Raw genomic sequence first — 113376 nt, 5'->3', positions numbered from 1 at the left:
ACTGCAGCTCCCCACCTTTACCTGGTTTGATGCGGCGAAGGGCGTCAAAAATCTTCCTGTCGAGCAGGTAGCGCCCAGTGGCCACGAGGTTCGAAGGTGCATCAGCTGGATCCGGCTTCTCCACCATGCCCACGACCTTCTTCACGCCCGGCGCGTTGGTGTCCTCGACATCAAACACGCCGTAGTTATAGGTCTCCTCGCGCGAGACTTCAAAAGCACACAGAACGCTGCCACCCAGGGCGGCGCGAACACGGGCCATCTCGCCCATGACGGTGGCGGGCAGGACGATGTCATCCGGCAACATGACGGCGAAGAATTCTTCGTCATCCTCCAGCACGGATTCCGCCAAGCCCACTGCGTGCCCCAGACCCAAGGGCTTTTCCTGCTCTACGGAAATTGGGTGAATCAACTGAGCAGCGCGCTTAACCTTGGCCACCTGCTCGTCTTTGCCGCGGGCGTCAAGGGTTTCAACTAGATCAGGAAACTCCTCGAAGTGCCGCATCACTTCTTGTTTGTTCGGTGCGGTAATCACCGCGAGGCGCTGGGCGCCCACGGAAGCGGCCTCTTCCGCAATAAGCTCAATACCCGGCGTATCAACGACGGGGAGCAGTTCCTTCGGCACGGTCTTGGTGACTGGCAAAAAGCGGGTGCCCATGCCAGCAGCGGGGACAACGACCGTGGCGATCCCAGTATGGGAATCCTCGTGTGCAATAGTCATAAGTTCCACTTTACAATGCGTCCACCATGCTCCCGTGCTGCGCTACGCCGGCCCGCTATGATTAAAGCCCATGACGAGCTCCCCCAAGGACGCCTTAAGATCCTCACTCCTTCACGCCCGGCGCGCGCGAACCGCCGAGCAGCGCGCTGAAGACAACGCCGCATGGTGCGCCGGGGTAAGTGAATTACTCACGCCCGCGATGCGGATTGCCGCCTACCACCCACTGGGTACAGAGCCCGGCGGGCCCAACTTTGTGGATACCGTGGCAGCACTCTGCAAGGAAGTCTACCTACCTATTTCTGGGGAAAAGGGGGAGCTTTCGTGGACGCTCTATGCCGGCCCGGAAGCTATGCGCCCAGGGGCCTTGGGGATTGCAGAACCCGTCGGGCAACGCCACAGTAGCGCTATCTTGGCGCGCCTCGATCTCATCCTTGCGCCTGCAATGGCGGTGAGCGAGTCCGGCATGCGCCTAGGAAAAGGCGCCGGCTACTATGACCGCGCGCTCACACCGCTGCCCACTGGACGCCCGCCCGTCGTCGCCGTGGTTCACTCCAGCGAGGTCCGCGAGGTTCCTTTCGAGGAGCACGACCGCCCAGTCGACGGCGTCCTCACCGAACGTGGAATGCGCTGGCTTTAAGCAACCTCTTTGTCTTGAGCCAACGCTCTGGGCTTGCGCTTTTCTATCGATTCCCGGGAACCCTAAGGCACCACACGCAGTCTAAAGAAGTATGGATTTCCTTCACGTTCTGCGCACCCCGGGGCATCGCCGCAGCGTTATCCTTCGCCGTGCAACAGCGGCAATCTTGCTCCTTGCCGCGGCAGCAAGTGCACTCGCCTCGACCCGCGAGCAGCCCCGCGCCGTGGTCATGACCCGGGACGTGGCCGCCGGGGAGACGCTGGCGCTTGGCGATGTCACCGTGGCCCGCGTCCCTTCCTCCGCCCTGCCCGCCACGGCGTTGGGAAGCAACCCGGAGGATGCAGTAGGGCGTGTTCTGGTGGCAGCGGCCAGCGCCGGCGAAATCCTTACCAGCACCCGTCTGCTCAGCTCGGATCTCATTGCGGATTTCGGGATGGACGACGGCCACCTCATCCCACTTACTTTGGCGGAACCGGAAATTGCCCGCAATCTCCATCATGGCGATACCGTCAATATCGTCAGCACGATCGAAGGCGGTGAGAACCTGTCTGCCCCCGCCCGCGGTTCAACGATTGCCCGTGGCGCACGCGTCGTGTCGGTGGGTGCCGGCGGAGAGGAGGCCCGCACGCACACACTCCTCGTTGCGCTACCAGCCGAAGCAGCCGAAGCTGTAGCAGCCGCGTCACTGACCCAACCGCTCACGGTTGTCATTGTGGGCGACCGCGCCCACAGTTAAGCTAAGTTGTGAAGATCATCGCGTTTGCACTGGTAGGCCTCCACAAGATGTTGCCACGACACGCAAACTCTGCCTAGTATGGGCACATCCACTCAGGCGCTATAGGTACTGCGTCAATTCTGCTTCATAACCTGACGGCAACGCATGCCTTGGGCGCTCAACAGTGGTCTTCTCGTTTCCCGTAATCCCCCCTTGCTTCTTCCTACGTAAGCGCTCCTCAGTTTCAAGCCACTTTTCTCTCTCCATCCGGCCCTTCTGGCTCAATACCAACTAGGCGCCATCCACTTGAACCGCATTAGAGCACTCACCACACGCACTGCAGCGCAGGCGCAAGAGCGAAGAAGCACACACTCTGCAGAAAAGGACATATTCCCATGCTCAAGGGCTTTAAAGATTTCATTATGCGCGGCAACGTCATCGAACTGGCCGTAGCCGTCATCATCGGCGGCGCCTTCACCGCAATTGTCACCTCCGTCACCAATAGTCTTATCCAGCCGCTGATCAACTCCTTCGGCTCCCCGGAGGTTGCTGGCTTGGGCTTCCAGATCACCGACAACCCGGAGACCTTCGTTGACTTCGGCGCCGTGATCACCGCGATCATCAACTTCCTGATCATCGCTGCTGTGGTCTACTTCGGCATCATCGCCCCGATCAACGCCATCACCGAGCGTGCTAAGCGCCGCCAGGGTGTGGACCCGGAGGAGCCGGCTCCGACCACCGAGCAGCTGCTCGCCGAGATCCGCGACCTCCTCGCTGCTGAGAACGGTGGCACCACCACCAACAAGCCGGGCTCCAACTTCTAAGCCAGAAGCCACAGCTTAAAAATTATCCCGCAGAGACGGCTCTTCGCCGAAACTCTGCGGGATTAATTTATGTCTCTACAAACTGCCCTCGTTTTACTGCGTAGTGCCAAAATGCGGCGGCATATTCTCTCGATAAAAGGCCTCACCTGTGGCCTCGTCGTCACTGTCACCGGCGGGGCCGTGCGCATCCCCATCAATGTTCACTGTGCGCAGTTCATCGGCGCCCGCAGCTGCGGAAGCAAACGGTGCCGGGCCGGTGGGGATATCGAAACTGCGGTCGTAGTTCTCGGCGGTCGACGGGCGCTGGGCCCGACGACGGCGCGAGCGTGAGGACCGTGGTGTGGATTCCGACATTAGAAGCTGGATTTCTGCAGCTGATCAACTAGATGATGCACCAAAGGCGTCAAGGTTGCCATGCCATCGCGCACCGCCGCGCGGGACGAAGCCACGTTGACGATGACCGTCGATCCAGACACTCCTGAAATACCGCGGGAGGTGCAGGCATCCACCGCGCCGCATGCCTGGCCGGAAGAGCGCAGCGCTTGCGCCACGCCCGGAACCATCTGGTCCAGTACTGCGCGGGTTGCCTCCGGAGTCTTATCGCGCGGGCCGACGCCCGTACCGCCAATTGTGAGCACCAAGTCCACTCCCCCGACAACGCCGGTTTCAATCGCCTGCCGGATCTTGGACTTCTTGGAGCGAACAATCACAGCGCCGTCGACGGTGAAGTCAGCTTCAGCCAACAATTCACCAGCCAAGCGCGACGTGTCTTGCGCGGCCTCATCCGGGTGATCGGTGACGATGACGACGAGCGCGCGGCGCGGTGCTTGAACGCTTTGTTCTTGTTCACTCGCAATGAGAAAAGCATCATCGGGTTCGGTGACATCATCTAGTTCGCGTGAGGCATCGCGCCCCAGCAGCTCGGTTGCGTCGGTGTTGTCTGCCACGGAGGTTCTCCTTAACGGTGGGACGGAATCTTCCGGAAGTAGTTTCTTTACAAGGTGTCAGGGTGCGAGGTTCACGCGGTGCTGGCGCACCGCCCAAGTATTTGTAAACTTACTCGCTCGCCAGCGTTACCTCTACCTTTCTTGTATCTTCGCTGTCTCGACTCTTCACCTCGAGCGTCACGGTTGTGCCAAATTCTTGGGAGCGGGTTGCCGCAATCAAGGCGTCGGAGCTTTCAATGAGCCGTTCATTAACGCGTGTGACCACGTCACCGGACTTCAGTCCTGCCTTATCAGCCGGGCTATCAGGTTCCACATCGACGATTTCCGCGCCGAGGGTATCGCTCTGCGCGCGGACCTTTACACCCAAAGTTGGGTGCTTGACCTTGCCGTTATTAATGAGCTCATCGGCCATCCGCTTGGCAAAATTCGAGGGGATAGCAAAACCCAAACCGATGGAGCCACCTTCGGAATTCGAACCGCCAGACAGCGAGGCGATCATGGAGTTCATACCAATGATGTTGCCCTCCATGTCCACCAAGGGACCACCGGAGTTACCAGGGTTCACGGCGGCATCGGTCTGGATGGCGTCGATCAGCGAGGACTCCCCGCCTTCCTGCGAAGCACGCACTGGCCGGTTCTTGGCCGAGACGATTCCCGAGGTCACCGTGGCGTTGAGCCCCAGCGGGGAACCAACGGCAACGACCTCCTGCCCCACTGCGGCAGCATCCGAATCACCGAATTGCAGGAAGGGAAGGTCATTGACGTCATCAATCTTGATGACGCCAACATCCGTCGTCGCATCCGATGCAACGAATGTCGCGGTGTGGCGCGAGCCATCATTCATCGTTACTTCCAGCCGGCCTCCTTGATCCGCGCCTGCAACCACGTGGTGGTTGGTCAGCACATAACCATCTGGAGAGATGATAGAACCCGAGCCCTCAGCACCGCCGGAGCGAGTCATGGAGAAGATGGAGACCACTGCCGGTAGAACCTTCGACGCTACATCTTCCACGGAGCCATCAGCCGGCTCTTTTCCGGTGCTATTAGCCACTGGCTGACGGTCCAACACTTCGTTGACCGTGGAGGTGGAGGACTTGTCGTTTCCGGCAGCGCCTACCACTGCGCCAGTGACGCCGCCAGCAGCGACGGCCGCAACGAGCATCATGGCTAAGGCCGTCCCCAGCCCAACCTTGCGCTTTTTCTTCGGTTCGCGGCTTGGCTCCACACTGTTCACGCCCGGTCCTTGGTGCCCGGCAAAAAGCTCGTTCTGGTTGCCGTTGGGGGCAGCACCATAGCGTTGCCCTGCACCTGCATAAGGCTGCGCCGCATTGTGCGGCTGCTGGCCTACCTGACTGTGGTGGCCGAAGCCATAGCTCTGCCCGCCATACGGCGCCTGCGCCCCGTACGGGGCTTGGGATGGCTGAGCTCCGAAGGAAGGCTGACTCCCCTGCCCCGGCTGACCGCCGTAGGGTGCCTGTCCGCCCGACTCCCGCGAGATCGAGCGCGGTTGATTCCAGCCATTTGATTCGCTTCCCGCAGAAAGTACCTCGCCTCGCTGCTGCGCCTGCCGCCGCCCATCCGGGTTCTGCGGGTTATCCATGGGGCTATCCATGTTCGAATTCCTCATATTCATGTCAGGTAGTGTGCACTATCGCGCTGGCGCGCATCTGTCTCTGCTCTGCCAGTGTGCTAGGAAAAGCTGGACGTTTCCTGTGTGCTCTGAACTGGGGTGATACACAGCACATTAGCCTTGATTGAACCATCGTTCCGCAAAGATTTGGCCGCGGTCATTGTGGTTGTCCACATGCCCTCCGGAGGATTCCGGAGCCTGCTCCGTTGACTGTTGCGCAGCAGCAGAATCAGGCTGAAACTCGTTTGGTTGCTCTTCCAATCCGTCCACCATGGCATCACCCTCGGTGGGATGTCCCGGAAGGATAACTTCCATGCGCGTTCCGCCATCCGCGGATTCCTTGATGGTGATGTCTCCATTGTGACGTTCGATCACGGATTTCACGATGGCTAGGCCCAATCCAGAACCTGGCATCGCCCGGGCTTCAGCCGAACGATAGAAGCGCTCAAACACCTTGTCGCGTTCCTCCGGGGCAATACCGGGGCCGGAGTCATCCACGCGCAGACGAACCTTGTCTTGTGCAATTTGCCGCATAGATACGCGCACGGTACCCGTCGGCGGCGACCACTTCGCAGCGTTATCCATGAGATTGAGCGTGGCGCGGCCCAATGCAAACGGATCTCCGTCCAACATCCAAGGGATAAAACGCACACGGAAATCGACGTCCGGGCGGCGGCGCTTAGCGCGGTTGAGGGAGTGCTCCAACACTTCGTGCAGCTCCACCGGTTCGGGTTCCTTTTCGGTGGCATCTTCTCGCGCAAGGTCCACGAGATCACCGATGAGGGTCGACAGCTCCGACATCTGCGCCATCACGTCGTCTTCCAAATCGCGCCGATCCTCGTCGCTGATACCAAAACCGCCCCCAGATTTGTTCAGCATCATGAGAAGCTCAATATTGGTACGCATGGACGTCAGCGGGGTCTTAAGCTCGTGGCCGGCATCGGCCACGAACTGCGACTGCTGTACGCGAGCGTGTTGCAGAGCAGACAGCATTCGGTTAAAAGACACCGTCAGCTGCGACATCTCATCATTGCTCTCCACCGCAATCGGGCGCAGGTCATTGGTTTGCGTCACGTAATCGGCAGCTCGTTTGAGTCGGGCAATGGGCTCCATGCCGGTCTTTGACACCACCATGCCCGCAAAGACGGAGAGCAAGACACCAAAGGCCACGATAATAAGCAGGGCCGAGCCCACAGCGGAGACAATATCTTCGGTAGTACCCAAGTCTTGGGCTAGGACTACCGTGGCACCGCCTTCCTGATACTTGGCCAGCACGCGCTCACCGCCCAAGGTGCGAATGGAGCGTTCCATGGTGTCCCCATCCGGCTTAAAATCACCGCCCACCGGCAAGGCATCACCAAAGGAAAACGCAGTCGCCGGCGGAGAGATAGAGACTCGAGTCGAGGGGTTGTAGAGCTTAAACGTCGCAATTTCCTGATCGATGTTCTCTACAAAGACAGGATCCTGCGCTTGCTGCATTAGCACATCGGCTTGTTGCATGATCTGCTTGTCGACGCTCGCCGTCATCGATGCTGCAACCAACCAATAGGTAAAAAGCGTCATTACCGCCACAGACACGGCGACGACGACACCAGTAACGAGCGAAAGGCGCCACCGAAGCGGCGCCCGCGAAGCCCAGCCGCGACGGCCTGAGAGACCCAACCACGCAGTGGACTCTAGGTCTTCAGAAGGCACCGCGTCAGGCGCGGGCCTCCGTAGAATCACGCGATAGCCTCCCTCATGACGTAGCCAACGCCACGCACGGTGTGAATAAGACGCGGCTCGCCATCTTCCTCAGTCTTCTTGCGGAGATAACCGATGTAGACCTCGAGGGCGTTTCCGGAGGTAGGGAAATCATAGCCCCATACCTCTTCCAGAATGGTGTTGCGGGAGAGCACCTTTCGGGGATTCTCCATGAGCAGGCGCAGCAGGGCAAACTCAGTACGCGTCAGAGAAATCTGACGGTCGCCGCGGGTGACTTCACGGGTATCAGCATCAAGCTTGAGGTCCTCAAAACTCAACTGGGTCTCGACCGGCTGCTTCTTGCCAATAGACTCCGCAGCAGCGCGGCGAACCAAGGAACGCACGCGGGCGAGCAACTCTTCCAGAGCGAAAGGCTTGGGCAGGTAATCGTCGGCTCCCGCATCAAGACCAGCGACACGGTCAGACACTCCGTCGCGCGCGGTCAGTATAAGAATGGGACGATCCCAACCCTCACTGCGAAGAGTTCGGCACACTTCGAGACCGTCCATGTTCGGCATCATCACGTCGAGGATAAGAAGCTCTGGGCTATCACTGTGCACCATCTCGACAGCTTGGACGCCGTCAGCGGCCAACATGACCTCGTCGCCATTAAACTTCAAGGAGCGGCGGAGCGATTCGCGTACGGCCTGCTCGTCATCCACGACAAGAATCTTCATAATCTCAATTATGTCCTATCTAGGCCACTTTCACGAAGTAGGCCTCCTCCTTTCGCCCCCTTAAATCCCCCCTCAAGACGCAGTTCGGCTGTTCTGCGCTATACCGCGAGCAATTCCTGCATAGCAATGCATGGTAAGCGTTGATGGATAGCGTCGGCCCTCGGATACCAACACGCATTGCACACCTTTGTTGAAACAGATTCAGTCAGGTGGGCGGGTGCTCACTGAATGGAAAAAGCCCCGCAGCTTCACTCACTAAGAGGTGAATCTGCGGGGCAACAGTCGCAGTCTTAAGACCTCAGCGCACAAGCGCGTTGATTCTTAGAACTGCTCGACGTCTACCAGGCCGAGCTTGGCAGCCTTAACCAGGCGGCGCGGAATGCGCACGGTCTGGCCGTCGATGGTGACTTCCTGGAGGGCGACATTGTCAGCCTTCCACTGGGAACGGCGAGAGTGGGTATTCGCGCGGGACTTCTTAAACTTAGGAGTTGCCATCTTTTCCTATCCTCCTTACGCGTTCTTCTTCTTGCGGCGAGCCATTGCACCGAAGCGCTGGTTGAACTTCTCAACGCGGCCAGCGGTATCCATAACGCGCTGTGCACCGGTCCAGAACGGGTGGGACTCAGCGGTCACGTCAACGACGATGAGCGGGTACTCGTTACCGTCTTCCCACTCAACGGTGCGATCGGAGGTAGCCGTGGACTTGGTCAGGAAGGAGTGGCCGGTACCGGCATCCTTGAAGACCACCGGGTGGTAATCCGGGTGGATATCTTTCTTCATATGTCGATTCCCTCAGGGTTGAACTACGGGTCGGTTCCTTCCGTGACGCACGAGGGCGTGAAAGGATCGTGCCCGAGTTGGGTCTCTATACTTACAAACTGTGCGGCTCGCGCCGACAACTTGAAATATCCTACAGGTCAGCGGTATCAAATCGAAATCGCACCAGTCCCCCAATCTCAGCGCTAGATACTGAATATTCTAATTGGAAGCCCTCACCTGCGCATTCACTGCCGATATTGCTCAGATAGTAGGTATGGAAGCGCGGAGGCGCCGCAGCGGTGATTAGGTTCTGCAGTCTACGGCATGTAAGATTTCCCCTTGCTGTTGTCAAAGTAATCGTTTTACGCCCTCATCAACTGGTGTTCAACGGATTTATGCCTCCTGCTCAACCTCACTTTTTCGAGCGCCGCGCCTCACCGCGGAATAGGCACTCCGTTAGTCGCTTTCGATGTGGGCGGCTAGGAGAAAGAAGACCCATGTCGGCTATTTGCCAGGTAACGGGCCGCAAGCCGGAATTCGGCAAGCAGGTCTCGCACTCGCACCGCCGCACCTCGCGCCGTTGGAACCCCAACGTGCAGCGTCGTCGGTACTACCTGCCCTCTGAGGGCCGTACCATCACCCTGAATGTTTCCACTAAGGGCATGAAGATCATCGACCGCGACGGCATCGAGTCCGTTGTGGCCAAGATTCGCGCACGTGGGGAGAAGATCTAAAGATGGCACGTAATGACATCCGTCCAATCATCAAACTGAAGTCCACTGCGGGCACCGGTTACACCTACGTGACCCGTAAGAACAAGCGCAACAACCCGGATCGCATCACCTTGAAGAAGTTCGATCCGATCGTCCGCAAGCACGTCGAATTCCGCGAGGAGCGATAATTTATGGCTAAGAAGTCAAAGATCGCCAAGAACGAGCAGCGCAAGGAAATCGTCGCCCGCTACGCGGAGCGTCGCGCTGAGCTCAAGGCAATCATCAAGAACCCGAACACCCCGGACGAAGAGCGCCTCGAGGCGCAGTTCGAGCTGAACCGTCAGCCGCGCGACGCCGCCCGCGTCCGCGTCCGTAACCGCGACTCCGCTGATGGACGTCCGCGCGGTTACCTCCGCAAGTTCGGTCTGTCCCGTGTCCGTATGCGCGGCATGGCTCACCGTGGTGAGCTGCCGGGCGTTCGCAAGTCCAGCTGGTAAAGGGGTACCCATACAATGGCTGTCAAGCGTAATAATCACAAGAAGTTCCGTATGGAGCAGACCCGCCGCCCGAAGAAGAACCCGCTCAAGGCCGAAGGCATTGAGAAGGTCGACTACAAGGAGATCAAGACCCTGCGTCTGTTCATCTCCGATCGCGGCAAGATCCGCTCCCGTCGCGTCACCGGTCTGACCCCGCAGCAGCAGCGTCAGGTTGCTACTGCCGTCAAGAACGCACGCGAAATGGCTCTCCTGCCGTTCACGTCCCGCTAAACACTAGCTGGTTTCAACAGCGCACTTTTGCCGCTGTACTCGTGACTCACTAGGACAGGACAAAAGAGCTTTTAAGCCGCCGCCTACTTCCTCCCCGCACAGGGGACAAGGTAGGCGGCGGCTTTCGTTTTCCTATCCTGTTTGGTCAGTACCTACCCACCTGTCATGTTCAGCGCGCACGTTCTGGGTGATAGATTGAAGGGCTAGAACACCCCTGATGGAAAGGGAATTGAAGACCTTATGCCACTGCACGAATCCCTCACAGATCTCAGTGAACTTGCCACCCACTGCCACTCCCCTGCCCATGCACGCGGACTGTTGGAGGAAGCGCAGGATTTGCTGCGCAACGCCACGGCTCACCGGGGTGACGGAGTAGAACTTGCTGCCTGGTTTTCTCGCGTGGTCACGGACATCGTCCGCTCTCCTGGACTGGCAAGTCCCGTGCGCCTCACCGGCGCCGCGGCCCGCGGCGATCTCCTCCCCTCACTGCCCATCACGTGGCTGGGCACAGACGAGCAACTAGAGAAGGTCATCACCGAGGCCGGCCTCTCCTGCGGTGCGGTGCAAGACGTGGCATCCACTCGCGCGGACGCTGGGCTCCCCCTAGGAGCGGGCGGGGAGGATGAACTCTACGCAGAAGCGATATCCCAACGCCCAGCACCGCTCAAACTCGTGGATGGTCTCCCTGATCGCTCCGCGGACGTGTCCATTCGCCTTTCCTTGCTCGCACCGGTGTCGGCCATCGCCCGCTGGGCAGCACCAGCGCCCCGCCCAACCCCGGACCGCCTCGCCATTGGTGTCGAACGTGAGCTCCTTACTCCCGCCGAGGCCGAGGGACTAAGCCTAGCTTGGGGCACGGGCATCGCCCTAGAGTTGGGTCGGTGGTACGAAGGCGTCGATCAGCACAGCGTCGTTGTGGCAGATCTGCCGCCTTTGGACCGCACCGCCTACGGCTCGGCCTGCCGCACTGTGTCCGCTGCCATCGAATCCATAGTGATAAGGCACGGTAGTGTGGTTAGCTGTAGTGAAAGCTAAGCTGTGACATTCGCCGTTCGCGGCGGGGTGTACGATTACTGACTTGCCGTCAGTTATTACGTGAATTTTATCGAAGGGAGTCCGCCTCATGGCAGGTAGCGTTGGCAGGCCGCGGAAGAATAGCCCACGCCGCCGGGGAAACACCGCGCGCGAGGAAATCCTGGATGCCTCATCCGAGCTCTTCACCACCCAGGGCTTTGCTACAACCTCTACGCACCAGATTGCTGATGCCGTCGGCATCCGGCAGGCTTCCCTGTACTACCATTTTCCTTCGAAGACGGATATCTTCCTCACGCTGCTCAATTCCACCATTGAGCCTTCACTGGAGCTCGCGGATGAGCTCGCAGCTTCAGACGCTGCTCCGGCGCAGCGCCTGTGGTCCCTGGTGGCCGCAGAGTCCCGCCTGCTATTAACCTCGGCGTGGAACGTGGGCCGCCTGTATCAACTGCCGGTGGCTAACTCACCAGAGTTCGGCGAATATCACGAGCAGCGTGACCGCCTGAAGGATCATTTCCGCACCGCCGCAGCTGGAATTGTGGGCGAGGATGATCCGCGCATCGAGCTGCCTTTCCACATCGCGCTCTCCGTCATTGAGATGCGCCCCAATGATGGCAATGCACCTTTTGATGCTTCGCAGCGGGTGCCGGAGCAATCTGCCATGCTTGCCGACGCCGCCCTCGCAGTCCTCGGCGCCACCCCTCCCGAGGATGCCGAAGCCACCACCTTGGAGCTACTCAAGAACCGTAATGACTCTATTTCTTCTGCAGCCGCTGCTGCGGCCGACCGGAAGAAGCCGGCACGCTAGCGCGGCCGTAGCGGATGGCCTAGCGGCCGTGCCGGATGGCATAGTGCGCTAGGAACGTCTTATAAGGCTTATAGGCCTTCTCGCCGTCTGCTCGCAGATTATCGACGAGGCGGTCCATCTTGTGGTTCGTCTTCTTTTCGGTCCACCCCAGCTCCTCGGCGATCTCTCGGACCGAGGGGATATCAGCATCGGTAGAGCCTGGCTTCTTGAGGTAGCTGGCTAGCAGGCGCAGCAGTTCTTCTTGCTCATCATTGGGTACGTGGCGGGTACGCGTGCGCTCCTCATCGACGTCCTGCTCGCGTTTTGTGCGGCGCGAGTAGTTGCTGTTCTCCACATCGATGTAAAGCTCGTAAGGGCACTCGGGGGTCTCAAAGGTAATCCGCGATGGCCCCGGGGGCACGGCCGCGACTGAGCGCGGGCCGAGGTCGATGCGCGAAAACCCCGTGACGCCGCGCAGCTCGATGCGCAGCGGGATGTGGCTGCCCACGTTGCAGATCATCCACCCCTGTCCGCCGTACCACAGCTGAAAGAGCTGGCGGTGCAAGCTGAGGTCCTCCTCACCCACGCGGAAGTCACCGGCGCGGCCGACAATGACTTCTTGCCCCGGGGACATGACCATCACGCCGCCGATCAAGTCATCGATGCGCAGCCGCGGCCCCCGAGGAGCGTTCTGCGGTGGGAGTGGCTGTTGCTGGCTCATAGACACCTCCGTAGGGCTGGGAAACGCGCGCACATCGCCATCCATCCCGGCGAGGCGCCTTCAAACAGTGCCCTTCAGTGTAGCGGCACTCACTTTAGTTCCGCTCGCTAAGTTACTGCCCCACCCCGCTGACGCTAGGCCACGATAGCCCACGTCACCACGAAGATGAGGATGATGACAACGACAGTCACCGTAATGATGAGGGCGTTTGAATTATCCTTCGCAGGTGGCCGGTTGCTTGCTCGCTGCGGCGTGGAACGGCGTTGCACGGTGGACCCTGGCATCGCCGGCGTCACCGGTGTAGAGGGTGAGACAGTCCCGGGGGACGCGATCGGGTTCGAGGGGGCGACGAAGCCAGTAGGCCTTGCCCGCTCCACGGACCCGAAGGACGCGGAGGGTTCCGGCCAGCGTTGGGAAGGTTGAGGATGCTGGCCAAACTGGCTCGGCTGCCCAGCTCGTCCGGCATTTCGCGGTTGCTCTGACTGCGGCGCGGGATGCTGGGGCGGAGCGATACGCGCGGCAGCCGTGGTGGCGGACGACGCACGCTGGGAGGGGTGGGGCTGGGAGACGTCGTCAAGCGCGGCGATGAAGTCCTGGGCCCGCGCATAGCGCTGCATGGGCACGCTGTTGAGAGCCTTGTTCAGGACGGTCTGTATTTCCGACACAACGTGCTTTGTGTCATCAGCAAGGAACTGGGCGAAGGCGTCGCTGGACAGATCCGGGATGCGCCGCTGCCCTTCCCACTCGCTGCGCGGCATCGTGTCTTTGAGGTGATGAAGAGTGAGCATCTCGAAGGCGATGAGCGCCAAGGAGTAGTCGTCCGCGCGCGCCGACATATCATCATCGCCATAAGCATTGCCATTGTTCTCCGGGGCCAAGTATTTCTCAGTACCCACAATGTGACCGATTTTGGTCAGGCGAGATTGGCCTTCCTCAATGCTTATTCCGAAGTCACTTAGCACAGCCGGCGGCAAGCTGCCGGGGTTCTTGCGCAGCAGAATATTGGCGGGTTTGATGTCCCGATGCACCCACCCAGGATGTAGTTCATGGTGCATATAATCCAGCGCCGAGGCAATTGGTTTGAGGTAATACACAACCTCAGCCACGCTAAATCCCCGGCCCTTTTGGGCCCGCTCTCGAATGGCATGCCCCAAGGTTTTGCCGTCGATGAAGGCCATGACCATCACGTCATCTCCGCGCGGGGTGGACTCCTTAGAATAAAACTGGACCACACCTGGGTGACTACCAATCCTGGTGAGCGCTTTCATTTCATTGTGGAAACGCGCGCGGGAGGCTTCATCCCGGACATCATCCAACAGCACCTTGACGGCGAGCTCACGGGAAAGGTCCGGATCGGTAGCATGAAAGACCTGCCCCATGCCGCCTTCACCCAGCAGGTACACATTGATGTAGCGCTTCTGCTGGGTCAGCCATTGCACGAAGTAGGAATTAGTCACTGCCCCATTGGACCATATGCACTGGGCAGCATGATGTTGCCATGTCCCATCGCCCCCAAATGGAGGGTACTTAAGCGCGGTTCCGTCCGGTATTACAAGGCCGGTTATGCTACGTGTTGTTCTCTACTGTTTTCCAAGGACCCTATGACGACCCCAGGATTTGGCACTAACCATCACGAGCATAAGACCCCTACGCCGGTGTCGGGCCAATCTCGGCAGCCCCAATCGGAACAGCGCAACCTCGTTCCGATCATCTGCGCGATCGCAATTCTCATTGCGCTGCTGATTGCGGGCCTCGTGATTTGGTATGACGTCCGTTCCACCAATCAAGAGCCTTCCGGCGCGAGCGCAACCTCGGAGCAGACAGCTCCAGAGGAAAATGACCCCGCACTTCAAGGCCCTTCCCCTCAAGACTCCGCCCCCAAGGAAGGCGCGGACGCAGACAACGAAGAAGGCCACGCCGCAGCACCGAGCGAACAGGCTCCGGAGACTACAGCTAGCGCTGGGGCGGCCGACGTCCCGGAAGGCCTCACTGCTGCTGGTTGGTCCGATTACCCTGAGGCCCGCTGCCAGCAAGGTGAAGACATGATCTTCGCCGCTCATGGCACCGATCCCGATTCACACATTGTGGTCTGTGAAAAGCAGGACTCCCTCTTCTACCGCGGTGTCTGGTCCAGCGGCGCTGCCTTTGGCCCGGCAGGTGGCGAAGGTGATTCCTTCAGCGCCACGATTCTCGATCCGACGAGCGGGGATGACACCGGCTCCGTGCTCAACATCCGCGGCAAGGACTATGACATCGATGGCGAGGCCGGCGAATTCGAGGACTACTGGCCGCGCTAGCGCCTTAACATCGCTCGTGCTTCTTAAACAGCGCCCTGCTGGCATCCGGCGTCGGGCCACTCGACCTCCGCAGTGGCCAGTTGTGTGACCACGCGGCTCAGCATCTGCTGCGCCTCACCATAATCCCCAGAAGGCGCTGCGGCATAAATAGCCACCGCCACCGTATGCTCGCCGAGGGTGATAAGTCCCATCTGGCGGGCTTCATAGGAGCCGTCCTCGGCCGGCCCCCAGCCCCCCTTCATCACCGCACCTTCCAAGGTGCGCAGTCCATAATGCTGAGCGGGATCCGGCTGCCCCATGGCCACTAGGATTGGATCCGCGCCTTCTTGGCATCCCAGAGCTGCGATGAATTCCGCTTGCTGGGATACCGACCACTGAGTTTGGCCGAAGGCACTAAAACCGGGGCGCGGCGGCGTAGCGGGGACCGTGGAGGTGCCAATGATGGCTTGGGTGGCTTGTGCAGCCTGTTCTCCCCCACCGAGGGCCTCCCAGAGGGAATCGGCTGCGGCATTATCGGAGTACGTGATCGCCCGGGACACGACGTCTGCTTCCGCCACCCCGGCGCGTTCGGCGGCAATAGCCAGCGGAACTTTCACCGTGGACCACGCGGGCAGCGGGTCTGTGATGCCGGCCGCTGCGACGGTCCCTGAGCCTGCCACCGCAATTCCGGTTCCCGGGTTGTCCGCAGCGATGGCGTCGACGGCTTCCTGAAGGTCGGTGGCTTTAATCACGGTTGGTTCCTTGTCGAGGGCTGGGCCAGCGGCGGGTCCATCAGATACCTCTGCCCCGGAATCAGGCAGCGTGGGCTGTGGGCTGCTCGCAGGTGCGCTGGGCTCAAGCGTGGTGACATCCCCAATGGTGCAGGCGCTGAGCGACGCCCCCACCAGCGCTGCCAGTACTGCCATCCGGCGCCGCGGCTGTGCAGGGCTGTGACGGCACATTGCTACCTGTTTCATTGTTGACCGCCTGAGCATTAGAGGATGAGCACAACCGCGTTGTTGCCGCCTGTACAGGTGACAAATTCACCGTTATCGGAACAATCCATGGTGTAGGTGATCTCGGTGACTGGGCTGTAGGCCTTAATGGTGGCATCAAACTCGTGGGTTTCCACGTAGTGCTTGACGTACTCATCGCGCACAACGTTGGCGAAGGATTCCGTCGTTACCACTGTTCCACGGTAGACGCTGTTGAAGTTGCCACCCGGTTCGTTGTTGCGCGCGGCGTCGTTTGCCGGGATCGCCCCCTCGGGCAAGTCGGGGTGCTCGGGGCGCTTCTGCGACTGAGTGGTCGTCGTGGTCTGCTCCGAACTCTTTTCAGAGCTCTCCGCGCTCGACGTGCTGTCCTGCGCACTGTCGTTCTGTTCAGTGAGTTGGGCGGTAGTCAGCGGCGATCCGGCCTGGGAACCAGAATCTGCGTGCTTAAAGAAAAAGATGTAGGCCAGCGCGGCCATAACGAGGACAACCGCCAGAATCAGCACAGCGATGAGCACAAACTTGCCGGAGTTGGAGGAGCTGCCGCTTCCGCCACCCTCTTGAGAATAACCAGCGGGGTACCCTGCTGGCTGCTGATCATACTGTCCGTCACCGTCCAGCGACGCTGGCTGGGATGAGAATTGCTGCGTCTGGAACGGCTGCTGTTGGCCGTACTGGCCTGATGCGCCGGGGGTGACAAAGGGATTCGAGTAGTTGCGCTCACCCGATTGCGCATAATTCTGATTTCCTCCCGCGTTCTGCGGGAAATTCTGTGGCTGCATGGAACGCTGTTGCGTCGGCGGCGCTTCAAAATCCGCGGTCTCCGGGTGGGTATCTTCACGGGAAGGCTGCGGCTGGCCACCGTTTCCCTGCGGGTGCTGTGCGCCGAATCCATGGTTGCGATCTGAGTCAGTCACCGAAGCCTCCGTAGATCTAGACGTTCTGGTTATGCCCTATAGGCGTTTTCTATCTTTCTTATCTTTGCACAGCCGCCGCGGTTGTGGTGGCGTTCGTGCATCGTTCCGCGTTCGCGCGGCGGTGTTTCCACGGCTTTTCGTTTCTGGTGGGGAGTAGTCCCACGGATTTACGTCTATTCCCGCGTAGACAGTGGTTAAGGGTTTAGATTATTAGAGGTATCTCACTGCTCTATCTCCTGCGCACGGAAAGGTTGCTAATCTCCCAGCCATGACGTTTCCTACCGGCCCTTCGGGCACTCCGCCACGTAACTCTGGTTCCTCCGGCTTCGGTTCACCCGCTCCAGGGTTTGGCCGCCCCGGCACCCCCGGCGGTGCTCACGGCCCGGGTGGCGGTTTTGGTGCTCCTTCCGGCCCACCCAACCCATCCGGTCCGCAGCACTCCGGTCCAGGTAGTTCTCAGGGCGGGTTCGGCAACACTCCACCGTTTGGTGGGCAGCCCAGTGGCGGCAACACGCAACCATTCGGTGGCGGTGCGCCCACACCGCCGAGTCCGCCTCAACCCACAACGTACACCGCTCCGGAACCGCCGAAGGGCAAAGGTCGCTTCAGCGGTGCCATCGCCGCGCTGATTGCTCTGCTCGTCATCCTGGCGGTCATCCTCGGCGTCGGTGCATGGTTTATCTGGGGACGCGAGTCGTCCGACTCAAGCCACACCGGTGCATCCTCTGAACCGACCTCAACAGCTTCGCTTTCGGGAACTCCTCTTGCCACCAGCGGCCGTATCGATACCGACCTGGAAGCAGACGGCGTGGTCATTGCCCGCACTTTCTTTCCGGATTCCTATGTCTCGCGCTCCGGCAGCACCAACATCGCTGATGTGCAGCTGGGCGAAGGCCATAGCCAACTCAACGCGGTCTTTGGTTTCAGCGATGACCGGGAAAATACCGATGTTGCCAGCGCCACCGTGACCGTCAACGGTGCTGACGGTACTGAGCTGGCTTCCTTCGAGATTCCGGCAGAGGAAGCCCTCGAGATGCCCATCAACATCGCAGACCACCAGGACCTGCGCTTTACATTTACGTATAAGGACGCCAACGGCAATCCCGCGGACAACACTGGCTTCGCCGTGGCTTCCCTCCACGCGCAGTAGTGCACCCCTCACGCAGTGGCGCCGCTACTGCCCTAGTTGCCAAAGTTATAGCCTCTGACTGCGTGGCGGCGCCTAACTTCGTCGTTTAGGGCACTTGTTGGCCTCTAGGAAAACTCCCATGTATGCGAAAGCCGCCTCCCGTTCCCACGCAGTGACGCGCGCGAATGAAGACGGCGGCAGTGCGCTGCACACGGCAGCGCCACATTTACGCTCTAGTGGAAGAAGTGGCGAGTACCGGTGAAGTACATCGTCACCCCGGCCTTCTTGGCGGCCTCGATGACTTCCTCATCGCGGATGGAGCCACCTGGCTGCACCACGGCCTTCACGCCGGCGTCGAGGAGAACCTCTAGGCCATCGGCAAACGGGAAGAAAGCATCGGAAGCAGCGAAGGAGCCCTCGGTGCGGTTGGCACCGTCGGCCAGCGTGTTAGCGCGCTCCACCGCAAGCTTGGCGGAATCGACGCGGTTGACCTGTCCCATGCCGACACCCACGGTGGCGTTGTCCTTGGCCAGCAGGATGGCGTTGGACTTCACCGCGCGCACGGAACGCCAGGCGAATTCGAGCTGTGCCAAATCAGACTCGTTCAGTGCCTCACCCGCAGCAAGCGTCCAGTTGGCCGGGTTATCGCCCTCTGCCTGGTAGGTATCCGGCTCCTGGGTGAGCATGCCACCGGAGATAAACTTAACTTCCTCCTTAGGCGCTTCATGCTCTGCCTGCAGCACGCGCAGGTTCTTCTTGGTCTTGAGAATATCGATGGCGCCCTCCTCGTAGGACGGAGCCACAATGACCTCAGTGAAGATTTCCTTGACCTGCTCAGCCATTTCCACGGTGACCTCACGGTTGACAGCAATAACGCCGCCGAAAGCGGACATCGGGTCGCAGGCATGCGCCGCGCGGTGAGCAGCCGCGATGGACTCCTCAGACACCGCGATGCCGCACGGGTTGGCGTGCTTGATGATGGCCACGCACGGGCGCTCATGATCCCAGGCGGCGCGCCACGCGGCGCCGGCATCCTGGTAGTTGTTGTAACTCATCTCCTTGCCGTTGAACTGCTTCGCGTTGGCCAAACCAGTCGTGCCGATGCGGGTCACGGTCGCGGACTGATGGGAGTTCTCGCCGTAGCGCAGCGGGGTGGTCTCCTCGCCCTCGCTGAGCTGATCGACGAACCACGCAGACACCGCGGCGTCGTAATCAGCGGTGTGCAGGAAGGCATCACGAGCCAAGGCACGGCGCTGCTCCAGCGTGAAGCCACCATTGGCCACAGCGTCAGCGACCTCGCCATAGCGGGCAGGATCCACGACCACCGCAACAGACGGGTGATTCTTCGCCGCCGCGCGCACCATGGACGGACCTCCGATATCGATCTGCTCCACGCAGCCATCGAAGTCCGCACCGGAGGCGACGGTTTCGCGGAAGGGGTACAGGTTCACCACGACGAGCTGGAAGGGCTCTACCTCAAGCTCCTTAAGCTGGTTGAGGTGATCCTCCTTGCGGGTATCCGCCAGGATTCCTGCGTGCACGCGCGGGTGCAGGGTCTTCACACGGCCCTCAAGGCACTCCGGGAAGCCAGTGAGCTTCTCGACGGGCGTGACCTCAATGCCCAAGTCCGCGATCTTCTTCGCGGTGGAACCGGTGGAAACGATCTCCACACCAGCGTTATCGAGGGACCGCGCGAGGTCTTCGAGACCGGTCTTGTCATAAACGCTGATTAGCGCGCGCTTGATGTTCTTAGGATCTTCGCTCATGGTACGGGGACTTAAGCCTTCCTTGCGGTAATGAGATAGTTAGAGCTGAATGCTGAGCGTCTCGCCCTCCACGCGCATCGCGCGGAGAACTTTGACGATAAGTTCTCTTTCGACCACTTTGATGCGCTCATGCAAGCTGGCCTCATCATCCTCTGCCAGAATCCGGACGGGTTCCTGGGCAATGATGGAGCCGGTATCGACGCCGGCATCAACAAAGTGGACGGTTGAGCCTGTGACTTTGGCACCGTAGGCCAGCGCATCACGCACGCCATGCGCGCCTTTGAAGGCGGGCAAGAGCGCGGGGTGAGTATTGATGGTGCGACCTTCGAAGCGATCCAGAAAATCCTTCCCCAGGATCTTCATGAAACCTGCGGAAACAACAACGTCTGGTTGCGCAGTATCCACTGCAGTAACCAGACGTCTATTCCATTCAGCTCGGTCAGCACCCATCTCTACGACCTCGGTGGCAATTCCCGCTGCCTGTGCGCGCTCAATGCCCTTGCAAGGGACATCCGCGATGACTTTCACGACGCTGTAGTGCTCATCCTGGCTATCCAGGATGGCCTGCAATAAGGAGCCGGTTCCAGAAACTAGAACCACGACGTTGAGGCGGGCAGTAGCAGCGGGCTGATGCGGTGTAGTCACGCGCTACAGCCTAGCCGCTACCGCCGCGAACCGGGGAATTTTCACTCTTTAATGGAGCCCTCGGGCTCTTCGCTCTCCTCTGCGACTGGAGTGTACTCCGCATCGCCGTCCTGATCCGCTACTGCTTCGTCTTCAACTTCGGATTGGGAGTCGACGTCAGCATCGCCCGTTTCCACGATTTCTGCATCACTCACATCAGCCTCAGGCACAGCCTCCGTCTCAGCGTCAGCCTCTACTTCGGAATCGGCTTCCTCCGTATCACTCTTCGCCTCGGTATCAGCCTCATCCTCGGTGTCAGTCTCGACCTGAGCCTCTGCATCGATGTCGATCTCAGTACCGGTGTCGGTATCGACACCGGTGTCGTCGTCAAGCGCTGTTTGTTCCTGCTCGTGTTCTTCCTGAGCGGCGCTGGTGGAGTCCTCAGTGGCCTCCTCAACGTCCTCGGCTACAGCCGAATCTTCCGGCTCAGCGACCGGGGCGGTGGCGCGGCGCGCACGCCACGCGGTCACTGCCTGTGCTGTGGCAAATGCGCAGCCTACGACAAGGCACCACAGGGAGCTCAACCCCACCGCGGTCCAGACTTCAGGTCCTGTGTATCCGTACACGCCCAGCGTGCCGGAAACGCCGTAGATCGCCACGAGGGATGTCACTGCCACCGTGACGGCAGCAACGAGTGCCACTTGGAAAGACACCAGGGCGCGGCGACGAGCAAATGCCACCACGGCTGCGATTGCCGGGACCACCAACAAAACCGCGAACCAAGGGCTAATGGAAGGCGGAACTGCAGCAGCCAAAGGAAGCGGCGGAAGCGGAACTAGATGGCCACTGAAAAGGCTAACGCTGGTGCCCTCACCAATGTGTACCTCCGAGCCACTCAACACTGCGCCGGCAGCCACCGCGGCGTTGGGGAGGTAAAAGATGCTCACCAGGAACAGACTGATGGTTCCTAGCGCGTTAAGCTCCGGATAGCTCGACAGCATCTCAGCCTGGCGCGACCAACCGAATCCCCACAGGATCAACACTAGGACGAAGCCGGCAGCAACCAGGTATCCGAGGTAGGCCAGGCCGATGTGGGCGGCGTCGACAAACACTCGGGGAATACCGCTGCGCTTAGCCAAGGCCTTCCACAGCCGCGGCCCCATGCCGCCGATGAGCGCAGCCGCATGAAGCAGGAGCATGCGGGGAAGAACGCGATAAAGCTCCGGAGGGGAAACGTCATAGACCTTCCCTGCGTCCCACAGCATCAGCCACGCAATGAAAGTCAGGACGAGTGGCACCAACAGCACGCAGGCGCTCAAAACGAGCAAGTCGTTTATGCTCGCCTTATCTTTGACCGCCGCCCGCACACGGCGGCCCACCAGCCAAGCTAAAAGCAACGCGGGAAGAACCGGGATGAACCCCAGATCAATCCCACCGGCACGAATAGGTGCAAGGTTAAACACCATCCAGGCCTCCCCGACAATGGTGTTCAGCCACGCTGATGGGGAGCTGGTGAGAAGAAGTGCCGCGATGGCCACCACGAGGATGCCGAGGACGACAACGAGGTGCGGAACACCGACAACGATGAGCATGCGGCGAATGCGCCCGCGCAGTGTCGTCGGGGCCTGGGCGCGACGGGCACGTGCCTTATCGGATTCGATTCCTTTGATGCGCTGCGCTGGATCCCGGCGATCCCGGCGGTATCCTCGCTCAGAGTGCTCAGCGCCATCACCGCGTCCACGCACGTGCGCGCGTGGACGAGCAGACGACCTGGACTGGGGACTCGTGTTCTTATTCATCGGCGTCCACTTTGCCACGGGCACCTCCCCCATCGGGGGTGGCGCGACGAGGTCTGATTCAAAAGGTCCGGCACACCCCCGAACGGATACTCTTTAATTACTTCATCCGCGGATCAGAAACATCCACGCGCGCCTCATTACAGATAAGCTAGTGCCCAGCGATTGATTCACTTTATTAACAGTAAACAGCTGCCGTATCAGAACGTAGAAGTCTTTCGGCACATTAAGAAGAAAAACCGCAATCCGGGTTGCTCTGCTCCCGCCGAGACGCTACTGTTACATCTCGTTGGCAACAGGAAGGTCACAATCGGATAACCAACCAGGTTTAGACGTAACGATTGTTCTGGCTGGACGATAGTGAATTAGGACGGAAGAAGAGTTCATGCGAAGCAAGACTCAGCGAAGCGCAGGTCGTCACCGCAAAATCACCACCTCGCAGACTGCGAAGGGGCGTCTGGCGGTCATGACTGTCGCGGCAGGCGCAGTGTCCACCGCAGGCGTTGGCGGTGCAGCCGCAGGTACCATTCAATCCGCCGGCACCGGCGAGACCAAGGCGCAGTCCATCGACTACACCTTGCAGGCAGATACCGATCCGCTCAAGGACGCACAGGCCGCCGTCGAGGATGCCGCACCGCAGATCCTCTCCATCGCAGAGACCAAGCCGGTCGCCGACTTGGCCACCCAGCTGGACAAGGCCATCCAGGCTGCCGATGCACGCGCAGCAGCCGATGAGGCTAACCGTGCACCGTCCGTTGCCCGCCCGGCAGAAGGCGCTTTCACCTCTGGCTTCGGCCCCCGCTGGGGCTCCTTCCACTCCGGCATCGACATTGCCAATGCCGTGGGCACCCCAATCCTCTCCGTCATGGACGGCACCGTCATCGATTCCGGCCCGGCTTCCGGCTACGGCCAGTGGATCCGCATCAAGCACGATGACGGCTCCATGAGCGTTTACGGCCACATGCAGACCCTCGACGTCGCTGTGGGCGAGCGCGTTCACGCCGGCCAGAAGATCGCAGGCATGGGCTCCCTGGGCTTCTCCACCGGCTCCCACCTGCACTTTGAAATTCACCCCACCGGTGAGGGCGCTGTGGACCCCATTCCGTGGCTCGCAGAGCGCGGAGTCAACATTTCTTAAGCGCTAACCAACCTAGCCTTCCAACAACTTTCAGGCGGCACAGAGCACTTTTGCCCTGTGCCGCTTTTCGCATCTCACCCACTCCGCCCCGCCTTCGTGCACGCTCCACCGCATACCCCACACTGGGGTACATGGAGGGGGTGCTGAAAGATTCCTTCCCGAAAACTCTTGACCGACCCAAAGGTTACCCAGTAACTTACCGGGTATGTACCGATTGCATCCTCCTCTTACCCTCCGAACAGGAGGTGACCATGTCCGTCAAACACTCCGTGCTTGCTCTGCTGAGTGAAGAGCCCGCCACGGCCAGCCACATCAAAACCCGCTTTGCTGAAACCTTTGATAACCTCTGGCCGCTCAACATGGGCCAAGTCGCCCAAACCTTAAGCCGCTTGGAACGCGATGGACTCATCGCCACTGACGGCGAGCTCACCGGCCCCACCGGGCGCCGCGCCACCAGCTATGCCATCACCAACGCAGGCCGTGAGGAACTCTCGCAGTGGTGGATGTCCACCTTGCACAACGACGCCATCGAGCGCGATGAGCTCGTACTCAAAGTGTCACTTGCAGCGCGACGCTCCGATATCGACGTCATCGCCGTCCTTGACGCCCAGCGCTTTGCCACCGTCCGCCAACTTCGTGAGCTCAACCGCCAAGCCTCGGAACTCCCCGCAGAGCGCAGCGCCCAGCGCTTGGCCGTCGAGCGCCAAATCTTCGACCTGGAATCTCTCTCACGCTGGCTCGACCGCGTGGAGTCCCTGTCCAACCCAGCCACCACCGCCACCGAGGAGGAAACCCGATGACCCCCGACTCTGTGCCCACGACCCAGCACATTCCTTTCCCGCTCGAACTTGAGAACATCACCTGCGTCTTCGGTAGCGGCGCCCGCCAGGTCACCGCCCTGGATTCGGTCAACCTGCAGCTACAACCGGGCGAGTTGGTCGCCGTTATGGGCCCCTCCGGCTCCGGCAAATCCACGCTGCTCAACGTCGCAGGTCTGCTCCAACCACCAACATCAGGACGCGTGCTTCTCGACGGCGCCGATGCCTCCCAGCTCTCCAAGGCCAAGGCAGCTATCGCTCGCCGCCGACACCTTGGTTTGGTATTTCAGCACTTCAACCTAGTGTCTTCCCTCACCGTCGGAGAGAATGTGTCCCTCCCTCTTGAACTAGACGGACTCTCGCCTGCGCAATGCCGCGAAGCTGCTGAGCAAGCACTCAATGAGGTCGGTCTCGACGGCACCATCGACCGCTTCCCGGAGGAAATCTCCGGCGGCCAAGCCCAGCGCGTGGCCATTGCCCGCGCGCTCATCGGCCCGCGTAAGGTACTGCTCGCCGATGAACCTACCGGAGCTTTGGATACCTCGACGGGTGAGGAGATCATGAAGGTTTTGCGCGCGCGTATCGACGCCGGCGCCTCCGGAATCCTCGTCACCCACGAGCCGCGTTTCGCGGGCTGGGCCGACCGCGTCGTCATGGTTCGTGACGGACGCCTGACCGGCGAGGAGGCGCGTTAGTATGTCCGGCATTGATGCCGCCACCCGGCCTACCCGGCGCGACCTGTGGCGCCACCCGTGGCGCACGCTGGCCGCTGTCATGCTCATCGCGCTGCCAGTGGCCCTCGTGGTTGGAATGGCGCTCTTTGACAACTCCTCCGGTCGGCTCTCCGCGGCCTTGAACTCACCCGAACGGGCCCTGCAGGTGAGCGGCGAGCGCCCGGAGATTAGCAATGAAGACGTCCCACGCTTGGCTGCCGAGGTGCTTCCTGAAGGCCTCAGCGTCAGCCCCGTCACCACTTTTTCGAATGCTTCGCTTATCCATAATGGAAAGTCGACGAAATCTTGGGTAGACCAGTTTGACACCGAGAACCCTCCGGAGCTGGCACAGGAGGTCGTCGACAACTTCAACCTTGGCCCCAATCAAGCAGTTCTGTCGCGTTCAACAGCCCACAAGATCAACGCCTCCGTTGGGGATTCCATCACCGTGCGCACCAGCGCCCTGAGCGGTGACCACCAAGCCACAGTCGCGGCTATTGCGCCCGAGCAGTTTGACTTTGTCACCTCCCCCACGCTCAATGCCGCCCTCAGCGACCCGTCCTTTCAGATACACACCTCCTGGGTCATCGTGGGTGATACACCGCTCACCAAGGAGGATGCCGACCGTGCCCGTGAAGCCGGGCTGGGGATCTGGGCACCGGAACTACGGAATATAGATCGGCCCGATTCTGAGCCGGAGTCCTTCGGCGGAATCCTGAGCAGCATTCTTTTCATTCTCTTCTTCGTCGGCCTCTATGCCATTGCCGGATTGCTCATCCTTTTCCTTCTCGCCCCCGTCTTCACGCTGGCCACTGGACGCAATACCCGCCTGTACGCACTGATGTCGAGCCAAGGCGCACTGCCGCGCCACATCATGTTCGCAGTGATGGCTTATGGCCTACTGATGGGGCTTATCGGCGCCACTATCGGCGTGGTTGCTGGCCTCGCGGCTTCGTGGATGTGGTGGACAGCACGCTACCCGGATTTTGCTGCACGCCCGCCTTTCCTGGCCATTGCCCTCGCCTGGCTCGTGGCGGTGGCAGGCTGTGTCATTGTCTCCATCGTTCCTGCGTGGTTGGCGCAACGTGGTGCTTTAGCCACGGCGATCCAGGGCGCCGCACCCGACCGCCTCTTGCGCTTCCGGCGGTGGATGGCCGTCGGCCCCGCATTCCTGCTTCTGCTCGTGTTATTCAGCTTCACTCCCTGGGGAAAGTACATCCCTACGGTGCTGGCTCTCTTCGGAGTCATCGCGGTTGCCGCCTCAGCCCCGGCCTTGGTCTTCTTGTGCTCCCTGCTGTCTCGCCGGGGCCCTCTCTCGTTTCGCCTGGCCGGACGGGGCCTGACCCGGCGCAGCATGCATGCCTTGCCGACGTCCATCGCTCTCGTTTCAGTTGCCTTCGTAGCCTCCCTGTTTGGCGTGGGCATCATGACGGATAGCGCAAAGACCACCGCCGAAGAAAAGCTCGTCATGCCGCCTACTTCTGCGCTGATTGAGGAGACAACGTTTGAGCAACCAACGCAGGTTTCCACGCCGGAAGAACGCGCAGCGGTAGAGGCCATCCTGCAGACCACCACTGCCCGCACATATCCCTTCTATGCTTTCCCCTCGTGGACGACGTCCTACAGCCTTCCGGAGGAAGGCACCTTCTATGAGCTCAGTACCGAGTTTGATTACCAGTGTGAACAGGTCGATCTCAGCAAACCAGTTGAGAAGGCAGTCTTTGTGGATAATCAGGGGCGGCGCACCGATGAGTCCGAGGAGGCTCGCCAAGAATGCGCCCACGAGCTGATGACGTCATTTCCTTATAACCCGTTGATCTATCAAAGCAGGATGATTAAAACGGATTCTTCCCAGCTTGAGCTCTGGCAGTTCGACTCGGAGGAAGATCGCCGCGCAGCGGCGCAGACATTGGACGCCGGGGGCATCGTGCTTCCCCACAGCAGCCACGTCGGCGATAACACGCACGGCACGGTGACTCTAAAGTCCTATAGCCGCATTGACAGCCAAGAACCGAGCGGGACGCAGGAGGCCGATCTACCGGTTGTTGAGGCCCTGCCTACTGCGGCCCGCGACGTGGTCTTGATTAGCCAGCAGGCGGCGGAAAAGCTAAACATGGAGCCCTTCTACGTGGGCCAAGCCCTCACGTTCGACGAACCCCCAAGCGAGTCAGAGCGCGAAGAGCTGCGCGACCTGACAGCGAGCGCTTCGCAGTCGCGATACTCGCTGAACTTCGCTGTTTCTACCCCGGAGAGCTTCCGTTACTACCTGGGCCTCGGCGTAGGTATCGTCTGCCTGATTGTGCTCGCGCTCATCATTGCCAACGCCGCAAGCAGCATGCGCCAGGAAAGCACCGTGCTGCAATCCATCGGCGCCCACCCCTCATTGATGGCCAAGGTGGCGGCATGGCAGACCTGGATGCTAGCCACCACAAGCATGCTCTTTGGCGTGATTGCCGGCCACCTCGGCACATACTTCTTTGCCGATAGCTCCGGATACGCCTACTCGACGCCACCCTATGGTCTGCGTCTGCAGGACTATTTCACCCCAGACTGGTGGCAGTTCCTCGCCGTGCTCGTCGTGCCGCTCATCGCCGCCGCACTGGCGGCTGCGGTGAATCGCAGCGACAGGACGGGCCCGCTGACCGCACGGGATCGCAGCGAATCACGTTCGCTGACATAGCCCCGCAAGCCCCTTTGTTCCCCGGCCGAGCTTTCGGCTGGGGAACTGCTCTTTCACACCCCCATAACCTACCCCCATTCTTTAAACCTCTACTTTACCCCTGTAACAATTTTCACTTCTTTCACACGTGTGACACGCTGGGGTGTTCGATAGTTTTTCGAACAATCCCTGTATTTACCTGCATTTTTAGACATTGCGCAGGGTGATAGCTCGGGATAGTTTGTATCTCGTTGCCACAGAGCCTCAGCATGCCGACGCAATCGCGCCGGCGTGTCGCAGGCTTCAAGGCGCATAACGGCTGTATGGCCGTGCCCTATCGCTCACAAGCTTCCTGCCGCTGACGCCGGCGGAAGCGAGCCACAGCAGGACTTAAGGACGTGAAGTTATGAAGCGCACGCTCAGCGCACTCGCCGCCGTGGCGGTCACCACCGCTACCGTGACGGCCCCAGCGTTCGCCGCCGAACCGGCAGCAAGCGTGGATGTCTCCGACGGGTCCTCCCAGGGCCCTACCGCCGGCGACATCGAAGTCAAGGAAGACTCCAAGGCCGACCTCTTCAAAGCATTCTCCGGGCTAATCGTGTCCACGGCCGGAGCCCTCAACGGGGCCTCCACCCCGGAGATCAACTCCACGCAGGACGGCTTCGAAATCATTCTCGATCCCTCCAGCATTCCTGGTCTCGCCGAGGCCTTCGCCCCGCAGGGCGATCACTCCGGCCTCACCCCTACTCGCGGCCAAGATGCGAACGGTAATACCGTGGTCTTTCCGACCTCCGGAACCTTTACCTCTGGCTTTGGCCCGCGGTGGGGTTCCTTCCACAACGGCATCGACGTAGCGAACCCAATCGGCACGCCCATCTACGCCGTCATGGACGGAGAGGTCATCTCTTCCGGCGCAGCCCAAGGCTTCGGAAACTGGATCCGCATTCAGCACGACGACGGCACCATCACCGTCTACGGCCACATGCCCAGTGATCAGCTCTTGGTCAACGTCGGTGACCGAGTCTCGGCCGGCGACCAGATCTCCGTCATCGGCAACGAGGGCCACTCCACCGGCCCGCACCTGCACTTCGAAGTGCACCCGGGCGGCGGCGCGGCCGTTGATCCGGTGGATTGGTTCAGCGAGCGCGGCATCCTCATCTAAAGCTTTAAAGCTTTTCCATCGGCACACCGCCGATGAGCATGAGGCGGACCTTGCCCGCTGAACCGAAGTCCACGGTGACCGTCGCACGCGCGCCGGTACCGGAGGCTTCGATGACCGTGCCCAGCCCGTATTTCGCGTGGTTGACACGGTCCCCCACAACTAAATTGAGATGGTTATTCTTCGGCATCGATGTTGCCGAAGCTGGCTTGCGCGAGCGCTGCGAAGGGGAAGACGCAGCGCCCCGCGAGCCATAGCCGCCCCCACGGAAGAACCCACTATCTGAACCGAAGGTTCGCCCGTATTGGTAGGAATCATCTCCACCCCACGCGCTGGACAGCGAGCTGTCTGGTTCTTCACGGCGCCAGTCGATGAGGTCCTCTGGGACCTCGGCGAGGAAGCGACTGGCCGGATTCGTTACCGGGTTGCCCCAGGACGAACGGAGAATCGCGCGCGTGAGGTAGAGCTGTTCCCTCGCTCGCGTAATGCCCACGTAAGCAAGGCGGCGCTCCTCACTAAGCTCCTTCGGGTCCCCTAGGGAGCGCATGTGCGGGAATTGGCCATCCTCCCAGCCGGTGAGGAAAACGACGGGGAACTCAAGGCCCTTTGCGGTATGCAGCGTCATCAACGTGACCACCCCGGACTCGTGATCAGGAATCTGATCCGCATCCGCCACGAGCGAAACCTTTTCAAGGAACGCCTGAAGCGAGCCCGGCGCGGCTTCGCCCTCCGAAAGCTCCGGGGCATCCTCTGCGTCCGCGCCCATAAAGGCCATTTCATTGGCCGCCTCAGAGCTAAACTCGCGCGCCACCGATACCAACTCGTTGAGGTTGTCGAGGCGTGCCCCATCCTGCGGGTCATTGGAGTTTTCAAGCTCCGCTCGGTAACCGGTGGCGTCAAGAAGCGCGTTGAGCAACTCCCCCAAATCCGGTTGGCCCGTCACCTCATTGACCATGCCCGGAATCTGCGCGCGCACGCCCTCCATCATCTCGTTGAATTTGGTGACGGCATTGACCGCCCGCGTGCCAAGGCCTACGACCTTTCCTTCCGCCGCATCACGGAGAGCCGCCCCAAAACTAACGCCAAGGTTCTCCGCATGAAGCGCGATCTGCGCCTGCGCCTTGTCACCGATGGCGCGCTTAGGCACGTTGATGATGCGGCGCAAGCTCACCGTGTCATCCGGATTATCCATAATGCGCAGATAAGCCACCATGTCCCGAATCTCGCGGCGCTCGTAGAAACGCGTGCCACCGACCACCTTGTACGGGATGCCCGAGCGCACGAAAATATCCTCCAACGCGCGGGAGGCGTTGTTGGTGCGGTACATCACCGCAATATCCGAATAGGCCGTGCCTTTATCCGCCAGGGAATCAATTTCTGAGGCGATATACCGTGCCTCATCGTGCTCGTTATCCGCCACGTAGCCGACAATCTTTTCGCCCTGACCGTGGGCTGTCCATAGGTTCTTCTCGCGGCGGCCCTCATTCTTCGCAATGACCGCGTTCGCCGCATTCAGAATGGTCTGCGTCGAACGGTAGTTTTGCTCAAGCAGAATCGTGTGCGCCTGCGGGTAGTCCCGCTCGAACTCCTGAATATTCCTGATGGTGGCGCCGCGGAAGGCATAAATCGACTGATCCGAATCACCCACCACACACAGTTCCGGAGCATCCGGCGGCAGCTCGCCCCTGCCCACCAAGGCCGAAACAAGCGCGTACTGCGCGTGGTTGGTGTCCTGGTATTCGTCGATAAGCACATGCTTAAAGCGGCGACGATAAAACTCCACTACCTGCGGGTGCTGGTTAAAGATGCGCACTACTTCCCCGATGAGGTCATCGAAGTCCACCGCGTTCGCGGCACGCAGGCGGCGCTGATATTCCTCGTACACACTCGCCACAGTGAGCTCGAAAGGATTCTTCGTCCGCTCCGCCTCCGCCCGGGCCTGCTCCGGGGAAATGAGCTCGTTCTTGCGGTTCGAGATCTGGTTAGCCAAAACACGCGCCGAGTACTTCTTCAGGTCCAGCTGCATATCTTTTGCAATCATGGTGAGCAGCCGGCGCGCATCATCGCCGTCATAGATGGTGAAATTGGTGTTCAACCCCGGCACCAGTTGGGCGTTATTGCGCAAGATGCGCACGCAAATGGAGTGAAAAGTGGACACCCACATCCGCTCAGCCACGGGGCCAACCAGCTGGCCGACGCGCTCCTTCATCTCCGCGGCTGCCTTGTTAGTAAAGGTAATGGCGAGGATCTGCCACGGGGCGACCCCGCGCTCGCGCATAAGGTACGCAATGCGTCGGGTCAGCACCGCGGTCTTACCCGAGCCCGCGCCGGCCACGATGAGCAGCGGCGAGCCCGAATGCGTCACGGCCTCTTCTTGTTGCGGGTTTAGTCCTTCCAGCAACGGATCGGAGCACTGACCGGAAGGGGCATCCGCGTTGTGTCCGGGCGTCGGAAATAAGCCACCAGCGGTGGCGTCAGCGGAAGGATCAGAAGAAGAACGAGGCCTAAACGGAGATGTGTTATTCATAATGCTCTCCAACCTACTAGCACCACCGGACATTGCCTCCCACACCACTTCTTATCGGCGAATCCCAACGTCTTAAGCTCATGATTCCCGTTTGTCTTAGCAGGGTGGCACAATCTTGACTCATGAGCGCTTCACATCCTGACACCGCAGATTCGGGCTTAAACCCCGAGCACCAAAATCCCAACGTCGTGGACAATGGACTCGATATTCGCATGCCCTCGGGCACGGATGACCCGCTCAGCGATGCCGAGATTCAGCGCTACCGCGAGGAGATCAACCGCCTCGACCGCGTCATCCTCGACGCTATTAAGCGCCGCACCGATATTTCCCGCACGATTGGTAAGACGCGCATGAGCTCGGGCGGTACCCGTTTGGTGCACACCCGCGAAATCGCCATCCTCAATGAATTCCGTGACGAGCTCGGTGAGGAAGGCCCCGCCATCGCTTCTGCCCTGCTGCGTTTGGGACGCGGAAAGCTGGGCTGAGTGCCAACTCGGCTCAGGGAGCACCTCACGGACTAGTCCCCAACGCACACGCGCCCAGGCATGCAGTGAGCTCTTCCCCCTTCATGCGCTTTTTCTCTCGTCTCGCTGCAACTCTCGCCGCAGCTACTTCCGCCTTCGTGTTGACCGCCTGCAGCGGTTCCTCTTCTACTGTGGCCTCCATTTCCACCACGACGCTGAATCTTCCAGCCGTCGGCGATACTGACCCCAGGCAGGATTCCGGAACGGATCAAGGCTCGGAAGAGGTCCTCGATAGTAACTCTCTTTGGGATAACACCACCGAAATCCCTCAAGCTGAGCGCCCCGATCCCCGCGTGGATCTGGCCCAGCCGGAAGCAGCTGAGTACTTCATGACAGCTGGTGTTCTCACTCCGGGGGTCGCAATTTACAACGCAGATAGCAGCGGACGATGCTCCGCTGGTCATTTCGTTGGCGACGGCGAGCGCCTCTTTATCCTGACCGCCGGCCACTGCGGTGACAAGGGAGACACCTTTTTCTACCAGGACCGCTCTGGTGACAACGTGAAGATTGGTGAGATGGTGCTGGAGGCCCGCAATACCAATACGGACCAGATCAACTCCGCCGATATCGCACTTATTGAGGTCTCCAATCCGGCCGCTCAAGTCTCGACCTCACCCGCTCTGAACGCTCCTTTAGCAGGATGGCTGCCCCTTGAGGACGTTGCTTTGACGAAGCCCACAATTTGCCGCGCCGGCTCTACGCGAGGAGTCTCCTGCGGCAACTTCATCGACCGTCACGAGGATCAAGGGCTGTTTACCTTCGGCAATGACAGCGCCCCGGGCGACAGTGGCGGACCAGTCTATGCTTCCATCGACGGCAAGCTCTACGCCGTCGGTGTGTTGTCCTTCGGCAATGACCAAGATCCCTCTGACGTCGAAGTGGGCGCCATGGAGATCGCAAACACAATGAAGCAATTCGGCCTCAAGCTTTACGCCTAGCTCAACCCAGCGCAGCCTTCTGCCTCGGCACCGAAGAGATTTCTGGACTACGGTGGACACAGTAAGTTTCATGTCTGCTACCTGCCAGAAAGGCTTTTGCAATGGACATCACCGCTCAGCCGCAGTGGGCCGCGCTCACCTCGCTTTTTGAGAGTAAAAAGGACCTCAACCTGCGTGAGCTTTTTGCCAACTCCGCTTCCCGCGCCGCAGACTTTTCCTTCGATGCTGCGGGCCTGCACGTGGATCTGTCGAAGAACCTCATCGATGAGGAAGTAGTCACCGCATTGGTAGACCTCGCCCGCGCCGCGGATGTCGAGGGCCGCCGCGACGCTATGTTCGCCGGCGAACACCTCAACAACACCGAGGATCGCGCCGTTCTGCACACCGCGCTGCGCCTGCCCGCGGAAAAGGACTTGAGCGTCGACGGCCAAGACGTCGCTGCCGACGTCCACGAGACTTTAGGCCGCATGCGCGACTTCGCCACCGCACTGCGCTCCGGCGCGTGGCTGGGGCATACGGGACACACCATCAAGAAGGTCGTCAACATCGGCATCGGCGGCTCCGACTTGGGCCCCGCCATGGCTGCCAAGGCTCTGCGCCCTTACGAGGTAGCGGGCATTAGTGCGGAGTTCGTCTCCAACGTCGACCCGGCGGATCTCGCCGCGACTCTCGACGGCCTCGACGCCGGCTCCACCCTCTTCATCGTCGCATCGAAGACCTTCACCACCCAGGAAACCCTGGCCAACGCTCACGCCGCACGCCGCTGGCTGATTGAGCAGTTTGATGGTGATGAGTCGGCCGTCGCCAAGCACTTCGTTGCGGTCTCCACCAACGCGGAGAAGGTCGCCGAGTTCGGCATCGACCCCCAGAACATGTTCGGCTTTTGGAACTGGGTGGGCGGGCGCTACTCCGTCGATTCCGCCATCGGTCTGTCGCTGATGTGCACCATCGGCCCGCTGGACTTCATGCGCTTCCTCGAGGGCTTCCACGCCATGGATGAGCACTTCCGCACCGCGCCCCTGGAGCAGAACGTGCCGGCGCTCATGGGCCTGCTCGGCGTCTGGTACTCCAACTTCTTCGGCGCGCAGACCCATGCGGTGCTGCCCTACTCCGAGGACCTCGGACGCTTCCCGGCCTACCTGCAGCAGCTGACCATGGAGTCCAACGGCAAGTCCGTGCGCCGCGACGGCACCGCGGTGAGCGCCGGCACCGGTGAGATTTACTGGGGCGAGCCGGGCACCAACGGCCAGCACGCTTTCTTCCAGCTCATGCACCAGGGCACCAAGCTCATCCCGGCGGACTTCATCGGCTTTGCCCGCCCGAAGGAGGACTTCCCCACTGCGGACGGCACCGGTTCGATGCATGACCTGCTCATGGGCAACTTCTTCGCGCAGACCAAGGTCTTGGCCTTTGGTAAGACGGCAGAAGAGATTGCCGCTGAGGGCGTAGACGAAGCCCTCGTTCCGCACAAGGTGATGCCGGGCAACCGCCCCTCCACCACCATTCTGGCTGAGGAGCTCACCCCGCAGACCCTCGGCGCGCTCATCGCGCTCTACGAGCACATCGTGTTCACCCAAGGCATCATCTGGGACATCAACTCCTTCGACCAGTGGGGCGTGGAGCTGGGCAAGCAGCAAGCCAATGACCTGGCACCGGCAGTCTCCGGCAAGGAGGAGGCCGCATCCGGCGACGGTTCCACCGATGCTCTCATCGGCTGGTACCGCAACCACCGCTAAGCACTGCTTGGCGACGTCCCCCCGGCCGAACGGTCGGGGGTACACCCGTTTTTAACGGGTAATCGACGTGCGGGATCGCCAAGGCCGCGGAGGCCCTGTGGGCGTCCGCGTGGTGATTTACCTTCCTGTGGGCATCCGCGTAAGGGTGCCTGCCCTATGTGTTGCGTGTCCGTTGTGTTGCGTGGTGGTTCACCCACCACGCGGTCCAAGCCCGCGTTGCGCGGCTTGATATGCAGCCTGGGCGGTTATTGGTTCTCCCCAGGGAGGGATGTAGTCCACATCGCCGCGTAGTCGGAAGACATAGCCGGCACCGGTGGGTTTCTCCGGGTCATCATCATTGACGCCGTTGTGATAGGCGCACAACATGGTCAGGTTCGGCGGGTTGGTAGCCCCTCCGGCCTTCCACGGCACAAGGTGGTGCACCTGGGCATAATCAGCGGGCTTATTGCACCCCTTCCTAGCACAGGTCGGATGTTCAGCGCTGGCCATCATGCGCTGCTCAAACCCGGCTAAGCGCTTCATCCGGTGCAGCCACACCGGTCCGATCGTGGGGTGGATGAGGGTGACGTAACCGCTCTCGGCAAACTTATAATTCAGAAACTCCGTGCCGGTCATGCGGCCGCCATTAGTGAGCTCCAGCACGATGTCATCACCGTCGCCAGAGACAATCTTGTCGAGCTTGTCCAAGGTCACCACCACGCTGGTGAACACAGCTGGTTTGGTTCCGCCGTGGGACTTGTTGAAGAAGACGTGGTTGGCTGCTTCCAGCAGATTGCTCTGGTTGATGGATTCCAGTACGCCGCGCATCTCGGTGACGGTCATGGGGTCATCGGTAATGGTCAGCGAGTGCGGACCATCAGAGCGATAGGTCATGCGCACACCAGGTGTAGGAACGCGCTTGGTTTTGAGTTCCTTTAAGCGCTTGGCCGCCACGGCTGGGATATTCGGTGCCGGTGTGTCCGCAAGCTTGACCCGTAGGTTCCAAGCATGCAGCTGGTTTTTCAGCTTCTTCGTGTAGGACTCAATGAGGCTCAGCGTGGCCAGGTCATGGCCTTGTTCTAAAGCTCGGCTGCGGGCAGTGCGTTGCTTTCCTGTGAACTTGGTCGCGCCGAAGTAGACGTGGTTTAAGCGCGCCAGTTCGGCGGCGTCGGCCGATGAAGCGCCGAGTGCGCGTAATCGCTTCTCGCCTCCTACCGCTTGCTTCACCAATGTGATCCCCGAGTTGCGGTAGGAGAAATAGGTCTCTAAATCCCCCCATGACTCAGCACCCTAAACCACCCCAGGCAACCCCGCAACCGGAGAGATAATCGTTAGAGCTTGATCATCGACTCCCAGCCGAAGGGGATGTGGTCAGAGTCCACAATCTTGCGGCCGAAGGGGAAGCACGTCACCGGAATCATCTTTAGGTTGGCCAGAGCCACCGGGATGCCCACGATGGTCACGGCCTGCGCCGCTGCAGTGGTGACGTGACCAATGGCCAGCCACAAGCCGGCAACAAGGAACCACACGACGTTCGAGAAAGCCGACATGCCACCGGTACCCTTGACCGGCTGGATGACGGAGCGCCCAAAAGGCCACAAGGCAAAATTCGCCATACGCATCGAAGCCACACCAGCGGGAATCGTCACGATGGGGATACAGGCCAAGATGCCGAGGAGGAAATAGCCCAGCGCGAGGGCAAGGCCACCGGTTGCCAACCAGATGATATTCAAGATGATCTTCATGGTTGCCAGCCTAGCTGGATGGCTGGCAGTGCGGGCACCACCAGATGACGCGCTCTAGCTCGCCCTCGTCACCGCCGGCGTCCACGCCACCCAGCGTGGACTTTTCAATCAGCGTGCCGCAGCGTCGGCAGCGTTTGCGGTTGCGCCCGAAGACGTAAGTGGTCTCCCCTGCCCGCTTCACACCGGTGGTCACGCGTACCGGGGAATCGCGATTGGCCCAGATGAGGCGGCGGAAGATGGTGAGGATCTGGGGGACGTCGACAAGCGCTGCAGGTGTTGCTGGATGAACGCCGGCCAGGAAGCAGATCTCGGCGCGGTATTCGTTGCCCAAGCCCGCCACGTTGCGCTGGTCCAAGAGAGCCGCGCCGATGCTCCGTTCTGGGCGCAACTCGATGCGGCGAACGGCCTCCTCAAAGCCGCCTTCCTCCCATTCTGGTGCGAGGATGTCGGGGCCCAGGTGCGCCATGCGCTGCTCAAATTCGCGGGTGGGGAAAACTTCCACCAGCCCCAACCAGTGCCCCACCAGCTCGATATCGCGCGGGGTATTCTCCATCTGCAGCACCACGCGCGCGCTGTGACCGGGCTTGCGCCAGCGGTCGCCGGCATAGTGGATGGCCCATGTGCCTTCCATCTTGAGGTGGGTATGCAGGATGAGCTCGCCGCCGAAATCCATGAAGAGGTGCTTGCCATAGGGCCAGACCTCCTCGCACACCAGCCCGTCGAAGCGCACGGTGGCATAGCGCGGCACGCGCAGGGAGGAGGAGATCACGCGCCGGCCTTCCATGAACTGCAGCCGGTTCGAAAGCTGCAGAACGGAATCACCCTCTGGCACAGCAGAACCTCCTCACCAAACGGGTGCCTACTCTACCGGCGCATCCTTTCCCGCACCGAATGCCAGCGCACCCGGCTCCCACGGGGTGACCACGTGCTGGCGGGATAGGTCTTCGATCTTCTTCACGCCCAGTAGCTGGAGGGTGTTCTTGAACTCTTCCGCCAACAGCTCAATTACGCGGTCGACGCCTTCCTTGCCGCCGGCCATCAGCCCATAAAGGTAGGCGCGGCCGATGAGGACGAAGTCCGCGCCCAGAGCCAGCGCAATGGCGATGTCGACGCCGGACATGATGCCGGAGTCGTAGATGATTTCCACGTCCGGGCCCACCTCTGCGCGCACGGCCTCAAGGGCCTGGAGGGTGTTGACCACGCGATCGAGCTGGCGCCCGCCGTGAGAGGACACCACGATGCCGTCGGCACCAAGGTCGATGACCTTGCGTGCGTCTTCGGGGTTGACGATTCCCTTGACGAAGAGCGTGCCCTTCCACTGCTTGCGAATCCAAGCGAGGTCCTCGAAATTGAGGCCTGGGTCAAACATGGTGTTGACCAGCTCGCCCAGGGTGCCCGTGGTCGAGGTCAGGGAGGCAAACGTAACCGGGTCTGTGGTGAGGAAGTTGAACCACCACTCGGGGCGCCACGCGGCATCGAAGACCGTGCCGGTGGTCAGGCGCGGCGGGATGCGCATGCCGTTGCGGGTATCGCGCAGACGCTGGCCGGCCACGGGCGTATCCACGGTGACCACGAGGGTATCGTATCCGTTGGCGGCAGCACGCTCGATGAGTTCTTGGCAGGCGGAGTGGTCCTTCCACAGGTAAAGCTGGAACCAGCGGCGTCCGCTATTGCCTTGCGACGCCGCGACCTCCTCCACCGAGCGCGTACCCATCGTGGAGAGCGTGAACGGGATGCCTGCGTCGCGGGCAGCTTGGGAACCGGCGTCCTCGCCTTCGGCATGCATGAAGCGGGTAAAGCCGGTCGGCGCGATGCCGAAGGGCAATGCTGCGGGTTCGCCGGCGATCTCGGTGCCAAGGTTGATGTCGTGCGCACCGTTGAGCACGTTGGGCATGAGGCGAACGTCGCGGAAGAAATCGCGGGATTCGCGGTAGCTGACCTCATCGCGGGCGGCGCCGTCGACGTAGTCGAAGGCGGCCTTGGGTGTGCGGCGCTTGGCGATCTTGCGCAGATCCCACACATCAGCGGCCTCTGCCAGGCGTGCTGCCCGGCGGTCGAGGTTGGGTGCTTCGAACCGCATGAGGTTCTTCAGCTCGGACACGTTAGGTAGTTGGCGCTTTAGCCGCATGGAAACAAGACTCCTTTTCTATTGGGCTATCAGCTTTTGAGGTTAGACCCATGAAAAGCCCGTGGGCTAAATGAAGGTGAATATCATTCAGCGGCGCCGCCGGCGCGGGCGGAAGCCGCCTGGGCTTCCCTGTGCAGTCGATGGGCCACCAGACTCAGTGGAATCCTCCGGATCATCGAAGGAGAGCTCCTCCATCGCCTCGACGGCGCGACGCCCACCGCGACGTGCGGGACGGTAAGGTTCGGCGGAGCGCGCGGCTTCTCCAGAGTGACCGTGCTGTCCTGCACGGCCGGAAGAGGCGGTGTGGGCAGATCCGGTAATCCGCACGCCCTTCGGGGTCAGTGCCGCCCCCAGTGCGCGCAGCTCACCGCCAAGCTTTGATTCGAAGATGGGCCGCCCGTTCGCCTTCTCAATGACCAGCTTGCTCAAGCGCCCGGCGGCCACCAGCTCGTTGAGGCCTGCAAGCACTGCGGCTAGTACCTCGGTGCGCTCGATGCCCTCGGGAAGAGCGTTAAAGAACGTCGTCAGCGTCTTCCCGCCGCGGGTTAAGTGCGCCACCGGCAGGCCATCCATGAGCACCACCAAGGCACCCGCGGCGCGGGTGGGGCGGGCACCAGAGTCACCAGCATCAGTCGGCGGCCAAGACAGCGCTGCGCCATAAGGGTTGGCCGGGTCCGTCGCGGCAAGAACATACGTCTGCGGCTCGCGGGTGCCGGAGGGCCAGCCTGTAACGTCCGGGGAATCATCCACACCGCGCAGGCGGTCGATGACCGCGGGCGTGGAGAACTGCGCGGCGCCCAAGCCCTCAATAACGTAGCCGCGCATGGCCTTGCCGGATTCCTCAAAACCGGAGAGCACCTTATAAGCCAAGGCGAAACCACCCAGGACGTCCTCGGCCACCACTGACCCGCGGGTAAGCACGCCATAGCGGTCCAGCCAGGCCTCGCCGTGGGCAATGGAGCGCGACGTGGCATCCGTGGCCGCGGGAACGGACAGCGACCAGCGCCCCACCACGTCTGGTGCGACCTGCGCACCAGACACATTGTGCGCTTGCGCAAACGACGTGCGCCCCATGCGCAGGCGCGATCGCGATGGCCGACGCCTCGCGCGATGCGCCGTACGCCCGGCACGCCCACCTGCGGCCAGGTGGGCCCGGATAGGAGCGAAGGAATCGGGGCTGACCAGACCTGCTTCCACCAAGCCCCAGAGCGCCTCCCGGACCTCCTCGGGTGTGCCGCTGAGCTGCGGTTGAATATCGGAGATGAGGTAGCTGCCGCCGCCCTGCAGGGCCTCGAGCAGCTGGGTCTGCAGCAGGGACACACCCGCTTCCTCCGCAGAGACCTGCGGGGCGAGCTGCGCGGCATAATCCACCGGCAGCAGCATGACCCACGGGTCGTTGGTGCCGGCCTTGCCGGCACCAAGGATGAGGACCTCGCCGCTGGCGGTGAGCTCATCGAGCATGGTCGGCGAATAATCCCCGACGCGCGCAGGAAGGATGAGGCTCTCCCAGGCCGAGGCCGGCAGGCGCACGCCGGCCAGCTGCTCGATGACGGCGAAGACGCCGTCCACCCCACGCAGCACCGGGCGCCGGCCCACCGCCGCCACCTGCAGCCAATCCGGCAGGAAGCGCCCGAAGGCCGCGGGAGAAACAGGCTGCGTGGCAGCTCGGGCAGCCGCCAGCGAGCGCGAGCGGATGACCTTGAGCACCTCCGCCGCGCAGTACTCCTGTTCCTCCACGCCTTGCCGGTAGTGCCCCGCCAGGATGGAATCCAGCCCATTCAGCGTCGAGTGCGCCACCGCGGCTGACAGGCCAAAGGCCTCCTGCACTTCGCGCGCCACAAATGGCCCGCGCGTGCGCGCCCAGCGGCTAACCAGCTGATCGACGGCATCGGTAATCGTGGCCTGCTGGGCGGGGATGCCGGGCGGGACGGGGATGCCGAGGCCGTCGCGAAGCAGCGGCGCATCGAGCGCTTGCGCCACGTGCTCGCGGCCGTTGATGCGCACCCGCATAATGCGTGCACCGAGCGCATCGAGTGTGCTGAGTGGCACCGTGGCGTGCGCACCGAATTCCTCGACCGGGATGGGGCCGAGCACGCGCAGCAGGTCCGCGACCTCCTCAGTGGTGTGCGCCTGACGTTCCGGAGTGGTGCGCTGCAGCTGGGCGTGGACTTCGGCGATGATGGAGCCGTCGAGAAGCTCGCGCAGCTCCACCGTGCCCAACAGCTTCGCCAACAGCGCCGGGTCCAATGCCAAGGCCGCTGCACGCTTTTCCGCTAGGGGCGAGTCCCCCTCGTACATGAACGCGCCGGTGTAGTTGAACAACAGCGAAGACGCGAAAGGCGAAGGCTGCTCCGTGGTGACCTCCGCGATGCGCACGCGGCGGTGCGCCAGCTCCCGCATGACCTCCGTGAGTGCTGGCAGGTCATAGACATCCTGCACGCACTCGCGCACGGTCTCCAGGATGATGGGGAAAGAGGGGTAGTTGCGGGCGACGTCGAGAAGCTGCTCCGCGCGCTGGCGCTGCTGCCACAAGGGCGCGCGCTTGCCGGGGTTGCGCCGCGGCAGAAGCAGCGCTCGCGCCGCGCACTCCCGGAAACGAGAAGCAAAGAGCGCGGAGTTGCCCACCTGCTCGGTGACGGTGTCCGCGATCTCATCGGCGTCGAAAAGAAAGAGCGCAGCATCGGGGTCCTGCTCCCCCTGCGGCAGGCGCAGCACGATGCCGTCATCGCCCGCCACGGCCTGGGCATCCATCCCGGTGCGCTCCGCCACGCGCTGCCCCACCGCCAGCGCCCACGCCGCATTCACCGGCCGGCCAAACGGGGTGTGCAGCAGCACGCGCCAATCCCCCAGCTCGTCCGTGAAGCGCTCCAGCAGCAGCGTCTTTTCATCCGGGATAAGCCCGGTGGCCTCGTTCTGCTCCCGCAGGTAGGCGGCGATATTGCGCCGCGCATTCTCATCCGCACCGCGCACCACCGACGGATCCGCGAGCGCCTCCCGCCGGAATGCACCCAACGCCTTGCCCAGCTCATAGGGACGCCCAGTTTGGTCACCGTTCCAGAAAGGCAAACGCCCGGTGTGCCCCGGCGCGGGTGTCACCAACACCTGGTCGCGCGTGATCTCCTCCACACGCCAGCTCGTCGCACCGAGGGTGAAGATATCCCCCACCCGGGTTTCATAGACCATTTCCTCATCGAGCTCACCCACGCGGCGCGGCGCGGAACCAGCCTCACCAGTACCCACCAGGAAGACGCCGAACATGCCGCGGTCCGGGATGGTGCCGCCGTTGGTCACCGCCACGCGTTGCGCGCCGGGGCGCGGGGTGAGCACGCCCGTCACGCGGTCATAGACCACCCGGGGTTTGAGCTCCGCAAAGTCCGTCGACGGGTACACACCACTGACCAAGTCCAACACGGAGTCGAAGACCTCGCGCGCCAGGTCCTTATAGGGCCAGGCACGGCGCACGGTGTCATACCAGCTGTCGGCCTCGAGGCCCTCGCTCGTGCTCGCGCTTGCCGACGCCACCACCGCCGCCACCGTCTGCTGTGCCAAGACATCCAACGGGTTGCGCGGGGCGTGCATCTCCTCAATGAGGCCCTCCTCCATGCGGGCGACGGTGAGTGCTGATTGCACGAGGTCCGCGCGGTGCTTGGGATAGAAGGAGCCATGGGAGACCGCGCCGACGGAGTGCCCGGCGCGGCCCACGCGCTGCAGGCCGGAGGCCACCGAGGGTGGGGATTCCACCTGCACCACCAGCTCCACCGCGCCCATGTCAATGCCCAGCTCCAGGGAGCTCGTGGCCACAACGGCTTTGAGCGTGCCTTCCTTGAGCATCGTCTCCGTCAGCGCGCGCTCGTCCTTGGACACCGAACCGTGGTGCGCGCGGGCAATAACGGCAGGTGCCTTCCCGGCGACGTCGACCTGTTTCATCAGCTGGGCCGGGTCGCGCCGGGTGGTTGGGCTCAAGGATTCTGGATCGTGCTCCTGGGCATAGAGCTCGTTGAGCCGGCTAGTAAGCCTCTCGGCGGTGCGACGGGAATTAACAAAGACGAGGGTGGAGCGCTGCTCCATAATTTCGGCGTACAGCTCTTCTTCGATGAAGGGCCAGATGGACTTCGCCGTGGGCAGGGCGGAGTCTCCTACCCCGCCCTGTGTGTCCGTTTCCCCACGCTGCGCCTGCACGCGCAGGGCGTCTTGGGGGCCTTGGGTGATGCCCAGGGGGTCGTCGACAGTCGCTTCCCCAATGGGGGATCCCTGCTCCGGGGTGGGCAGGTCCGACATGTCCTCGACCGGCACGTGGACGTCGAGCTGCCAGCGCTTCTTGGCGGGTGGTGCGATGATGTCGACGGGACGGTCGCCGCCCAAGAAGTTCGCGACAGCACTCAGCGGCCGCACCGTGGCCGACAGCCCGATGCGCTGGAACTCCCCGGCGATAAGCCCGAGGCGCTCCAAAGTCAGCGCTAGGTGCACGCCGCGCTTGGTGCCGGCTAGGGCGTGGATCTCATCGATGATGACGGTATCCACGGTCTTCAGAATCCCCGCCGCCTTGGAGGTGAGCATCAAGTAGGCCGATTCCGGCGTGGTGATAAGGATGTCTGGCGGCTTGCGTACCTGGCGGGCGCGCTCTGCCTGCGGGGTATCCCCTGAGCGCACGCCGACGGTAATATCCGGCACCTCCAGGCCCAGCCGCTCGGCGGTGCGGGCAATGCCGTTGAGCGGGGCACGCAGATTATTCTCAACGTCCACGCCCAAAGCCTTGAGCGGTGAGATATACAGCACTCTCACGCCATCATGAGCTCCCTCGCGGGAGGGTTCATTGCTCAGCGGCAGCGCGGTCTGGCCTTCGCGCTCCACCAAAGAATTCAGCGCCCACAGAAATGCCGCGAGCGTCTTACCAGAGCCGGTCGGTGCCACAACCAGCGCATTCGCACCACCGGAAATCGCCTCCCATGCCTGCTCTTGGACGGGGGTGGGGGCGGCGAAAACGTCCTGGAACCACCCGGCCACCTGTGGGCGGAACTTCGCCAGAACGTTTTTAGACATGCCCTACTGTATCGCGCGCGCTAATCTGGTCACTATGACCGTTGAGATTTCTGATTCCCGTCTAACCAACTCCCTCGCCGATGGCTGCGGCGAAATACTCAAAGGCGTGCGCAACGGTGGCCTGCTGCGCGGCTTGGCGCTGGGTGATGCCGGCGATGAGGCCGCTCAGGAGTGGATCTCCCGCGTCCTTGAGCAGCACCGCCCCAAGGACGGCGTCCTGTCGGAAGAGGCTGCCGATGACTTGAGCCGTTTGAAGAAGGACCGCGTGTGGATCATTGACCCGCTCGACGGCACGAAGGAGTTCGCTACCGGCCGCCAGGACTGGGCCGTCCACATCGCGCTGGTAGAAAACGGCACCCCCATCCACGCGGCCGTCGGCATGCCGGACATGGGCGTGACTTTTAAGTCCTCCGATGTGCGCGCGGTAACGGGCCCGCTGTCAAAGAAGTTCGTGGTCTCCCGCAACCGTCCGCCGAAGGTGGCGGATTACGTCGCGGAGAAGATGAGCTTTGAGACCGTCGGCGTGGGCTCCGCAGGTGCGAAGGCCATCCACGTGCTCTTGGGTGACTACGACGCCTATATCCACGCCGGCGGCCAGTACGAGTGGGACCAGGCCGCTCCGGTAGGCGTGGCCTTGGCCGCGGGCCTGCACTGTTCACGACTGGATGGCTCTCCCATCAAGTTCAATAACGAGGACACCTTCATCCCGGATCTTTTGATCTGCCGCCCGGAGCTGGCAGAGGAGATTCTGGAACACGCCGCCGCCTACGCGGAGGCCAACGGCGGGTACTAACCCCACGCGCGTGGCACGGGCGCAAGAGCGCTATCATGGCGACCATGATTGAGACTCCGTACGAGGACCTCCTGCGCCGCGTCCTGGAAGAAGGCGCTCCCAAAGGCGACCGCACTGGCACCGGCACCCTCTCCCTGTTCGGTGCCCAGCTTCGCTATAACCTGGCGGAGTCTTTTCCCCTGCTGACCACCAAGAAGGTCTACTTCCACGGCGTGATTGGTGAATTGCTGTGGTTCCTGCGCGGTGACTCCAACGTGAAGTGGCTCCAGGAAAACAAGGTCCGTATCTGGAACGAGTGGGCCGATGAGGACGGTGAGTTGGGCCCCGTCTACGGCGTGCAATGGCGCTCCTGGCCCACGCCGGATGGCCAGCACATCGATCAGATTCAGGTCGCGCTGGATACGCTCAAGAACAACCCGGATTCCCGCCGCAACTTGGTCTCCGCGTGGAACGTCTCTGAGTTGGACAAGATGGCGCTCATGCCCTGCCACTTGCTTTTCCAGCTTTATGTCGCTGACGGCAAGCTGTCCATGCAGGTCTACCAGCGCTCCGCCGACATGTTCTTGGGCGTGCCCTTCAACTTGGCATCCTATGCCGCGCTGACCCACATGTTTGCCCAGCAAGCAGGTTTAAAGGTGGGCGATCTCATCTGGACCGGCGGCGATTGCCACATCTACAACGACCACATCGAGCAGGTCAAAGAGCAACTCTCCCGTGAGCCCCGCGAGTACCCACAGCTCAAGCTCCACAAGGCGCCGGACATGTTCTCCTATGACTTCGAAGATTTTGAGGTCATCGGCTACGACCCCCACCCCACCATCAAGGCACAGGTGTCCGTCTAATGCTGGGCGCAATCTGGGCCCAGTCCCTCGACGGGGTCATTGGTGACGGCGTGGTTATGCCCTGGCACGTGCCGGAGGACCTGAAGCACTTCAAGGAAGTGACCATGGGCGCGCCTGTCATCATGGGCCGCAAGACGTGGGAATCCCTCAACCCCAAGTTCCGCCCGCTGCCAGGCCGAGAGAACATCGTGCTGTCCAGCCATGAACCCGGCGAATGGTCTGCGGGTGCCACCGTGGTGGATAACCTCGACGCCGCGCTTGATGCTGCGCCTAGCGACGCCTGGATCATCGGCGGCGGCCAACTTTATAACTCCGCCCTCGACCGCGTCGATACCATCGAGCTCACCCTCATGGGTGTGCAGGTCGGCGATGCCTACGGCGACGACGCCGTACTGGCCCCCTCCGTACCGGATGAGTTCAGCTTGTCTGCCGATAGCGACTGGCTGACCTCACAGTCCGGACACCTCACCATCCCCGGGCAGCCGCCGAGCGAGCTGCCAATGAAATACCGATTCCTTACCTACGACCGAAAGGCTGCTGCTTAATGGCTACTACCCCGGAAACTACCGAACACGTCACCATCTTCTACGCCGACTGGTGCCCGTTCTGCCAACGCCTGATTTCCGCCCTCAATCGCACTGAGACTCCGCACGCACTCGTTGACGCCGAAGCGGAAGGCACCGAAGATATCAACGCTTGGATCGAGTCCGTCAACGATGGCAACCGCATCGTGCCCACCGTCCTCTACTCCGACGGCACCCACGCCACCAATCCCGCTGCTAGCGAGGTCCACGCCAAGTACGCAGAGCTGTCCGGCGAGTAAACCCAAGCACCCGGCGCGGCCACCCACGCCACAGCCCGCGGGCGCTCCGCTTCAAACGGCTACGCATTTACCGCCGCCTAAAGCAAGGCTGCTAGTCTTACCAAGGTGCGCAACGCACCCCCGCCCCAGTAGCTCAGGGGATAGAGCACGGCTCTCCTAAAGCCGGTGTCGGAGGTTCGAATCCTCTCTGGGGCACTCTGTGAAGTCTCGAGACATCGTTCCGGTCGGTGTCTCGAGATTTTTCGTTTTTAGTTGCCCCGTTGGGGGTTGAGTTCGTTGTCTTTCTTGTTGTAGTAAACCTTTTCTTCGGTGAGTGTGTAGGCCGCGATTTGTACCCCTAGGGGGCGGTCTTGATGTTGACGTGGTTGTCGACGCATACCATTGTGATGGGTTCTCCGCCCCATCTGCGCCCTATGTAGAGGCGGCGTAGTTTGCCGCCCCATCGCAGGGTTGTTTTGCCGTTGGTACCTACTTTGTCGGTGCGTAGTCGGTAGTCTCGGTCTGGTTTGATTTCTGCTGGATGCGCTTTTGGTAGGGCTGTATAGGCTTCTGCGGCGGTGGTTCTGTTTAGGGCTCTATGGGGGCGTTTGTAGTTGTAGTATCCGATGATTTCTTTTAGCTGAGCGTTGAGTTCATCGAGGCTTTGAGCTGGTGCTTTGTTCGAAAGAGCTAGTTTAAAGGTGTAGTGGAAGCGTTTGACTTTTCCTTGGGTTTGGGGGTGGTAGGGTTTGCCGTTTTTCTGCTTGATTCCTAGGTCGATGAGGAGTTGCTCGAAGCCGTTTCGTGCGGGGCCGCCCTCCTATCCACGTTCGACAGGCAACGGACGCACGGTTCTCGTCATCTGTTCTGGAACGACAAAGGCGTCCATAAGTGCGTGTTCAAAGAAAAGCGTTTCCCTAATCCCAAGGACGTCACCGTACTCGCAGACTGGATTGAGGTCTGCACCCCAAAGGACGGCGTGGTCCTCGACTTTTTAGGCGGCTCCGGTTCCACGCTGGAGGCGGTAGCACTTATCAATCAACGTTCCGCGTCAAAACGTCGCGCGATTGTCGTGACAAATAACGAGGTCGGTAAGAAGAAAGCTGCCGCGATGACCAATGCCGGTCTACGCAAGGGTGACATCGAGTGGGAATCCCAAGGTGTTTACGAATATGTCACTAAGCCACGCACCCGAACGATTATCAGCGGCCGCCGTGAAGACGGTTCGGAATTCTCCGTCGGCATCTAAGCCAACGCCAAGTTCTTCACGCTCACTTACGAGGACCCGCTGGCAAACCAACTCGCGCGCGGGTTTAGCTGTATCGCTCCCCCGCTGTGGCTGCGCGCAGGCCAACAAGGCTCGGTCATCGACGACCTACCGACAAGGGCTACGGGGGTCGGCCTACTACGGGGTCATCGAGTCGCTCGACTATCTCGACGACTTCATCGCCGAGGACGAGGACAAGCGCTCAGGCCTCATTTACATCATCACCGACGACCGTCGTCAGTTCCAGCACGTCGCGGGCCTTTTGCCCAGCGGTATCGAAACTGTGCGCCTTTACGAGTCGTATCTGACAAACTTCGAGGTCAACACAGGAAGGTACGCATAGGCCATGCGCTGTATTCTCAAGGACTACCAGGAAGACGCCGTGCGCGAGGTGCTGCAGAACTACCCGCGCCAGGCGAAACTTCGAGTTCGACGGCACTCCGTCCGCCTTCGCACTGCCAGCCACTACCCGGCGCTGGCAAGACGGTTATGGCCGCGGCGGTCATCGAGACCATTTTCGAGGGACGTGAGGATAACCTCTTCGAGCCCGACCCCAACGCGACGATTCTGTGGTTCTCCGAGGAGCCGAGCCTGAACGAACAATCCCGCAAAAGCCTTATTCGTGCAAGCGAGGTCCTGGCGTTGAGAACCCAGACCATCGAGTCGGACTTAGCCGCAGAACGCCTCAACCCCGGCATGGTCTACTTCCTCAACTCCGACAAACTCTCGAAGAACGGTCACCTCGTACGCGGCGCCCAGGACGACGACCAAGAGGCGCTTCTGGCGCGCCCTGATACCGCCCAGCACAATTTTTGGGATGAGCTGCGAAACACCGCAGACGGCGGCACTGTGGTCTACATGTTTCTTGACGAGGCGCACAGGGGCATGAACCCAAAGAACCGGAACACCATCGTGCGAAGACTTGTCGATGGTGCACACGGCGCTCCCCCGTTGCCAATTCTTTTCGGTATCTCCGCCACCCCGGAGCGGTTCGAGGAGACGACGGGCACTATCGCCGACCGCGACACCATCTCGAATGTGGAGGTCGACCCGGCGAGGGTGCGGGACTATGGCATTATCAAGGACGAGATTGTGCTCACTTTCCCCACCGAGGTCGGTGACTTTGAGACCACCGTGTTGCCCGCGGGCGCCGAGAAACTCGCGCTCTCGTACGCGGCATGGGCCGAGTACACCGCGGGCGACGAACAGTTGGCCGACGTGATTCCGCTGATGGTGGCCCAAGTGCCGGACGGCGCGAAACCGGAGGACTTCCAACGCTGGGTCTCTACGATTGCCGACACCATCGACACCGCACCGGAGGCGTTTTGCAACGTGCTCGGCGAACACTAGGACATCGCATTGCCCGGCTCCATGCACATTCCGTATGTCGAGCCGGACAAAGTCCAGGGACGTGAGCGACTCCGCGTCGTGTTCGCCAAGACCGCTATCTCGACGGGTTGGAACTGCCCGCGCGCGGAGGTGCTGGTGACGCTTCGGCCAGCCAAGGACCAGACCCACATCACGCAGACTATTGGTCGCATGGTGCGCTCTCCGCTGGCTCGTCGTATCTAGGGCAACGGCCTACTGTACTCAACCTAGTGCCTCTTGCCACGCTTCGACGAGGAAACCACCACTGCTGTGGCGGGACGTATTAGCAAGGGCAAGTTCGGTGGCGGCGGCACGCTGCTGCCGACCGTCCTCATCGACGCAATCCCGCTCGGCCGAACCCCGAGGTGGAGGACGACAAGGCCCCTGTGGCGCGCGCTTTCTGCTGTGCCGACCTATGCCGTGCCGAGGACGATTCGAGACGACGTCAGGCGGCTCAACGAATTCTCGCTCTTGCTTAGTCAGCACGGCATTGTCGAGGGGTGCGCCGCACAGGCCGGCGCCTTTATGACCAGCGCGATTCGCAGTGCTGTCGCCATGTTCGAGGACAAAGTCGAGGACGCGAAACGCGACATTGAGACTGCCTCACTTCGGGATGTGACGGCTATTGTAGGCGATGGCGCCGACGACCGTTCGATTCAGCAGTCACAGAAGATGGCCGAACACGGCCTGTCCGGCAGGCAGTTGAAGAAGTACATCAGCTCCCTTATCGACGACCCGAAACCCCGATGGACACCTACGACGCTACGCTGCAAGGCATTGCCGCGGGGTGGGTTGACGAAGTTGTGGACCGCGTGCGCATGGACACGGCGACCCGCGTGAGGACCCGGCTGACCGAAACCCGCACCGCGCGAAAGGCGCTGTCCGACGAGGAGCGTTCGCACTACGAGCGCGTCATCGCCTCCGGCGCGGAGACACTCACGACCGATTTCGTGTTGCTGAGCAAAATCGTGGTGCAGCGCGAGCAGGTTCGCGGCGCTGACGGTGAGCCGATACGCGACAAGTACGTCTACACCGCTGCGACGTACAAGGGCCATGCCATAGCGGACGACAAGGGCGTGTTCCCGGTCAAGTTGAACACCCGGGAGCAGCACGTCCGCGAAGTCGAGCAGGCGCACGATAAGAACTTGTACTGGTACCGCAACCCGTCTCGTGCCGGCTCGTCGAGTGTGGTGGTGCCCTACCTCTACAAGGACGAGTGGCGCGCGATGTGTCCCGACTTCATCTTCTTCACCAAGCGCGGCGACGGTGTGGAGATGAACATTATTGATGCGCACGGCACACATCTGGGCGACGCGCAGGCAAAACTCCTGGGTCTTGCCCGCTACGCGGAGCCCCACGGTGAGGCGTTTGGTCGTATCGAGGCAGTCGCCGAGATTGATGGGAGGTACCGGGTGGTGGACATGCAGCAGCAGGAGGTTGTCCGCAACGCTGTGAAGAACGCGAGTAGTACTGTGGGTGTGTACTCGTTGGACGTGGCGACGGATTACTCCTAATCGAGAGACCGAGACACAGCCGGGAGGTGCTCAACCTCCCGACTGTTTTTCTTGGATGGTTTCCCGAAGGAGTACCTCGCAAACCGGGACGCAGCCTCGGTGCCGCTTATCCGCTTGCAGTTCAAGCGCCAATACTTGCGGGCCAACGACCCTTAAACCACAACAAGTATAGAGGAGACACAGAATATGAGCACAAACCGATTCGCCCCTGCGGACTGGCTGTTAAATTACCTCGATGGTCAAGAATACGAAAAAATCTCTACTACCTTCGGCGAACTCGCTCGCTATTGCGATTTCACCGCGAAGGAACTGCAAAGAGCCGGTTTTATGCTCCGGGATACCGGGTTAGTAACGATGATGTCGGACGCGGGTCACTCCCTATTCGTGGGAGGACTCACCGGTGAGGGACAAGCACTCGTCTACACGGGCCAATCTGTAGGTGACTATCTTCGCGCACGGAGTGGCTCATCGACAACTACCAACACGGTCAACGTGACAGGCGACGTCCACGGCGGTCAGGTGGGTATCAACAACGAGCAGACCATTACTGTGCAGGTGACGCCCGAGCAGGTACGAAATCTGGTCACCGTTTTGCGCGAGGACGGTCTGACCGAGATAGCTGACGCAGTTGAAGAAGAAACCCAAGGAGGCAAGGAACCGGCGCGAGTTGTGGACGGGCTGCGCCGAGGGTTATCCGTCGCGAGTGACGCCGGAACAGTCTTGACATCGCTTGGAGCCGCAGGAAGAGCCGTGCTGACAATGTTCGGCGCGATGTAGGCGAATTAGAACTCTTGTTCGCAATCGGGAGATACGTGTCGGGAACGTGAGTCATACTGACGCCGAACGAACGACGTTCACCCCGAATACCCGCACTTTCGGGGCCCGATTTTCCTACAGGAGGCTACTATGCGGACGCGATACCGCACTACAACCATCGAGATTGACGTGCTCAACTCCGAGCGGTACTGGCTGACGATTCCCGATTATGAAGCATGGGCTAAACCGATGTTTTCTGGTGCCGCCCTCACCGCCCCGTCGGGCAAGCGACTCCCCGCCGGGGTTCGCATAAAGGCCAATGACCAGAATGACGGGTTGGTCAGTCACATCTCTTTCGACTTCATCGCGCCCCGGAAGCACATCGACCGGGAGTTGCAAGAAATGGTTTTCTCTATCGAGAACATTGTCCCCATTAGTATTGCGGTTAGCGAGGGCGACCTCACCATCGACGAGATTCGAGTACTCGACCTAGACATTGACCACGAGTACGCCGAGGTCGTGCGAGATGTGATGGAGTAGACAACCCCGGAAAGGGGGACATGAGGAATCCAAATCCTCTAAATCGTGTTGGATTATGTGAAGTGAGCCGTCAGCGAGAATAATGGGTTTTAGATTCCTAGCAGAGAAAGGAGTAGTCATGGCGCGAGTTTTAGACGTTGCACAGTACATCTTGGAGCAAATGAAGACCCCGGTTACAACTATGAAACTTCAGAAACTCGTCTACTACTCCCAAGCCTGGAATTTGGTTTGGGACGAGATACCACTCTTCGACTCACGCATTGAAGCCTGGGCAAATGGTCCGGTTGTCAGAGACCTTTTCCGCGAACACAGCGGAAGGTTCACAGTTGGACCCGAATCGGGAATCGGTATGTCCGCAGGACTCACCGATTCCGAAAAAGAAACCGTCGACGCTGTAATCGAAGCCTACGGCAACCTATCCGGCCAGCAACTAAGCGACCTCACTCATAGTGAGCGTCCTTGGCGGCAGGCCCGTGAAGACATTCCCGAGGGTGCCGCAAGCAGTAACCCAATCGACCTTGACGTTGTCCAGGACTTCTACGGCGGTAAGTTGGCGGAAGAATCCGTTCCGCTGTAGATGAAGAAAAGAGATCGCAAGAAAGCCAAGAGACAGGAAAACAACAGAAAGAAGCGTCTGGCTCCTGTCTCCGCTCCCCCAACTAGAAAGTCACTATCCCAACAATCCCCGAATGGCGACTTTATGGATAGACCCGTTCGTTGGACGGCACAGACAGTCGACACTGGATTCAACAAGTTGGGGTGTCGCTGGGACTTAACCCCTCCCGAAACTAAACAATTACTAAATTTTCTATCGGACATGTCCGCGAAGAAATGGAAAGAGGTCTGGAGCGCCGGGTCGGGTACTGGACATCGCATGCACCACCGCCAGGACGTTACTTCGATTCATAAACTCGCGCAGGAACGGCTGATTGAACTAGGACACTCCGACGAGGAATCACTTTACCGGTTCCGAATACAGGGAACGGTGCGCCTCTGGGGATTCCGGACGGGCGATGTGTTCCGAATCCTCTGGTATGACCCCGATCATCAAGTCTCCCCCACCACCAAGCGTAATACCTAGTCAGAGCACGATTCGGCCCCTAACACTCGTCCCCTGCCAAAGTAGGGAATCGGCGGGTATCCTACTAGGGAATCAACTTCAACCGAGACCGGCATATCGGCTGGGAGAGTGAATATCCGAATCTCCCGAGTTCGAAGAATCTGGTTTGACTGTTCAAACAACCCCTCAACACACCAAACGCTTCTACCTGCAAAAATTTGAGGCGTTTTGCGTTGTGCAGGGACTGCCATCAGAGAGCTGTGGCCGAAAATGCGACTAGGAATCGCTACCCGCTAAGACATCCAACCGCTGCTCATTTCAAATCAGACGCCATTCATTGGCTTATGTTCTCGGAGGCAAGCCGCGCGTAAACGAGGGTATCGGTCCATTCACCCTTGCTAAACCAGTCCTGGACGTGATGCGCTTCGAGCCGGAGCCCAACGCGGTTAGCAAGTGCTGCCGAGGCACTATTGCGGGCATCCATCTGTGCGGTAATGCGGTGGAGATGGTAATGGTCAAACCCGAGGGCAAGTACCGCGCGAACGGCTTCACTAGCGAATCCTTGCCCACCGTGTACCGGGTTCAGAACCCACCCGATCTCGCCCTGGCGGTGCTCCTTATCTGTGAGCCACAGTGCGACGTCTCCGATCGGGGTGCCGTCATACTCGATGACTAGTGCAAGTGCAGCAGTCTCACCATCGAGGTCAGTCTTTGATAGCCGCTCCGCGAGCTTGTCACGGGTGGCTTCCACAGTCCATGGTTCGTCCAACAGGTAACGAGCAACGTCAGGTCGCGAGTACAGCTCGTGAAGCCATGCGACATCGCCCATCTCATGCAGACGGAGTCGAAGTCGTTCTGTCACCAACGGCCACTTGGATGCGGGCACGAGATCGCGCTGGTAATGGAACAACTCTTCGCGCTGTCCTGCGGGCGTGGTCCCTACGCCTCGTCCGGTCTCGCGGAATCCCGCCGTCGTCAAGCAGTGCTGGGAGGCCTTGTTTTCCGGAAGCGTGCGTGCCGTCAGGGTTCGAAGTCCACTGGTGCGCGCAAAGCGTGATGCCAGTTCCAAGCCCCGACGGGCATGCCCACCCCCTCGCGCACCGGGATGAATCCAGAATCCGACCTCTGCAGCCTCGGAGCTGACATCAAAGAGAACCATGGAACCCACGAACTGGTCGGTCTCGGCGTCGGCAAGTGCAAGGACTGCCAACGTGCCGGACGAGAGGCCTTCCGCGACCTCTTCACTGATCATCCGTCGCACGGACTCGGGGGTGTAGTCAGGTTCAGGTAGGTGAGCGAAGCGCCGCACAGCTCCATCTTTGGTGCCTGCTGCATACGCATCTGCGTCCAGTTCGGAGAGAGGGCGCAGGCAAGTGTTCTCAAAAGTGATCGGAAGGTTGGTGGCATCCAGCATGTTCCAAAACTAACATAGTTCGGATAGGTGGTTCAAGCAGGTTTAGCTAGGCTGGTGTGGTGAATTACTGGGAAAATCGAAAGCCTGTGCAGCGTCTCCGCGCCGTGGATATTGCGGAGGTTGCGAGAGCATCGGTAAGGCTGTTGGACGAAGGTGGATTGAGGGCTCTCACCATGAGAGCTGTGGCGCAACAGGTGGGCGTCGCCCCAGCTAGCTTGTACTCCCGCGTGGAGTCAGTCGACGACCTATTCGACCTCGCCCTCGATACAGCGCTTGCAGATGACCCCGCAATGTCCGAGTCGATCAGCAACGCCGACCTCCCCACCCTGATGCAAGCTTTCTTCACGCACCTCACGACCCACCGGTGGGCTGGTCAGGTCATCGGCATGCGCGCCCCCAGAGGCCCTGCTTACCTAGTGCTCTCTGAGCGTATGTGCGTCCTACTCGAGCGAGAGGGAGTCCCGGACCCGTTGGGAACTGCCTACCGGTTATCAAACCTAGTGATCGGCGCCGCTCTGACCGCTCCCATGGCGCCCGACGAAAAGCGTGTTGCCATCAACCCCGAACAATCCCCGACTTATGCGCGCCTCCATGCGGCGCACCACATTAGCCCACAAGAGATTCTCTCCGAGGGCATCAAGAAACTCTTGTCTTGACGGAACCATCCAATTTCGGGCAGCAGCAATGCGCGGAAGACTCGAAATGTCGAGAGGAAGCCCAGCTGGGCCGTTTGTGGAGTAGCTGGGCTAGGGATTGTTCGATTACCCCCCACTTGCAATGGGTCGCGGCATCGTTAACAGACTGCCACAGGGCTCGTTCGCTTACTTTTCTCTCTTTTCCGAATGTGTTTACTCAAAAATACACTCTTGGAATTGAGTTAGACTCTCTAGTGGTCGAGATGACTGGAAATCTTTACGGAGTTGACGGAGGCACGTTGTACGACATCGTAAGGCAGGCTTATGCAAAGCGCGCTCCCGAATACGTCGAAGCCTTGGGATCAATTGAGGACATGAGCCCTAAGGACGTCTTACTCATCTCTGAGTGGGGAAGGGCGGTTAATGGTCCGGTGCTGGATGCGGGGTCGGGGCCCGGACACTGGGCAGACTTATTGCGGACTTTGAAATGTGAAGTAGTCGGGCTTGATATGGTCTCAGAGTTCATTGGAATTGCGAAAAATAGATTTCCCTCCACCAACTTCGTTTTGGGCGAATTGTCGGAGATCCCGCTTAAGTCCTCCAGTCTCGGGGGGATACTTGCTTGGTACTCGTTGATTCATTTGCGGCCAGATGACTGGGGCCTGGTTCTAACTGAATTCGCAAGGACCCTTAGACCGGGTGGCACTCTTCTTCTCGGAGCGTTTTTAGGGGAGCAAGGTGCCCCCTTCGAGCATGCAATTGCCGAGGCATATTACTGGTCAGAGGTAGAGCTTCTCAAGCAGCTGGACTCGGCTGGCTTTCAGGGAATTTCTGTCCATTCTCGATGCACGAATGGCATTAGGCCGCATCTAGACGTTCTTGCACGGCGTTGTTAGTTGGGAACACCTTTGCTTTTTGGACAATAACTATTGCGGCAACAGGCACGTAGATCTGGTTATGGCAGTTGTGATGAAGGCTTGGCCGTAGACTCAGTCTGTGGGACTCTCCCGTTTCAACCACCATTTACCGTGAGCGTAAACACTCCTGCATCGAAGTGCGGATTATCCCCGAGCATGCGCGACAAAGAACGACCAGCCCAGTCGATGAGAACAGCCCTTACTCCGCCTGAGCCTTCTCATTAATGCGAGCCGCGCACTCAGTCGGGTTTTCGAGAGACACAATCAACCGGTCAAAGCGTTCGTCTTTAAGCTCGATGACAACAGCGTTCTCATAACCATTAATGTTCCAGAACTGGCGTCCACCGTCAGAGTGGAACGTGCCCGATAGTTTTTGGCCGGCCCGCAGACCCGGTGCTCGAAGGCCTTTGGGCTCGTGCTTCATTCCAGGGTCATGAGTAGCTCCACGAACGTGGTTCCACGAAACCGCGATGCTGCCGGTCAAAGACCAGAGCTTATCAAGCCCGAGCGGCTCGATGACGAGCTCTTTGCCTGTCAGAGTGAGATTGTTGTTCATGATGGTTCTCCTTATTTTTCGATTCTTTGAGAGCGGGCAAGCACGTGCTGCCCTAGTGAGCTTGGGTCACTGAAGCACAGTTCATAGGCCTGTTGGATTAGTTCCCGTAGATCCTTGCTGACAGGCGCCACCTCAACCAGTGCCACCACTACGAAGTCCTTTGCCGCGTCCGACACTTGCCCGTTCTTAGCTTGGGCGCACACCGCTTCCGCAGCAGCACGGAACAACCCATGCTTTGAGCCATAAATGTTGTAGAAGCTGGACCGGTTAAGACCCAGCTGATTGACCACGACGTCCACTGAGACTGCAGTGAATCCGCTCGTGCCAAATAGCGTGATCGCGCCGGCAAGAACTTCCTTTTCATTGAATTTACGAGGCCGTCCCATGAGTTTCATACTACTCATTCCAGAATGGTTTGTCCATAACTGGATTAGCTTCGACTACACTGCGAAGCCGATTCACTCAAGCCACATTCCTAACAAATAGGTGCCGAAATCCCGTGCAGCAAAAATCCCCCGCCTCTTTGTGAGACGGGGGACGGAGGTTCGTGGGCGAAACTAGTTCAGGCCCGGGATCTTCGGCAGCTTCGGCTGCGGGATGTTGAGGCCGAAGAGTTGGTTGATGGTCGGGATGAGAGCGTAGGCGGCGCCGCCGACGACTGCGATGACGGCGACGATGGGGAGCATAATCTTCGCACCGCGGCTGGAGCCTGCGAAGAAGGCCTGGCCGATGTCGCTGGCGGAAGGCTCCTTCGTGTTAGTCGGCTTAGAAGGCTTGCTCGGTTCGGTAGTCGACTCAGACGGAGAGGTGGTCGCGGAAGAGGATGGCTCTTCTTCCTTCACGGCCGGGCGGGCGGTGAGCCACTCGTCGGAGTCCAGAACGCCCTGAGTCAGGCGGGTCTCACCAATCCAGCCGTACCACGGGTCCTGCGGCTTGCGGTTATCAAAGCCAGCGCCCATGACCCACTGCAAATCGCGCGGGAGCAAGCCCTCAGCGCCCTTGGCGTTGCGCAGGATGGGTGCACCGTTGATGAACATCTCCACGGTGTCGGAATCCGGCTTGTTCACCACGGCGATGTGCATCCACTCATCGGTGGGCACCTCGTGAGACCAGACGGTCGAGCCTTCGCCTTCCTTGGGCTCCGCCCACCAGCGCAGCTCACGCAGGTTGGAGATGCCGAACATGACGGTGGGGTCGGTGTCGTCGGAGCCGTCGACAAGCTCAGCGATGCTGGAGTCGCGGGAAAGCGCACTGCCCCAGCCGTGCTCAGAGCCATTGAAGTCCTTCGGAATCTTCACGAAGGACTCGAAGGTGTAGCCCTCGGAGGTATCAACCTTGTTAATCTCAGCGCCCTCCTTGGAGCGGAACTCTGCCATAGCGGCCTGGCCGGCCGGGTCAGACCAGTAGAGGGAGCCAGAATCAGAGGACAGCGGGTGGTGGTCCTTGGTGTAGGTGATGCGCTCGCCCTCATTGGACGGGCCGCCTTCGCGAACGAGGTCACCGGCACCGTCGGCACCAAAGGCATCCGGAATGATGGCACCTTCGGTGGCCACATCGCCGTCGGCAAGCTGCTTGCCGTCCGTGTTCTTGGTCTGCCCCGGGCGCCAGTGGAAGACGGTCTTGTCGGACTTCACGAAGTCATTCGGGCCCTCCGGCAGCTGATCCTTCGGGATGGTGTACGGGGTGTAGCCTTCCTCAGCGATGTCGCGGGCCTTCTGGCCGAGGTCCGGGTCGTTTTCATCGCCAATGGTCCAGTCCGGGGCGAAGTCAGCGAAGCGCTCCTTGAAGTTGAGCGGCACGTGGTAGCTATCGCCCTTGCCATCGAGGATGAGCTTGTCGAACTGCGTGAGCTCTTCAGCCGGCTTCTGCGCGACCCACGGGGACAGTGCGGTCATCTCCAGCTCGTTGCCGGAAAGATCGAACTCGAGCACGCCGAGTAAGCCATTGCCGCCCTGGTAAGCCATCTGGTAGTCCTGCAGGATGCCGATGACGTCGTGGCCTGCATCGTTCTTATCCACGCGGTAGCCCGCGCCGTGGTGGTGGCCGCCCATGGTCAAGAAGATCTGGTCATTCTTCTTGATGAACTTGTCCCACAGGCCCTCGCCATAGTCCTCGGAGTAGAAGACCTCGCCGGCACCATCGATGTTGAGAACCTCGTGGCTGGTGAGGATGACCGGCAGGTCTGGGTGCGCATCGAGAACACCCTGGGCCCACTCGAGTGCTTCATCATCCGCGCGCCAACCCAACGCCAGGACCAGGTACTTCTGGCCCTCAGCCTCAAAAATGTGGTACTCAGAGTCGTTGTTGACTGCGGTGTGGCGCTCCTGGAAAGTATCCGGGTTGGCGGCCTGAGCGCGCTCGGCGCTGAAGTAGTCATTGTACGGGTGCGCCGAACCATCCTGAATCATGTCATGGTTGCCCGCCAAGATGGAGTAGTTCAGGTCGGAATCATCGAGGACCTTCATCGCCTCATCAGCAACCTTCCACTCCCCCTCGACGTCCGCCTGGTCCACCACTGGGGTTGCCCGCAAATCGTGGACACGTAGTGGAGCTACCTAGTGGTTAGGCAGCTATTTCTTTTCTGCTGTTGATTGCGCCGGTGTGGTTCTCGAAGTCGACGGGGCTGACCATTCCGAGTGCAGAGTGCCGGCGCCGACGGTTGTAGACGACTTCAATCCAGTAGGCAACGGCCTTGCGTGCAGCATCACGGGTAGGCCATCGCTTACGGTCGTAGAATTCAGTCTTTAGCGTCGACCAGAACGACTCAGCCATCGCGTTATCGAAGCACACACCAGTACGCCCCACAGACTGAGCAATGCCCAGTCTGCTGCAGACCTCCCAGAGCTTCTCACTGGTAAATTGCGTTCCGCGGTCAGCGTGAAACACCAGCCCATCAGGAACATCACCGCGCAGTGTATGCGCCATCCGCAGGGCCCGTTCGACCAGGTGTGTGTCTTGCACGCTATCCATAGCCCAGCCCAGCACTCTGCGGGAATGACCATCGCGGACCGCGCACAAGTACAACCAGCCCTCACCGGTGCGAAGGTAGGTAATATCTGACATCCACACTCGGTTGAGCTCACCAGTATCAAACATGCGCTTGACCAGGTCAGGAAGACTCGACTTACGCTTGGCTTGGATTGTAGTCACCGGGACAAAGGCACGCGGTGAAATCCCTTCAATGCCCATCATGCGCATCCGCTTCGCCACAGTCTTACGGTTAAGCGAAATGTGGTAGCGCTCGGCAAGCTCTGCGGTGATCCGCGGAGCACCATAAACCTCATCGGAGTCTTTCCAAATCTGATGAATCTTACGGTCAACATCATCGTAAAATGCTGCCCGATCATCCTTTCCGGATAGTCGTTTCTGCTGCACATGGGCCCATTTGTAGTATCCAGACCGAGATACTTTTAATAGTCGTGCCATGCGCTTGATGCTGTAGTTCGCCTTCTCCTGCTGCATTAGTTCGAACTTTTCTGCTCGCGTTGCCTCAAAGCGAAGAAGGCTGTCGCTTTTGACAAAAACTCGTTATCCATCTTGGCTTCCGCCAACTCACGGCGCAGACGAGCATTCTCAGCACGAAGATCAGCCTCACTCATCCCATCCGAGGCTCCTCGGCGTTCACGCTCGAGTTTGACCCACCGGCCTAAAAGCCCGGCGGAAACACCGATTTCCTTAGCCACATGGGCAATTGGGCGCTCTGACTCGATTACCAGGTTCGCGGCCTCACGCCGGTACTCCGGCGTGTACTTCTTGCGCTGTTGACTCACAATGAACATCCTCTCTTACGGACACAAGATCCGTACAAATAGGGTGTCCACTAAACGAGGGTAACCTCACCACGTCACCGAGGTGGGTAGCGAAGTCCATGTTGAGCGCCTGCTGGTTCTTCACCAGCCACTCGGTCTGCGCCTTAAAAGGCTCGCTACCGTAGCGCGCTTGCGCCAGGTTGCCGGTTTCCGGGGTGGAGTAACGGGAATAGAACTGAGTATCCGGCAGCACACCGATGCTAAAACGTGAGCCCAGGCCTTCTGAAGGTTCGGCAGCAGAGGCCGGGACGACGAGGAACGTACCGGCCACCGAAGCGGTGACCACGGTGCCGAGCAGGCGGCGAAACGTCATAGATCTTACAATCACAGTGAATAAAACCAAAAGAGACACCAGAAATGTATTCTGCGCAGCTTGCACCCACGTAACGACCGCATGAACGCCCGTTTAAAAGATTATCCGCCGCTAGGATGAACGCTCATGAGCAATATCACTAAGAAGTACAACGTCGATGTCACCCGCGTAGATACCGGCCACTACCGTGCCACGAATGCTGCGGGCGCGACCCTCGAATTCGGCTCGGGCGAGGGACTACTGAGTCCTGTTGAGCTGCTCCTCGCCGCCGTGGCGGGCTGCTCAGCCGTGGACGTCGACGTAGTTACCTCCCGGCGCACGGAGCCGGAGCTTTTCGACGTTCACGTGGAAGGTACCCGCGTCAACGAGGACGGCGCCTCAAGGCTTAGCGACGTCAACGTGGAATTCTCCCTCCGCTTCCCTGACACCGATGCTGGCCGCCAGGCCCAGTCCATGGTGGAGCGCCTCGTGCGCATCTCCCACGACAAGGACTGCACCGTGTCCCGCACGGTAGAAAACCCCACCAACGTCACGTTCCGCACGGCCCAGCCCTAAGACTGCACGTTTTAAGCGCCTGTGGGGCGCTTTAAGCGAAAGGGTTGTCGTTGCGCGAGGGGTTCTCCTCCCACGATTCGGCGAAGGGGTTGTCCATGGCTTGCTGCATAGTGTGGGAGCCATCCCCGAAGGGATTGCGCCCAGCATCGCTGCGCTGGCGGCGGTAGCGCTCCAGATCCGCCTGTGCCATATAGCCCAGCTCTTCGCCGTCCACCACGATCCAGGGAAGCGGGTTCGGATCCACCATACGGCGCGGCTGCCCTTGGTGTGGCGAGGACAACATGGTGCGGATATCCGTTCGCGCCTGGTCTAATTCTCCGAGGTCTTTCGGGCTCAACGCGGTCCTAACGGTCTGGTTGCCTCCGGCCCCGACGACCTCGACCTTGAGCATGCTGAAAGAAAAGACTCCAGAGGGAACCGAAGGGTTGCGCATGTCCACCTTGTCGAAAGCAAGGACATCATCATCGTCAAAAACCAGAATGAGCCCTTGCGGGGTGATGTATACCCAGGCCTCGTGCTGCATATCGACGTCTACCCGGTAGAAGCCGATAATCGGCTCGTCCGGCTCCAGCAAACCAAAGGCGTTGAGTTGTATCGTTCCCACACCACCACACTGCGCAAAGCCGTGATCCCACAGGTATCTCATCTGCCCTTGCAGCAACACTTCCCACAAGCCGCGAATGAAGTCAGACAGGAGAGCGCCGTATTTATTGGCTAGCGGCTTGTGGATGCGCAGGTAGCCGGAGCGGATTTCAAACACGATCGGGTATGTCAGGGGCAGTGATTCGACGAAGGCCTCATCGATGTGCAGGCGGTCATTATTCGCCTCGATGAATTCTTCCGCGGGGAAAAGATGCTCCACCACGAGGGTGTTTCCTTCTTCACGGGTATCGAGGATCCACTGAGAGTTCCGACGGCAGTTCTCGATGTAGCCCTGAAGCACCGCTTGCACCTCAGCATCGCTGAACTGCTGGTGGTTCAGCCGGAACACGCTGTCGCCCTGAATGAAACGCATTCTCAGCTCTTCAGCCATACTTATTCCTCCGTCTTATGGGGCTCCGTGCACGTTTATGGCTCTGCGAGGCACAACTGTGTGCCCACCCACACTCTCCGTGGTGAAATTTTAGACCATTGTGACTAAAGTTATCGCAGATACTTACTTTACGCTCGCCTTCATCGTCACACTCAGCCCTTTAGGAGAACTCCACTATGCCTCTGCCCCGCCGTTTACTCATCAAAGCTGGCGCTCTCGCGCTGACCGCCGGTGCCATCGGCAGCCAAGCACCCGCTGCGCTCGCCGTGGGTCCAGCTGTGGGCACCATTATTGACTTCTCCGCCGGTGTCCCTTCTGCGCGCGCCATCAAGGCCGCCGGCCACCTCGGCGCCATTCGCTATGTTTCCCAGCGCCGCCCCGGCGCTAACTGGATGCAGGGCAAACCCGTCACGCTGGCGGAAACGAAGGCCAATGCCGCTGTCGGCCTGAAGACCGCCTCCATTTACCAGTTCGGCCGCGCCGACACTGCTGACTGGCTCAACGGTGCGGCAGGTGCCGCCGTCCATGCCCCGCAGGCCATCGCCATCCACAAGGCCGCTGGTGGGCCGACGGGCCGCCCGATCTACATCGCGATCGATGACAACCCCACCCGTGCCCAGTACGAGAACCAGATTCGCCCCTACCTCAAGGCCTTCTCGACGGCGCTGAGCGCCGCCGGCTACCAGACCGACGTGTACGGCAATTACAACGTCATCGACTGGTGCGTCAACGACCGCATTGGCCAGTTCTACTGGATGCACGATTGGGGTTCGGGCAGCAAGATTCACCCGCGCACCACCATCCACCAAAAAGCCAAGAACCAAGCCACCATCGACGGCGTGACCTGCGATATCAACACCGTCTACGCCAACGACTGGGGCCAGTGGACCCCGGGCCAAGGCGCGGTGACTCCGCCCAAGGTCAAGGACATCCCGACCGTGCCGGACAACATCCCGCTGCCCAACATCACCCTGCCGGATCCCACTGGTCGCGGCTCCAGCGTGAGCAGCGATGGCATCACCATTGCTGGTTCTTCCATCAGCAATGATCAGGTGCGCGGAGCGGTAGATATCCTCAACACCGTGCGCAAGTCCATGGGCTAATAGCCGTCCCGGGGCGCGGTCTTCTAGCGCGCCCCGGGGGTCTTCGAGGCCGACGCTTTAGACGTTGGCTGAGAGGACGGCACAGAGGAAGACGGTTCCGAAGAGGAAGATGTCGCGGCAGCCGACGTCGCCGTCGTGGAGGTCGCAGTGGGCGCAGCGCTGGACGTCGTCAAGCGCGTGGCAACAGCGCCAGGATTAGCCAGCGCCTCCTTGTTCAAGTTGTTGCCCTTCACCAGGTTCTTACCGGTGATCTCCTTGCGTACATAAGACGTGAGTTCCTGAGCGCTGCCTTCGATGGACGCAGCTACAACGAAGTTCTCCCCAAAAGACACCGAGGAATGGCGGTCCTTACTGTCCGACCATCCCCATTTAGAGCCCACGACGTCGCTCAGCTTCGCGGTGCCATAGTTCTGCTCATATCCGTCGGCCGATACGGCATCGGCGTGGGACATCGCCACCAACACAGGGTGCGTCGGATCATCCTCCATGAGCTGGACAATAAACCGCACGACGTCGTACGTAGAGGTCATGGAATGCCCCCAGTCCTCCCCCGCGGACGTGGACTCCAAGCCGTATTCCTTAGCGATGGCATCGATAGATCGCGGATATTTCTCAAAGAGCTGTGCGGCGCTCTCGTCAGAGGAATCAGCAATCATATCCAGCGCTACGTACTTGTCCTCAAAGGACCCGCGTTCCAGCACGTAGGTGGCGATGTAGAGCTTGATCAGGCTCAGCGCATAGCGCGGCTGGTGTTCGGTGGTCGAGCCCATGTGCATGCCCGTCTCAATGCGGTAATACGTGATGGCCTTGGACTCATCGCCCTTGAGGAACTGACCTACCGAGTCCGGGACAGCGGCCAGCTGCAGCTGCCCCTTCCTATGGGTGATGGGGCCAGGTTTGCGTGCGCTGGTCTGCGCTGAACCGCCAGCCGAGGAGTCTTCTTCGTGCGCTGGCGAGCACGCAACGAGAGAGGCAGCACCGAGTACGCACGCCAGAAGGGCGGCGCCAGCTCGCGCTGACGCCGCCCTGTGAGAAGGCTGAGAGTAAAACACGATGTTTGATTCTACTCTCTACCGCCTGAAACGGTGTGATTGAGGCGTTTTAGTGATCCACCGGCGCCTCAACGCCCACGCCGGTCAGGGAGCGAACCTCCATCTCGGCGGACAGCTCATCCAGGTTGTCCGGCGGGGTCATGATGGAGACGATCCAGCCAGCAAAGAAGGCCAGCGGGATGGTGACCAGACCCGGGGAGGACAGTGGGAAGATGGACCAGTCAGCGTTCGGGAACATCGAGGTCGGGGTACCGGAGACTGCCGGGGACAGGAAGATGAGCACCAAGCAGGAGATGACACCGGTGTACATCGATGCCACGGCACCTGCGGTGTTGAATCGACGCCAGTACAGGGAGTACAGGATGGTCGGCAGGTTGGCGGAGGCAGCCACGGCAAAGGCCAGGGATACCAGGAAGGCAACGTTCTGGGTCATGGCCAGAATGCCCAGGATGATGGAGACAATGCCCAGGACGACCACGGTGATTTGGGAAACGCGGACCTGCTCAGCCTCGGTGGACTCACCGTTGCGGATGACGGAGTGGTAGATATCGTGCGCAATAGAGGCTGAGGCGGTGATGGCGAGGCCGGCGACAACAGCCAGAACGGTAGCGAAGGCCACCGCGGAGATGACCGCCATGAAGATGGAACCACCGATTTCCAGCGCCAGCAGCGGTGCCGCAGAGTTTGCGCCACCCGGTGCGGCGAGAATGCGGTCCGGGCCAACGAGGGCGGCCGCGCCGTAGCCCAGAACCAGGGTCATGAGGTAGAAGGCACCGATGATGACGATAGCCCAGGTAACAGAGCGGCGAGCTTCGGTAGCGGTCGGCACCGTGTAGAAGCGCATGAGAACGTGCGGCAGACCGCCAACACCGAGAACGAGGGCGATACCCAGGGAGATGAAGTCCAGCTTGGTGGTGAGGTTCTTGCCGTACTTCAGACCCGGCTCCATAATCTGGGTGGCCTCGTAGCCGCCTTCCTTGATAGCAGCGGAGCTAGCGTGCATATCAATCGCTTGGGTGAAGAGCGTGCTGAAGCCCCCCTTGAGCATGACGAAGGTGAGGATGCACATGATGACCACACCGGTCACAAGGAGCACGGCCTTGATCATCTGCACGTAGGTCGTGCCCTTCATGCCGCCGACAAGGACGTAGACGATCATGAGGATGCCCACGATGCCGACGACGACGGCCTGCCACTTGAACTCATGAATATCCAGCAGCACGGCAACCAGGGAGCCGGCACCGGCCATCTGCGCAATGAGGTAGAACAACGACACAAACAGGGTCGAAATCGCCGCCGCCACGCGCACCGGGCGCTGCTTGAGACGGAAGGACAGCACGTCCGCCATGGTGAAACGGCCGACGTTACGCATTGGCTCGGCGACGAGCATCAGCGCAACGAGCCAGGCGACGAAAAAGCCCACTGAGTAAAGGAAGCCATCGTAGCCATTGAGCGCCACGGCACCCACGATGCCCAGGAAGGATGCGGCGGACAGGTAGTCGCCAGAGATAGCAAGGCCGTTTTGCCGGCCGGAGAAGCTACCGCCGCCGGTGTAAAAGTCAGAGGCTTCCTTGGTGGACTTTCCGGCTTTCAGCACCACGTACATGGTGACAACAAGGAACGCCGCGAAGACTGAAATATTCAGAATCGGGTTGCCGGCGGAGGATTCCGCTGCGGCCAAGGTAATGGTCTGCATTGTTTAGCCCTCCAGTTCCTGGCGAATGGCCGCTGCCTGCGGCTCGATGTTCTTGTTGGCGTAATTGACGTAGATATACGTGATGATGAAGGTGGTCAGGAACTGGGCCAGGCCGAAGATGAGGCCGACGTTCCAGCCTCCCCCAAGTTCAATAGCCATGAAGTCTGGCGCAAAAACGGCGGCCAGCACGTAGAGGACGTACCACACAAAGAACGCCACAGTCATGGGGAAGGTGAACTTGCGGTATGTGCCGCGCAGCTTAGAAAACTGCGAGCTATCACGCATCTCGACGAACTCTTGCGGCGTTGGTTCGCGGCGCGAGTTAATCGAAGCAGGTGCGTCAGTCATGTCGCTCTCCTTACAAAGGGTCTTTTCTCCACAAACCGCGGTGAGAGACAAAAGTTAGTGTCTTCAATCACGTTTTGCCTTGCACAGTAAGTTACCTAACCACTCTTGCAAGGTTGTAAATCCTGCCAAGAAAAGTTAATAACACACACTTTTGCTACCCCCTCTCCTTGCATCTACAAGGCATTTTCAGCTCACCGCTAACACCCCCACAGGAGAATTCAAAGAGGGAATCTAATTTAGCAAACCGAAACTTCACAGGGTTTTTAACAGATCTTCACTGCCCTCCCCTGCCGATTTCCACCCCCAGGAACACAACAAAGCCCGCCTTCAGCACCCCCACTCCTCTTCCCCAATATTGAAGGAAGAAAGAGCACGGTGCGGAAGACGGGCTCCATCGCTCACGGGCGCATAACGCGTCCCCTAAGTGTTCAAGCTTTAGGCGCCAGGAAACTCACGCGGGTCCTTGAACATGCGGCCAAATCCTTCCTTGCCATCAAGCGCGTCGAGAGCCGCAATATCCTCTGCAGTGAGCTCAACCTTCGCGGCAGCGAAGTTTTCCTCCAAGCGCTCGCGGCGGCTGGACTTCGGAATGACCGAAATCCCCTTGCTCAACAGGTACGCCAGGACAGCTTGGCCAGCAGTAATATCGTGTTTCTCGGCCACGGCCATAACTTCTGGGTTATTGAGGATGATGCCGCGGGCCAACGGCGACCACGCCTCCGTCACGATGCCATGGCTATCGTGGAATTGACGCAGCTCCGGCTGCGTAAAGCCCGGATGCAACTCAACCTGATTGAGGACAGGAACGACACCAGTCTCATCGATCAGGGTTTGCAGAGTTTCCTCATAAAAGTTGGCCACGCCAATCGATGCAATCTGCCCCATGCCCTGCATGCGGGCGATCTCCTCAAAGGTCTCCACGTACAACCCGCCCTGTGGCCAGGGCCAGTGGATAAGGTACAGGTCAAGGTAATCCAGCTGCAGCTTGTCCAGGGACTCACGGAAGGCCTGGCCCACTTTGTCCTTGCCATGGTGGTCGTGCCACACCTTGCTGGTAATAAAGAGCTCATCACGGGTCACGTCGCCAGCCTTCATAGCGGCGTTGAGCGCTTGGCCTAGCTCTTCTTCATTCTCGTAGAGGGTGGCAGTATCGAAGTGGCGGTAGCCCAGGTCGATGGCTTCACGCACGGAGCGGACAAGCTCCTCCCCGTGCATCTTGTAGGTGCCGAGACCCAGCAGCGGCATCTCGCGGTCATCATTGAACGTAGTTTGTGGGACACTCATGCCCTCCATTGTGCCGCACTCCCGCGCGCTGTGTGGCGGAAAATGGCGGCTCGCGTCCTTCAACCCAGACGAAAACGCGCGAAACGCCCTCACCAATGTGTGCCGTGCTCTAGTGCACGGCCGGTAAGGGCGTCGTTTCGGGAAACGGAAAGGGCTATGCCCTTCTACGCTAGGCGCGGATGAGATCGATAACGAAGGTCAGCGTGCGGCCAGACAGCGGGTGTGCACCACCAGCCGGGCCATAAGCCTTCTCCGGCGGGATGACCAGCTTGCGGCGGCCGCCCACCTTCATACCCGGGATTCCTTCCTGCCAGCCGGCGATGAGGCCAGTCAGCGGGAACTCGATGGACTGGCCACGACCCCACGAAGAGTCGAATTCCTGGTTCGTCTCATAGTCAACACCAACGTAGTGAACCTCAACGAAGCCGCCCGGCTGGGCTTCGGCGCCGTCACCCACCACAATGTCTTCGATGACAAGGTCCTGGGGAGCAGGCTCCGTTGCCGGCTCAATTACGGGCTTTTCCATTGGGGATTATCCTCCTTGGATTACTTTCTTCTTTGCTGGCCGCATACACGTAGGCCGAGCCACAACGCCCTCCAGTATAAGCGGAGATGTGGGGCTCGGCCCTAGAAATGCAGCGTATGGGCTATACGCTAAGCCACGGCAGCCTGTGGAAGACCGCCGCTGAGGTTACTGTTTAGCGCTCGCTACGCGGGGTGACCTTACGCAGGGTCTCGCCGGTGTAAATCTGGCGCGGGCGGTTGATCTTGGTGTTGAGCTCAAGCTGCTCGCGGTACTGAGCAATCCAGCCCGGCAGGCGGCCGATGGCGAAGAGGACGGTGAAGAAGTCCGTCGGGAAGCCCATGGCGCGGTAGATCAAGCCGGTGTAGAAGTCGACGTTCGGATAGAGCTTGCGGGAGACGAAGTAGTCGTCGTTCAGCGCAATCTCCTCGAGCTTCATGGCCAGATCCAGCATCGGGTCGCCGCCCAGGTGATCGATGATCTCGTGAGCAGTGTCCTTGACGATGGCCGCGCGGGTCGTAGTTCTTGTACACGCGGTGGCCGAAGCCCATGAGGCGAACGCCCTTTTCCTTGTTCTTCACGCGGTTCATGAAGTCGGTAGCGTCACCATCGTGGTTGTTCTGGATATCCTCAAGCATCTCCAGAACGGCCTGGTTAGCGCCACCGTGCAGCGGGCCAGACAGTGCGTTGATGCCACCGGCGATGGCAACGAACAGGTTGGCCTGCGCAGAGCCGATCATGCGGACGGTGGAGGTGGAGCAGTTCTGCTCGTGGTCAGCGTGGAGGATGAGGAGCTTGTCCAGAGCCTTGGCCACAACAGGGTCAACCTCGTACTCCTCAGTCGGGTAACCAAACATCATGCGCAGGAAGTTCTCGCGCGCGTTGAGCTTGTTATCCGGGTACATATAAGGCTTGCCCTGCGACGCACGGTAGGCATAAGCGGCCAGCATCGGGACCTTAGCCAGCAGGCGGACAGTAGCCTTGTCCAGCTGCTCCTCATCCAGTGGGTTGAGCTGATCCTGGTAGTAAGCGGAGAGAATGTTAAGGGAGGAGGCCAGCACGGCCATCGGGTGCGCATCGCGCGGGAAGATGTTGAAGGCGGCCTTAAAGTCCTCATCCAAGAGAGTGTGGTGGCGAATCTCAGTGTTGAACTTCGACAGCTCGTCCTCAGTCGGCAGGTGGCCCTTAATCAGCAGGTAGGACACCTCGTTAAAGGTGGCGTTCTCAGCCAAATCCGCGATGTCATAACCACGGTGGCGGAGAATGCCTTCCTCACCATTAATAAAGGTGATCTTGGACTCGGTGGAACCGGTCGCTGCATAACCCGGGTCGAAGGTCACCAAGCCAGTCTCGTTACGGAGCTTGCCAATATCGAAGCCGGAGTCACCCTCCGTGGACTGCTTAATGTCCATCTCGTACTCGCCGCCGGGGTACTGCAGTACAACCTTGTTCTTTTCAGAAGCCACGTGTTTTCCTTTCCTCAATGTTCAACGCCGACCAAAGCCGGCGCGACAGATCTAAACCTCTTCACACTGTAGCAAAACTTGTGACTCTGCCAACATTGGCAATCCTGGCAAAGTATCTAGTGCGCGAACGAAATTAGGCTACACTGCCCACATGAGCAACTCAGAACTCGTCCTGCCAGCAGATATCCTCCCTTCCGACGGCCGTTTTGGCTGCGGCCCCTCCAAGGTCCGCCCCGCCCAAATTGAGGCAATCACCGCCGGTGCCGACACCATCATTGGCACCTCGCACCGCAAGCCCGCCGTCAAGAACCTCGTCGGCTCCATTCGCGAGGGGCTTTCTGAGCTATTTTCCCTGCCAGAGGGCTATGAAATCGTTCTCTCCCTCGGCGGCGCTACCGCTTTCTGGGACGCAGCAACCTTCGGCCTGATCGAGAAAAAGTCCGCCCACCTGAGCTTCGGCGAATTCTCCTCTAAATTTGCTAAATCCGCTGCCGCCGCCCCGTGGCTCGACGCCCCGCTCGTCACCGAAGCAGAGGTCGGCACCGCCCCAGACCCGAAGGCCGCCGACGCCGAAGGCGCCGACATCATCGCTTGGGCCCACAATGAAACCTCCACCGGCGCTATGGTTCCGGTAACCCGCCCTCATCCGGATAACGCAGAGCAGCTCGTCGTCATCGACGCCACCTCGGGTGCCGGCGGCCTGCCGGTAGATATGTCCGATGCTGACGTCTACTACTTCTCCCCACAGAAGTGCTTCGCTTCCGACGGCGGCCTGTGGCTGGCAGCAATGTCCCCGGCAGCCCTGGAGCGCATCGAGAAGATCAACTCCTCCGATCGTTTCATCCCGGCCTTCCTCAACCTGCAGACTGCAGTGGACAACTCCCGCAAGAACCAGACCTATAACACCCCGGCTGTAGCCACGCTGCTCATGCTGGAGAACCAGGTCCAGTGGATGAACGCCAACGGCGGCCTCGACGGGATGGTCAAGCGCACGACGGAGAACTCTTCCATCCTCTACAACTGGGCCGAGGCCCGCCCGGAGGCCACCCCCTTTGTGGCCGAGCCTTCCGAGCGCTCCCTGGTGGTCGGCACCATTGACTTCGAGGACAGCGTCGATGCCGCTGCGGTCGCCGCAACGCTGCGCGCCAACGGCATTCTCGACGTCGAGCCCTACCGCAAGCTAGGCCGCAACCAGCTGCGCGTGGGCCTGTTCCCGGCAATTGATTCGGCGGACGTCACCAAGCTCATCAAGGCTATCGATTACGTCCTAGACAACCGCTAAGCTTCGCTCGAAGCTCCTTCAGCCGCACAACAACATTTGTTGCATTTATTTGTTGCCGCGTACAACATGCCCCGCGCTCTTGCCAGAGTTCGGGGCATGTTCTGGGTAAAGTGGACTTCATCACATGTCCGCTACCAGGCTAAGGAGCGCCATCATGCGCGAGATTTTCCTCGCACCCAGCGACTCAACTGACACCTCGCTCGTCCTCCGGGCTGAGGATGGTGAGGAGTTCTTCCTCGAAGTCACCGACGAGCTTCGCGAGCTTTTCGCTCCCGCCGACTCTGCCGAATCCGAGTCCGAAACCGCGGCGGAAGGCTCGGCCGCCCAGGAGGAGGACGACGCCACCACGGCAACCGAAGATTCCTCCACCGCGTCTGCACAGGCTGAGCGCTCCACCGGCTTGCACACCGTCATGCCTGCCTCTGGCGGCTCACCTTCCTCCCCGCAGAGCCAGCCCACACCGCAGGCACAAGAAATCCGCCTGCGCCCCAATGAGATTCAATCCCGCATCCGCGCCGGCGCAACCGCCGCGGAGATCGCTGAGGAACTCGACGTTCCGGAATCCCGTATCGAGCCTTTCGCACACCCGGTGCTCTTGGAGAGGGCGCGCATCGCGGACGTCGCCAAGCAGGCACACCCCATCCGCGAGGATGGCCCGGCCAAGCTCACCCTGTGGGAGATTCTGGCCACTGCTTTCGCCGCGCGCGGGCACTCGCTGTCGGAGGCGACGTGGGATGCCTACCGTCACCAAGGCGAGCCGTGGATCCTCCGCATTACGTGGAAGACCGGGCTGTCCGCCAACGAGGCCGAGTGGACCTTCAAACAGACCATGTCCTCGCCAGCCACGGTGGAGGCACGCAATTCCGTCGCCGCTGACCTGACGGACCCAGACTTCGTACAGCCGGTACGTTCGCTGACCTCTGTAGGCCGCGGAGAGCGCTACGACGAAGCCATCGATGGCCGTGACTACGCCGAGGACCGGGAAGTCAACGAGGATGCGCGCGCTGGTGCCCCCGGTGTGACGGAGCTGTCTTCCTACACCGGCGGCTACGACGACGCTGAGGCCGACGTCGACGGATACGCTGAGCCTTCCGTGCTCCCATCCCCGCACGGTGGAGAGCACCCGGCCGACACCGCAAGCGCTGAGGATGCGTCCGCTAACGAAGAGCCCGCGCAGCAGGCGGAGGAGAAGGAAACTGGAGTGGACGAGGACTTCCTCCAGAACCCGGATCCGGAGCCCAAGCCCACCAAGCGTCGCCGTAAGGCCGTCACCCCGCACTGGGAGGATGTGTTGCTCGGCGTTCGTTCCTCTACCAAGCGCCCCCGCAATTAACGAGTAGCCTGCCGTGGATACCCAAAGCGCCGTTCTCACTCTCTGGTACGTCACCGCCGCCGATCCCGCCGAGGTTCTTCGCGGCGAGCCCAAGGCCGACCGCGGCTTCGGCCGCAAGTTCCTTGCTCAACTCAATCCCTCTCTACCCGTCACGCCCATCGGGCAATTCCCCCTCAACCGTTCCGCCGAGCCCGGCGCGAGCGAGTTCTATGTGGGTGGCTATCCCGGTGTGACAGTCGTGCAGACCATCATCCACGATGATCAGCTGATTCTCTCGCAGCTCTCCCGCACCCTGCGCGAGGCCGTGCCCGCCACGGAGATTTACGCGTTCGCTTCCGATTCGGAGACCGGCTACGCCGGGTTTGCGCACTGGACGGGCAGCCGCCTGCGACGCTCCCTGTGCGGAACGCGCTTTAACCTCTATGAGGATCATGGCTTGCCCGAAACCTTTGAGGCCCCTTTCTGGGCCGGAGAGATGGATGAGCCCGTGGGCGGTATCTCCCTGCCTTTCGAGCCACTCACCATCACCGAAGCCGCCCAGGAGTTCTGGCTGGGCATTGAGGTGGGTGAGGACGGCCCAGACGTGGACGTCGTAGGCTACGCCACCGACGGGCGCCCTGAGCCCAAGGTCGATACTCCCTCGCCCCGCCGAAGCGTGGGCGAGGTAGCCACCACCTCAGTGGCGAAGCTTGGCCTCAACGATTATGACGACTACGAGGAGCACGATCTCGAACCGGAATCCACCGGAGAAGAGATCCTCCGCACCGCCAAGCACCTAGGCGGGCTGGTACGCCGCTACGCGGTATCGACCTCGCGGAGCCTCTGGGAGCGCTGGCGCTCGTAGAAGGCAATGGCCGCCGACGTCGCTACGTTGAGGGAATCCGTGCCCTCTGCCATGGGAATGCGGGCGCGCACGTTGGTGGCACGCATGGCATGCTCGGTCAGTCCTGGCCCCTCCGCACCCACCAGCAGGGCCACCTTGTCTGCGCCTTCGAGGGCGTCGGCAATATGCACAGCATCCGGATGCGGGGTCAGCGACACCAGCCGGAAGCCCTTTTCACGCAGCTGCTCTAGACCCCGCTGCCACGTGGTGAAGCCGCCGTCGAAACGCGCCCAGGGCAGGCGCAAGACATGCCCCATAGAGACACGCACCGAGCGTCGGTAGAGCGGATCCGCCGCACCCGAGCCTAAGAGGATGCCGTCAACATCCATGCCTGCGGCATTGCGGAAAAGCGAGCCGATATTTTCGTGGTCGCCCACGCCTTCCATGATTGCCAGGGTGCGAGCACCGTCTATGACCTCATCTACGGTCCAGGCTTCCGCGCGGTCAGCCGCAGCGACGAGCCCACGGTGCATGTCGAAACCAGTGACCTCCCCCAACGTGGCTCGGGTGACCTGGTAGACGGGGATATCCCCGACATCGTGGTGTTCCAGGAACGTGTCGAGCTTTCCCTCAAAACCAATGATGCAGCGCACCGGGAAGCGGGAGGCGAGCAGGCGCTCCACGCACAGTGGGCCCTCACCAAAAACGAAACCCTCGCCGGACTTATCCGCGTGCTTGAGATCTCGGATATCATCCAGGCGAGGGTCTGTGGGGTCATCAATGACAAAACGCATGGCCCTAGTCTAGGCGCCGGGCCAAGCGCTCATCCCCGGCGGGCTATGCCAACAGCGAGCTGATGGGATCCATGGCGAAGTAGACCACGAAGAGAGCGGCCACGAGCCACATGATCCAGTGGACCTTCTTGGCCTTGCCCGCGAACGTAGCCATCAGTGCATAAGCGATGAAGCCCACGCCAATACCGTTGGCGATGGAGTAGGTAAAGGGCATGACCACGATGGTGAGGAAGGCCGGGATAGCCTCCTCCATGCGGTTCCACTCGATGTCCTTGAGCTGTGCCGCCATCATCACGCCGACGATGACGAGGACGGGTGCCGCCGCCTCAATGGGCACGATCTCGTAGAGCGGAGTGAGGAACATGGCCAGCAGGAAGATGATGCCAGTTACAACGTTAGCCAGGCCGGTGCGGGCACCGTCACCGATACCGGCCGCCGAGTCCGCGAACACGGTGTTGGAGGACACCGAACCGGCACCGCCAGCAACAGCACCAAAGCCTTCGACCACCAGGGCCGTCTTCATCTCCGGCAGGTTGCCCTTCTCATCCACGAGGTTGGCCTGCTTGCCCAGGCCGTTCATGGTGCCCATGGCATCGAAGAAGTTGGTGAGCAGCAGCGTGAAGATGAGCAAGGCGGTGGAGACCACGCCCAGCTTGGTGAAGGCGCTAATCGGATCCACCTGGCCCACAATCGACAGGTCCGGCAGACCGCCCAGGGAACTGGGTACCTCCGGGGTGGCCATGCCCCAGTCCTCGGAACCGGTCAGTGCCTGGATGATCATGGCGATGATGGTGGTGATGACGATGCCGATGAAGAGACCACCACGGACCTGGCGGATGACGAAGAAGCTGCACAGAATCAGGCCCACGACGAAGATGAAGGCCGGCCATGTGGCAATCGAGCCGTTCACGCCCAGGCTCACCGGGACGGTAGTCATCGCAGCATCCGGAACGCGGGTGACAAAGTGGCCGTCCACGAAACCGATGAGCGCGATGAACATGCCGATACCCACGCCCATCGCGGCCTTCATGGAGGCGGGGATGGCGTCGAAGACGGCTTGGCGGAATCCGGAGATGGCCAGCAAAACAATGATCAAGCCTTCAATGACCACGAGGCCCATGGCCTCGCGCCATTCCAAACCGTTGAGGGAAACCATGGTCACGGCCACAAAGGTGTTCATGCCCAGGCCCGCGGCCATGGCGAATGGGTAGCGCGCAATCATGCCGAAGGCAATGGTCATGACACCGGCTACCAAGGCGGTTGCGGCGGCGACCTGAGGGATGCCCAGGGTGGTTCCGGCGGAGTCGGCGGAGGTGCCCAGGATGAGAGGGTTGAGGAGAATGATGTAGGCCATCGCGAAGAACGAGACCACGCCTGCGCGGACCTCGGTTCCTACGGTGGATCCGCGTTCGGAAATCTTGAAATAGCGATCGATAGCTGCGTTCATCGTGAGAGAGCGCCCCTTCTATCTAGAGAAATGAAGTTTTACCTGCTAAGGGTGCTTCATCGAGGCACTAAAACGCAAAACCCGCACGCGGCATCGCTGCTGCGTGCGGGGAGAAGACCACGATTTAATAGATAGGTCTCTCGTCATCGAAGGGGCGCTCCTGCTCCGATCCCTCTTCACGGATGGTCGTGCCGGAATGCGCACCACACCCATAGGTGGCGTGCACCACTTTTCCATCCGCCGAGTATTCATTAGCACAGACACCATAATTAGGCAGCAGTTCGAGATAGAAAGCACAGGTTTTGCACTGCAGCTGGGCTTGGGATGCCATTTCCGAATTCGGCCCATACTTCTTGCGCCAGCGCTCCTTGGCCTCCTTGAGGCCAATCTCGGAGAGCTTCCCTTCCTCCAGCCTGTCGTCATCGGGCGCGGGCGGCATGAGGTCGCCCGGGCCAAGGTCTCCTGGGCGCAGGCGCTCGGAATAAGGAACCCACTCCGGTGCCTGAAGGGCCTGGCCGCCGGGAACAAGCGCGACCTCATTGACGGTCGGCGTACGCGAGCCTTCCGCACAGGCAACAACGGCGTGCCACTCCCACCCCGGATAGCCCGGCACGTGCGCATCAAAGCGGTGAGTGGCCACGTTGCGGCCCACACCGGCAACGCCGCGGTGCTTGCCGACGTCCCCCTCGCCCACCTCCTCCACGGCCCGGCGCGCCAGGTTGACGGCGGTCGAATCGAGAAGCGGGGAATGCATCTTTTTCTTGCGAGTCACTCTCCCATTATTAATCACGTACCGCGCCATAGTGCACAATGACAGTCATGCCTCTCCCCCACACCGCCCGCGCCCTCCGCGCGCTTACTGCCGTCCTCTCCGCTGCCACACTGCTCGCGCCCTTAACATCATGCTCTTCTCAACCCGCACATAAGGACGCATCCTCGTCCGCAGGGACGGGTGGGGCGTCGCCAAGCGCAAGCTCCCCAGAGCGCCTTAGCGTCACCGTCCTCGACACCGCACCCCTACCTCCCGATACCTTCACCCAGGGCTTGGAGGTTGACCCCGCTGGCAACCTGCTGATCGGCACTGGACTCACAGGTAAGTCTCGATTGCTGCGCCTTGAACCGGGTGCGCATACCCCGTCGGAAGAAACCGCGCTCAAGAGCTCATTCTTCGGCGAGGGCATCACTCAGACCGACGCCGGCATCTGGCAGTTGACGTGGAAATCCGGTACGGCTTTCCTGCGTGATCCCGAGACCTTCGAGGAGCTCGACCGTGCCACCTACGACGGCGAAGGCTGGGGCCTGTGCAACGCGGGTTCCGAGCTCATCATGTCCGATGGTTCCGCCACACTGCGTCATCTCGATCCAAAGACCTTTGAGGAGCTCGGCCCACGCACCGAGGTCACTCTCGACGGTTCCCTCGTGGACAACCTCAATGAACTTGAGTGTGTCGATGGCGCGGTCTATGCCAATGTCTGGATGAGCGAGGATATCCTGCGCATCGACCCGGAATCTGGCGTGGTCACTGCGGTCATTGATACCGCGAACCTCAACCACGTTCCCTTTGCAGATCCCAATGCGGTCCTCAACGGCATTGCCCATATCCCGGGCACAGACGAGTTCTGGATCACCGGCAAGCTATGGGATGAGCTGTACCGGGTGCGCTTCGAGTAGGATTTTCAGCCATGGCTACCGTGAAGCAAGCAAGGAAGAAGTCACTGCTGCAATTTCTGGCGCTCATTATCGCCGTGGCAGTCATTGTCGTGGCGGTGGTGATGTTCCAAAAGTGGTGGAATGACCGCCCGGGTCCCGACCCGAAAGACGTCACCATCACAGCCACGGTAGGTGATAAGACACTGGAGGTCGCGCCCTATAGCGCATGCGAGCCCGGCGCCGACTGCGAGGAAGGTGAGGTGCCAAACCTCACGGTGGGCCCCGATGACACGCTGAAGTTGGAGATTCCCGAGGCTATCTACAACCACGAGTGGTCCGTGCTGTCCATCTATGATGACCCGGCCGCCAATGACAGCACCGCTCACGGCGCCAACGAAACCACCTTGCTAGAGATCCCCGGCTCCGTGCCGCCGATTGAGGCCTCCACCGGCGAGCGCCCCCAGCTAAAGGTGGTGGAGATTTCCACGCTCATGATTGGCAGCGATACCAACGGCGAAGAGACCCCAATGCACACGGTGTGGTCCCTGTCCACCATGACGGATGAGGAGCTCAAGGAGTCCAAGGCCACGGGCGAAGCTCCAGCTGAGAAGTAGCAGCGCTGCGGCGCGCGCTGCCCCACGCGCCTACACAAACGACAAAGTGCCCTAGTTGCCAAACTTCGGACTGATCATTGAAAAATCAGCCCAACTTTTGGCAACTAGGGCACTTTTGCAGGTTTAGACCCTTTTGTAGGTTTAGACCTAAGCCTCTAGGCGCTTAGCTATCCAAGTCCTTGGCAATAGCGCGCAGAATCTCAGCCACCTGACGGCCGGTCTTGCGCTCTGGGTAGCGCCCCTGGCTCAGCACAGGTTGCACCTGGGTTTCGAGCAGCGTCATGACGTCGGAAAGCATGCTCGCCAGCTCTTCCGGCTTGCGGGCCGGGGTGCGGCGGCGCGGAGCATCCAGCACCTTCACGCGCAGCGCCTGCGGGCCGCGGCGGCCAGCAGCGAAGTCGAAGTCGATGCGCTGGCCTGGGAACAGCTCATCAACGCCCTTGGGCAGCACATTGCGGCCAACGTAGACGTCTTCATCGCCGGGGTTGCTGACAAAGCCGAAGCCCTTGTCCGCGTCATACCACTTCACTTTGCCGATAGGCATGGCTCTTCACTCACTTTCTTTCCGTCTCTCCTCTTTCAAAGCTTAGGCGCTACCAAGTAGCAGACCTATAGGCTCCGGAATTCTGGAACGAGGAGGCGCGGCGAAGCGTGATCAGAATTCAAGCGGCCGCGCGGAGAAACTATCCGTGGAACTTATAAAGAGATATAGCTTAACCCTGGTCCACCCCAGCAGAAAACCCCTTGCCAGATATCACCCCAGCAACCACACCCGTTACATATGTGATATAGCTAACATTCACGGCGCGAACAGGGAAAACATAAGAGAATCGATACTTTCGTTACCGTTTTAGAGCATTTAACGTGACTGTTTCGTTATAAACCGCTACTCTTTCCCACAGGCACTTCGGCCGCCGGCCGTGGAAGTCTCGCCCCAGACACAGTCCGGGCTTCCACACGGCGGCCACACATGATGTGCATGAACATGAACATCAATTGCAAAACTACATGCCGGACTGGGCATCATCTGGGCGCGAGAAAGCAAGAACAACCTAGAGAAGGAATACTTTAATGGGACGCCACTCCGCTAAGAACAAGTCCATCGCAACCAAGTTTGCCGCTTCCACCGTTGCCGTGGGCGCCGCCGCAGCCATCATGGCTCCGAACGCAGCCGCTGCACCGGATTCCGATTGGGACCGCCTCGCACAGTGCGAGTCCGGCGGCAACTGGGCCATCAACACCGGCAACGGCTACCACGGCGGTCTGCAGTTCAGCGCTCAGACCTGGCAGGCCTTCGGTGGCGGCGAGTTCGCACCGACCGCTAACCTGGCTACCCGCGAGCAGCAGATTGCTGTCGCTGAGCGCACCTTGGCACAGCAGGGCTGGGGCGCATGGCCGGCTTGCTCCGCTAGCCTGGGCCTGAACTCTGCCCCGACCCCGCGCAACGTCAACGCCGCTCCGGCGCCGGCCGCACCGCAGGCTCCGGCTGAGGCACCGCAGGCTGTCCAGGAGGCTGCCGAGCAGCCGACCGATGAGCTGGCTTCCGACGCTCTCTACGCCCTCATCGAGAACACCGCTACCCAGTACGGTCTGACCATCCCGGCTTCCTTCACTGAGCAGTACAAGGCTAACCGCCACAACTTCAACGCCTTCTACTCCGCAAACCGCCACGTCATCGACCCGCTGGCACAGGTTCTGGCTGCACGCTAAGCAGCGCGCAGCGCCGTGCAAGCACGGCACATCGAGGCAAAACTCTAACTACATAAAAAGAGACTGGATGGTGTCCTCCATCCAGTCTCTTTTGGTTTTGCTTAAACCTTTTCCTCAACGGCAACGTCTTCCTTAGCGCGCGACCTATCGAAGGCCAGCAACACTAGACCGACAACGATCCACAGCCCCAGTGCCCACCACGCATGGACGGCACCATTGCCATCAAAGAAGGACAGTGAACGGACCAAGTGGCCCGTCGCGCCGATGGGCATCCACTGCCCCAGCGTCGACCACCCGGCAGGAAGCAGCCATGGTCCCGTCGCCAGACCCGACAGCGGGTTCGCCAGGAAGATGGTCGCCACAGCACCGATTCCGATGCCCGCGGCCCCCATCACTCCCGCGAGGCCGGCGGTTACCGCAGAAGTCGCAAGGATACCCGCTGCGATGGCCATCCACTCGGCAGCGAAGCTGCCACCGAGGGTTCCATAAACCGAGTGCAGCATCCACGTAGCAATAAGCGCACCCACCAGCGCGATACCAACGAGCACTCCCATCTTGATCCACTTCTTACCACGGAATGCAAAGGTGGCAATGACAGCGGAAATAATGCCACCAAAAGCTAGCGGAAGGCCAAGCAATGCAATGCCGCTTGCCTGCGGGTCCTCCTTCGTCGTCGGTGCCAGCTCCCGCTTCTCCACGGTCATCCCCTGAGCCTCGAGCTGGCTCGCAAGACCGTCAACCATCGCAACGTAGGGAGCACCATTTCCCGCGGCCGTGAAAGCATTCGCGCCCTGAGGAGAGATAGCGAGGCCGCCAACAGCCTCACGCTGTAGCACCGCGTCTCGCACCTCCGCCTCGCCGTGCTTCACGACGATCTCCGGGGCCTCATCCCCAGCCGCGCTCTCAATCTTCTGCGAGATGCCATCGAGCATGGGCTCCGGTACAGAGACCGCAATCGGCACTCCGGCTGGCCCGGATGCAAAGGTGGGCGCCAAGAATGCCCACAGCATGAGACCGATAACGATGGGGATCCCCACGATGGCAGCTATCGATTTCACAGCAACCGATGGCTGCTTTCTTTCCCGACTTTTCACCGCTGACATTACATAGCCTCCAAACGGAACAGGATGTTTCACTTACAAAGTGGAGCATAGTGTTCCGTTTGATATGATGCAAGCCGTGAGACAAGATGCAGCAGAAAGCAAGCAAGCCATCGTCGCAGCAGCCAGGCAGCTGCTCATCACCGAGGGACCGGGCGTATCCATGCGCTCAATCGCCAAGAAAGCTGGCGTGGGCGTCGCCACGGTCTCACGCCACTTCCCCGAGCGGCTCTCCCTCATCGTTGCCATCACCAGCGCGGAGGTAGCGAACATCAAGGAAGAGGTGGACAGCCACCTGCAAGGCTTCGACGAGGACCCCGAAGGCACCTGGCGCGATATCATTCATCGCATCGCCGGCCTTAACTTCGCCGCCGTTGTTCAAGCTGCGGCAGCCGAAATGAACACTGCTGCGTTCTCAGACGATGACGCGCAGAAGATCGCTGCCCATCGCACAGCAGAACTGAAATCGATCTACCAACCGATGATCGAACTCGCGCGGCAAGCAGGCCTCTGCCCCGAGTCCCTCACCCCACTCGAACTTCACATCGGCATCGGTCTCATCACCCGCCCGCTGCCCAGAACGCCAGTGAGCACCGACTACCTATCAGGTATACAAGCCCAGCTCATCGATACGCTGCTCGACGGCTTTAAAGCCCAAGCCCGTGCCGACTAGTTCCCGTGCCGACTAGTTGAGGCGCAAGTACATTACAAACACGTATAGCCCCACCGAGGAGAACATTCTCGGAGGGGCTGAAAGCAGGCCAGTCAGGCTCAGCACATTCGCTAAGTGAAGCGCAGATTTCTGCGCGCCAACTTAGCGGTTGATGCGGGTGTACGGGTGTACGTAGTTCAGCTTCTCTGCCGGCATCGGCAGAATCAGATCGTCACCATACGGGCTGGATGCGCCAGCAAACGGTGCAGTGATCTCAGTAATGACGTGCTCGCGGGGGCTGTTCTTCGGCCAAGCCGGGGATACGAAGCCTTTGTTCTCATTCGACATGCTCCTTATTATTCCAAACCCTGCGCCGAAAAGTAACTTAATCACCCAACGAGGGCCCCATCCCTCCCCCGCCTACTAAACTTGATGGCCATCATGACCTCCCCCTCAAACCGCGCCCACGTCACCGAGAGCTACCGCGAATGGCTCAGCCAACTACCCGCTGAAGACTTACGCGCCCTGCTGAGTAACCGCAGCGATGTTCTCTCCCCCGCACCGAAGGACTTCGACGCGCTGGCCTCGCGCCTGACACTTCCGATGCACGTCGCGGATGCCTTGGCGGCAAGCAACGCCGAGCAGCTCGCCGCCTTGGAGGACATCGCACAACGCGGCGGCGAGGTCGACATGGTGGAAGACACCAACCCCACAATCACGAAACAGCTCAAGGAGCGCGGCCTCGTCTTCGGCAACGCCCCGCAGGTACGCATCGTCACCGCGGTGATGGGCTCGCTTCCCACCGGATGGTCGCTGCGCAATCAAGTCGAGTTCGACGCACAAGACATCGAAGCGCTCACTCCAGAAGAGCGCCACATCCTCGACGCTTTGGCCAAGGGCGATGGCGTGGGATACACCACTGACACCGAGCCGGATATCAACTCTGACGACCCCGCCAAGCGCCTGCTGGCCAAAGGTTTCCTGGAGCGCATCAATGCCCACTCGGTACGCCTGCCGCGCGCGCTTGCCCGTGCACTGGTTGGGGACGCCACCCCGCCCATCCCCACCACTCCTTCAGGCCGCGCCGGCACCCCGGAACCGGATTCAAAGGCAGACGACGCCGGTGCCGCGGCGGGCCTCGAGGCCGTGCGTGGCATGGAGAGGCTCATCGAGTTGCTCGGTAGCCACCCGGTCGCGCTGCTCAAGGATTCTTCGGTGGGCGTTCGCCCGCTCAACCAGTTGGCGAAGGACCTCGACTTGGATAAAGAAGAAGTCGGGCGGCTTATTGCTCTAGGACACCACGCCCGGCTTCTCCACCGCGGCGAGCCGGATGGCTTAGAGGGCCATTTCCTCGCCCCCACTACCGGATCCCAGGACTGGCTCGAGGCCGATCTCGGGGAGAAGTGGCGCATTCTTCTCGACGCCTGGCGTACCTCCCCCTGGGCCACGTGGAGCGATACTCGGGTGCTCGCAGACGACAGCGCAGTGCGCCGCCTGCCGCGCTTCCGTAGCTTCGTCCTGGGTGTCTACGCTCACTCAGCAGTCGCGCTGAACAGCGAAGAGTTCTGGGAGGATCTGCGCTTTCGCTCCCCTCTCTTTGCCAGCCACACGCGCACGCTGACCATTGAGAATCTGCGCGCCGAAGCCGAATGGATCGGTGCCATTGCACTGGGCAAAGCCACCCGCGTGCTGGCTGATTCCGCCGCGGCCGCCAGCCTCGTCCCCGATACCGTCAGCGAATTCATCATCCAACAAGATCTCACCGTCCTCGTGCCCGGCCCCCTTGAGCCAGACACACACCGCACCCTCGCCTCCCTGGCGGACCTCGAATCCCCAGGCCTGGCCAGCGTGTATCGCATCAGCGAGTCCACCATCCGCCGCGGCATGGACCAGGGCCTCACCGCCCAGGAAATGACGAGCTTCTTGGACAAGCATTGCCCGACGGGCGTGCCGCAGGCGTTGGAGTTTGCCATCGGGGACGTCGCCAAGCGCCATGGCACCCTCCGCAGCGGGCCGGCGCTCTCATACCTGCGCAGCGAGGACCCCGCGCTCCTGGAGCTTGCCGTCGCATCCGTTGCCGGTCTGCGCCTGCTCGCGCCCACCGTCGCGGTATCGCAGCTGCGCGTGGGCGAGCTGCTGGAGAAGCTGCGAGCGAAGGGCCTATCCCCCACCCCGGAGGATGAATCCGGCGCTTCACTTACCGTCGCCCCCGAGCCCTACCTTTTGCCCACGCCCCGCACGAAGCCCGGCAAGCGCGACCCCGCCTCGGTGGAGCAGGCGCTTCAGGCATTGCAGAAGTCAGCGCAGGACCCGAGCGCACACCAGGAGGAGGAACCGGATCCGCTCACTCTGGCCCGCGCCGCCGCGCGCTTCCACGCCGATATCGTGATTTCCTATGCCGATAAAAGCGGCGATATCCGCACCGTGACCGTGACACCACTCTCCGTTGAGGGCGGCTACATTGATGCCCTAGGCACCGCGGGCAAGCCCGTGCGTTTCCCGGTTCACCGTATTTCCTCCGTCCGCTTCGCCGACAGGGATTAAATCTTTCCCTGACGCCCAGAGTAGAAAGGCCCCATCATGCCCGGACCGCTCATCGTCCAATCGGACAAGACTGTCCTCCTCGAGGTGGATCACCCGCAGGCCAATGAGGCCCGCGCGGCACTCGCGCCCTTCGCCGAGCTGGAGCGCGCGCCCGAGCACATCCACACCTATCGCATCACCCCTCTGGCCCTGTGGAATGCGCGTGCCGCCGGGCACGATGCCGAGCAGGTAGTGGACGTTTTAGAGAACTACTCCCGCTTCCCGGTGCCGCAGGCGCTGCTGATCGACGTCGCCGAGACCATGTCGAGCTACGGCCGCGTGCGCCTGCTGGCGCATCCGGCCCACGGTCTCATCCTCGAATCGGACGAGCCCGTCATCCTGGAGGAGCTCACGCGCACCAAGAAGGTCAGCGAGTTGCTGGGCCCGCGCATCGATGACAACACCATCGCCGTTCCGCCATCCGCGCGCGGGCGGCTGAAACAGGAGCTGCTCAAAGCCAGCTGGCCCGCCGATGACCGCGCCGGTTACGTCGACGGCGAATCCCACCCCATCGCGCTGAGCACAAAGGAGGTGGACTGGCAGCTGCGCGATTATCAGCAGTATGCCGCCGATTCTTTTTGGTCCGGTGGCTCCGGCATCGTGGTCCTGCCGTGTGGCGCGGGCAAAACCATCGTGGGTGCTGCCGCCATGGCCAAAGCACAGGCCACCACGCTCATCCTCGTGACCAACACCGTGGCCGGGCGCCAATGGCGCGATGAACTACTGCGCCGCACCAGCCTGACGCCGGAGGAAATTGGTGAGTACTCAGGCGAGAAGAAAGAGATCAAGCCCATCACCATCGCCACCTACCAAGTGGTCACCCGCAAGACCAAGGGCGAATACCGCGCACTCGAGCTCTTCGATTCCCACGACTGGGGCCTTATCATCTACGACGAAGTCCACCTCTTGCCCGCCCCCGTTTTCCGTATGACCTCCGACTTGCAATCGCGCCGTCGCTTGGGGCTGACCGCCACGCTCATCCGCGAGGACGGCCGCGAGGGCGATGTCTTTTCTCTCATCGGACCCAAGCGTTATGACGCGCCGTGGAAGGAGCTGGAATCCGCCGGATATATCGCCACCGCGGACTGCGTCGAGGTGCGCGTGGACATGACGCAGGAGGAGCGCCTGCTCTATGCCACCGCACAAGCGCGGGAGCGATACCGGATTGCGGCGTCGGCAAGCGCGAAGCTGCGGGCCGTCGACAAGCTGCTGAAGAAACATGCAGGCCAGCAGGCGCTGATCATCGGCGCCTACGTGGACCAGTTGGAGGAGCTCGGTGAGCACCTAGACGCACCGGTCATTGACGGCAAGACTTCCACCGCCAAACGCGAAAAGCTCTTTCAGCAGTTCCGCGAGGGCGAACTTCCCACCCTGGTGGTGTCCAAGGTGGCGAATTTTTCCATCGACCTTCCCGAAGCTGCCCTGGCCATCCAGGTCTCCGGTACCTTTGGCTCCCGCCAGGAAGAAGCGCAGCGCTTGGGCCGTCTGCTACGTCCGAAGAAGGATGGGCAGGAGGCCACCTTCTACACCCTGGTGGCGCGTGAATCGATCGATGCGGAATACGCCATGCACCGCCAGCGCTTTTTGGCCGAGCAAGGTTATGCCTACCGGCTGGTGGACGAAGTAGACTTGTGAGCTGATGAAGATTTTCAAGTTTGAAGTCAACGAAGACTTTGCCAAGAAGAACAATGAGCTCCTGCGTGATTCCGCGCGCCTGCGCAATTCCGGACTCATCATGGGCCTCTTATTTATCATCGGCGGCATTGCCGTCTACTTCGGCATGGAGGCCGTCTGGCGCATCACGCTAGCGCTGGGCATGGTGCTCTTCGGAATCTTTTGCGCCGTCATCGGCGTCTTGGCCTCAAGCAAGGTCGGCTCGGCTCAGAAACTTTATGATTCCTATCCGTTAGCCCCCGCCGTCGTCGCAGAGGTCAACGAGCGCGACATGGTCCTCATGGCGCTGGTGAATACCAACGTGGACCCGAAGGCTCCGCCGCGCTGGGGCGCCTGCCTGCGCACGGTCACCAATATCCCGGGCATTAAGCGCACCGTGGGAACCAAGGTTCCGGTGGCCGCGGTCTCCGGCCAGCGCAGCAGCGACGACAAGGAACATTGGCAGCAGATCACCCCCATGCCGATTGCCTGGGGCACCCCAGATGCGGAGACCGTGACGATTGCCCGCAAGTCCATTCCGGAAGATCAGTGGCAGCGCCTCGAGCGCGCCCGCAAGCGTCTAACCGATGTAAAAGCTACGAAATACGATCTACTGGTACTCTAAATGACTGTTGAGAGACTACAAGAATTTGGCGAAACCATCTTCGCCACCATGACCGCTCTCGCCGTGGAGAATGACGCGGTGAACCTAGGCCAGGGTTTCCCCGATAGCGACGGCCCACAGCGCATGCTGGAGATTGCCCAGGAGAACATCGCCGGCGGCAACAACCAATACGCTCCCCTTCGCGGCGTCTCGGAACTGCTCAGCGCCATCGCGGAGACCTACTCCGTACCCCAGGACCACGTCGTGGTCACCGCCGGCGCTACCGAAGCGATTACCGCCACGGTGCTCGGCTTGGTAGAACCGGGCCACGAGGTCATTGTCCTCGAGCCCTACTACGATGCCTATGCCGCTGCCATCGCGCTTGCCGACGCCACCCGCATCCCCGTCCCCTTGAAGGAATCCGGCAATAGCTGGGATATCGACGTCGATGCGGTGCGTGCAGCCGTGACCGATAAGACCGCCATGGTCATCATCAACACCCCGCACAACCCGACCGGCTCGGTCTTCTCCCGAGAAGCACTCACCGAGCTCGCCGAGCTCTGCGTGGAAAGGGACCTCCTCGTGTTGGCCGACGAAGTCTACGAAAACCTCACCTTCGGCACCGAACACGTCAGCATCGCATCCCTGCCGGGGATGGCTTCGCGCACGGTCACAGTTTCTTCTGCCGCCAAGTCCTTCAACTGCACCGGGTGGAAGACCGGCTGGGCCATTGCAGAGCCTAAGCTTCTCGACGGCGTCATCAAAGCCAAGCAATTCACCACCTTCGTCTCCACCACGCCCTTCCAGCCGGCCGTGGCCCATGCCCTGCGTTATGAACAGGATTGGCTAGACGGCATGGTGTCTGAACTTGCAGAGTGCCGCAGCATCCTTGTAGAAGGTCTCAAGCAACTGGGATTCCACGTCCATGACACCGGCGGCACTTACTATGTGGTTGCCGATGTCTCCTCTACCGGTTTAAGCGGCATTGATTTCTGCATGCAGCTGCCCGAAACGAAGGGCGTGGCCGCCATCCCGCTAGCCGCTTTCACGGACAATCCCGAGCCGTGGAAGTACAAGGTGCGCTTTGCTTTCTGCAAGCGCCCTGAGGTCATCCGGGAGGCCGTGCGACGCCTAACGGACGAAAGATAGACCTGCGGCACAGAGCTTTGTGCTCAGAGTTGACCATTAATCGCCCCGAGCACACGAACGCAATCCTTCACTTAACCCGCCAGCAGTCCAATCCCAACATTAACGGCAGCATGTAGAATTGAGCACTCAATGATGCTGCCCGAACGATATCTCACCGCGCCAAGTATCCAGCCACTGAGGAACTGAACGGGAAGTATCGGCCACAGATGCACATCAACACTCAATAGCACGAGGTGAGGCACGAGAAAAAGAGCGGCCTGAAGAGTGTTCCCACCCCATAGTCCCCAGCGTCGAAGAAACAAGCCGCCGAGGAATCCTCGGAAGAAAATCTCCTCGCCTACGGCTCTAAGAATCGCGGCACCACTTACCCCTTGGACGAGAACGACACCTGGGAGGGTAAGACTAGCTGTCGGCACGAGACGGATGGGCCTGACCCCCGGAAAGTAGACACGTCGGGGGTTAGCTATGCTGCTTGGGTCAGTGTAGCTGATGTGAGTGCTTCGAAGTCATCGGGGGCTAGAAGGTTGCACCAGGAGTGCCGTCTGCGCGTGTTGTAGCGCATGCACCATCGGAAGACTTCTTGGCGGCAGATGATGGGATTGTCAAAAACTTTCCTATCTCGCAGAACTTCACGCTTTAAAGTGGCGTTAAACGATTCTGCCAGGGCATTATCGGCACTCGTTCCCACTGCTCCCATGGATTGGCGAACACCAAGTTGGGTGCAGTGGTCTTGAAAAGCCTGTGAGGTGTACACACTGCCATGATCAGAATGGAAAATTACCCCTTTAAGGCTTCCGCGAACCTTGCTGGCATGGGACAAAGCTTCGATAACCAGCGATACCCGCATGTGATCGGCGAGCGCATGACCGACAAGTTTGCGCGAGTAGACGTCGATGACTGTGGCAAGGTACATGTTCTTGCCTCCCTTACACGGCAGGTAGGTGATATCGCCTACATACACCTGGTTCGGCTTATCAGCGGTGAATTTGCGGCCTACTAAATCTGGCATGACTCGATGACCAGGCTTGCGCCTGGTAGTGACACATCGACGTTGTTTGGTAAAGCCTTTTAGCCCCATGGATTTCATAATGCGTGCGACCTTCTTGTGATTGATCGGAGGAAAGTCCGTATCGGCTTTAAGGCTTGCAGCGATGCGTTTAGCACCATAAAGCCCGTGCTCATCATCGAAGATGCTCTTGATTCGTGCACCAATAAGAGCATCCGAACACATCTTTAACCTGCGTTTTTCGCGGGTGTTGACCCATTTGTAGAACGAGGAGCGATTGAGCTTTAACACGTGGCACATCCGCTTGACCGAGTACTCGGTTCGATGGTCATAGACAAACTGGAAGCGGATTACCAGCGTGTCTCTTCGGCAAAATATTTCGCGGCCTTACGCAGGATATCGCGTTCTTCACGAAGCTTAGAGACTTCTTTTTCTAGCTGACGGATTCGTTCAGAATCAGTCGTCGCCTGTGCCTTGTCGCGCATGCTTTTTGTGCGGACACGCTTGCCGGTGCCGTACTGCTTAAGCCAGGAATAAAGTGAGGAACGATTGATTCCTAGCTCTGCTGAAGCCGCGTGAAGTGAGAGGTCCTCATTGTTTTCGTAGAGGGCCACAGCATCACGTTTGAACTGTTCGGAGTACCTAGGCATGGTGGTAGATTACCTTTCTTCCCAACCCAACAGGGCTGGATATCAGGTGTCTACCTAACAGGGGTCAGGTCCGATACCAAGGTAACCAATTCCTAGCAGCACAGGGAACAAAACGAGGCTTAACCCTGCCGCTTGCCAGCTTCCCCATCGCAACCCCACATGTGCCCGGGCACGGGACACCCCAAGTGACTTTCGCCGGAAAAAAATATAGAGCACTGAGGGCCAGAGGAATAAAAGAAATTCAATCATATTTCTTTTCCTTTACCGTGAATGGGCGAAACGACGTTGCCATAAAGTTCTCCCGACTTCAATTGTAGGATTCGCATGCGAGGACGACGGCCCAACAGCGGTGGGGTAAGTCATACCGCTCTGGGCGCTAAGAGCTAAGAGCCGACTTCGGCGCTAGCACGGCTATTGGTTGGTAGTGAGGCGGAAACCGTGAAAAGGGACCGTTGAAGCGGTGGTGCTTCAACGGTCCCTTTTTGTTGTATTGAGTTGTTTATTGTTGTTTGGTGTCGGCGGTTTCTTACTCTCCCACAACCTCCCGGTTGCAGTACCATCAGCGTTAGCAGGCTTAGCTTCCGGGTTCGGAATGGGTCCGGGCGTTTCCCTGCTGCTATAGGCCACCGACAAACACTCGAGGCATCTTTGTGCCTGGTTGGGTGTGTTGTGTCAGATACTGTGTAGTGGACGCAAGCGACAGTGTGAATAATTGTGTCTTTGTTGTGTTTGTTGTTTCCACACTCGAAAAGGAGTGTGTGTGTTTGTTTTGGTCTATTAGTACCAGTAGCCTTCACACCTTGCGGTGCGTCCAGGTCTGGCCTATCAACCCCATCGTCTGTGGGGGACCTCAAATACGAAACCTCATCTTAAAACAGGCTTCCCGCTTAGATGCTTTCAGCGGTTATCCCTTCCGTACGTAGCCAACCAGCGATGCTCCTGGCGGAACAACTGGCACACTAGAGGTACGTCCGTCCCGGTCCTCTCGTACTAGGGACAGCCTTCTTCAAGTTTCAACGCGCGCGGCGGATAGAGACCGAACTGTCTCACGACGTTCTGAACCCAGCTCGCGTGCCGCTTTAATGGGCGAACAGCCCAACCCTTGGGACCTACTCCAGCCCCAGGATGCGACGAGCCGACATCGAGGTGCCAAACCATCCCGTCGATATGGACTCTTGGGGAAGATCAGCCTGTTATCCCCGGGGTACCTTTTATCCGTTGAGCGACACCACATCCACAAGTAGGTGCCGGATCACTAGTCCCGACTTTCGTCCCTGTTCGACATGTCTGTCTCACAGTCAAGCTCCCTTGTGCACTTACACTCACCACCTGATTGCCAACCAGGCTGAGGGAACCTTTGGGCGCCTCCGTTACATTTTGGGAGGCAACCGCCCCAGTTAAACTACCCACCAGGCACTGTCCCCAACCCAGATCATGGGCCAAGGTTAGACATCCAATCCGATCAGAGTGGTATTTCAACAACGACTCCACAACCACTAGCGTGGCCGCTTCATAGTCTCCCACCTATCCTACACAAACCGAACCGAACACCAATACCAAGCTATAGTGAAGGTCCCGGGGTCTTTTCGTCCTGCCGCGCGTAACGAGCATCTTTACTCGTAGTGCAATTTCACCGGGCCTGTGGTTGAGACAGCAGAGAAGTCGTTACGCCATTCGTGCAGGTCGGAACTTACCCGACAAGGAATTTCGCTACCTTAGGATGGTTATAGTTACCACCGCCGTTTACTGGGGCTTAAATTCTCAGCTTCGCAGCCAAAAGACTACTAACCGGTCCTCTTAACCTTCCAGCACCGGGCAGGCGTCAGTCCATATACATCAACTTCACGTCTTCGCATGGACCTGTGTTTTTGATAAACAGTCGCTTCCCTCTATTCTCTGCGACCCCACAACCCACCACACTCGCAAAGAGTGCTTAAGTCGTGTGGTCCCCCTTCTCCCGAAGTTACGGGGGCATTTTGCCGAGTTCCTTAACCACAGTTCACCCGAACGCCTTAGTATTTTCAACCTGACCACCTGTGTCGGTTTAGGGTACGGGCCATACATCCACATCGCTAGAGGCTTTTCTCGACAGTACTAGATCACCAACTTCACCCACACTTGGGCTACGCATCACGCCTCAGGTTTAACGGTGCGCGGATTTACCTACACACCACCTCACACGCTTACACCAACAATCCACTAAGCGGCATGGCTACTACACTGTGTCACCCCATCACTTGAACCACACATCAGGCCCCACGACATCAACAAACCACACACTCAAAGAGTGCACAATCCGTATCCGCGGTGGTTAGTATCAGTGCTTTATCATGGGCGCGGATATACGGGTACCAGAATATCAACTGGTTATCCATCGACTACGCCTGTCGGCCTCGCCTTAGGTCCCGACTCACCCTGGGAAGACGAACTTGACCCAGGAACCCTTAGTCATCCGGCGGGAAGGATTCTCACCTTCCAATTCGTTACTCATGCCTGCATTCTCACTCGCACACACTCCACGCCTCCTTACGGTAACGCTTCAACACATGCACGACGCTCCCCTACCCAAACAAAAAAGTTTGCCGCGGCTTCGGCGGTGTGCTTGAGCCCCACTACATTGTCGGCGCAGGACCACTCGACCAGTGAGCTATTACGCACTCTTTCAAGGATGGCTGCTTCTAAGCCAACCTCCTGGCTGTCTTCGCGATCCCACATCCTTTTCCACTTAGCACACCCTTAGGGGCCTTAACCGGCGATCTGGGCTGTTTCCCTCTCGACTATGAAGCTTATCCCCCACAGTCTCACTGCCGCACAACACAATTGATGGCATTCGGAGTTTGGCTGACATTGCTAAGATTGTAGTCCCGCTCAACCAACCAGTAGCTCTACCTCCACCAAGCTACATGCGACGCTGCACCTAAATGCATTTCGGGGAGAACCAGCTATCACGGAGTTTGATTGGCCTTTCACCCCTACCCACAGCTCATCCCCGCAGTTTTCAACCTACGTGGGTTCGCGCCTCCACAGCATCTTACTACTGCTTCACACTGGCCATGGGTAGATCACCCCGCTTCGGGTCCAGGACACGCCACTCAAAACACCCCATTAGGATTCGGTTTCCCTACGGCTACCCCACACGGGTTAACCTCGCGACATGCCGCTGACTCGCAGGCTCATTCTTCAAAAGGCACGCCATCACACAACAAAAAGTGCTCTGACGGATTGTAAGCACATGGTTTCAGGAACTATTTCACTCCCCTCCCGGGGTACTTTTCACCATTCCCTCACGGTACTCATACACTATCGGTCACACTGAGTATTTAGGCTTACCGGGTGGTCCCGGCAGATTCACAGCAGATTCCACGAGCCCGCTGCTACTCGGGCAACCCAACAACCCATGCATTGCAGCCTTCAACTACGGGACTATCACCCTCTACGGTAGGCGTTTCCACACCACTTCACCTAACAACAACACACAAGCAAACCAGTGGTAGCTGGCTTCCATTGGGGCCCACAACACCGCACACACAACCCCTACCAAGTATCACATGCACACGGTTTAGCCTCATCCACGTTCGTTCGCCACTACTAGCAGAATCATATTTTATTTTCTTCTCCTACGGGTACTGAGATGTTTCACTTCCCCGCGTAAACCCCCACAACAGCTATGAATTCACTGAAGGGTAACACCCCATAACAGGTGCCAGGTTTCCCCATTCGGACATCCTCGGATCAACGCTTTATTGACAACTCCCCGAGGCTTAACGCAGCCTTACACGTCCTTCATCGGCTCAGCATGCCAAGGCATCCACCATGCGCCCTAAATAACGAACACACAACCAACAAGGCAACCACCACAAAAGCAGCAGAAGACAGTGTTGGTGTGAACACACAAAACACAAAAGAACAAAGAAATCACACAAACCACAACCCACCACCAACACACGCACAAAGCACGTATCAGCAGCAAGCATATGGTTTAATGCTCGCGTCCACTATACAGTTCTCACACAACACCCCACACCAGCCCAACAACCAGAACATTAAGCACTCTGACCATCAAGCTCATGTGGGTTAAACAACCAGGGAACAATGCCCCAGACACCCAACAATGCACCACGTACTTTTAAAAAATGTTAGTCAACCATTCTGGTTAAGATGTATCTCCACCCGATTAAACAAACGGTGGCAGCAAAACAATCGTTCACTCAACCACCACGCACATGAAAACACTCACATGCTTAAAGACACCAACTGGTGCCACAAATAAAGCTCCTTAGAAAGGAGGTGATCCACCCGCACCTTCCGGTACGGGTACCTTGTTACGACTTCGTCCCAATCGCCGATCCCACCTTCGACAGCTCCCTAACAAGTTTAGGCCACTGGCTTCGGGTGTTACCAACTTTCATGACGTGACGGGCGGTGTGTACAAGGCCCGGGAACGTATTCACCGCAGCATTGCTGATCTGCGATTACTAGCGACTCCGACTTCATGGGGTCGAGTTGCAGACCCCAATCCGAACTAAGGCCGGCTTTCAGCGATTCGCTCCACCTCACAGTGTCGCTGCGCGTTGTACCGACCATTGTAGCATGTGTGAAGCCCTGGACATAAGGGGCATGATGATTTGACGTCATCCCCACCTTCCTCCGAGTTAACCCCGGCAGTCTCTCATGAGTCCCCAACCAAATGCTGGCAACATAAGACAAGGGTTGCGCTCGTTGCGGGACTTAACCCAACATCTCACGACACGAGCTGACGACAACCATGCACCACCTGTACACCAACCACAAGGGACACTACATCTCTGCAGCAATCTGGTGTATGTCAAGCCCAGGTAAGGTTCTTCGCGTTGCATCGAATTAATCCACATGCTCCGCCGCTTGTGCGGGCCCCCGTCAATTCCTTTGAGTTTTAGCCTTGCGGCCGTACTCCCCAGGCGGGGCGCTTAATGCGTTAGCTACGGCACAGAAGACGTGGAAGCCCCCTACACCTAGCGCCCACCGTTTACGGCATGGACTACCAGGGTATCTAATCCTGTTTGCTACCCATGCTTTCGCTCCTCAGCGTCAGTAACTGCCCAGAGACCTGCCTTCGCCATCGGTGTTCCTCCTGATATCTGCGCATTTCACCGCTACACCAGGAATTCCAGTCTCCCCTACAGCACTCAAGTTATGCCCGTATCGCCTGCACGCCCGAAGTTAAGCCCCGGAATTTCACAGACGACGCGACAAACCACCTACGAGCTCTTTACGCCCAGTAATTCCGGACAACGCTCGCACCCTACGTATTACCGCGGCTGCTGGCACGTAGTTAGCCGGTGCTTCTTATACAGGTACCGTCACTTGCGCTTCGTCCCTGTCGAAAGGAGTTTACAACCCGAAGGCCGTCATCCCCCACGCGGCGTCGCTGCATCAGGCTTCCGCCCATTGTGCAATATTCCCCACTGCTGCCTCCCGTAGGAGTCTGGGCCGTATCTCAGTCCCAATGTGGCCGTACACCCTCTCAGGCCGGCTACCCGTCGACGCCTTGGTAGGCCATTACCCCACCAACAAGCTGATAGGCCGCGAGCTCATCTTGCACCGAAAAAACTTTCCAACCACCACACTAAAGGCAGTTCATATCCGGTATTAGACCCAGTTTCCCAAGCTTATCCCAGAGTGCAAGGCAGATCACCCACGTGTTACTCACCCGTTCGCCACTCGAGTACCAGTGCAAGCACTGGCCTTTCCGTTCGACTTGCATGTGTTAAGCACGCCGCCAGCGTTCGTCCTGAGCCAGGATCAAACTCTCCACAAAAAGGCCGTGAAAAGCCCAAACCTAGACAAACAGACAAACCACACCGCATGATGCAAACACACCACACGGACTGGCTATCCAAAAATTACATAAAGAAAAAATCCAAAAACCAACCCCCAACCCGACGGGGATATACAAGGAGGCTGGCCCAGTCAGAAGATTTTAAACAATACGCCCAAACAACTTATGTTATTTACAATGACGCCGCTAAAAGGAAAAGCGCCATCCGGCATACACCAACCGTGCCACACATACGGCACAACACGGCCAGAACAAATAAAATCAACCAACAAAAAAGTACATTGGCACACTATTGAGTTCTCAAACATCATCCGCACACCACAACAAAAATTAACCAAACGTTAACCCTCTTGCAGCGGCCCGAACAACACTACCCAACAAGCTCAACCAAAGTCAAACCCGCCGAACAACCATTGCCCGAACATCTACCACCAGTTAACCTCCCGGCTACCTCGCGGCGACCTCGATAAATATACGCACACCCCCAACAAACAACAAATCCCCAGGCAGATGCACTTTTTGGCACTCTTCCTGGGGCGGTTTCCTGGCTGTCGGGCAGTCCACCTGAATGTTAATAGCTAGTGGTAACAGGCCAACAGCCCATCCGGGCCATCGATAACAGTGATGGGTGTTTCGAAGATGGGCGTAAGGATCTCATCGCGCATGATCTCCTCCGGACTGCCGAAAGAAACGATGCGTCCATCCTTGGCCGCACAAATATAGTCGGCATAACGAGCAGCAAAGTTGATGTCATGGAGAACGATGATGATCGTCCGGCCAAATTCCTTGGCGGCCTTCCGCAAATGCTTCATCATCTCCACGGAGTGTGAGATGTCGAGGTTGTTGAGGGGTTCGTCGAGAAGCACGTAATCCGTCTCTTGGCAGAGCACCATCGCCACATATGCGCGCTGGCGCTGCCCACCGGATAGCTCGTCGAGATAGCGGTTCTCCAATTCACGCAAATGGAAGAAGTCGATGTAGCGCGAGACTATCTCTTCATCTTCCACGGTCAGGCGCCCCTTCGAGTAAGGGAAACGGCCGAAGCTCACCAGCTGGCGTACGGTCAGCTTGGTAATGAAGTGATTCTCCTGGCGCAGGATGGAGAGAATCTTCGCCAAGTCCTGCGAATTCGTGGAGGACACGTCGTAACCGGCGACCTCGATGGTGCCCTCGTCGACGTCGAGAAGCCGGCCAATCATCGTCAGCATCGTGGACTTGCCCGCACCATTCGGCCCAATCAGCGCAGTGATACCACCGGAGGGGATCTCCAGATCGATGGGGCCAATGTTGGTCTCACCGGAGTAGGACTTGGAAACTTTGGAAAGTTTGATCACAGCTTGCCCTTTCGCAGAATGACCAGAAGGAAGACGCTGCCGCCCACTAGCTCGATAATGATGGAGACCACGCCCTGCGCATAGAAGACGTGCTGCATGAGGAAGTAAGCGCCAGTGAGAACAGCAAAGGCCGTGGCAATTGCCATTGGGAACAAAAAGCGGTGGTCATACGTCTCCGCTGCCTGGTAGGCCAAGGTTGCCACGAGGAAGCCAAGGAAGGTCATGGGTCCTACAAGCGCGGTGCTCGTCGCCATAAGAATGGAGACCAACATCAGCGTATAAATTGCATTGACCTTGTGGTTAACACCAAGGTTCGTCGCAGCATCGCGGCCCAGGGCTAGCACGTTGAGCTGGCGGGAATTCAGGTACATCAGCAGTGTCACCGCGAGAACCAACGGTATGGCGATGGGATAGTACTCGCTCTCCGCGTTGTTTACGGAACCAAAGAGCCGCGCGGTGAGCACGTCGAATTCACTGGGTGTCAGCATGCGCTGCATAAACGTCGAGAGCGATCCCAAGCCCCCACCGATAATGATGCCGACCAGCAACATCGCATGCATATTGTTGCGGCGGCTGGTCAGCAGCCAGGAGTACAGCACGAGGGATAGGGCCACCATGAGCACAAGCTGCACAAGGAAGGTACCCATGTTGCGGGCCTGAGTTAGGCCGGAGGCGCCAAGGAAAAAGATCGTCGCTGTATTAATTGCTACGTACAAGGACTCAAACCCCATGATGGAAGGAGTGAGAATCCGGTTGTTCGTCACCGTATGGAAAGCCACCGTAGCCACGGCCTGGCATACGGCGACGATCGCCATGGCCGTCACTGCATCAGCGCGGCGACGTGCAATCAGCCACCATTTGCGGGTGCCAAATTCCATGGGGTTGTCATAGGCCAAGAGCCCAAAGGCGAAGGCCAGACCGGCAACAATCAAGGCAGCGAGGATGATCCAGTATTTTCGTGCCGCAGCAGCAGACTGGAAGCTACCCACGTGTCGCCGGGCACGTGACGTTTGCACAGGATTCTTCGTCGCAGGGATAGAGATACTTACACTCACTTGGTCGACCTCACGATCAAGACGACGAATACGATAGCACCGACAACACCCAAGATGACTGATACGGGCATCTCAAACGGGGAGATAATAGTGCGGCCAATGAGGTCACACAAGGTCACCGTGGCGATGCCGAGCAGGCAGACCCACGGGAGGTTAGAGCGCAGGTCATCGCCGCGCAGCATGCTCACTACGTTGGGCACGATAAGACCGAGGAACGGCAATGCGCCGACGACGACGGTAACAACGCCCGTCGCCACGGCGATGAGCCCGGTTCCCAGCAGAATCATCCGCTGGTAGTTCAACCCAATATTGGTGGCGATATCCTCACCCAGCCCAGCGACGGTGAGTTTGTCAGCATAGAAATACACAGCCACCAAAACCAGCAGCACGAACCACAGGACCTCGTATTGACCCTCATAGACAGAGGTAAAGGATCCCATGAACCAGATTCCGAGCTGTTGCAAGGTATCCGTCGCTAGCGCCACGTAGGAAGACACTGCGCTAACGACAGCACCCAACATAATGCCGATGATCGGCACAATGAGTGAGGAGCGCAGCGCTACGCGACGCAGAAACGCGAAGAAAACCATGGTTCCCACGAAGGCAAAGCAAACCGAAATAACCATCTTCACCAGCACGGATGAGTGCGGGAAAAGGATAAGAGAAAAGAGCAGTCCCAGTCCTGCCCACTCGGTGGTTCCCGTTGTCGTGGGTTCCACGAAGCGGTTTTGGGTCAGCAGCTGCATGACCAAACCGCTCATCGCCATCGCGGCGCCCGCCAAGACAAGCGCAACGGTGCGCGGCACGCGGGTGGTGAAGAACATGGACCAGCCGTCCTCATTATCGAGGATGCTGTACTCCCCCACCATGAGGGAAAGGAGGAGCAGCGCGATGACGCCGAGCACGCCGAGGCCTAGCTTCCAGGTCAGCACAGGTCCGCGGGAGTTACGCGGGCTGACAGCTGAGTGCTCTGCCGCAGCGCTGCTCTTCACCGTCACGGTTTAGTCTCCTCCTTGGCTGCCGAGAGAGTTGTTTAGGCGTTGGCCTTCTCGAAGGCGTCGGCAAGCGCGTTCAAGATCTCGGTGTAGGTAATGATGGACTCATCAATGTAGGTGTCATTCGGCGCCACGTAAACGTTGCCTTCCTTCACAGCGGTAACGTTCTTGAGCGCCGCGTTGTCCTTGACCAGCTTCTCGCCCGGCGTGACATCCTGACCTTCCTTGGAGATAGCGGAGTCACGGTCCATGACGAGGATCCAATCCGGGTTGGACTCGGCAATGGCCTCAACGGAGATATCGTCACCCTCGTGGTCATCGGAAGCGTTGGACACTTCCAGGGCCGGGGTCAGGCCAAGCAGCTCAAAGACCGGGCCATACACGCGCCCGATACCGGGAGCGATGTAACCGATTTCACCGCCGGAGGTGTTCACAGCCATGACCTTCTGCTCTGGGTTGTAGGCCTTCTTAGCGCGCTCAGCAGCGGCGTCGAAGTCCTCAATGAGCTTCGCGGCATCTTCTTCGTGGCCGAAAACCTGGCCCAGGGCCTCAGTGTGGCGCTTGAGCTCGTCGAAGAAGTCTTCGTCATCGCGCGGTTCGAAATCAACGACCGGGACATCCTCGAGCAGATCCTCAATATCCCCTTGGTACTGCTCGAAGCGCTGGCCGTTCCACACGACGTCCGGGTCCGCTGCTACGAGGCTTTCGAGGTCCGGATCCTTGTGGGAGCCCAGGTCAACCTCGACCGTGTCCTTGTTGTAGGTATCACGCAGGGACTTCGGGACCAGATTCAGCGGTGCAGCAGCAAGGTCAATATCCCACTGCGCCAGGACAGAAAAGGCGCGGTTATCCGTCACCGCAGGGTTCTCCACTGGGAGGGTAACTTCCTTCGATTCGAAGTTATCCTCCAAGGTAATGGTGGAAGCACCTGCCGCCGCGGATTCGGTCGGCTCAGCAGTCTCCTCAGACTGGCTGGAAGAGCAGCCGGTGAGAGCAAGCGCTGCGACCGAGAGAGTGGCGGCAACTTTGACGGCGGTCGTGCGCGAGGCACGGCGAGAAAGGTTAAACATAGCTTCCTTGCATATTAGGTGTGGCTAACCACAGTTGGCAAATAAGGACAGCGCCTAACCTAACTCAAGTAAGGCTTACCTTTCAAGAACACTCATGTTTCCTAATTCATGACGGGGGTAGCAGACCTCCGCACGATAGCCCGTGACATGCCCTTTAGAATAAAATATTTACGCTTCGCCCTCCCCCTTTTCTGCAAGCAGATCGCTCACCGCCACAGGCCCTTGCCTATCGGAGTCCTCTTGCGCCGCCCGGCGGAACTCCTTATCCGCCAGAAAATCTAGCGCTACCTGCGCTAATCCCACAGCGGAGTCGACGGCCGCATCCACCGCTTGCGGAGTAGCCGCCCACCGCGCAAAGTCCTCCGTGTGCAGGGCCACGTCGGTTGGCGATACCTTCACCATTGGATGCAGGCCGGGCACGAGATGAGAGACATTGCCAAAGTCAGTCGAGGCGGCCACTGCATCCGGCACCGCCCCAGCGGGCAGCGCGGTGCGTCCGCGGCGCGCCTGCGTGGCCGACCACCGATCCACCAGCGCCGCATTATTGCGCACGGGCAGGGTCATCGGGTGCTCATCCCAGTCGACTTCCACTTCGACACCGGCCATGAGTGCAGCGCCCCGGACGATGTCTTCCACCCTGGCGGACAGATCCATGAGTGTGCGCGTCCCTAACGAGCGCACGTAAATGGTCATTTCTGCCTCGCTCGGGATGATCGAAGGGCGATCGCCACCGCTCATGATCGCGTGCACGCGATCCGATGGCGGCATTTGCTGGCGCATAAGCCCAATCCCCTGGTAGGCCAGGCTCGCAGCGTCAAGGGCGTTGCGCCCCATGAAAGGCTGGGAGCTCGCATGCGCGGCCACACCACGAAAACGAACGCGCAGAATGCGGCGGCCCACCCAGGCATGCGCACCGATGTCATAGCCAAAGCCATGGATCATCACCGCGGCATCGACCCCTTCGAGGCTGCCGCCGCGGATCATGTATTCCTTGCCGGAATGCCCCTCCTCCGCTGGGGTCCCCTGGAGGAGGATGCGACCGGACACGGGAGGGGCGTCGTCCAACACGGCAGTAGCCGCCAAGAATCCAGTAACGCCCGCTGCGGCGATGACGTTATGCCCGCACGCGTGCCCAATCTGAGGCAGGGCATCGTATTCCGCCAGGATGGCCACAGTGGGATGCCGTTCAGGGTCGAAATCTGCACTCTGCCAGGAAGCTTCAAACGTGGTCTCCACGCCGTAGACCCCGCGGCACGTGGAGAAGCCATGCTCTTCAACGATGTCCGCGAGCACCGCCATGGAACGATGTTCTTCGAAGGCCGTTTCAGGGTGAGCGTGCAGGTCCGCGACGATGTGCGCGGCCTGCTGCCGCAGGGCTTCGGCCCGTGCGGCCGCCGCATCCCAGAGCTTCGCTTGGCCTGGGTAGTCCTCTCCCTGTTTTTCCGGTGGTGCTGCAGACGCCACGCGCTTGGCGACGCCCTCCTCCATCGCTTCCAAATACGCTGTCGATGGATTGCTGCGTTGATTCATGCGCTTAACCAATCATGACGTTGTTGCCCGGTCCCAACGGAAGATCTACGTAGAACCAGATGGCCAGCAAGATCGCCCACGCGGTAAAGAATGGGACTACGAAGGGCACGAGGCGCGACATCAGCGTTCCCAAGCCTGCCTCGCGTTCATAGCGCTGGAGGAAGCCCAGCATGACAATCATGTACGGGTTCAGCGGGGTGATGATCTGGGTTGCGGAATCGCCCACGCGGAATGCGCCCTGAATAAACGCCGGCTCATAGCCCAGCAGCGCAAACATGGGCACGAAGACCGCGGCCATGAGCGTCCACATCGAGGATCCGGAAATAATCAGCAGGTTCAGGCAGGACGCCAGCGCGATGAAGGCGAAAATAGCTGGGAAGCCGGTAAGCCCGATGGATTCAAGGAAGGCCGCACCCTTCACTGCGGTGAAGGTACCGATACCGGTCCAGGCGAAGAGCGCCACGAACTGGCCCAGGATGAAGGCCAAGATGAGGAAACTCATCATGTCCTTGAGCGCGCCGATCATCATGTTCACAACATCGGTGATTCCCTTGACCGTGCCGACAACCTTGCCGTAGACCACGCCGAGGACCAAGAAGTAGGCGAAGACGATGAAGACGATGGAATTCAGCAGCGGGGACTTGGGCAAGAAGCCGCCCTCTTCATTGCGCCACGGCGATTCCGGCAGAAGAACTGCGAAGAGAATGATGGCGGTGAGGATGACTGTGGCCACACCGGACCAGATGAGGCCCTTGGATTCGGCCGGGCGCAGCTCAGCGGTGAGCTCCTCGCCGTTCTCGTCACGGTCACCGCGCTCGGCGGCATCCTCAGGATCGATATCTTCCTCGGTGGGGACTTCCTGCTGCCACATGCGCGGCTCGATCACCTTGTCGATGATGAAGCCGGCCAGCACACCGAGCACGATGGAAGAAGCCACGTTAAAGTAGTAATTCGACATGGCGTTAACCGGAGCGAACTCAGTATTCGGCAGGGTCTCCATGACCGCGGTCGTAATACCGGCAAAGAGCGCATCCAGGGAAGTTGGCACCAAGGCAGTCGAATAACCAGCACCCACGGCGGCGAAGCCGCCGATCAGACCCGCCACCGGATGACGGCCCGCAGCCTTGAAGACCATGGCGGCCAGCGGCGGGACGATGACGAAGGCGGCATCCGCCATGACGGAGGCGGTCACGCCGATAACGCCGACGGCGTACGGAAGCAGCCACGGTTTCGCAGAACCGAAGAGCTTACGGATAAGCGCTGAGAGCATTCCGGAGCGCTCTGCCACTCCCACTGCGAGCATGATGGGCAGCACCGTTACCAGCGGTGGGAAGTTGATGTAGTTCTCACCCATTGTGGTGGTGAACCACGTCAGCCCCTCACCGGTGAACAAGCCTTTGACCGGCTGGATCTCATCCGATCCGGGCACCTTAATCTCGACGCCCATCTTCGCCATGATGGTGGAGAGAACGCCTGTGATCAGGAAAAGAATCAGGAAGATGGTGAAGGGCTCCGGCAGCTTGTTGCCGATGTACTCGACACCATTGAGGAACTTATCCAGCATTCCCCCACTGGACTGTTGACTCGATTTTTGCTCAGCCTTGGCGGGATTTGCTTTCGACTTCTCCGTGGTACCAGCGCCGCCTTGTGGCGCTGCATTGGATGGGCTGTTCATGGGTACTCCTGTCGTAGGGGTCAGTCCCAGTGTTCCACGTCACACTGTTGGAGAAAGGCTACCACGGGAATGTAACCTGGGTAACAAATATTTTTGTTCCGTATCACATTTTGTTCGGCCAGACCTACTCCGACTCCGCTTTCTCGCCGCCCGCTCACCTCCGCATACCTACAGGCTCTCCCCAACTACGCCCACGGTAAATAGTGGCCAAAAATCGCCAGTTTTTAGCCTCTTATCTACCGTGAGCGTCACCAGATTGCCCGAACGTTACGTCCCCACGCTCAGCTTCGTCACCGCTCGCCGGCGCCAGCCCATAAAGCCGCGCGAAAGGATCCCACTCACTGTCGCGGTGCGCATCATATTCCGCAAAGTTGGCAGCATTGATGGCAGCACTGTCTGATACGAGGTGCGCAATGAGCGCGACCGTCATATCCATGCCCGCCGCAACACCTGAGGAGGTCCATCGATTGCGGTCGTGCACCCACCGCGCCTCCGGCTGCCAGGACACATCGCCCCCGAAGGACGTGGCCCAGCTATAGGCACGCTTATTGCTCGTCGCGGTGTAGCCCTCCAAGAGCCCAGCCGCCGCCAGGACCGCAGAACCCGTGCACACGGAGGCGACCCAAGGCGCTTGTGCACCCACCTCACGAAGCCACGACAGAAAAGATTCGTCCCCCACGAGCTGCCGGGTTCCTTTGCCGCCGGGAATGAGAAGGGCGTCGGCCGGCTCAATCTGCCCATAAGACATTGTCGGCACCACTTCCACGCCCTGCGAGCTAGCAACTGGCCCACCATCCGGTCCTGCGAAAACAACGGCGACATCAGGCACCGCTTGAAGCAGCTGGACGGGCCCGAAGACGTCGAGAAGCTCAAAGCCCTCAAACAAGACGACCGCAATGCGGAGAGGCTCGGAATACATGCGGCCATCCTAAAGCAGGCCGTAGTGCCGCTGACGAACATCCGGGACCCGGGTTCAATTCCCGGCGGCTTCACGCCCATTTAAGCCGGGGGCTTCACACACGAAGAAACCCCAGCTAGAACGCTTTCTAACTGGGGTTTTGGTGGAGCCGCCGGGAATTGAACCCGGGTCCTTCGTCACCTCGCCAGGGCTTCTCCGTGCGCAGTCTGCACAGGATCTCTACTCGGCCCTCCGGCTCGGGCAAACTCGCTCCGGATGATGGGCCCAGTTGCTCTAGAAGTCCCCAACCGGCCGAACAACAAACCGGTCAGGCAAGTTCCTTAGTCGATGCCAGGATCTAGGTCAGGAACCAAACCTAGGCTGACAGACACGCGTCGCTGTAATTAGGCAGCGAGGGCGTAGTCACGCTGAGAGTTCTTCTCTGCGTTTATTGGTTGCTACGACGCTTAACGGTGGTCTCTAGCCTGCACCGGCACGCTTCCCCTGGCTCAATGTACGAAGTCGAAACCAAGTCGACCCCTCATTTACACATTGCTGTGAAAGCTGCGCAGAACGCATCTTTATGCGCCCTACGGTCTGTTCAACGCTACTGCACCTGCCCCTATTCCCGCAAGCTTCACCCCAGGCCACATGAGGCATAGCTTTCATAAGCACCCCCTTGTGATTAGCATCAACTTAAACGCTGTTAAGGTGTGTGAGTCCGATACTCCTACTTTGTTAAAGGCTGCAAAGTGAGCACACATACCGAAACCACCAGTTCCCCGGAAGACGCTAAACGCCCAGCAAGCAACACCGAGTGGGCCATCTCGCTCTTCGGCACCGCCGTAGGCGCCGGCATTCTTTTCCTCCCCATCAACGCGGGCAGTTTCGGCTTCTGGCCCCTCCTCGCGGCCACGATTCTGATTGGGCCGATGACATACTTCTCCCACCGCGGTCTGGCCCGCATGATTTGTGCGTCACCACGCCAGGGCGAGGACATCACCGCAGTGGTCACGGACTATTTCGGCAAGAGCGCAGGTTTCATCATTTCGGTGATTTATTTCTGCGCCATCTTCCCCATCGTCCTCATTTATGGCGTTTCGATCACCAATACGGTCAACAGCTTCATCGTCAACCAATTAAATGGACCCACGATTTCACGCCCGCTGTTGGCTTTCCTCCTCGTGGGCATCATGACCATCGTCTTCGCCTTCGGTCAACGCATGGTGCTGGCCGTAACGCAGTTCTTGGTCTACCCGCTGATCTTCTGCCTTGGCGCACTGTCCATCTACCTTATCCCGCGCTGGGATATTGCCTCCTTCATGGAGGTGGGCAACAATGATTGGCGCGTCGTCGGTGCTGTCGCCCTCATCATCCCCGTGCTGGTCTTCTCCTTTAACCACTCCCCCGCGATTTCCCAGTTCTCCTTGGCCATGGTCGCTGCACACGGCCGCGAGAAGAGCTCGGAGAACGCCTCGCGAGCACTGGCCCTGACCGCAATTCTGCTCACCGTATTCACCATGTTCTTCGTGTGGTCTTGCACCCTCACGCTTGGCGCGGACGGACTCGCGGAGGCCCGCGAGCAGAACCTGCCGGTCCTGTCCTACCTGGCCAACGTCACCGGCGTTCCGGTCTTGGCTTTCCTCTCCCCCATCATCGCGATGATCGCCATCATCTCCTCCTACTTCGGCCACGTGCTGGGAGCTACCGAGGGCGGCAATTTCCTGCTGCGCAGCGCCGCGCCGCGCGCCACCGAGAAGCTCTCGGAAAAGCAGCTCAACTCCATCATGCACGGCATCATCTTTGTCTGTGCGTGGATCGTGGCCATCATCGACCCTTCAATTCTGGGTCTCATCGAGGCCATCGGCGGCCCCTTCATCGCTTCGATTCTCTACCTGCTGCCGATGTATGCCATCCACCGCATCGACGCTCTGAAGCAATTCCGTGGCCGCCCCAGCAACGTCTTCGTCGTCATCACGGGTCTCATCGCCGTGGGCGCCACCATCTGGAGCCTTTTCTCCTAGCGTTCCTCTAACCACGCCTTCAAAACAGTGGCGTGGTTGACCTCGCGGTCCTTGGCGGCGAAAAGTAGGGTGACGTCACCATCCTCCGCTAGTTGGCGCAAGCGCGCCAACTCCTCGCCGTCGTTCTCGTCGAGCTCCGCACGGTAGCGCCGGGCAAATTCCTCGAAGGTGTCAGCATCGTGCCCCCACCACTTACGCAACCCCGGGCTAGGCGCCACATCCTTGAACCAGTGGTCATAGGACAGACGCTCCTTGGCCACGCCACGGGGCCAGAGCTTATCGACGAGCACCGCTACCCCACGCGGCTGCTCACCTTCCCGAATAACATCATGAACCTTAGCCGTATAAATCATGGCTTCCAGGTTAGGCGTTAATCCCCTTTACGCGGCGGCCCAGCTCGCGAGTGATGTCGCGGTCCTGATCGCGGCGCTTGATTGCTTCGCGCTTGTCGTAGTCCTGCTTACCCTTGGCCAAACCGAGCTCGCACTTGGCGCGGCCGTCCTTCAGATACACCTTGAGCGGGATCAGCGTCTTATTGCCGTCGCGCACCTGGCCCATGAGCTTGTCAATCTCCCTGCGGTGCAACAGCAGCTTGCGTGTGCGCTTGGGCGAGTGATTCGTCCACGAGCCTTGGGAATACTCCGGGATGTGGAGGTTGCGGATATAGACCTCGCCGTCGTCAATGGTGGCGAAGGCATCTGCCAAGGAGATTTTGCCTTCGCGCATCGACTTAATTTCGGTGCCCACGAGCACCATGCCGCATTCCAGGGTGTCGAGGATGGTGTAGTCGTGGCGGGCACGTCGGTTGGTGGCCAAGGTCGAGTTATTGTCGACGGCCGCCTTTTTCTTCTTTGCCTTCTTCGCCATAGTTCGAACTATATTACGCTACTGCCAGGCACAATCCACAACAGGCCTGTTGGCCTATGTCCGCACGTAGGCGCGCATGGTCACCTGCGCGGTCAGTGCAGCGCACAGGATTGCCACAAGCCCCACGATAGGCAGAGCCGTCCACACGTCGCCTGCGGTCACCGGGGCCAGAAGCTGGTTGTGGTACAGGTCCTTCAGCGCGGGATCGATCACCGTGTTCTTTCCTACGATGACGCCTATCCCGGCGAGAACGACACCACCGACGGCGCCGAGGACCGCCTCCATGATGAAGGGGGCGTGGGTTACCCACCGCGAAGCACCGACGATGCGCATAATCGCGGTCTCTCGCTGGCGCTGATAGGCGGCGATCTGCACCATGTTCGCGATCAGCATGATGGCGGCCAGCGCCATGACAGCAGCTAAGACGAAGGTGGCATTCCGGATGGCGTCGAGGTTGCCTGCGGCGCTGCGGACCTCCTCTTGTTGGTCGATGATGTCGCTAACGGCAGGGTCGGACGCGATGGCGTCGATTGGCGCGGTATCCGTCGGATCCTTCAGCCGCACATGGAAGGCCGCCGGCAGCGCATCCGGGGAGGTTTCCTCAACCATGACTGGATCAGTTTCCTTGAACAGTTCCACAAAGCGCTCGTAGGAATCCTCACGGTTGCGGTAGCTGACGGACTCGATATCTTCATCCGCCTCTAGCTTCTTCTTCAGCCCGGCGCAGGCGGAGTCCTTGCACTGCGGATCGTTGGCAGAAATATCCTCGTTGAGCTGGACCATGACCTCGACGCGTTCGAGGTAGATGTTTTTGGTTTCGTTGGTCATCTGGGTAACCAGCACACCAGCCACCACAAGCGCCACCGAAATGGCCGTGGTGATCACCATGGCGATAGTCATGGTGATGTTACGCCCTAGCCCTTTAAAAGCTTCCCTGAATACAAAGCCCAGATTCACCTAGACCGCCTCCCCGTACATCGCGTTCTTCTCATCGCGCACCAGCGTGCCGTTGTGCAGCTCAATGACGCGCTGGCGGGCCTCGTTAACTGCGCGCGCATTGTGCGTCGACATCACCACGGTGGTTCCGCGGCGGTTGATCTTGGTGAGCAAGGCCATGATCTCCGCAGCCGTGGAGGGATCAAGGTTGCCCGTGGGCTCGTCGGCAAGCAGCAACTTGGGACGGTTAACAAAGGCCCGCGCAATCGCCACGCGCTGCTGCTCACCGCCGGAGAGTTCATGCGGCATGCGGTGCTGCTTGGCACCCAGGCCGACCATGTCGAGGACCTCGGGGACTTGCTTGGCAATCCGCGCCTTGCGTTTGCCGATGACCTCGAGGGCAAAGGCGACATTGTCGTAGACATTGAGCTTGGGCAGAAGCCGGAAGTCTTGAAAGACATAGCCGATGGATTGGCGCAGGCGGTTGACCTCGCGCCCCTTCAACGCGTTGACGTGGAAGTCCCCGAAGTAGATATCGCCCGAGCTGACATTGGTTTCGCGCACCATGAGCTGGAGGAAGGTCGACTTGCCGGAGCCGGACGGGCCGATGAGAAAGACGAATTCTCCGTCTTCAATCTCAAAGGACACGTTGTCCAGCGCGGGCCTTGTGGAGGTCGGATAGACCTTGGACACATTCTCAAAAGTGATCACTTAAGCCACATTAGCAACATTTGTTACTCGAGCCTAGGACTCCTGCTGCGCCATGCGCCACCGGATCCCAGACTCCAGGAAACCATCGATATCACCATCCAAGACCTTGGAGGGATCCCCCACCTCATAGTTCGTGCGCAGATCCTTGACCATCTGGTACGGATGCAGCACATAGGAACGCATCTGGTTGCCCCAGGAGGCATTGCCACCGGCGCCCAGCGCATCGAGCTCCGCGCGCTCCTCTTGGCGCTTGCGCTCCAGCAGCTTCGCCTGCAGCACGCGCATAGCAGAGGCCTTGTTCTGGATCTGGGACTTTTCGTTCTGACAGGTCACCACGATGCCGGTCGGGATGTGCGTCAAGCGCACCGCCGAATCCGTTGTGTTGACCGACTGACCACCCGGGCCCGAGGAGCGGTAGACATCCACGCGCACCTCCGAATCCGGCACTTCGATGGAGTCGGTTTGCTCCACCACCGGCAACACCTCTACCTCCGCGAACGAGGTTTGGCGGCGGGCTTGGTTATCAAAAGGAGAAATACGCACCAAGCGGTGCGCGCCCTGCTCTACGGAAAGCTGGCCATACATGTATTCGCCATGCACCACGAAGGTAGCGGACTTAATACCGGCTTCTTCGGCATAGGAAATGTCATAAACATCCACCTTGTGGCCGTTTTTCTCCGCCCAGCGCGTATACATGCGCATGAGCATCTCCGCCCAGTCCGCAGCATCCACGCCACCGGCTCCGGAGCGTATGTGGATCACCGCCTCACGCTCGTCGTACTCACCGGACAACATGGTGGTCACCTCGAGTGCCTCGATGGCCGCGCCGAGCTCTTCCAGCTCTGTATCCACGAGCTCCTGGGAGGCCTCGTCGCCTTCCTCCTCCGCCAGCTCAGACATCACGGGTAGATCCTCAACGCGCCCGCGCAGGGAATTCAGTTTGCGTAGCTTTGCCTGCTGCGCCGACAGCTCCGAGGTCACCTTCTGCGCATGATCAGGGTCATCCCACAGCGACGGGTCCCCCGCCTGGGCCTCGAGTTCGCGCACGCGCTCGGACACCGCCTCCGGGTCCATCACCTTTTCAATGGAGGTCAAGGTGGCGCTGAGTTCCTCAAGTCGTGCTGTTTGTTCCGGACGCATAGCCCCCTACTCTACTTATTCTTTCTCCCTGATTAGCCATCGGCCGCGTTTAGCGCGACAATAGGCGGCATGAGTGACCAGCCAAGCCTCACCGAGATGATCGATGCCATCATCAAGACCTTCATCGTCGCCCACGCGGACGATACTGACGCCCACCTTGCCCAAGCGCTTGTTTATAACGCAGGCCGCCTGGCCTGGCGCCTGCGCGAGCAGGGAGTAGACATAGAACAAAAGACCTCCGTCTCCGATGTCGTCACCGACGCCGACTTCGCCGCCGAGCGTTTCGTCGCCGGTGTACTCGAAGCCCTGCGCGGCGAGGACGGCATCGTGGGCGAAGAGGGTGCGAACCGCGAGTCGAAGTCCGGCCGGACCTGGGTCATCGACCCTGTCGACGGCACCTACAACTTCGCCTCAGGCTCCGACTATTGGTGCTCTGCACTCGCGCTTATCGACGCTGAAGGGGTCATCCTCGGCGCCGTCCACCGCCCCGCTATGGGTTATACCTGGTTCGGCGGCCGTGACTTCCCCACCAGCTTGGACGGCAAGGACGTCACCAAGCTCACCGACAGCCCCGCCGACAAGCTGTGCTTGTCGACGTACCTGCACCCTACGTCCATGACGGATCCCGCAATCGCGTCCGCCTGGGAAAAAGTAGCCCCGCACTTCGCCACCGTGCGCATGTTGGGTGCGGGCTCCGTGGATCTCTCCTGCGTGGCGGATGGCACGTGGGGAGCGTGGATGCAGCACTCCGTCAAGGACTGGGATTGGTTCCCCGGCCAGGCGCTGGTGCTGGCCGCGGGCGGCGCGGCGCGCAAGGTTAAAGCCGGCGGTGTGGAATGGTGTATCGCGGGTAATAAACAGGTAGTTGATCAGATGGAGGAATGGCTCCGTGGGTAAATTCAAAGAAGACCTCGGCTTGGCCTTGGAGATGGCAGGCCATGCGGACGCCATTACGATGCACCGTTTTGAGGCTGCAGACCTGTCCGTCAAGGAAAAGCCGGACATGACCCCGGTCTCTGACGCGGACCTGGCATGCGAAAAGGCCATCCGTGAGGCGCTCAAGCGCTCCCGCCCGCGCGATGAGGTGCTGGGTGAAGAGTTTGGTGGCGAGGCCTGCTTCGAGGGCCGCCAGTGGGTTATCGACCCTATCGACGGCACGAAGAATTTCGTGCGCGGCGTCCCCGTCTGGGCCACCCTCATCGCGCTGTTGGAAGACGGCGAGCCGGTCGTCTCCGTCGTCTCCGCCCCTGCCCTGCGGCGCCGCTGGTACGCAGCCAAGGGCGGCGGCGCCTACCGAGTTTTCGGCGGGGAGCCGAAACGCCTGCGTGTTTCCGAGGTCTCCAAACTGGAAGATGCTTCTCTGGCCATGAGCTCCTTGTCTGGGTGGCGGCCGAACCGCGACGCTTTCATCTCATTCACGGACAAGGTCTGGCGCCTGCGCGGCTACGGCGACTTCTGGAATTACTGTCTGGTGGCCGAAGGTGCCGTCGACATCGCTGCCGAGCCCGAGGTCTCCCTCTGGGACCTAGCAGCCCCAGCGCTTCTTGTGACTGAGGCCGGTGGCCGCTTCACCAACGTCCGCGGCGAAGACGGCCCCCACGGCGGCTCAGCGCTGGCCTCCAACGGCAAGCTTCACGACGCCGCCCTCAGCGCCTTGTCCTAGCTTCTGCGCGGCGCCCCAACGTCGCACGCCAGCGAACCGTGCCGCGTACAGGTCACTTCGATCAAATTGGGCCCCAGATCTTTAAAGATCTGGGGCCCAATTTGTTAGAAACGTACTTCTAGTTCTCCGGAAGCACGAATCCAGAACCTGGGCCCTCGCGGCGGTTGAGATCCGCGATGATGGCATCGGTATTAGCCACGACCGTCGGGTTGTGCAGCGCACCCTGCCACGGGGTGCGGCAGGACGGCAGACCCGGGACCAGTCCACGGGATACCGAGCCGACGATACGGCCGTCGCGGAAGACCGGAGCGCCGGAGTCCCCGACCATCGCGCACACCTGGTTAATCGTGATGCGCTCAGTGTGCTGGAAAGTCATGCCACAGGTGCGGCCAGTAGCTACACCGCTCTTGCAGGTAATATCGCCCGGCTGCGTGGTACCACCGATCGCCTGCGCGCTCACACCGTTGTAGCTGCGGGTTACCTCGGCCTGGGAGCCGAATTCGATGAGCGAATAGTCCAGGTTAGCGTTCTTCGCCACCACGGTGCCGGTGGGGCCTACCTGCCAGGAGTCCGCCGAGGACACCGGGTCGCCGACATTTCCGCAGTGACCAGCTGTAATACCGACCTTGCGGCCTTCGGCATCAGTGCCGGCTGCCGTCAGCGTGCACATGGTGTCCTCACGGATGTACAGCGGAGTTCCCGGGCCGTACAGAGACTTCCCTTCGGTCATCGCAACGTTGGATTCCTCGGGGATCTGGGGAGCATCGTAGAAAGAACCAGGGACTCGATGCAGAACGTACTCCGCGTGCGGTTTACCAGCAGCAATCTTGGAGAACAGGTCGTTCTTCCACACGTAATTCGGATCCGTGCCCTGGGGTACAAATTCCGGCTGCGTGGCTTCCTCCAGCAGTCCGATAGGTGTCGGGTTCGTCAGCGGTTCACCCGTGATAGCATCAGCGCCGGCATAATCTTGCTGCTCGGACGGGGCCGGCAGTTGCGTCTGCAGGTTCGCTTGCTCCGCGAGGCGCTGCGCCGCAGGCGAGTTCACGGCTCCCTCGACTGCCTGATTCACATCCTTCGATGCCGCTGCAGCAGCACCGTTGACGGCGGTATCGAGGGCGTCGGTCAGCTCTTTGTCCACGGGCTTGGTCTCAATACCTACGGACTGCAGATCCGTGCGTACCTGGTCGACAAAACCTGCTGAATCAATCTCCGGGATGGTGGGGAGCTCCTGAGCACCCGCCATTGGGTTACCCAGGAAGAACGCACCTGCGAAAGCCGAGCCCACAATGACTTTCTTAAGGTGCGGAATTTTTCTCATTGAGCAATTCCTCTTTTCACTTCTTCTCGTATTGGTCTATAAGACTTCCCCCATAATGACACGCGCACTGGGGTAGCCGTTTTCTAACGTGTGGGACTGTGTCCAAGCCGTTACACTACTGACAGTTTTCGGGTGCCCCCTCTTATCTTTCACCGCCTGCCGCGCCTCCGCAGACCTACTATGGAGGCATGTCTGAGACTGCCAATTCTTCGTCATCTCCTGCAGGCATTGCTGAGATAGTCGCTGTAATCCTGCGCGATAACCATGGCCGCGTTCTTGTCATCCGCGCCACCGATACTCCAGAATTCGTCCTGCCATTTGGCTCCATCGATGAGACCATTAATCCAGCTCGCGCCGCCCAGCTCATCGCCCACGAGGCTGTTCGCGCCGCGGTTGATATGTCGAAGTTGCGCCGCCTAGCCACCTATGTCTCGCCTGCGGCCAATGACGCACCTCAGACGATCCACGCTCACGTCTATGTCTGTGAAGAAGAGATTTCCGTCGCCCACCCTGACAAGGAGATTGCAGAGCTAGCCTGGGTCGATCCCGCTGCCCCAGACGTCACTATCGCCCCATTACTCAAGGAGAGGGTATTCCCCGCCCTGCAAGAACTCTAAGCTCCCAAGACCTAGACTCCACACCATGATTACGCAGCGACTACTCCCCGTTCTCGCGGCCGGTTCCCTTGCCCTTGCACTGGCCGGCTGCGCCACCGATGACAGCACCGACGCCACGCTTTCCGCTGTCTCCCCCACCACTCAAGCCGCCAGCGCCGAATCTGGGGCTTCAACATCCGCAGACCCGCAGTCACACGACGCAGATTCAGCGGCCGCCGAACAGAAGTCACCCGAGACAAGCGAAGACGCGCACAGCGCCCAAGGCGCAATCCCCACTGCCGCCGACAGCGCCTGCACAACGAAACAGCTAGATATCAGTCTTGCCAACGAGCAGGGGGCCGCCGGCTCACGCTTGGCTGACATTACGTTCACCAACACTTCCCCCGCACCGTGTACGTTGCAAGGCTTTCCTGGCGTCTCCGCCGTCACCAATGACGACGGCACCCAGCTCGGCCCCGCCGCCGAGCGTGAATCGGGCCAAGAAACAGCAAACGTCACGCTCGAGCCCGGGCACTCTGCCCGTGCGGGCCTGAAGATGACCAACATCGGTGTCCTCGACCCAACTTCCTGCCAGCCCCAGGCGGCCGACGGCCTGCGCGTCTACCCGCCCGGCGAAACCGCCAGCGCCTTCATCCGAATTTCCGGCTTCGAAGGGTGCGCTGGCGATGCCAACTACCTCTCTATCCAACCGGTTACCGCAGGTTAAACCCGCTTAAAAGCAGCAGGCGTTCACATCGGTCTACACTCGCGGCCATGGAATCCAAGAAGCTGACGTCGCTGGTGTTTGGGAACGTTGTGCTGGAATCGCACATGACGAAGACAACTATTGCCGTTTATTCGGAGGACATGCGGTCGTGGTACTTCCGCCCGAGCCCCTATACGGAGCTCAAGGTGCCGCTCGATGAACTACAAGGACAACTGAGTAGAGAGCGCGCGGAGCTCATCTCAGAGCGCATTTTCGATAGCGTCAAACTCGAGCTTGAGGAAAGCTACCCCGGCGGCGTGGACCGCGCACAGAAGGAACTCTGCGCCTGGCTTCGCCGTGCAGGCGACAGGGCTTAAGCGATGCCCGAACCACTCTCCTACTCCTCCACCGCAGGCTTCCCTCAGCTGCACATGTCCCGCGTCATCGACGCTGATTTTGACACCGCGGCCGACAAGCTCTTTAGCTGGGGGCTCCAGCGCAGCGGCCTCTTTCGGGTTAATCCCAGCCACGCCATCGTAGAAGAAGGCGCAGAGGTCTCCCTCGGGTTAGGCCCATGGGAGTTTCGCTGCCGAGTGGTGGATGTATTCCACGAGGAGGGCCGCTGCGGCTTTACCTACGGCACCCTCCCCGGCCACATCGAGCGCGGCGAGGAAACCTTTACCCTGGAGCGCCTGCGGGATGGGCGCACGCTCCTGCTTGTCGACGCCTCCTCCCAACCCGCCCGCCTCGCCTTTCTGCGCCCGCTGCTCGATATTCCCCGGCGCGCGCTGATCCGCTTTTTCTACCTGCACGCTTTGGATGACTAATAGCGGGGTGTCAATGGGGCGCACTCCCCCTCGGTTCCACGCTCGCCTAGCGAGGTAACCACTTGGCATGTAACTTAACTCACATGCACACTTTCCCTCACCATACTTTCCGTTCCTTATCGGTGGCCTTAGCGGCCATTCTCGCGGTGTTAGCCGCGGCAGCTGCAGCCGGGCTGTTTCCCTTAGCCGCCGCGGAAGACAAACCTTCCGAATCGGCCAACTCCACTTCCAGCAACATGG

110 protein-coding genes, 1 tRNA gene, 3 rRNA genes, 1 other RNA gene and 2 pseudogenes (2 of these 117 cut by a window edge) are annotated in these 113376 nt (G+C 59.9%); 57 read left to right on the top strand and 60 right to left on the bottom strand.

What is annotated here, in order from left to right:
• Positions 1 to 718, bottom strand: partial view of a UTP--glucose-1-phosphate uridylyltransferase gene (locus CAURIM_RS04315; RefSeq protein WP_201828500.1) — the 5' portion only. It extends 212 nt beyond the left edge of the window; only the first 718 of its 930 coding nucleotides appear in the window; its start codon is at positions 716 to 718; the stop codon falls past the left edge of the window.
• A 70-nt stretch (positions 719 to 788) separates the two neighbouring features.
• On the opposite strand from CAURIM_RS04315, the gene CAURIM_RS04310 reads away from it, so the two are divergent.
• The 3 genes from CAURIM_RS04310 to mscL all read left to right on the top strand — a co-directional run bounded on the left by CAURIM_RS04310 (position 789) and on the right by mscL (position 2894).
• Complete coding sequence (locus CAURIM_RS04310; RefSeq protein WP_201828501.1) at positions 789 to 1355, top strand: 5-formyltetrahydrofolate cyclo-ligase; 567 nt, start codon at positions 789 to 791, stop codon at positions 1353 to 1355.
• A gap of 91 nt (positions 1356 to 1446) precedes the next feature.
• Positions 1447 to 2091 (top strand): SAF domain-containing protein, encoded by a 645-nt coding sequence (locus tag CAURIM_RS04305; protein ID WP_201828502.1) that lies wholly within the window; start codon positions 1447 to 1449, stop codon positions 2089 to 2091.
• A 374-nt stretch (positions 2092 to 2465) separates the two neighbouring features.
• A complete protein-coding gene (gene mscL / locus CAURIM_RS04300; RefSeq protein WP_201828503.1) occupies positions 2466 to 2894 on the top strand; it encodes a large conductance mechanosensitive channel protein MscL in 429 nt (142 codons plus the stop codon).
• 93 nt (positions 2895 to 2987) lie between these two features.
• Here the strand turns inward: mscL and CAURIM_RS04295 are convergent, their stop codons facing one another.
• From CAURIM_RS04295 to CAURIM_RS04265, 7 genes are all read right to left on the bottom strand, one after another.
• The gene (locus tag CAURIM_RS04295) at positions 2988 to 3248 is read right to left on the bottom strand and encodes a hypothetical protein (protein ID WP_201828504.1); all 261 of its coding nucleotides are present in this window, start codon (positions 3246 to 3248) and stop codon (positions 2988 to 2990) included.
• Positions 3248 to 3841, bottom strand: coding sequence for a MogA/MoaB family molybdenum cofactor biosynthesis protein (locus tag CAURIM_RS04290; RefSeq protein WP_201828505.1), 594 nt, complete (start codon positions 3839 to 3841; stop codon positions 3248 to 3250). The genes CAURIM_RS04295 and CAURIM_RS04290 overlap by 1 nt, the downstream gene beginning before the upstream one ends.
• A 109-nt stretch (positions 3842 to 3950) precedes the next feature.
• Positions 3951 to 5474 carry a S1C family serine protease gene (locus CAURIM_RS04285; RefSeq protein ID WP_236659300.1) on the bottom strand — a complete coding sequence of 508 codons (1524 nt, stop codon included), beginning with the start codon at positions 5472 to 5474 and terminating at the stop codon, positions 3951 to 3953.
• Positions 5475 to 5585: 111 nt separating this feature from the next.
• Positions 5586 to 7196, bottom strand: coding sequence for a sensor histidine kinase (locus tag CAURIM_RS04280; protein ID WP_201828506.1), 1611 nt, complete (start codon positions 7194 to 7196; stop codon positions 5586 to 5588).
• Positions 7193 to 7891, bottom strand: coding sequence for a response regulator transcription factor (locus CAURIM_RS04275; protein ID WP_201828507.1), 699 nt, complete (start codon positions 7889 to 7891; stop codon positions 7193 to 7195). The genes CAURIM_RS04280 and CAURIM_RS04275 overlap by 4 nt, the downstream gene beginning before the upstream one ends.
• Positions 7892 to 8212: 321 nt before the next feature.
• Entirely contained in the window at positions 8213 to 8386 is a 174-nt protein-coding gene (gene rpmF / locus CAURIM_RS04270) for a 50S ribosomal protein L32 (RefSeq protein ID WP_010187615.1), read from the bottom strand.
• 15 nt (positions 8387 to 8401) lie between these two features.
• Positions 8402 to 8671, bottom strand: a complete 270-nt coding sequence (locus CAURIM_RS04265) for a type B 50S ribosomal protein L31 (protein WP_005530151.1) — start codon at positions 8669 to 8671, stop codon at positions 8402 to 8404.
• Positions 8672 to 9147: 476 nt separating this feature from the next.
• Here CAURIM_RS04265 and rpmB point away from each other — a divergent pair, with 476 nt between their 5' ends.
• The 6 genes from rpmB to CAURIM_RS04235 all read left to right on the top strand — a co-directional run bounded on the left by rpmB (position 9148) and on the right by CAURIM_RS04235 (position 11970).
• On the top strand, positions 9148 to 9384 hold the full coding sequence (rpmB, locus tag CAURIM_RS04260) for a 50S ribosomal protein L28 (RefSeq protein WP_005279911.1): 237 nt from the start codon (positions 9148 to 9150) through the stop codon (positions 9382 to 9384).
• Between the two features lie 2 nt (positions 9385 to 9386).
• Positions 9387 to 9551, top strand: a complete 165-nt coding sequence (rpmG, locus tag CAURIM_RS04255; protein WP_010187624.1) for a 50S ribosomal protein L33 — start codon at positions 9387 to 9389, stop codon at positions 9549 to 9551.
• A 3-nt stretch (positions 9552 to 9554) separates the two neighbouring features.
• Positions 9555 to 9860, top strand: coding sequence for a 30S ribosomal protein S14 (gene rpsN, locus CAURIM_RS04250; RefSeq protein ID WP_010187625.1), 306 nt, complete (start codon positions 9555 to 9557; stop codon positions 9858 to 9860).
• 15 nt (positions 9861 to 9875) lie between these two features.
• Positions 9876 to 10130, top strand: a complete 255-nt coding sequence (gene rpsR / locus CAURIM_RS04245) for a 30S ribosomal protein S18 (RefSeq protein ID WP_010187626.1) — start codon at positions 9876 to 9878, stop codon at positions 10128 to 10130.
• Between the two features lie 240 nt (positions 10131 to 10370).
• Complete coding sequence (locus tag CAURIM_RS04240) at positions 10371 to 11165, top strand: hypothetical protein (protein WP_201828508.1); 795 nt, start codon at positions 10371 to 10373, stop codon at positions 11163 to 11165.
• 88 nt (positions 11166 to 11253) lie between these two features.
• On the top strand, positions 11254 to 11970 hold the full coding sequence (locus CAURIM_RS04235) for a TetR/AcrR family transcriptional regulator (protein WP_201828509.1): 717 nt from the start codon (positions 11254 to 11256) through the stop codon (positions 11968 to 11970).
• A gap of 19 nt (positions 11971 to 11989) precedes the next feature.
• On the opposite strand, the gene CAURIM_RS04230 is transcribed toward CAURIM_RS04235, so the two are convergent.
• Both CAURIM_RS04230 and CAURIM_RS04225 read right to left on the bottom strand, forming a co-directional pair.
• A complete protein-coding gene (locus CAURIM_RS04230) occupies positions 11990 to 12670 on the bottom strand; it encodes a DNA-binding response regulator (RefSeq protein ID WP_236659301.1) in 681 nt (226 codons plus the stop codon).
• Between the two features lie 134 nt (positions 12671 to 12804).
• The gene (locus CAURIM_RS04225) at positions 12805 to 14127 is read right to left on the bottom strand and encodes a serine/threonine-protein kinase (RefSeq protein WP_201828511.1); all 1323 of its coding nucleotides are present in this window, start codon (positions 14125 to 14127) and stop codon (positions 12805 to 12807) included.
• Positions 14128 to 14271: 144 nt separating this feature from the next.
• Here CAURIM_RS04225 and CAURIM_RS04220 point away from each other — a divergent pair, with 144 nt between their 5' ends.
• Positions 14272 to 14967: a hypothetical protein gene (locus CAURIM_RS04220; RefSeq protein ID WP_201828512.1), complete on the top strand. Its 696-nt coding sequence runs from the start codon at positions 14272 to 14274 to the stop codon at positions 14965 to 14967.
• Positions 14968 to 14990: 23 nt separating this feature from the next.
• Here CAURIM_RS04220 and CAURIM_RS04215 read toward each other — a convergent pair whose 3' ends face one another.
• Both CAURIM_RS04215 and CAURIM_RS04210 read right to left on the bottom strand, forming a co-directional pair.
• Complete coding sequence (locus CAURIM_RS04215; protein WP_236659302.1) at positions 14991 to 15872, bottom strand: serine hydrolase; 882 nt, start codon at positions 15870 to 15872, stop codon at positions 14991 to 14993.
• Between the two features lie 68 nt (positions 15873 to 15940).
• Positions 15941 to 16855 carry a hypothetical protein gene (locus tag CAURIM_RS04210; protein WP_201828513.1) on the bottom strand — a complete coding sequence of 305 codons (915 nt, stop codon included), beginning with the start codon at positions 16853 to 16855 and terminating at the stop codon, positions 15941 to 15943.
• A gap of 268 nt (positions 16856 to 17123) precedes the next feature.
• On the opposite strand from CAURIM_RS04210, the gene CAURIM_RS04205 reads away from it, so the two are divergent.
• Complete coding sequence (locus tag CAURIM_RS04205) at positions 17124 to 18005, top strand: flagellar basal body-associated FliL family protein (protein ID WP_201828514.1); 882 nt, start codon at positions 17124 to 17126, stop codon at positions 18003 to 18005.
• A 212-nt stretch (positions 18006 to 18217) separates the two neighbouring features.
• Here the strand turns inward: CAURIM_RS04205 and purH are convergent, their stop codons facing one another.
• The 3 genes from purH to CAURIM_RS04190 are packed head-to-tail and all read right to left on the bottom strand — an operon-like array spanning position 18218 to position 22191.
• Entirely contained in the window at positions 18218 to 19750 is a 1533-nt protein-coding gene (gene purH, locus CAURIM_RS04200; RefSeq protein WP_201828515.1) for a bifunctional phosphoribosylaminoimidazolecarboxamide formyltransferase/IMP cyclohydrolase, read from the bottom strand.
• 39 nt (positions 19751 to 19789) lie between these two features.
• Positions 19790 to 20395: a phosphoribosylglycinamide formyltransferase gene (purN, locus tag CAURIM_RS04195; RefSeq protein ID WP_201828516.1), complete on the bottom strand. Its 606-nt coding sequence runs from the start codon at positions 20393 to 20395 to the stop codon at positions 19790 to 19792.
• A 41-nt stretch (positions 20396 to 20436) separates the two neighbouring features.
• The gene (locus tag CAURIM_RS04190) at positions 20437 to 22191 is read right to left on the bottom strand and encodes a cell division protein PerM (protein ID WP_201828517.1); all 1755 of its coding nucleotides are present in this window, start codon (positions 22189 to 22191) and stop codon (positions 20437 to 20439) included.
• Positions 22192 to 22555: 364 nt separating this feature from the next.
• Here CAURIM_RS04190 and CAURIM_RS04185 point away from each other — a divergent pair, with 364 nt between their 5' ends.
• The 5 genes from CAURIM_RS04185 (at position 22556) to CAURIM_RS04165 (ending at position 28660) form a co-directional block, all read left to right on the top strand.
• Positions 22556 to 23308, top strand: coding sequence for a M23 family metallopeptidase (locus CAURIM_RS04185; protein WP_201828518.1), 753 nt, complete (start codon positions 22556 to 22558; stop codon positions 23306 to 23308).
• 251 nt (positions 23309 to 23559) lie between these two features.
• Positions 23560 to 24108, top strand: coding sequence for a helix-turn-helix transcriptional regulator (locus CAURIM_RS04180; protein ID WP_070745798.1), 549 nt, complete (start codon positions 23560 to 23562; stop codon positions 24106 to 24108).
• Entirely contained in the window at positions 24105 to 24821 is a 717-nt protein-coding gene (locus CAURIM_RS04175) for an ABC transporter ATP-binding protein (protein WP_201828519.1), read from the top strand. The genes CAURIM_RS04180 and CAURIM_RS04175 overlap by 4 nt, the downstream gene beginning before the upstream one ends.
• Position 24822: 1 nt before the next feature.
• The gene (locus CAURIM_RS04170; RefSeq protein WP_201828520.1) at positions 24823 to 27519 is read left to right on the top strand and encodes an FtsX-like permease family protein; all 2697 of its coding nucleotides are present in this window, start codon (positions 24823 to 24825) and stop codon (positions 27517 to 27519) included.
• 385 nt (positions 27520 to 27904) lie between these two features.
• Complete coding sequence (locus tag CAURIM_RS04165; RefSeq protein WP_201828521.1) at positions 27905 to 28660, top strand: M23 family metallopeptidase; 756 nt, start codon at positions 27905 to 27907, stop codon at positions 28658 to 28660.
• A gap of 4 nt (positions 28661 to 28664) precedes the next feature.
• Here CAURIM_RS04165 and pcrA read toward each other — a convergent pair whose 3' ends face one another.
• A complete protein-coding gene (pcrA, locus tag CAURIM_RS04160; protein WP_201828522.1) occupies positions 28665 to 31184 on the bottom strand; it encodes a DNA helicase PcrA in 2520 nt (839 codons plus the stop codon).
• A 122-nt stretch (positions 31185 to 31306) separates the two neighbouring features.
• Here pcrA and CAURIM_RS04155 point away from each other — a divergent pair, with 122 nt between their 5' ends.
• The 3 genes from CAURIM_RS04155 to pgi all read left to right on the top strand — a co-directional run bounded on the left by CAURIM_RS04155 (position 31307) and on the right by pgi (position 34382).
• Positions 31307 to 31669 (top strand): chorismate mutase, encoded by a 363-nt coding sequence (locus CAURIM_RS04155; protein WP_070563325.1) that lies wholly within the window; start codon positions 31307 to 31309, stop codon positions 31667 to 31669.
• 83 nt (positions 31670 to 31752) lie between these two features.
• A complete protein-coding gene (locus CAURIM_RS04150; protein WP_201828523.1) occupies positions 31753 to 32646 on the top strand; it encodes a trypsin-like serine protease in 894 nt (297 codons plus the stop codon).
• A gap of 101 nt (positions 32647 to 32747) precedes the next feature.
• A complete protein-coding gene (gene pgi / locus CAURIM_RS04145; RefSeq protein ID WP_201828524.1) occupies positions 32748 to 34382 on the top strand; it encodes a glucose-6-phosphate isomerase in 1635 nt (544 codons plus the stop codon).
• Positions 34383 to 34571: 189 nt separating this feature from the next.
• Here the strand turns inward: pgi and CAURIM_RS04140 are convergent, their stop codons facing one another.
• From CAURIM_RS04140 to CAURIM_RS04120, 5 genes are all read right to left on the bottom strand, one after another.
• The gene (locus CAURIM_RS04140) at positions 34572 to 35588 is read right to left on the bottom strand and encodes an HNH endonuclease signature motif containing protein (RefSeq protein WP_253587815.1); all 1017 of its coding nucleotides are present in this window, start codon (positions 35586 to 35588) and stop codon (positions 34572 to 34574) included.
• Positions 35589 to 35692: 104 nt separating this feature from the next.
• The gene (locus tag CAURIM_RS04135; RefSeq protein ID WP_201828525.1) at positions 35693 to 36106 is read right to left on the bottom strand and encodes a YccF domain-containing protein; all 414 of its coding nucleotides are present in this window, start codon (positions 36104 to 36106) and stop codon (positions 35693 to 35695) included.
• 10 nt (positions 36107 to 36116) lie between these two features.
• Positions 36117 to 36938 (bottom strand): Fpg/Nei family DNA glycosylase, encoded by an 822-nt coding sequence (locus CAURIM_RS04130; protein WP_201828526.1) that lies wholly within the window; start codon positions 36936 to 36938, stop codon positions 36117 to 36119.
• A gap of 27 nt (positions 36939 to 36965) precedes the next feature.
• A complete protein-coding gene (locus CAURIM_RS04125; RefSeq protein ID WP_201828527.1) occupies positions 36966 to 38234 on the bottom strand; it encodes an alpha-hydroxy acid oxidase in 1269 nt (422 codons plus the stop codon).
• Between the two features lie 87 nt (positions 38235 to 38321).
• Positions 38322 to 43274, bottom strand: a complete 4953-nt coding sequence (locus tag CAURIM_RS04120) for an Lhr family ATP-dependent helicase (protein ID WP_201828528.1) — start codon at positions 43272 to 43274, stop codon at positions 38322 to 38324.
• Between the two features lie 34 nt (positions 43275 to 43308).
• Here CAURIM_RS04120 and CAURIM_RS04115 point away from each other — a divergent pair, with 34 nt between their 5' ends.
• From CAURIM_RS04115 to CAURIM_RS04095, 5 genes are all read left to right on the top strand, one after another.
• Positions 43309 to 44067, top strand: a complete 759-nt coding sequence (locus tag CAURIM_RS04115) for a 3'(2'),5'-bisphosphate nucleotidase CysQ (protein ID WP_201828529.1) — start codon at positions 43309 to 43311, stop codon at positions 44065 to 44067.
• 35 nt (positions 44068 to 44102) lie between these two features.
• Positions 44103 to 44909: a thymidylate synthase gene (locus CAURIM_RS04110; protein ID WP_201828530.1), complete on the top strand. Its 807-nt coding sequence runs from the start codon at positions 44103 to 44105 to the stop codon at positions 44907 to 44909.
• Positions 44909 to 45454 (top strand): dihydrofolate reductase, encoded by a 546-nt coding sequence (locus tag CAURIM_RS04105; RefSeq protein ID WP_201828531.1) that lies wholly within the window; start codon positions 44909 to 44911, stop codon positions 45452 to 45454. Before CAURIM_RS04110 ends, CAURIM_RS04105 begins: the two co-directional genes overlap by 1 nt.
• Positions 45454 to 45732 carry a glutaredoxin domain-containing protein gene (locus tag CAURIM_RS04100; RefSeq protein WP_201828532.1) on the top strand — a complete coding sequence of 93 codons (279 nt, stop codon included), beginning with the start codon at positions 45454 to 45456 and terminating at the stop codon, positions 45730 to 45732. The genes CAURIM_RS04105 and CAURIM_RS04100 overlap by 1 nt, the downstream gene beginning before the upstream one ends.
• 122 nt (positions 45733 to 45854) lie before the next feature.
• Positions 45855 to 45927 (top strand) — tRNA-Arg (locus CAURIM_RS04095).
• A 53-nt stretch (positions 45928 to 45980) separates the two neighbouring features.
• Here the strand turns inward: CAURIM_RS04095 and CAURIM_RS04090 are convergent.
• Positions 45981 to 46522: pseudogene (locus tag CAURIM_RS04090) on the bottom strand (integrase core domain-containing protein); the annotation flags it as partial.
• Between CAURIM_RS04090 and CAURIM_RS04085 the strand changes: the two are divergent.
• The 10 genes from CAURIM_RS04085 (at position 46499) to CAURIM_RS04040 (ending at position 52237) form a co-directional block, all read left to right on the top strand.
• Positions 46499 to 46960 carry a DNA methyltransferase gene (locus CAURIM_RS04085; protein ID WP_290206220.1) on the top strand — a complete coding sequence of 154 codons (462 nt, stop codon included), beginning with the start codon at positions 46499 to 46501 and terminating at the stop codon, positions 46958 to 46960. The pseudogene CAURIM_RS04090 and the gene CAURIM_RS04085 sit on opposite strands and share 24 nt — an antisense overlap.
• A complete protein-coding gene (locus CAURIM_RS04080) occupies positions 46926 to 47321 on the top strand; it encodes a hypothetical protein (protein WP_201828534.1) in 396 nt (131 codons plus the stop codon). Before CAURIM_RS04085 ends, CAURIM_RS04080 begins: the two co-directional genes overlap by 35 nt.
• Positions 47318 to 48328 carry a DEAD/DEAH box helicase family protein gene (locus tag CAURIM_RS04075; RefSeq protein ID WP_343884009.1) on the top strand — a complete coding sequence of 337 codons (1011 nt, stop codon included), beginning with the start codon at positions 47318 to 47320 and terminating at the stop codon, positions 48326 to 48328. Before CAURIM_RS04080 ends, CAURIM_RS04075 begins: the two co-directional genes overlap by 4 nt.
• Positions 48329 to 48349: 21 nt before the next feature.
• Positions 48350 to 48550 (top strand): hypothetical protein, encoded by a 201-nt coding sequence (locus tag CAURIM_RS04070; RefSeq protein ID WP_201828536.1) that lies wholly within the window; start codon positions 48350 to 48352, stop codon positions 48548 to 48550.
• A gap of 33 nt (positions 48551 to 48583) precedes the next feature.
• Positions 48584 to 49186, top strand: a complete 603-nt coding sequence (locus tag CAURIM_RS04065) for a hypothetical protein (RefSeq protein WP_201828537.1) — start codon at positions 48584 to 48586, stop codon at positions 49184 to 49186.
• Complete coding sequence (locus tag CAURIM_RS04060; protein WP_201828538.1) at positions 49093 to 49860, top strand: hypothetical protein; 768 nt, start codon at positions 49093 to 49095, stop codon at positions 49858 to 49860. The genes CAURIM_RS04065 and CAURIM_RS04060 overlap by 94 nt, the downstream gene beginning before the upstream one ends.
• A gap of 186 nt (positions 49861 to 50046) precedes the next feature.
• The gene (locus CAURIM_RS04055; RefSeq protein WP_201828539.1) at positions 50047 to 50637 is read left to right on the top strand and encodes a hypothetical protein; all 591 of its coding nucleotides are present in this window, start codon (positions 50047 to 50049) and stop codon (positions 50635 to 50637) included.
• A 129-nt stretch (positions 50638 to 50766) separates the two neighbouring features.
• Positions 50767 to 51156, top strand: coding sequence for a hypothetical protein (locus CAURIM_RS04050; protein WP_201828540.1), 390 nt, complete (start codon positions 50767 to 50769; stop codon positions 51154 to 51156).
• An 82-nt stretch (positions 51157 to 51238) separates the two neighbouring features.
• Positions 51239 to 51733 (top strand): Panacea domain-containing protein, encoded by a 495-nt coding sequence (locus tag CAURIM_RS04045; RefSeq protein ID WP_343884005.1) that lies wholly within the window; start codon positions 51239 to 51241, stop codon positions 51731 to 51733.
• A gap of 240 nt (positions 51734 to 51973) precedes the next feature.
• Positions 51974 to 52237, top strand: coding sequence for a hypothetical protein (locus CAURIM_RS04040; protein WP_201828542.1), 264 nt, complete (start codon positions 51974 to 51976; stop codon positions 52235 to 52237).
• 313 nt (positions 52238 to 52550) lie between these two features.
• On the opposite strand, the gene CAURIM_RS04035 is transcribed toward CAURIM_RS04040, so the two are convergent.
• Positions 52551 to 53630 (bottom strand): GNAT family N-acetyltransferase, encoded by a 1080-nt coding sequence (locus CAURIM_RS04035; RefSeq protein ID WP_201828543.1) that lies wholly within the window; start codon positions 53628 to 53630, stop codon positions 52551 to 52553.
• A 56-nt stretch (positions 53631 to 53686) separates the two neighbouring features.
• Between CAURIM_RS04035 and CAURIM_RS04030 the strand changes: the two genes are divergently transcribed.
• Positions 53687 to 54286 (top strand): TetR/AcrR family transcriptional regulator, encoded by a 600-nt coding sequence (locus CAURIM_RS04030; protein WP_343884004.1) that lies wholly within the window; start codon positions 53687 to 53689, stop codon positions 54284 to 54286.
• Between the two features lie 242 nt (positions 54287 to 54528).
• Entirely contained in the window at positions 54529 to 55161 is a 633-nt protein-coding gene (locus tag CAURIM_RS12905) for a class I SAM-dependent methyltransferase (protein ID WP_353959321.1), read from the top strand.
• 220 nt (positions 55162 to 55381) lie between these two features.
• On the opposite strand, the gene CAURIM_RS04025 is transcribed toward CAURIM_RS12905, so the two are convergent.
• From CAURIM_RS04025 to CAURIM_RS04005, 5 genes are all read right to left on the bottom strand, one after another.
• On the bottom strand, positions 55382 to 55738 hold the full coding sequence (locus CAURIM_RS04025) for a hypothetical protein (RefSeq protein ID WP_201828545.1): 357 nt from the start codon (positions 55736 to 55738) through the stop codon (positions 55382 to 55384).
• Between the two features lie 11 nt (positions 55739 to 55749).
• Positions 55750 to 56124 carry a TetR/AcrR family transcriptional regulator gene (locus CAURIM_RS04020; protein ID WP_236659304.1) on the bottom strand — a complete coding sequence of 125 codons (375 nt, stop codon included), beginning with the start codon at positions 56122 to 56124 and terminating at the stop codon, positions 55750 to 55752.
• Between the two features lie 171 nt (positions 56125 to 56295).
• Entirely contained in the window at positions 56296 to 58269 is a 1974-nt protein-coding gene (locus CAURIM_RS04015; RefSeq protein WP_236659305.1) for a LamG-like jellyroll fold domain-containing protein, read from the bottom strand.
• 31 nt (positions 58270 to 58300) lie between these two features.
• Positions 58301 to 59517 (bottom strand): IS3 family transposase gene (locus CAURIM_RS04010; RefSeq protein ID WP_201827686.1). Its coding sequence is split into 2 segments (ribosomal slippage): positions 58301 to 59256 and positions 59256 to 59517, totalling 1218 coding nucleotides; the frame shifts between segments, so codons are not numbered across the junction.
• Positions 59465 to 59860: a metallophosphoesterase family protein gene (locus CAURIM_RS04005; protein ID WP_366519352.1), complete on the bottom strand. Its 396-nt coding sequence runs from the start codon at positions 59858 to 59860 to the stop codon at positions 59465 to 59467. The genes CAURIM_RS04010 and CAURIM_RS04005 overlap by 53 nt, the downstream gene beginning before the upstream one ends.
• 126 nt (positions 59861 to 59986) lie before the next feature.
• Between CAURIM_RS04005 and CAURIM_RS04000 the strand changes: the two genes are divergently transcribed.
• Positions 59987 to 60415, top strand: a complete 429-nt coding sequence (locus CAURIM_RS04000; RefSeq protein ID WP_201828547.1) for an OsmC family protein — start codon at positions 59987 to 59989, stop codon at positions 60413 to 60415.
• A 31-nt stretch (positions 60416 to 60446) separates the two neighbouring features.
• Here the strand turns inward: CAURIM_RS04000 and CAURIM_RS03995 are convergent, their stop codons facing one another.
• Positions 60447 to 61430 (bottom strand): hypothetical protein, encoded by a 984-nt coding sequence (locus CAURIM_RS03995; RefSeq protein ID WP_236659306.1) that lies wholly within the window; start codon positions 61428 to 61430, stop codon positions 60447 to 60449.
• 194 nt (positions 61431 to 61624) lie between these two features.
• Between CAURIM_RS03995 and CAURIM_RS03990 the strand changes: the two genes are divergently transcribed.
• Complete coding sequence (locus tag CAURIM_RS03990; RefSeq protein ID WP_201828549.1) at positions 61625 to 62551, top strand: DUF1906 domain-containing protein; 927 nt, start codon at positions 61625 to 61627, stop codon at positions 62549 to 62551.
• A gap of 23 nt (positions 62552 to 62574) precedes the next feature.
• On the opposite strand, the gene CAURIM_RS03985 is transcribed toward CAURIM_RS03990, so the two are convergent.
• The 6 genes and pseudogenes from CAURIM_RS03985 to CAURIM_RS03960 all read right to left on the bottom strand — a co-directional run bounded on the left by CAURIM_RS03985 (position 62575) and on the right by CAURIM_RS03960 (position 68920).
• Positions 62575 to 63603: a hypothetical protein gene (locus tag CAURIM_RS03985; protein ID WP_070529436.1), complete on the bottom strand. Its 1029-nt coding sequence runs from the start codon at positions 63601 to 63603 to the stop codon at positions 62575 to 62577.
• Positions 63604 to 63652: 49 nt separating this feature from the next.
• On the bottom strand, positions 63653 to 65299 hold the full coding sequence (locus tag CAURIM_RS03980; protein WP_070529438.1) for a monocarboxylic acid transporter: 1647 nt from the start codon (positions 65297 to 65299) through the stop codon (positions 63653 to 63655).
• A 3-nt stretch (positions 65300 to 65302) separates the two neighbouring features.
• Positions 65303 to 65647 (bottom strand): DUF485 domain-containing protein, encoded by a 345-nt coding sequence (locus CAURIM_RS03975; protein ID WP_070529440.1) that lies wholly within the window; start codon positions 65645 to 65647, stop codon positions 65303 to 65305.
• Positions 65648 to 66082: 435 nt separating this feature from the next.
• Entirely contained in the window at positions 66083 to 66940 is an 858-nt protein-coding gene (locus CAURIM_RS03970) for an aldo/keto reductase (protein ID WP_070529442.1), read from the bottom strand.
• 160 nt (positions 66941 to 67100) lie between these two features.
• Positions 67101 to 67457, bottom strand: a complete 357-nt coding sequence (locus CAURIM_RS03965; RefSeq protein WP_010187736.1) for an FKBP-type peptidyl-prolyl cis-trans isomerase — start codon at positions 67455 to 67457, stop codon at positions 67101 to 67103.
• A gap of 172 nt (positions 67458 to 67629) precedes the next feature.
• Positions 67630 to 68920: pseudogene (locus CAURIM_RS03960) on the bottom strand (citrate synthase).
• A gap of 151 nt (positions 68921 to 69071) precedes the next feature.
• Here CAURIM_RS03960 and serC point away from each other — a divergent pair.
• From serC to CAURIM_RS03945, 3 genes are all read left to right on the top strand, one after another.
• Positions 69072 to 70202 carry a phosphoserine transaminase gene (serC, locus tag CAURIM_RS03955; RefSeq protein ID WP_070745056.1) on the top strand — a complete coding sequence of 377 codons (1131 nt, stop codon included), beginning with the start codon at positions 69072 to 69074 and terminating at the stop codon, positions 70200 to 70202.
• A gap of 154 nt (positions 70203 to 70356) precedes the next feature.
• Positions 70357 to 71535: a septation protein SepH gene (gene sepH, locus CAURIM_RS03950; protein WP_201828550.1), complete on the top strand. Its 1179-nt coding sequence runs from the start codon at positions 70357 to 70359 to the stop codon at positions 71533 to 71535.
• 13 nt (positions 71536 to 71548) lie between these two features.
• Entirely contained in the window at positions 71549 to 72379 is an 831-nt protein-coding gene (locus CAURIM_RS03945; protein ID WP_201828551.1) for a DUF6928 family protein, read from the top strand.
• Here the strand turns inward: CAURIM_RS03945 and CAURIM_RS03940 are convergent.
• The 3 genes from CAURIM_RS03940 to CAURIM_RS03930 form a co-directional block, all read right to left on the bottom strand.
• A complete protein-coding gene (locus tag CAURIM_RS03940; RefSeq protein ID WP_070745052.1) occupies positions 72331 to 73152 on the bottom strand; it encodes a TrmH family RNA methyltransferase in 822 nt (273 codons plus the stop codon). The two genes, CAURIM_RS03945 and CAURIM_RS03940, sit on opposite strands and share 49 nt — an antisense overlap.
• A 43-nt stretch (positions 73153 to 73195) precedes the next feature.
• A complete protein-coding gene (locus CAURIM_RS03935) occupies positions 73196 to 74599 on the bottom strand; it encodes an NCS2 family permease (RefSeq protein WP_201828552.1) in 1404 nt (467 codons plus the stop codon).
• A 124-nt stretch (positions 74600 to 74723) separates the two neighbouring features.
• Complete coding sequence (locus CAURIM_RS03930) at positions 74724 to 75353, bottom strand: DUF3027 domain-containing protein (RefSeq protein WP_236659427.1); 630 nt, start codon at positions 75351 to 75353, stop codon at positions 74724 to 74726.
• A gap of 65 nt (positions 75354 to 75418) precedes the next feature.
• Here CAURIM_RS03930 and CAURIM_RS03925 point away from each other — a divergent pair, with 65 nt between their 5' ends.
• A complete protein-coding gene (locus tag CAURIM_RS03925) occupies positions 75419 to 76270 on the top strand; it encodes a glutaminyl-peptide cyclotransferase (RefSeq protein ID WP_236659307.1) in 852 nt (283 codons plus the stop codon).
• 11 nt (positions 76271 to 76281) lie between these two features.
• On the top strand, positions 76282 to 76863 hold the full coding sequence (locus CAURIM_RS03920; RefSeq protein ID WP_201828555.1) for a DUF2771 domain-containing protein: 582 nt from the start codon (positions 76282 to 76284) through the stop codon (positions 76861 to 76863).
• 163 nt (positions 76864 to 77026) lie between these two features.
• On the opposite strand, the gene CAURIM_RS03915 is transcribed toward CAURIM_RS03920, so the two are convergent.
• Positions 77027 to 77407 carry a cold-shock protein gene (locus CAURIM_RS03915; protein ID WP_070745043.1) on the bottom strand — a complete coding sequence of 127 codons (381 nt, stop codon included), beginning with the start codon at positions 77405 to 77407 and terminating at the stop codon, positions 77027 to 77029.
• A 527-nt stretch (positions 77408 to 77934) separates the two neighbouring features.
• Here CAURIM_RS03915 and CAURIM_RS03910 point away from each other — a divergent pair.
• Positions 77935 to 78573 carry a resuscitation-promoting factor Rpf1 domain-containing protein gene (locus tag CAURIM_RS03910; protein ID WP_201828556.1) on the top strand — a complete coding sequence of 213 codons (639 nt, stop codon included), beginning with the start codon at positions 77935 to 77937 and terminating at the stop codon, positions 78571 to 78573.
• A gap of 101 nt (positions 78574 to 78674) precedes the next feature.
• On the opposite strand, the gene CAURIM_RS03905 is transcribed toward CAURIM_RS03910, so the two are convergent.
• Entirely contained in the window at positions 78675 to 79631 is a 957-nt protein-coding gene (locus CAURIM_RS03905; RefSeq protein ID WP_232748464.1) for an ABC transporter permease, read from the bottom strand.
• Between the two features lie 112 nt (positions 79632 to 79743).
• On the opposite strand from CAURIM_RS03905, the gene CAURIM_RS03900 reads away from it, so the two are divergent.
• Positions 79744 to 80346 carry a TetR/AcrR family transcriptional regulator gene (locus CAURIM_RS03900; protein WP_236659308.1) on the top strand — a complete coding sequence of 201 codons (603 nt, stop codon included), beginning with the start codon at positions 79744 to 79746 and terminating at the stop codon, positions 80344 to 80346.
• 141 nt (positions 80347 to 80487) lie between these two features.
• Here the strand turns inward: CAURIM_RS03900 and CAURIM_RS03895 are convergent, their stop codons facing one another.
• Positions 80488 to 80673, bottom strand: coding sequence for a hypothetical protein (locus CAURIM_RS03895; protein ID WP_070523044.1), 186 nt, complete (start codon positions 80671 to 80673; stop codon positions 80488 to 80490).
• A 93-nt stretch (positions 80674 to 80766) separates the two neighbouring features.
• Between CAURIM_RS03895 and CAURIM_RS03890 the strand changes: the two genes are divergently transcribed.
• Genes CAURIM_RS03890 through CAURIM_RS03875 form a run of 4 tightly spaced genes read left to right on the top strand, consistent with a single transcriptional unit; the run spans position 80767 to position 86314 of the window.
• Positions 80767 to 82869, top strand: a complete 2103-nt coding sequence (locus tag CAURIM_RS03890) for a helicase-associated domain-containing protein (RefSeq protein ID WP_201828558.1) — start codon at positions 80767 to 80769, stop codon at positions 82867 to 82869.
• A 36-nt stretch (positions 82870 to 82905) separates the two neighbouring features.
• Positions 82906 to 84543 carry a DNA repair helicase XPB gene (locus tag CAURIM_RS03885; protein ID WP_201828559.1) on the top strand — a complete coding sequence of 546 codons (1638 nt, stop codon included), beginning with the start codon at positions 82906 to 82908 and terminating at the stop codon, positions 84541 to 84543.
• A 4-nt stretch (positions 84544 to 84547) separates the two neighbouring features.
• Positions 84548 to 85186, top strand: a complete 639-nt coding sequence (locus CAURIM_RS03880) for a DUF3239 domain-containing protein (protein WP_201828560.1) — start codon at positions 84548 to 84550, stop codon at positions 85184 to 85186.
• A complete protein-coding gene (locus CAURIM_RS03875; protein WP_201828561.1) occupies positions 85187 to 86314 on the top strand; it encodes an aminotransferase class I/II-fold pyridoxal phosphate-dependent enzyme in 1128 nt (375 codons plus the stop codon). It abuts the gene before it with no gap.
• 71 nt (positions 86315 to 86385) lie between these two features.
• On the opposite strand, the gene CAURIM_RS12900 is transcribed toward CAURIM_RS03875, so the two are convergent.
• The 13 genes from CAURIM_RS12900 to ssrA all read right to left on the bottom strand — a co-directional run bounded on the left by CAURIM_RS12900 (position 86386) and on the right by ssrA (position 102886).
• Complete coding sequence (locus tag CAURIM_RS12900; protein ID WP_168165688.1) at positions 86386 to 86730, bottom strand: CPBP family intramembrane glutamic endopeptidase; 345 nt, start codon at positions 86728 to 86730, stop codon at positions 86386 to 86388.
• 47 nt (positions 86731 to 86777) lie between these two features.
• A protein-coding gene (locus CAURIM_RS03870) for an IS3 family transposase (protein ID WP_408909948.1) occupies positions 86778 to 87970 on the bottom strand; the annotation gives its coding sequence in 2 pieces (ribosomal slippage) (positions 86778 to 87688 and positions 87688 to 87970; 1194 coding nt in all).
• A gap of 513 nt (positions 87971 to 88483) precedes the next feature.
• Positions 88484 to 88601, bottom strand: a 5S ribosomal RNA gene (gene rrf, locus CAURIM_RS03865).
• 127 nt (positions 88602 to 88728) lie between these two features.
• Positions 88729 to 91805, bottom strand: a 23S ribosomal RNA gene (locus CAURIM_RS03860).
• Between the two features lie 445 nt (positions 91806 to 92250).
• A 16S ribosomal RNA gene (locus CAURIM_RS03855) occupies positions 92251 to 93767 on the bottom strand.
• The 16S, 23S and 5S rRNA genes sit together here, the layout of an rRNA operon.
• 599 nt (positions 93768 to 94366) lie before the next feature.
• Positions 94367 to 95122 (bottom strand): iron ABC transporter ATP-binding protein, encoded by a 756-nt coding sequence (locus tag CAURIM_RS03850; protein WP_070717248.1) that lies wholly within the window; start codon positions 95120 to 95122, stop codon positions 94367 to 94369.
• Complete coding sequence (locus tag CAURIM_RS03845; protein ID WP_201829620.1) at positions 95119 to 96138, bottom strand: iron chelate uptake ABC transporter family permease subunit; 1020 nt, start codon at positions 96136 to 96138, stop codon at positions 95119 to 95121. Before CAURIM_RS03845 ends, CAURIM_RS03850 begins: the two co-directional genes overlap by 4 nt.
• Before the next feature lie 35 nt (positions 96139 to 96173).
• A complete protein-coding gene (locus tag CAURIM_RS03840; RefSeq protein WP_425551759.1) occupies positions 96174 to 97169 on the bottom strand; it encodes an ABC transporter permease in 996 nt (331 codons plus the stop codon).
• A gap of 41 nt (positions 97170 to 97210) precedes the next feature.
• Positions 97211 to 98242, bottom strand: a complete 1032-nt coding sequence (locus CAURIM_RS03835; protein WP_201828563.1) for a siderophore ABC transporter substrate-binding protein — start codon at positions 98240 to 98242, stop codon at positions 97211 to 97213.
• 168 nt (positions 98243 to 98410) lie between these two features.
• Entirely contained in the window at positions 98411 to 99772 is a 1362-nt protein-coding gene (locus tag CAURIM_RS03830) for a M20 family metallopeptidase (RefSeq protein WP_201828564.1), read from the bottom strand.
• 4 nt (positions 99773 to 99776) lie between these two features.
• Entirely contained in the window at positions 99777 to 101447 is a 1671-nt protein-coding gene (locus CAURIM_RS03825; RefSeq protein ID WP_201828565.1) for an AbgT family transporter, read from the bottom strand.
• A gap of 232 nt (positions 101448 to 101679) precedes the next feature.
• A complete protein-coding gene (locus tag CAURIM_RS03820) occupies positions 101680 to 102366 on the bottom strand; it encodes a DJ-1/PfpI family protein (RefSeq protein WP_070644784.1) in 687 nt (228 codons plus the stop codon).
• 140 nt (positions 102367 to 102506) lie between these two features.
• Positions 102507 to 102886, bottom strand: a transfer-messenger RNA (tmRNA) gene (gene ssrA / locus CAURIM_RS03815).
• A gap of 211 nt (positions 102887 to 103097) precedes the next feature.
• Between ssrA and CAURIM_RS03810 the strand changes: the two genes are divergently transcribed.
• Positions 103098 to 104369, top strand: a complete 1272-nt coding sequence (locus CAURIM_RS03810) for an SLC5/6 family protein (protein WP_070644782.1) — start codon at positions 103098 to 103100, stop codon at positions 104367 to 104369.
• On the opposite strand, the gene CAURIM_RS03805 is transcribed toward CAURIM_RS03810, so the two are convergent.
• The 5 genes from CAURIM_RS03805 to prfB are packed head-to-tail and all read right to left on the bottom strand — an operon-like array spanning position 104366 to position 108023.
• On the bottom strand, positions 104366 to 104722 hold the full coding sequence (locus CAURIM_RS03805; protein WP_070644780.1) for a DUF488 domain-containing protein: 357 nt from the start codon (positions 104720 to 104722) through the stop codon (positions 104366 to 104368). The genes CAURIM_RS03810 and CAURIM_RS03805 overlap by 4 nt on opposite strands.
• A gap of 10 nt (positions 104723 to 104732) precedes the next feature.
• Positions 104733 to 105236, bottom strand: a complete 504-nt coding sequence (gene smpB, locus CAURIM_RS03800; protein ID WP_010189093.1) for an SsrA-binding protein SmpB — start codon at positions 105234 to 105236, stop codon at positions 104733 to 104735.
• Positions 105237 to 105290: 54 nt separating this feature from the next.
• A complete protein-coding gene (ftsX, locus tag CAURIM_RS03795; protein ID WP_070444180.1) occupies positions 105291 to 106193 on the bottom strand; it encodes a permease-like cell division protein FtsX in 903 nt (300 codons plus the stop codon).
• Positions 106194 to 106883, bottom strand: a complete 690-nt coding sequence (gene ftsE, locus CAURIM_RS03790; protein WP_070444182.1) for a cell division ATP-binding protein FtsE — start codon at positions 106881 to 106883, stop codon at positions 106194 to 106196.
• A 33-nt stretch (positions 106884 to 106916) separates the two neighbouring features.
• Positions 106917 to 108023: a peptide chain release factor 2 gene (gene prfB / locus CAURIM_RS03785; protein WP_201828566.1), complete on the bottom strand. Its 1107-nt coding sequence runs from the start codon at positions 108021 to 108023 to the stop codon at positions 106917 to 106919.
• Positions 108024 to 108092: 69 nt separating this feature from the next.
• Here prfB and CAURIM_RS03780 point away from each other — a divergent pair, with 69 nt between their 5' ends.
• Positions 108093 to 108920, top strand: coding sequence for an inositol monophosphatase family protein (locus tag CAURIM_RS03780; RefSeq protein WP_070644778.1), 828 nt, complete (start codon positions 108093 to 108095; stop codon positions 108918 to 108920).
• Positions 108913 to 109686, top strand: coding sequence for a histidinol-phosphatase (gene hisN, locus CAURIM_RS03775; protein ID WP_070525620.1), 774 nt, complete (start codon positions 108913 to 108915; stop codon positions 109684 to 109686). The genes CAURIM_RS03780 and hisN overlap by 8 nt, the downstream gene beginning before the upstream one ends.
• Before the next feature lie 118 nt (positions 109687 to 109804).
• Here hisN and CAURIM_RS03770 read toward each other — a convergent pair whose 3' ends face one another.
• Positions 109805 to 111007: a S1 family peptidase gene (locus tag CAURIM_RS03770; RefSeq protein ID WP_070644776.1), complete on the bottom strand. Its 1203-nt coding sequence runs from the start codon at positions 111005 to 111007 to the stop codon at positions 109805 to 109807.
• Between the two features lie 188 nt (positions 111008 to 111195).
• On the opposite strand from CAURIM_RS03770, the gene CAURIM_RS03765 reads away from it, so the two are divergent.
• The 5 genes from CAURIM_RS03765 to CAURIM_RS03745 all read left to right on the top strand — a co-directional run.
• Positions 111196 to 111624 (top strand): NUDIX domain-containing protein, encoded by a 429-nt coding sequence (locus CAURIM_RS03765; protein ID WP_070644774.1) that lies wholly within the window; start codon positions 111196 to 111198, stop codon positions 111622 to 111624.
• Positions 111625 to 111649: 25 nt separating this feature from the next.
• On the top strand, positions 111650 to 112330 hold the full coding sequence (locus CAURIM_RS03760; protein WP_070444194.1) for a DUF4232 domain-containing protein: 681 nt from the start codon (positions 111650 to 111652) through the stop codon (positions 112328 to 112330).
• Positions 112331 to 112377: 47 nt separating this feature from the next.
• Complete coding sequence (locus tag CAURIM_RS03755) at positions 112378 to 112686, top strand: hypothetical protein (protein WP_070644772.1); 309 nt, start codon at positions 112378 to 112380, stop codon at positions 112684 to 112686.
• Between the two features lie 3 nt (positions 112687 to 112689).
• Positions 112690 to 113136 (top strand): DUF1990 domain-containing protein, encoded by a 447-nt coding sequence (locus CAURIM_RS03750; protein ID WP_201828567.1) that lies wholly within the window; start codon positions 112690 to 112692, stop codon positions 113134 to 113136.
• Positions 113137 to 113219: 83 nt separating this feature from the next.
• Positions 113220 to 113376, top strand: partial view of a vWA domain-containing protein gene (locus CAURIM_RS03745; protein WP_236659309.1) — the 5' portion only. Its footprint extends 1817 nt past the window's final position; 157 of the gene's 1974 nt are visible here — the first part of the coding sequence; the start codon lies at positions 113220 to 113222; the stop codon falls past the right edge of the window.

This window comes from Corynebacterium aurimucosum (assembly GCF_030408555.1).
In the GTDB taxonomy this organism is placed as follows: Bacteria; Actinomycetota; Actinomycetes; order Mycobacteriales; family Mycobacteriaceae; genus Corynebacterium; species Corynebacterium aurimucosum.
This window is presented reverse-complemented; position numbering and strand designations above follow the sequence as displayed.

Excerpts from the sequence above, each read along its gene's own strand:
- CAURIM_RS03930 (WP_236659427.1), bottom strand. The coding sequence starts at position 75,353 with ATGCATTCCCCGCTTCTCGATTCGACCGCCGTCAACCTGGCGCGCCGG.
- CAURIM_RS03755 (WP_070644772.1), top strand. The coding sequence starts at position 112,378 with ATGGAATCCAAGAAGCTGACGTCGCTGGTGTTTGGGAACGTTGTGCTG.
- CAURIM_RS03900 (WP_236659308.1), top strand. The coding sequence starts at position 79,744 with ATGCAAGCCGTGAGACAAGATGCAGCAGAAAGCAAGCAAGCCATCGTC.
- CAURIM_RS04035 (WP_201828543.1), bottom strand. The coding sequence starts at position 53,630 with ATGCTGGATGCCACCAACCTTCCGATCACTTTTGAGAACACTTGCCTG.
- rpsN (WP_010187625.1), top strand. The coding sequence starts at position 9,555 with ATGGCTAAGAAGTCAAAGATCGCCAAGAACGAGCAGCGCAAGGAAATC.
- CAURIM_RS03880 (WP_201828560.1), top strand. The coding sequence starts at position 84,548 with ATGAAGATTTTCAAGTTTGAAGTCAACGAAGACTTTGCCAAGAAGAAC.
- rpsR (WP_010187626.1), top strand. The coding sequence starts at position 9,876 with ATGGCTGTCAAGCGTAATAATCACAAGAAGTTCCGTATGGAGCAGACC.
- prfB (WP_201828566.1), bottom strand. The coding sequence starts at position 108,023 with ATGCGTCCGGAACAAACAGCACGACTTGAGGAACTCAGCGCCACCTTG.
- CAURIM_RS04165 (WP_201828521.1), top strand. The coding sequence starts at position 27,905 with ATGAAGCGCACGCTCAGCGCACTCGCCGCCGTGGCGGTCACCACCGCT.
- CAURIM_RS03975 (WP_070529440.1), bottom strand. The coding sequence starts at position 65,647 with ATGACTGACGCACCTGCTTCGATTAACTCGCGCCGCGAACCAACGCCG.
- CAURIM_RS03980 (WP_070529438.1), bottom strand. The coding sequence starts at position 65,299 with ATGCAGACCATTACCTTGGCCGCAGCGGAATCCTCCGCCGGCAACCCG.
- CAURIM_RS04005 (WP_366519352.1), bottom strand. The coding sequence starts at position 59,860 with ATGACGTTTCGCCGCCTGCTCGGCACCGTGGTCACCGCTTCGGTGGCC.
- CAURIM_RS04205 (WP_201828514.1), top strand. The coding sequence starts at position 17,124 with ATGACGTTTCCTACCGGCCCTTCGGGCACTCCGCCACGTAACTCTGGT.
- CAURIM_RS04045 (WP_343884005.1), top strand. The coding sequence starts at position 51,239 with ATGGGTTTTAGATTCCTAGCAGAGAAAGGAGTAGTCATGGCGCGAGTT.
- CAURIM_RS03830 (WP_201828564.1), bottom strand. The coding sequence starts at position 99,772 with ATGAATCAACGCAGCAATCCATCGACAGCGTATTTGGAAGCGATGGAG.
- CAURIM_RS04275 (WP_201828507.1), bottom strand. The coding sequence starts at position 7,891 with ATGAAGATTCTTGTCGTGGATGACGAGCAGGCCGTACGCGAATCGCTC.
- CAURIM_RS03835 (WP_201828563.1), bottom strand. The coding sequence starts at position 98,242 with ATGTTTAACCTTTCTCGCCGTGCCTCGCGCACGACCGCCGTCAAAGTT.
- CAURIM_RS03965 (WP_010187736.1), bottom strand. The coding sequence starts at position 67,457 with ATGGAAAAGCCCGTAATTGAGCCGGCAACGGAGCCTGCTCCCCAGGAC.
- CAURIM_RS04055 (WP_201828539.1), top strand. The coding sequence starts at position 50,047 with ATGAGCACAAACCGATTCGCCCCTGCGGACTGGCTGTTAAATTACCTC.
- CAURIM_RS04285 (WP_236659300.1), bottom strand. The coding sequence starts at position 5,474 with ATGAATATGAGGAATTCGAACATGGATAGCCCCATGGATAACCCGCAG.
- sepH (WP_201828550.1), top strand. The coding sequence starts at position 70,357 with ATGCGCGAGATTTTCCTCGCACCCAGCGACTCAACTGACACCTCGCTC.
- CAURIM_RS03990 (WP_201828549.1), top strand. The coding sequence starts at position 61,625 with ATGCCTCTGCCCCGCCGTTTACTCATCAAAGCTGGCGCTCTCGCGCTG.
- CAURIM_RS04240 (WP_201828508.1), top strand. The coding sequence starts at position 10,371 with ATGCCACTGCACGAATCCCTCACAGATCTCAGTGAACTTGCCACCCAC.
- CAURIM_RS04175 (WP_201828519.1), top strand. The coding sequence starts at position 24,105 with ATGACCCCCGACTCTGTGCCCACGACCCAGCACATTCCTTTCCCGCTC.
- CAURIM_RS03940 (WP_070745052.1), bottom strand. The coding sequence starts at position 73,152 with ATGCGTTTTGTCATTGATGACCCCACAGACCCTCGCCTGGATGATATC.
- CAURIM_RS03895 (WP_070523044.1), bottom strand. The coding sequence starts at position 80,673 with ATGTCGAATGAGAACAAAGGCTTCGTATCCCCGGCTTGGCCGAAGAAC.
- CAURIM_RS04230 (WP_236659301.1), bottom strand. The coding sequence starts at position 12,670 with ATGAGCCAGCAACAGCCACTCCCACCGCAGAACGCTCCTCGGGGGCCG.
- CAURIM_RS04020 (WP_236659304.1), bottom strand. The coding sequence starts at position 56,124 with ATGGGACGGCCTCGTAAATTCAATGAAAAGGAAGTTCTTGCCGGCGCG.
- CAURIM_RS03995 (WP_236659306.1), bottom strand. The coding sequence starts at position 61,430 with ATGCGTTTCATTCAGGGCGACAGCGTGTTCCGGCTGAACCACCAGCAG.
- CAURIM_RS04105 (WP_201828531.1), top strand. The coding sequence starts at position 44,909 with ATGCTGGGCGCAATCTGGGCCCAGTCCCTCGACGGGGTCATTGGTGAC.
- CAURIM_RS04265 (WP_005530151.1), bottom strand. The coding sequence starts at position 8,671 with ATGAAGAAAGATATCCACCCGGATTACCACCCGGTGGTCTTCAAGGAT.
- CAURIM_RS04215 (WP_236659302.1), bottom strand. The coding sequence starts at position 15,872 with ATGGCAGTACTGGCAGCGCTGGTGGGGGCGTCGCTCAGCGCCTGCACC.
- CAURIM_RS03925 (WP_236659307.1), top strand. The coding sequence starts at position 75,419 with ATGCCTCTCCCCCACACCGCCCGCGCCCTCCGCGCGCTTACTGCCGTC.
- rpmG (WP_010187624.1), top strand. The coding sequence starts at position 9,387 with ATGGCACGTAATGACATCCGTCCAATCATCAAACTGAAGTCCACTGCG.
- CAURIM_RS04155 (WP_070563325.1), top strand. The coding sequence starts at position 31,307 with ATGAGCGCTTCACATCCTGACACCGCAGATTCGGGCTTAAACCCCGAG.
- CAURIM_RS04305 (WP_201828502.1), top strand. The coding sequence starts at position 1,447 with ATGGATTTCCTTCACGTTCTGCGCACCCCGGGGCATCGCCGCAGCGTT.
- CAURIM_RS03805 (WP_070644780.1), bottom strand. The coding sequence starts at position 104,722 with ATGATTTATACGGCTAAGGTTCATGATGTTATTCGGGAAGGTGAGCAG.
- CAURIM_RS04060 (WP_201828538.1), top strand. The coding sequence starts at position 49,093 with ATGGACACCTACGACGCTACGCTGCAAGGCATTGCCGCGGGGTGGGTT.
- CAURIM_RS04120 (WP_201828528.1), bottom strand. The coding sequence starts at position 43,274 with ATGTCTAAAAACGTTCTGGCGAAGTTCCGCCCACAGGTGGCCGGGTGG.
- purH (WP_201828515.1), bottom strand. The coding sequence starts at position 19,750 with ATGAGCGAAGATCCTAAGAACATCAAGCGCGCGCTAATCAGCGTTTAT.
- CAURIM_RS04170 (WP_201828520.1), top strand. The coding sequence starts at position 24,823 with ATGTCCGGCATTGATGCCGCCACCCGGCCTACCCGGCGCGACCTGTGG.
- CAURIM_RS03935 (WP_201828552.1), bottom strand. The coding sequence starts at position 74,599 with ATGAACGCAGCTATCGATCGCTATTTCAAGATTTCCGAACGCGGATCC.
- CAURIM_RS03920 (WP_201828555.1), top strand. The coding sequence starts at position 76,282 with ATGGCTACCGTGAAGCAAGCAAGGAAGAAGTCACTGCTGCAATTTCTG.
- CAURIM_RS04110 (WP_201828530.1), top strand. The coding sequence starts at position 44,103 with ATGGCGACCATGATTGAGACTCCGTACGAGGACCTCCTGCGCCGCGTC.
- CAURIM_RS04310 (WP_201828501.1), top strand. The coding sequence starts at position 789 with ATGACGAGCTCCCCCAAGGACGCCTTAAGATCCTCACTCCTTCACGCC.
- CAURIM_RS04150 (WP_201828523.1), top strand. The coding sequence starts at position 31,753 with ATGCGCTTTTTCTCTCGTCTCGCTGCAACTCTCGCCGCAGCTACTTCC.
- CAURIM_RS03875 (WP_201828561.1), top strand. The coding sequence starts at position 85,187 with ATGACTGTTGAGAGACTACAAGAATTTGGCGAAACCATCTTCGCCACC.
- CAURIM_RS03885 (WP_201828559.1), top strand. The coding sequence starts at position 82,906 with ATGCCCGGACCGCTCATCGTCCAATCGGACAAGACTGTCCTCCTCGAG.
- CAURIM_RS04100 (WP_201828532.1), top strand. The coding sequence starts at position 45,454 with ATGGCTACTACCCCGGAAACTACCGAACACGTCACCATCTTCTACGCC.
- CAURIM_RS03760 (WP_070444194.1), top strand. The coding sequence starts at position 111,650 with ATGATTACGCAGCGACTACTCCCCGTTCTCGCGGCCGGTTCCCTTGCC.
- CAURIM_RS04000 (WP_201828547.1), top strand. The coding sequence starts at position 59,987 with ATGAGCAATATCACTAAGAAGTACAACGTCGATGTCACCCGCGTAGAT.
- CAURIM_RS03780 (WP_070644778.1), top strand. The coding sequence starts at position 108,093 with ATGAGTGACCAGCCAAGCCTCACCGAGATGATCGATGCCATCATCAAG.
- CAURIM_RS04185 (WP_201828518.1), top strand. The coding sequence starts at position 22,556 with ATGCGAAGCAAGACTCAGCGAAGCGCAGGTCGTCACCGCAAAATCACC.
- CAURIM_RS04070 (WP_201828536.1), top strand. The coding sequence starts at position 48,350 with ATGCACATTCCGTATGTCGAGCCGGACAAAGTCCAGGGACGTGAGCGA.
- CAURIM_RS03970 (WP_070529442.1), bottom strand. The coding sequence starts at position 66,940 with ATGGAGGGCATGAGTGTCCCACAAACTACGTTCAATGATGACCGCGAG.
- mscL (WP_201828503.1), top strand. The coding sequence starts at position 2,466 with ATGCTCAAGGGCTTTAAAGATTTCATTATGCGCGGCAACGTCATCGAA.
- CAURIM_RS12905 (WP_353959321.1), top strand. The coding sequence starts at position 54,529 with ATGACTGGAAATCTTTACGGAGTTGACGGAGGCACGTTGTACGACATC.
- CAURIM_RS04125 (WP_201828527.1), bottom strand. The coding sequence starts at position 38,234 with ATGCGGCTAAAGCGCCAACTACCTAACGTGTCCGAGCTGAAGAACCTC.
- CAURIM_RS04295 (WP_201828504.1), bottom strand. The coding sequence starts at position 3,248 with ATGTCGGAATCCACACCACGGTCCTCACGCTCGCGCCGTCGTCGGGCC.
- pcrA (WP_201828522.1), bottom strand. The coding sequence starts at position 31,184 with ATGAATAACACATCTCCGTTTAGGCCTCGTTCTTCTTCTGATCCTTCC.
- serC (WP_070745056.1), top strand. The coding sequence starts at position 69,072 with ATGAGCAACTCAGAACTCGTCCTGCCAGCAGATATCCTCCCTTCCGAC.
- CAURIM_RS04135 (WP_201828525.1), bottom strand. The coding sequence starts at position 36,106 with ATGAAGATCATCTTGAATATCATCTGGTTGGCAACCGGTGGCCTTGCC.
- rpmF (WP_010187615.1), bottom strand. The coding sequence starts at position 8,386 with ATGGCAACTCCTAAGTTTAAGAAGTCCCGCGCGAATACCCACTCTCGC.
- CAURIM_RS03765 (WP_070644774.1), top strand. The coding sequence starts at position 111,196 with ATGTCTGAGACTGCCAATTCTTCGTCATCTCCTGCAGGCATTGCTGAG.
- CAURIM_RS03890 (WP_201828558.1), top strand. The coding sequence starts at position 80,767 with ATGACCTCCCCCTCAAACCGCGCCCACGTCACCGAGAGCTACCGCGAA.
- CAURIM_RS03770 (WP_070644776.1), bottom strand. The coding sequence starts at position 111,007 with ATGAGAAAAATTCCGCACCTTAAGAAAGTCATTGTGGGCTCGGCTTTC.
- CAURIM_RS03915 (WP_070745043.1), bottom strand. The coding sequence starts at position 77,407 with ATGCCTATCGGCAAAGTGAAGTGGTATGACGCGGACAAGGGCTTCGGC.
- CAURIM_RS04180 (WP_070745798.1), top strand. The coding sequence starts at position 23,560 with ATGTCCGTCAAACACTCCGTGCTTGCTCTGCTGAGTGAAGAGCCCGCC.
- CAURIM_RS03820 (WP_070644784.1), bottom strand. The coding sequence starts at position 102,366 with ATGTATTCCGAGCCTCTCCGCATTGCGGTCGTCTTGTTTGAGGGCTTT.
- CAURIM_RS03750 (WP_201828567.1), top strand. The coding sequence starts at position 112,690 with ATGCCCGAACCACTCTCCTACTCCTCCACCGCAGGCTTCCCTCAGCTG.
- CAURIM_RS03910 (WP_201828556.1), top strand. The coding sequence starts at position 77,935 with ATGGGACGCCACTCCGCTAAGAACAAGTCCATCGCAACCAAGTTTGCC.
- CAURIM_RS04025 (WP_201828545.1), bottom strand. The coding sequence starts at position 55,738 with ATGAACAACAATCTCACTCTGACAGGCAAAGAGCTCGTCATCGAGCCG.
- CAURIM_RS04235 (WP_201828509.1), top strand. The coding sequence starts at position 11,254 with ATGGCAGGTAGCGTTGGCAGGCCGCGGAAGAATAGCCCACGCCGCCGG.
- smpB (WP_010189093.1), bottom strand. The coding sequence starts at position 105,236 with ATGGCGAAGAAGGCAAAGAAGAAAAAGGCGGCCGTCGACAATAACTCG.
- rpmB (WP_005279911.1), top strand. The coding sequence starts at position 9,148 with ATGTCGGCTATTTGCCAGGTAACGGGCCGCAAGCCGGAATTCGGCAAG.
- pgi (WP_201828524.1), top strand. The coding sequence starts at position 32,748 with ATGGACATCACCGCTCAGCCGCAGTGGGCCGCGCTCACCTCGCTTTTT.
- CAURIM_RS04050 (WP_201828540.1), top strand. The coding sequence starts at position 50,767 with ATGCGGACGCGATACCGCACTACAACCATCGAGATTGACGTGCTCAAC.
- CAURIM_RS04220 (WP_201828512.1), top strand. The coding sequence starts at position 14,272 with ATGACGACCCCAGGATTTGGCACTAACCATCACGAGCATAAGACCCCT.
- CAURIM_RS04040 (WP_201828542.1), top strand. The coding sequence starts at position 51,974 with ATGTCCGCGAAGAAATGGAAAGAGGTCTGGAGCGCCGGGTCGGGTACT.
- CAURIM_RS03825 (WP_201828565.1), bottom strand. The coding sequence starts at position 101,447 with ATGAACAGCCCATCCAATGCAGCGCCACAAGGCGGCGCTGGTACCACG.
- CAURIM_RS04115 (WP_201828529.1), top strand. The coding sequence starts at position 43,309 with ATGACCGTTGAGATTTCTGATTCCCGTCTAACCAACTCCCTCGCCGAT.